The following is a 115,343-nucleotide window of genomic DNA, read 5'->3' as shown; positions in this document are numbered from 1 at the left end:
GCATTGGAGTTCAAAGCTTTAATGATGATCTTCTTCAACGTATAGGAAGAGTTCATCGAAAGGATGATGTATTTCGAACCATTCAGCTAGCAGAGCAAGTAGGGTTTGAGAATTTAAGCATAGATCTTATGTACGGATTACCTGGACAAACTGTTGAGGATTTTCAGGAATCATTAAAAACAGCTTTCACACTCAACGTTAAACACTTTTCCGCTTATTCATTAATTGTTGAGCCTAAAACAGTGTTTTATAATTTGATGCAAAAGGGAAGATTATCACTTCCACCACAAGAACTTGAAGCACAAATGTATGAACTCACAATGGAACTAATGGATAAACAAGGGTATAAACAATATGAAATAAGTAATTATGCCATTCCGGGTTTTGAAAGCAAGCATAATCTTACTTATTGGAATAATGATTATTATTTTGGTTTTGGTGCTGGGGCACACGGATATGTAAATGGGGTAAGAACTTCAAATATTGGCCCTATAAAAAAATATATAACAAATATTCAACAATCTGGAGATGCTTTCAATAGTAAAATATCGGTAAGTAAAAAAGAACAAATGGAAGAAGAAATGTTCCTTGGTCTTAGGAAAATAGCCGGTGTTAGTAAAGAAGCATTCTATCACAAATTCCAAGTCAAAATGATAGATGTTTTTCAAAAGGAAATAGTGAAACTCGTTAATCTTGGATTGATCGTAAATGAAGCAGAAGTGATAAAACTGACACATAAAGGGAAGCTTCTAGGTAATGAAGTATTCCAGGAGTTTATAGATATTGATTAATGGATAGAGTTAACATAGTCGAGTTTATTTAGCTCTAAATAATATGTAGGAACAATTAGAGGCTGACTCAAAAAGTGTTTAATGACATCTTATTGGAGGCAGTCTCTTATTCCATATATGGAAGTAAAACTTTACAATTGACATTTTATTTCGGTTTTGATAACTTTTTATATATATTTAGCACTCAAGATCTTAGAGTGCTAACAGAGGTGATGATAGTTGCTTACAGATCGCCAATTGTTGATTCTACAAGTAATTATTGATGATTTTATTCATTCAGCCCAACCTGTAGGCTCGAGAACGTTAGCAAAAAAAGAAAAAATTAACTTTAGTTCTGCTACAATTAGGAATGATATGGCGGATTTAGAGGATCTAGGTTTTATCGAGAAAACTCATAGTTCTTCGGGACGTGTACCTTCTGAAAAAGGCTATCGTTATTATGTAGATCATATGTTATCGCCACAACGGTTAACGAAATCTGAAGTTAGCCAAATAAAATCAATTTATGCCGAAAGGATTTTTGAATTAGAAAAAGTTGTTCAAAAATCTGCGCAAATCTTGTCGGACTTAACAAATTATACGTCAATCGTGCTTGGTCCAAAAGTAAATGAAAATCGCTTGAAGAAAATTCAAATTGTACCTATTAACCATGAAACAGCAGTTGCTATTATTGTAACGAATACTGGGCATGTTGAAAATCGGACAATAACTTTTCCAGGAGCGCTGGATCCAAGTGACATTGAAAAAATGGTGAATATATTAAATGATAGGTTGGCTGGTGTGCCGTTAATTGAACTCCATGATAAAATTTACAAAGAAGTAGTAACCGTATTAAAGGATCACATCCAAAATTATGAGACACTAGTTAAAATCATGGCTGGTACATTAACACTCAATACGAGTGAAAAAATATATTTTGGCGGCAAAACAAATATGCTAAGTCAACCGGAGTTTACAGATATTGACAGAATTCGATCGCTGCTTAAGATGATTGAGCAAGAAAAAGAATTGTATAGTTTATTGCAAACCAATCATGCAGGTATCACAATTAAGATTGGGAAAGAAAATGATAATATTGCAATGGAAAATTGCAGTTTGATTACAGCTACCTATTCATTAGGTAGTAAACAGTTAGGAACAATTGCTGTATTAGGCCCTACACGAATGGAGTATTCACGTGTTATTAGTTTATTATCACGTATGACACATGATTTATCCAGAACGCTTACTGATTTGTATCATGGATCTTAAGCTTGGTTATATTGTATAAGGGTGGAATGGAAACATACATTCCATCCGATTCTTATGTTCGAATGAAAAATGATGCCATTTTTTTGATGAAAGGATTCCTTTAAGGAGGTGAAAAGTGTGTCAAATGATAAAAACGTTGCAGAACAAGAAGAAACAGTAATTGAACAGCAAAATGAAAATTCTGAAGCTGCTGAGGTTGTCGATGCTGAAGAGGTAATCATTGAAGAGGCACCTCAAGTTGATAATGAGGCTGAGCAGAAAATTGCTGAACTACAAGCCAAACTTGATGAAACTGAAAACAAAATGCTTCGTGCTCAAGCTGACTTCGATAACTTTAGAAGACGTAGCCGCTTAGATCAAGAGGCTGCACAAAAATATCGTGCGCAAAGCTTAGTATCTGAAATTATACCTGCTCTTGATAACTTTGAAAGAGCATTACAAATAGAAGCAGATAACGATCAAACAAAATCGTTGCTGCAAGGTATGAACATGGTTTATAACCAGCTCGTTCAAGCACTGCAAAATGAAGGTGTAGAAGCGATTAATTCTGTTGGAGAACAGTTTGATCCTCATTTACATCAAGCAGTCATGCAAGTAGAGGATGAAAATTTCGAATCTAATACAGTAGTTGAGGAGCTTCAAAAGGGTTATAAACTAAAGGATCGAGTAATTCGACCTGCAATGGTAAAGGTAAACCAATAAAATCTATACTTACATATTAGGAGGTTCTATATAATGAGTAAAATTATCGGTATCGACTTAGGTACAACAAACTCATGTGTCGCAGTTTTAGAAGGCGGAGAACCAAAAGTGATCCCAAATCCAGAAGGAAATCGTACAACACCTTCTGTTATTGCTTTCAAAAATGGTGAGCGTCAAGTTGGTGAGGTTGCAAAACGTCAAGCTATCACTAACCCGAATACAATTATTTCAATCAAACGTCATATGGGTACTGACTATAAAGTAGACGTTGAAGGTAAAAACTATACTCCTCAAGAGCTTTCAGCAATTATCCTTCAGCACTTAAAATCTTATGCAGAAGAATATTTAGGTGAGCCTGTAACGAAAGCAGTCATCACAGTTCCAGCTTATTTCAACGATGCAGAGCGTCAAGCAACTAAAGATGCTGGGAAAATTGCCGGATTAGAAGTTGAGCGTATCATCAATGAACCAACAGCTGCAGCACTAGCATATGGATTAGATAAAACAGATGAAGATCAAACAATCCTTGTTTATGACTTAGGTGGCGGAACATTTGACGTATCTGTTCTTGAACTTGGAGATGGCGTGTTTGAAGTACGTTCTACAGCAGGTGACAATCGCTTAGGTGGAGATGACTTTGACCAAGTAATCATTGATTATTTAGTTGCAGAATTCAAAAAAGAGAACGGTATTGATCTTGCAAAAGATAAAATGGCGTTACAACGTTTGAAGGATGCTGCTGAAAAAGCGAAAAAAGACCTTTCTGGTGTGACTTCAACGCAAATTTCTTTACCATTTATCACTGCTGGAGAAGCTGGTCCTCTTCACTTAGAGATAAACTTAACACGTGCAAAATTTGATGAATTATCTTCAGATTTAGTTGAAAGAACGATGGGACCTGTTCGTCAATCATTAAGTGATGCAGGTCTAACAGCTAGCGAAATCGATAAAGTTATCCTTGTTGGCGGATCAACTCGTATTCCTGCTGTTCAAGAAGCAATCAAAAAAGCATTAGGAAAAGAGCCGCATAAAGGTGTAAATCCAGATGAAGTAGTTGCACTTGGTGCATCCATTCAAGGTGGAGTAATCACTGGTGATGTAAAAGACGTTGTATTACTTGATGTTACACCTCTTTCATTAGGTATCGAAACAATGGGTGGAGTATTTACTAAGCTAATCGATCGTAATACAACGATCCCAACTAGTAAATCACAAGTATTTTCAACTGCAGCTGACAGCCAAACAGCAGTAGATATTCACGTTCTTCAAGGTGAACGTCCAATGGCTGGTGACAACAAAACCTTAGGTCGCTTCCAATTAACTGATATTCCACCAGCACCACGCGGAGTGCCACAAATTGAAGTATCATTTGATATTGATAAAAATGGTATTGTGAATGTTCGTGCTAAAGACTTAGGCACAAACAAAGAACAAACAATTACAATTAAATCTTCAACTGGTTTATCAGACGATGAGATCGAACGCATGGTAAAAGAAGCAGAAGAGAATGCAGATGCTGATAAACAACGTAAAGAAGAAGTTGAGCTTCGCAATGAAGCAGATCAATTAGTGTTTACAACTGAAAAAACATTAAAAGATCTTGAAGGTAAAGTTGATGAAGCTGAAGTAACAAAAGCGAACGAAGCAAAAGACGCTTTAAAAGCTGCGATTGAGAAAAATGACTTAACAGAAATCAAAGCGAAAAAAGATGAGCTTCAAAACATCGTTCAAGAGCTTTCTGTAAAACTTTATGAAGAAGCTGCTAAACAAGCTCAAGCACAGCAAGGTGGAGATACTGCAGGCGGCAAAGCTGACGACGTAGTTGACGCAGAATTTGAAGAAGTAAATGAAGACGATAAAAAATAATCATTAATGAAAAAGGTCAAAGTCAGGCTTGTCTTGACTTTGACTTTTTTTAAGGTATAGGTTTATTTTGTAGGACGATATTTTATTTGAGACGAAAAACGAAAATAACAAGTAGTTGCTTTTCATCTATTTTGAGTGATACAATTTACCTTATGTGAGAAAATCGGGAGTGAGAAATTATGAGCAAGCGTGATTACTATGAAGTTCTCGGGTTAGGTAAGAACGCGAGTAAAGATGAGATAAAAAAAGCTTATCGTAAGCTTTCAAAGCAATACCATCCTGATATTAATAAAGAAGCTGATGCAGCCGATAAATTCAAGGAAATTAAAGAGGCCTATGAAACATTAAGTGATGATCAAAAGAAAGCACACTATGATCAATTTGGTCATACTGATCCTAATCAAGGTTTTGGCGGCGGTGCAGGTTTCGGCGGAGATGGATTTGGCTTTGAGGACATTTTTAGCTCGATCTTTGGCGGTGGTACTAGAAGACGAGATCCTAATGCGCCAAGACAAGGTGCTGATTTACAATATACAATGACACTGAATTTTGAAGAAGCTGTTTTTGGGAAAGATACAACAATCGAAATTCCTAAAGAAGAAACTTGTGAAACATGTAATGGTTCCGGTGCGCAAAAAGGAACGAATCCTGAAACATGTACACATTGTGGTGGTAGCGGCCAATTAAATGTAGAACAAAATACTCCTTTTGGACGCATCGTTAATCGTCGTGTTTGTAATCACTGTGAAGGTACCGGTAAGATGATTAAGCACAAATGTGGAACATGTCGTGGAACCGGAAAAGTAAAAAAACGCAAAAAAATTCAAGTTAAAATTCCTGCCGGTGTTGATGATGGCCAGCAATTACGTGTTGCAGGTCAAGGTGAACCAGGAGTTAATGGCGGACCAGCCGGAGATTTATACGTTGTCTTCCACGTTCGAGAACATGAATTTTTTGAAAGAGATGGCGACGATGTTTATTGTGAAATGCCATTAACATTCGCACAAGCAGCATTAGGTGACGAAATTGAGGTTCCTACTTTACATGGTAAAGTAAAACTAAAGGTGCCGTCTGGAACACAGACAGGTAAGAAATTCCGCTTAACAGGTAAAGGTATTCCAAATGTTAGAGGGTATGGACAAGGTGATCAATATGTCATTTTACGTGTATTAACTCCAACAAATTTATCTGAAAAACAAAAAGAATTACTGCGTGAATTTGCTGAGATTAGCGGAACAAAACTTGATGAACATGAAGAAAGCTTTTTTGATAAAGTGAAAAGAGCTTTTAAAGGTGATTAATACAAATTAATAATAAATGATTGTCTTAAAGGATTGGAGTTGGTAGATATGAAGTGGTCTGAATTAAGTATACACACAACACAAGAAGCTGTTGAACCCATTTCAAATATTTTACACGAAGCAGGAGCGAGCGGTGTAGTTATTGAAGATATTGCTGATTTAATAAAGGAACGAAGTACAGCATTAGGTGAGATCTACCAACTAAATCCATCCGACTATCCTGAAGAGGGTGTAGTCGTAAAGGCTTATTTACCCGTCAACAGTTTCCTTGGTGAAACTGTTGACGCCATTAAATCAGCAATAAATAATCTTTTGACATATGATATTGATTTAGGTAAAAATCATATTACAATCAGTGAGGTTAATGAAGAAGAATGGGCCACAGCTTGGAAAAAATATTATCATCCTGTGAAAATATCAGAAAAATTCACCATCGTTCCAACATGGGAAATTTATGAGCCCGTACATTCTGATGAATTAATTATCGAGCTTGATCCTGGCATGGCATTTGGAACTGGTACACATCCGACTACTGTATTATGTATTCAGGCTTTAGAACGTACTGTTCAAAAAGGCGACACGGTTATAGATGTTGGAACAGGATCAGGGGTTTTAAGTATAGCAGCAGGTTTACTCGGTGCAAATCAGATTCAGGCACTTGATTTGGATCAGGTAGCTGTTGATAGTGCCAGATTAAACTGTAAGTTAAATAAAGTACACCACGTTGTCACGGTTAAGCAAAATAACTTACTTGATGGTATAGAAGGACCAGTAGATGTAATTGTTTCAAACATATTAGCTGAAATCATCGTTCGTTTTATAGATAAGGCTTATGAAGTCTTAAAGGAGAATGGTACATTTATTACTTCTGGTATTATTCAAAATAAAAAGCAAGAAGTAAAGGATGCACTGCTTGATGCTGGATTTGTAATCGAAGAAACGATGGTTATGGAAGATTGGGTTGCATTTATCGCTAGGAAGAAATAGTTGAGGGTCAGACTCAAACGATAACCTAGTTGTATCCTTCAGGTAATTGTCTATACACTAGTGAAATTGATATTTAGAAGTAAAAGGGGACAGGCCCTGGATGAGGTGGCTGCTTTGCAACGGTATTTTATTGATGAAGAAAAGGCAAATATTAAATCGAATATCAAGATAACAGGTGAGGATGTACACCATATTTCCCGAGTGCTTCGTATGCAGCCTGGCAGCAAGGTTGTATGTTGTACGAAGGATGGCTTTGAAGCACTTTGTGAAATTGCTGAAATTACCAATGACCTAGTGGATTGTTTTATATTAGAATGGATGACGGTAAACCATGAACTTCCTGTAAATATATCGATCGCGAGCGGGTTGCCTAAAGGGGATAAGCTTGAATGGATCATTCAAAAAGGCACCGAATTAGGTGCTTCTTCATTTATCCCTTTTAATGCTGCCCGTTCAATTGTAAAATTGGAACAAAAAAAGGTTGGAAAAAAGCTCGAACGTTGGCAAAAGATTGCAAAGGAAGCATCTGAACAATCGTATCGAAATAAAATTCCAACTGTACTAGAACCATGCCAGTTTGAAGAATTGCTCAAACAAGCTAAAGACTACGATGTGAAAATTGTTGCATATGAAGAATCAGCAAAACAAGGTGAAAAAAGTAACCTTGCAATAGCACTTAACACTCTAAAAGAAGGTCAGTCTTTACTTGCGATTTTTGGTCCAGAAGGCGGATTAACTGAAGGCGAAGTGTCAAAGCTTGAAGAACAAGGATTTTTAATATGCAGCTTTGGTCCAAGAATATTAAGAACAGAAACAGCTCCTTTATATTTATTATCAGCTGTTTCCTATTATTTCGAATTATCGAGGTGATGATAAATGCCTACAGTTGCATTTCATACATTAGGATGTAAAGTAAATCATTATGAAACAGAAGCCATTTGGCAGCTTTTTAAAGATGCTGGCTATGACCGTACAGAATACGAGCAAATGGCAGATGTTTATGTTATTAATACATGTACAGTAACAAATACTGGAGATAAAAAAAGCCGTCAAGTGATTCGTCGTGCAATCAGGAAAAATCCTGATGGTGTCATTTGTGTAACAGGGTGTTATGCACAAACTTCTCCAGCAGAAATTATGGCTATACCTGGAGTAGACATTGTAGTAGGTACCCAGGATCGTACAAAAATGCTCGAATATATTGAGCAATATAAAAACGAAAGACAACCGATTAATGGTGTAAGAAATATTATGAAAACACGAGTATATGAAGAACTAGATGTTCCTTCATTTACAGACCGTACTAGAGCTTCCTTGAAAATACAAGAAGGTTGTAATAACTTTTGCACCTTTTGTATTATTCCTTGGGCACGCGGGTTAATGCGTTCTCGTGATCCAAAAGAAGTTGTTGCACAAGCGCAACAGCTTGTTAATGCAGGTTACAAAGAGATTGTCTTAACAGGTATTCATACAGGCGGATATGGTGAAGATTTAAAAGATTATAATTTAGCGATGCTTTTACGTGATCTAGAAGAGCAAGTAGTTGGGTTAAAGCGCATCCGAATATCTTCTATTGAAGCAAGTCAAATATCTGATGAAGTAATTGACGTGCTTAAAAACTCTACAAAAGTTGTTCGTCACTTACACATTCCGATTCAGTCAGGTTCAGATACTGTCTTAAAACGTATGCGCAGAAAATATACAATGGCATATTTTGCGGAACGTTTAGTACGCTTGAAAGAAGCTTTACCTGGCTTAGCAATCACTTCTGACGTCATCGTTGGATTCCCTGGTGAAACAGAAGAAGAATTTATGGAAACATATAATTTTATTAAAGAACATCAATTCTCTGAGCTTCATGTTTTTCCATATTCAAAACGAACCGGTACACCTGCTGCGAGAATGGATGACCAAGTTGATGAAGAAATTAAAAATAACCGAGTTCACCGTCTCATTGAGTTGTCAGATCAGTTGGCAAAAGAATATGCATCTAAATTCGAAAATGATGTTCTTGAAGTAATACCTGAAGAGCCATTTAAGGATGAATCAAATTCAGATTTATATGTCGGATATACAGACAATTATTTAAAGGTAGTTTTTCCAGCGAATGAAGAAATGGTTGGTAAACTTGTAAAAGTTAAAATCACGAAGGCAGGATATCCATATAATGAAGGGCAATTTGTAAAAGTTATGGATGAGAATGTACTAGTTGAGGAAAATATCCGTTTATCTTCTTAAGCTAAGGCTCTTTTTTAAGAGATTGTTGCTTTTAAAACCAAAACTTTTTAAAGTTGATTGGAGCAGATTGCGAGACTCCTGCGGGAGCATCTTCTCGCTGCAATCAACCACACCGCATTATTTGTTAAATAGCAACAAAGTTTGCAAAAACAGTCTAAGAACAAAATAAAGGGATCGGCATATAAATTTGCCGATCCCTTTATTTTGTTTAAAAATGTATTAGGTTAAAAAACGATTAAACGGTGCAAATTAATTTTGTACTCGTTTTTTATTATTAAAAATGATAAGATGTAAGATGTCGGACGACTATACGGAAGGAGTTTTTACATAATGACTAATATAGCAGAAATGATTGATCATACAGCACTAAAAGCTGATACAACAAAGGATACAATTGTAACGCTTTGTAAAGAAGCGAGTGAATATAAGTTTGCATCTGTATGTGTTAATCCAACATGGGTTGAAACTGCAGCGAAGCTATTAAAAGGAACAGATGTAAAGGTTTGTACAGTTATTGGATTCCCTTTAGGCGCTAATACACCAGAAACCAAAGCATTCGAAACAAAAGATGCAATTGAAAAGGGTGCTACTGAGGTAGATATGGTAATAAACATTGGTGCACTTAAAGATAAAAACGATGAGCTTGTAGAAAGAGATATTAAAGCTGTTTGTGATGCAGCAAAAGGAAAAGCATTATCAAAAGTGATCATTGAAACTAGTCTTTTAACAGAAGAAGAAAAAGTGAGAGCATGTGAGCTTGCAGTAAAAGCTGGTGCTGATTTCGTTAAAACGTCTACAGGATTTTCAACTGGTGGAGCAACTGTAGAAGATATTGCACTTATGAGAAAAACAGTAGGACCGGAAATTGGTGTTAAAGCATCTGGAGGCGTTCGTGACACAGAAGGTGCCCAAGCGATGATTAATGCTGGTGCGACTAGAATTGGTGCAAGTTCAGGGGTTTCAATTGTTAAGGGTGAGAAAGCAAATTCAGACTATTGATATAGTCAAAAAAACATTTTTAAAATTTTGTAGCAAATGAATAAACATCTTTAAGTTCCTAACATAATATAAACGAATAATTCGGATAACTTAATAAACATCGAACTTTTTACTATATGAGTTGACCTAAATAAAACGTTATATTATAATTGCAAAGTACATGTTTAGTTTTTATACATGTTTTATTTAAAGATGTCGATTGGTTGTATTCGGAGGGAGGGAAAGAGAATGTCAAAAACGGTCGTTCGTAAAAACGAGTCGCTTGAAGATGCTCTTCGTCGTTTCAAACGTACTGTATCTAAAAGTGGTACAATACAAGAAGCTAGAAAGCGCGAATTCTATGAAAAGCCTAGCGTAAAGCGTAAGAAAAAGTCTGAAGCAGCTAGAAAGCGTAAATTCTAAAAGAGGGTGTACGTATGAGTCTTCTTGATCAATTGAATCAAGATATGAAACAAGCGATGAAAAACAAAGAAAAAGACAAGTTAGTTGTCATTCGAATGGTCAAGGCTGCTTTGCAAAACGAAGCAATTAAACTTGGCAAAAATGAGTTAACTGAAGAAGAAGACTTGACAGTTCTTTCTCGCGAATTAAAACAACGTAAAGACTCCCTCCAGGAATTTCATAAAGCTGATCGTTTGGACTTAGTAGAAAAAACACAAGCGGAAATCGATGTATTAATCGATTATATGCCTAAACAGCTTTCCGAAGAAGAAGTTTCTGAAATCGTTAAACAAACCATTTCAGAAGTGAATGCTACTTCAAAAGCGGATATGGGGAAAGTAATGGGAGCACTCATGCCCAAAGTAAAAGGAAAAGCAGACGGAAGTCTTGTAAATAAGCTTGTGCTAAAACTGCTATCATAAATAATAAGACACCTTGATCATTCAAGGTGTCTTTTATTTTGGCTCTTTTCTAAGAGATTGCGGCTTTTAAAACGAAAAGTAATGAAGGTTGATTGGAGCAGATTGCGAGACTCCTGCTTAGAGCAGCGGGACAGGTGGACTCATGCAGGCGTTTACGCCGAGGAGGCTCACCGCTCGCACCGCTAAACAGCGAGCATCTCTCGCTGCAATCAACTACAACGCATTACTTTGTAAAGAGCAATAAAGTTTGCGAAAACAGCCTTTATTTTATATTTAAGTTTTTATTTCCATAGAAAATTAGATGAAACCAAATGAAGGTCTGTAACGTATTAGTAATAGAACGATACAGAAAGGAGGTTCAAACTAATGAAAAAGCTTTTTCAGTTTATGATAGCCGCAGCCTTTATTTTGGCCATTTTTAATGGGTTTAGTCTCGAATTAAAAGCAGATTCAGATGAAAAAGTATACATAATACCTCTCGAAGAAACAGTTGAGAAAGGCTTGTCCCAATATATTAAGCGAACTATTTCAGATGCCAATTCACAACAGGTCGACCATATCATTCTCGAAATTGATACTTTAGGCGGTGCTGTAGATGGTGCGATGGAAATAGCTGATACACTCAGATCAAGTGATGTCCCTATTACTGCATTTATAAATCGAAGAGCTATTTCAGCGGGAGCATATATTGCACTAAATGCTGATCAAATTTATATGGTACCAGGAAGTCAAATGGGATCTGCAGCGATCATAACTGGAGAAGGAAATGCTGCAGATGATAAATCCCAATCGTTATGGTTATCTGAAATGAAAGAATCAGCTGAACGGAATGGCCGTGATCCAAAATATGCATTAGCTATGGCTGATAAGAATGTAGATATACCAGAATATGGTGCAGGTAAGGGTAAGCTATTAACTCTTGAATCAAAACAAGCATTAGAAGTTGGCTACTCTGAAGGCATTGTCGAGAATCGAACTGATTTATTAAGGAAATTAAATTTAACAGGTGCATCAATTATAGAAGCTGAGGAAAGTTTTGCAGAGAAAATAGCTAGATTTATTACACATCCAGTTGTAGTTCCAATTCTTCTTTCAATAGGAAGTATTGGTTTGGTTGTGGAACTATATTCACCTGGTTTCGGTGTAGCAGGTTTTATGGGGTTAACTTCCCTTTTCTTATTTTTCTACGGTCATCTCGTAGCCGGATTAGCAGGGATGGAATCAATTATATTATTCGTTTTAGGAATCATCTTAATTATAGCGGAGTTATTTGTACCAGGAGGCATAATAGGAATATTGGGTCTAGCCAGTATAATAACTAGTCTATATATTGCTTCTGGGGATTTTGTGCATATGTCGATTTCATTAATCATTGCATTTATTGGTGCTATGGTAGCATCTATCCTATTAGTAAAGGTGTTTGGAAAACGTATGAATCTATTTAAAAAACTAATATTGCGTGACTCAACAAATACCGAAAGTGGTTATGTTTCTAATAAATCAAGAACTGAATTATTAGGACTTGAAGGGACTGCTTTGACGACATTAAGACCTTCTGGAACAGCAGTGATTGCAGAAGAACGCATAGATGTTGTGACTGAAGGCGGATTTATTAATAAAGGACAAAAGGTAAAGGTTGTTAAAGTAGAAGGAGCAAGAATAGTTGTTAGAGAATTAAAATCACATGATTAGAAAGAATGTTTGCTTTGTAATCATGTATTGTTGAACATAAAAGAAATCATTTTATTCAGGGAGGAAAACAATGGAAGTATCTGTCATATTATTAATCGGGCTTGTTATCCTAGGGTTTATCGTTTTAGGTGTCTTTTTCACTTTTGTTCCTATTGCATTGTGGATATCTGCTCTAGCGGCTGGGGTCAAGATTAGTATTTTTACACTAATTGGAATGAGATTACGTCGCGTTATTCCGAACAGGGTCGTTAATCCATTAATCAAAGCGCATAAAGCAGGACTTGGAATTACAACAAATCAATTAGAAAGTCATTATTTAGCTGGCGGTAATGTTGACCGTGTAGTAAATGCATTAATTGCAGCAGAGCGAGCAAATATTGAGTTAACTTTTGAGCGTGCAGCAGCGATTGATCTAGCTGGACGTGACGTTCTAGAAGCTGTACAAATGAGTGTTAATCCTAAGGTAATTGAAACACCGTTTATTTCTGGTGTAGCGATGGATGGTATTGAGGTAAAAGCAAAAGCAAGAATTACAGTTCGGGCGAACATAGATCGATTAGTTGGTGGTGCAGGAGAAGATACGATTATTGCCCGTGTTGGTGAAGGTATTGTAAGTACGATTGGTTCACAAAAGGATCATAAAAAAGTATTAGAAAATCCTGATATGATTTCCCAGACTGTATTAGGTAAAGGATTAGATTCAGGAACTGCTTTTGAAATTCTTTCGATAGATATTGCGGACGTTGATATCGGTAAAAACATCGGTGCAGAACTTCAAACAGAACAAGCGGAAGCAGATAAGAAAATCGCACAGGCGAAAGCTGAGGAACGAAGAGCAATGGCTGTCGCACAAGAACAAGAAATGCTTGCTCGCGTTCAAGAGATGAAAGCTAAGGTAGTAGAAGCTGAAGCGGAGGTGCCTCAAGCTATGGCTGAAGCATTGCGATCTGGAAACATTGGTGTAATGGACTATATGAATATTCAAAACATAGGTGCAGATACTGATATGAGAGATTCAATAGGTAAGACGAATAAAGATCAAAATGATCCTGATAAAATTTAAATGATCGACAAGTCTTTTCTTAAGGCTTCGGGTTGAGGCTAAGCAACTTTTATAACACTTGCTAAAGCTTCAAGCCATTTCCTTCATTTTAAAGGAGGGAGCGACTATGGATATTACAGAAATACTAACAAATCCTCTTGTATGGGGAGTTCTAGCTTGGCTCTTTTCAAGGCTGTTTACATCTAAAAATAAGGAAGAAACGCCTAATAATCAGCCTAATCACAAAGAAAGCCGTTCTCGGCCAGTTCCTACCCCGCGCGTCAACCCTAAACATGCAAAAAACAGAGTAGACGACAAAACTCGAAAAGAAGTTGAATCTACTATTCATACTGTTCAGCATGCATATGAAAATATAAAAGCTAGGGCAGAGGAGCAAATTGATGACGTTACAGTTGTTAAAATGCAACCGAAAAAGAATCAAATTGATGATTTTCCTAAGGTAAACCGTAATGCTAATCAAAATCATTTACTCATAGATCGACAAAAAGCAGTCCAAGGTGTTGTTTGGAGTGAGATCTTAGGTGCTCCACGATCAAAGAACCCCCATTATACTAGAAAAAGAAGACATTCATAACTTCTCGAATAATCGTGTTATAAGACTCCATTTTCTCTCATACATATGAGATGAAAGGGGGTCTTTTTTTATGGCAAAAAAATGGCGTCAGAATCTAACCAGATGGATCACAAATACAATTGAACTACCGCCCGATGTCATGATGGATCTTCCTAGGATAACAATGGTTGGTCAGCTTCATATTTACATAGAAAATCATCGAGGACTTCTTACATTTACTGATACTGAGCTACGGCTTCTTTTGAAGCAAGGTCAGCTTTTAGTTAAAGGTGAAGCCTTTGTCATTAAGACGATTTTACCGGAAGAAATCCTCCTAGAAGGGAAAATAAATCAAGTTCTCTATCTAGATGCAACATAAATGTTCTAAGGATGAGTCTGCTGTGTACTTATAATATAAAAAATATCACAGCAGGCACGCTTCTAAAAACAAAAAAGAAAGCATGAATTCACATTGTTACTACTAAAAAATGCAGTACTTATATTTAGGGGGATCGTTATGAAAAATCAATGGACGAGTTGGTTATTTGGTGTAGTTAATGTAAGGATTGAAGGAAGAGGGACTGAACGATTTTTAAATGATTGTATACGGGAAGAAATAGCTATTTGGAATGTGCGAAGAAGTCAAAAAGATGGATTAAGTTTTTTTATTCGCCTGCAAGATGTACATGCCTTACGAAAAGTCGTTCGAAAAAATGAATGTAAATGTAGCTTTGAAAGAAGAGTTGGTTTTCCTTTCCTTGCAAAAAGATCATGGCGAAACAGTGGGTTTGTTTTGGGAATAATAGCTTTTTTAGCAGTCATCTTTGTTTTATCAAATATGATATGGGGAATAAAGATTGACGGTGCTTCACCAGAAACAGAACATTTAATTAAGAAAGAGCTTTCTCGAATTGGTGTGAAAACAGGACAACTTCAATTTTTTGTTGAAAATCCTGATGACATTCAACAGTCTTTAACAGATAATATTCAACAGATTACATGGGTTGGTGTAGAATTAACAGGAACAACGTATCATTTAAAAGTAGTCGAGAAAAATCAACCTGAGGAAGAAAAATTAGTTAGTCCACAACATATCGTTGCAGAGAAAGAGGCAGTTATTGCAAAAATGTTTGTTGAACAAGGGCAGCCGTTAACAACTCTTCATCAACATGTTAATAAAGGTCAAATATTAGTTTCAGGGTTGATAGGGAAGGAAGATAAGCAGAAAAAGGTAGCTGCCAAAGCTGAAATCTTTGGAGAAACATGGTACAAATCTACGATATCAATTCCAATAAAGACGACTTTTCATGTTTTAACTGGGGAAGATAAGGAAAAGCATTATTTACAATTAGGCAGTTTTAAACTTCCGATTTGGGGTTTTAAAAATCCAGAATTTACATCCTTTGAAGTAGAAGATGATGTTCGAACCCTTCATTTTTTAAATTTCACCTTGCCGATTGCGTATGTGAAAGAAACATATCGAGAGAAAGAAGAAGTACATCGAGAGTATTCAGTTAAACAGGCTAAAGAGGCAGCTTTGGATAGAGGTCGCAAAGATATTGAGGATCAATTAGATGAGGAAGAAAAAGTAATTGGAGAAAAAGTTTTGCACGAGACGAATGAGAATGGTAAAGTTAGATTAACCGTTCTTTACCAAGTGTTAGAAAATATCGTAAAAACCACACCAATTGTTCAGGGAGATTAAAGGATGCCAGAAGAATTAGTGACAATGAATCAGCAATTAGAAAATCCAAACGAAGCGATTGCTCTATTTGGAAACCATGATTTGCATTTAAAAAGAATTGAAGAAGAGTTAAATGTTTCCATAATAACTAGAGGTGAAGCTGTTTTTGTATCAGGTCATTCTGATCATGTCCATCTTGTTGATGAATTGTTAAAATCCTTGCTACTGATTATTCGCAAGGGGATTAACATAAGTGAACGAGATGTTCTTTATGCCATAAGTATGGCAAAGGAACAGAGACTAGATCAATTTGAACAACTTTATGTACAAGAAATAGCTAAAACAGCTAAGGGGAAATCAATTCGAGTTAAAACCCTAGGTCAGCGTCATTACATCGCAGCAATTCAAAATAAAGATTTAGTTTTTGGAATTGGACCAGCTGGTACCGGAAAAACATATTTAGCTGTTGTTATGGCTGTAAATGCATTAAAAAGCGGCAGTATTAAAAGAATTATTTTAACACGTCCTGCAGTTGAGGCAGGTGAAAGCCTTGGTTTCTTGCCTGGTGATCTAAAGGAGAAGGTAGATCCATACCTGAGACCTCTATATGATGCTCTTCATGATGTATTAGGAATGGAGCATACATTAAGACTTATTGAGCGGGGAACAATTGAAATTGCCCCATTAGCTTATATGAGAGGTAGAACATTAGACGATGCCTTTGTGATTTTGGATGAAGCACAAAATACAACACCAGCTCAAATGAAGATGTTTCTTACAAGGTTGGGATTCGGGTCGAAAATGGTTATCACTGGTGATATTACACAGGTTGATTTACCAAAAGGAGTACAATCAGGATTAGCGGTTGCAAGAGATATACTTGCTAATGTCAAAGACATCTCTTTTGTCATATTAGAGCAATCAGACGTAGTTAGACATCCGCTTGTAGCAAAAATTATCGCGGCATATGAAAATTTAAATGAAAGATAAGTGACCCGAGCACCCGAATTCGGGTCACTTTTTTCACTTTTTCTTGAATCGTTTGTGCCGACAATAATAATACATATTAATTGAATTGTTTGTACTTAAATTTGTTTTGTATCTAGCTCAAGGGATGATTCAAAGTGGTTGCGCTTTTATGATTTTTTTGTCCTATTTTGTATTAATAGTTGAACATTTTTCGATAAAAAGAAATAATGGTAGTTAGGAAGAAAATGTTGAGTATGTAAATACCTTGAGTTGTTGCATAAGGGTGGTGCCGCATGTGAAGAAAAAGCAAAAGAAAGATAAACCAAAATCAAATCCATTAATAGAAAAGCTAAACAATTATAAGTTTTTGCATGTTATTCTTTATTTGATCTTATCAGTAATTTTGTTTATAGCATTATATAGTAATGTAAAACCTGAAACATTAGATATCGAGCTATTTACTGTTTCTGACCAAACAATATATGCCCCAGCAACGGTTGAAGACAAAGTTGATACGGAAAGAAAACAGCAAGAAGCATATGACTCTGTAGAAGATCAATATGTATTAAAAAAAGAAATAACTCAAAAACAAGTTGATCTCGTTTCATCCATTTTTGATACGATTATTGAAGTTAGGGTAGAAGAGAAAAGTGAGAAAAAAGGTGATGAGGCTGATTCCAAATCTCCGTTAACACCAGAAGAGAAGGTTACCCTTGTACAAGAAAAGCTAACTCCATCTATCAATGAAAAAATTTCAAAAGAGACTTTTCTGCCGCTCGTTAATGCAACTGATGATGAATTAGAATTGGCAAAAGATGCAGTCGTTACCGTTGTTAACAATATCATGAGCAAGGAAATACCGATTGTACAATTGACTGAAGCAAAGAAACAAGTTGTAGAAGAATTACAGTTTACTTCACTTCATTCAGATCTTCTAAAATCAGCTACTGAATTAGCAAAATATTCGATTACACCTAACTATGTATTTGATTTGCAAGCAACAGAGGAAAAACGGCAGCAAGCAGTTGATAATGTAAAAGAATCACAAATAAAACAAGGACAAATACTTGTTGAAGAAGGCGAATTAATAAATCGTGAAATTTATCGTAAACTTGGTCTTGTTGGATTACTTGATGATCAACAGTCCTTTAAGCCGTATTTAGGATTAGGTTTATTTATTTTACTCGTCATTGCAGGGATTGTTTATTATTTTGAAAAGAAAGATAGTCCCATTTCAAAGAAAAATAATTCCTTGCTTTTATACTGTTTAATATTTGCGATAACCGTTCTATTGATGAAGATTGTTAGTCTATTTCAAAAAATTGATTATTCACATATAGGCTATATCGTTCCGGTTGCCTTTGGTGCTATTCTTGTTAAATTGTTACTTAATGAACGATTAGCGATTTTAACCTGTATGATTTTTGCTATTTGTGGCAGTATTATCTTTAATGAAGGTGTTACAGGAAGTTTTAACTTTGCAGTAGGGATCTACTTCTTATTTGGGAGTCTAGCAGGGGTATTATTTTTAGGAGAGCATAATCTGCGTTCAAAAATACTTCAAGCAGGCTTGTTCATTGCAGGGATAAATATTATTTCCTTAACAGCGATTATGCTAATTAGAAACGGTGGATATTCAAATGTTGAAATTGGCTCCTACTTCATTATGGCATGTGTATCAGGACTTGTCTCATCTGTATTAACAATTGGCTTTATGCCATTTTTTGAAACAGGATTTGGAATTTTGTCAACGATGAGATTAATTGAGCTATCAAATCCTAATCATCCAATGCTAAGAAAAATTTTAACTGAAACACCTGGAACGTATCATCATAGTGTTATGGTTGCGAACTTATCTGAATCAGCATGTGAAGCGATAGGTGCTGATGGATTGTTAGCAAGAGTTGGTTCTTATTATCATGATATCGGGAAAACGAAACGTCCTCAGTATTTCATTGAAAATCAAATGAATATTGAAAATCCACATAATAAGCTATCAGCACAATTAAGTAAAAATGTCATCATTTCTCATGTAACAGATGGTGTTGAGATTCTCAAAAAAAATAAAATGCCAAAAGAATTTATTGATATTGCAGAACAGCATCATGGAACAACATTACTTAAATATTTTTATCATCAAGCAAAAGAATCAAATGAGAATATCTATGAAGAGGAATTCCGTTATCCAGGTCCAAAACCACAAACAAAGGAAATTGCCATCATTTCAATTGCTGATAGTGTAGAAGCGGCTGTACGATCAATGTCAAATCCAACTCCTGATAAAATCGAGAAGCTGGTACGTTCGATCATCTCAGACCGATTACAAGATCATCAATTAGATGAGTGTGATATTACGCTTAGAGAGCTAGATATTATCGCAAAATCATTATGTGAATCATTAAATGGAATTTTTCATTCAAGAATAGAATATCCAGAATTAACGAAAAAACAGAAGGTGAAATAAGATGAAATTAATCATCGATTATATAGATGAAACAAATGAATTAACGACTGAAGAGATTAAGACTGTTGAAGAATTATTACAATTTGCAGCAAGGGTAGAAGAAGTAGCACAGGATGCTGAGCTATCAGTAACATTCGTAACAAATGAGCGTATACAAGAAGTAAACCGTGATTATCGGGATAAGGACCAACCTACAGATGTGATATCTTTTGCTCTTGAAGAAATTGGAGAAGGAGAAATTGCAATTGTTGGTTTAGAACAACCGCCAGTTTTGGGGGATATTATCATTTCTATTCCACGCGCGAGGGAACAGGCGATAGAGTATGGTCATTCATTTATTAGAGAACTAGGATTTTTAGCCGTTCATGGCTTTTTACACTTACTAGGGTATGATCATATGAATGAAGAAGATGAAAAAAAGATGTTTACAAAACAAAAGGATATTTTAGACCGGTATGGACTTAAAAGACCCGAAAGTCTCTGAGTGGAAGCGTTTTTATAAAAGTTTTACTTATGCGTGGAGCGGGATTATTCGAACATGTCAAACTGAACGGAATTTTCAAATTCATGTTAGTATTTCTATTGTGATGATCATAGTAGGTTTTCTACTCCCATTTACAGTATTTGAATGGATCGTTGTGTTGTTTTTAATTGGTGGAATGCTAGCATTAGAATTGATGAATACAGCATTAGAGCATGTTGTAGATCTAGTAACTGATGATGTAATGCCGCTCGCTAAGGCAGCTAAAGATGCAGCAGCTGGTGCTGTTTTTGTATATGCGATATTATCAGTTATAATAGGATTAATCATTTTGTTTCAACATTTCCCGCTTTAATTAAATCTAACAATTAACAGTCAGGAAGATTGGAAAAAAATGAAACTCCCACTTTATTTTATTAATTGTTAATTCTAAAAATTCTTACAATTAAATTACAAATGCTTAGAATGCGTGAAATTTAAGGAATAATTAGGTAAAATAAAGAAGAGCAATGGCGCAATGTCATTTAGAAAGGAAGAAATTTAGTGAACATCGAACTACTCATCAAAGAAGCAGAAGCAGCACGTGAAAAAGCCTATACACCTTACTCTAAATTCAAAGTAGGTGCCGCTTTATTAACAAATGATGGTAAAATATATAGAGGATGCAATATAGAAAATGCAGCATATAGTATGACAAACTGTGCGGAACGAACAGCCATTTTTAAAGCTATTTCTGAAGGCGATAAAGAGTTTGCTGCTATAGCAGTAGTAGCTGATACAAAAAGACCTGTTCCGCCATGTGGAGCATGTCGTCAAGTATTACTTGAGCTTTGCCCAAAAGACATGAAAGTAATCTTAACGAACTTAAATGGCGATATCGAACAACTAACAGTACATGAATTACTGCCAGGTGGTTTTTCAGCGGAGGACTTGCATGAATAATCAAGCATTTAAATCTGGCTTTGTATCTATTATCGGTAGACCAAATGTTGGAAAATCAACGTTCATTAATAAAGTTATCGGGCAAAAAATTGCAATAATGAGTGATAAACCGCAAACAACTCGTAACAAAATCCAAGGGGTTTATACTACAAACCACTCGCAAACAGTATTTATTGATACTCCAGGGATTCATAAGCCTAAGCATAAGCTGGGCGACTTCATGATGAAGGTTGCCCAAAACACATTAAAAGAAGTAGATCTGATTCTTTTTATGATCAATGCTGAAGAAGGATATGGCCGTGGTGATGAATTTATTATTGAGAGATTAAAACAAACGAAAACACCAGTTTTCCTGATTATTAATAAAATTGATCAAATACATCCCGATCAGCTTTTACCTTTAATAGAACAATATAAAAAATTATATCCTTTTCAAGAAATTGTTCCAATTTCTGCATTGCAAGGAAACAATATTGAAACATTGTTAAGGCAAATTGAAGAGGTATTACCTGAAGGACCACAGTATTATCCTGAGGATCAAGTAACAGATCATCCAGAGCGTTTTATTATCACAGAATTAATTCGTGAGAAAGTACTTCATTTAACAAGAGAAGAAATTCCTCATTCGATAGCAGTCGTAATGGATACGCTTGAAAGACGGGAAAATAATCAAGCGATATATGTCGGAGCAACAATCATTGTTGAACGCGATTCACAAAAGGGAATTGTTATTGGTAAAAAAGGCAGCATGTTAAAAGAAGTAGGAAAACGAGCAAGAGTTGATATTGAGGCATTACTTGGTTCTAAAGTTTATTTAGAACTATGGGTAAAGGTTCAAAAAGATTGGCGAAATAAAGCATCACAACTACGTGATTATGGATTTAGAGAAGATGAATACTAAGTATCTAATGTTGCGTTATTAGGATGACAAAGAATTTTGTTAGTAACTAAATTATCAATAAAAAAATTAACAAATATTGTTTGACATGAATTGGAGAAGAGAAGGTCAAGATAACTATAAAGAAATTGGATAGATGTTTGCTAGTCTTAACTACTGAAAGGTGGGGTTTATATGTTGGATTTTACCTGGAAAGTGTTTTCGCAAACAGGTAGTATTGATACGTATCTTCTTTTTAAAGAATTAGAAAAGGAGAATGATGACGGACCCGATTCTCAAGATGATGAACTAGCTGAAATGGATTTTCCAATTTTTTGATCTTGCCTGAACCTTGGAAGGTGAGGGAGATTTTGCTTCAAAAATGTGAAGGCATTGTAATACGTTCAACGGATTACGGTGAAACAAACAAAATTATCACTATATATACTCGAGAACTCGGAAAAGTTGGGGTTATGGCAAGAGGCGCTAAAAAACCAAATAGTCGCCTTACGTCCATTACCCAACTTTTTACGTATGGAATATTTTTATTTCAGAAATCAACTGGATTAGGCAGTCTTCAGCAAGGTGAAACAATCTATTCATTAAGAAGTATTCGTGAGGATATCTTTCTAACTGCATACGCATCATACATAGTGGAATTACTAGATAAAAGCACAGAAAACTTTGAGAAAAATCCATTTTTATTTGAATTACTTAAGCAGACACTTCACTATTTAGACGAAGATGTTGATCCAGATATCTTACTTAATATTTTTGAAATGAAAATGCTAAGTGTTCTAGGGCTTCATCCACAACTTGATGGTTGTGTAGTATGTGGACATAAAGATGGGACATTTCACTTTTCAATTCGAGAAGGTGGATTTTTGTGTCATAGATGTTTTGAACAAGATCCTTACAGATTGCCTATTTCACAGATGACAGTTAAATTATTACGTTTATTTTATTATTTTGATTTAAAACGTTTAGGTAACATTTCAGTTAAGCCTGAAACGAAAAAGGAGCTTAAAACTGTCATCGAAGCTTATTATCAGGAGTATTCAGGACTTACGATAAAATCGAAACGATTTTTAGATCAATTGGATAATTTAAAAGGAAAGCTATAATAATTCTATACAGAAAAGAAAGTTGAATTAAGAGTAGTTCTGATTACTAATCCTATATGGATTCAGGATTAATATGTATTTGTCCTAGGATTATTAATTAACATATGTTATCAAAAGTTGACATCTGTCTATTTTTCGCTTAATATGCAAATATAATATAACATTTATGCGTTGAAGGAAAAGAGTACTTACGATAGCCAAGTGTAAGCGACCTTAGGATGGTGTGAGCTAAGGGTTGGTTCGTAACGAAAGGCATTCTGGAGCAATTATTTAAAGTGGCTTTTCATTTTTGTGATAAGCAATTAGGGTGGAACCGCGGGTATGCTCTCGTCCCTATGTCAATTATTTTGGCATAGGGACGAGAGCTTTTTGTATTTAACCCTTGCAATGACATGCAGTAAATCCCTTTGACATTATAGGAGACTAGTAGGAAATACCTGTAAAGATCCAAGGACAGTACGTCCAAGTCAAGCAAAGTCACAGCAGGGCTTTCTTAGCGTAAGTCTTGCTTTACAAAATATATAAGGAGGAATGTGTTTATGAACATTCAAGAAATGATTTTAACGCTGCAAAAACATTGGTCAGACCAAGGCTGTATATTAATGCAAGCGTATGATACAGAAAAAGGTGCGGGTACGATGAGTCCGTATACATTTTTAAGAAGTATTGGACCTGAGCCTTGGAATGTAGCATATGTTGAACCTTCAAGAAGACCTGCAGATGGACGTTATGGAGAAAATCCAAACAGACTCTATCAGCATCACCAATTCCAAGTAATAATGAAGCCTTCTCCAGATAATATTCAAGAACTATATTTAGATTCTTTACGTGCCTTAGGTATTAATCCATTAGAGCATGATATTCGTTTTGTTGAAGATAACTGGGAAAATCCTTCACTTGGTTGTGCTGGTTTAGGTTGGGAAGTATGGCTTGATGGAATGGAAATTACACAATTCACCTATTTTCAACAAGTTGGCGGATTAGAATGTAAACCTGTCTCAGCTGAAATTACATATGGGATTGAGAGGCTAGCTTCATATATTCAAGATAAAGAAAATGTGTTTGATTTAGAATGGACAGATGGTTTTACTGTTCGTGATATTTTCTTAATGCCTGAATACGAGCATTCAAAATATACCTTTGAAACATCTGATACTGATATGCTGTTTCATCTATTTTCAACGTATGAAAAAGAAGCGAATCGTCAAATGGATGAAGGTCTTGTCCATCCAGCATATGACTATGTCTTAAAATGCTCTCATACGTTTAATTTACTTGATGCGAAAGGTGCTATTTCTGTTACAGAGCGAACAGGATATATTGGACGTGTTCGTAATTTAGCCAGAAAAGTAGCTAAAACATTTTATGATGAAAGAGAAAAACTTGGTTTTCCAATGTTAATTAAGGAAGGAGAGGCGCAAGATGAGTAATCAGGATTTATTGATTGAAATAGGATTAGAAGAAATTCCTGCACAGTATGTAACAGATGCAATGAATCAGTTTGCTGAGAAGCTTTCAAACTGGTTAGAAGATAAACAACTTGCTTTCGGAGCAGTTAAAACTTTTTCAACACCACGAAGACTTGCTGTTTTAATAAAAGATGTAGCCGAAAAACAACCTGATATCGAAGAAGAGGCAAAAGGCCCCGCTAAAAAAATTGCATTAGACCAAGAAGGAAATTGGTCAAAAGCAGCGATAGGTTTTACAAAAGGTCAAGGAGCAACAGTTGACGATATTTACTTTAAAGAAATAAATGGTGTTGAATATGCACATGTGCAAAAATTCATTAAAGGCCAGGAATCTAAAACACTTTTAACAGATATACGCGGATTGATAACTGGCTTAAGCTTTCCTAAAAACATGCGTTGGGGCAGTCAGGAAATGCGTTATATTCGACCGATTAAATGGATTGTTGCCTTATTCGGTAATGATGTTATACCGTTTGAAATCGCAGGAGTGACAACAAACTCACATAGCTATGGCCATCGCTTTTTAGGTAAGAAAGTTGAAATTTCTGCACCGGCATTATATGAAGCCGTACTATTAGAACAATTCGTTTTAGCTGATCCTGTAAAACGTAAAGAAGCGATTACTACTCAGTTGAATGATTTTGAAAATGAACAAAATTGGGTTATTCCTGTTGACGAGGAGCTGCTCGAAGAAGTAAATAATCTTGTCGAGTATCCAATGGCACTTTTCGGAAAATTTGAAGAAGATTATTTATCTTTACCAGATGAAGTATTAGTTACAACAATGAAAGAACACCAACGCTACTTCCCGGTTCGAAATCAAAAGGGAGAGCTACAGCCATTTTTTGTTACAGTACGTAATGGTGACCATAATCATCTTGAAAATGTTGCAAAAGGGAATGAAAAAGTGTTACGTGCTAGATTATCTGATGCAAATTTCTTCTATAAAGAAGATCAAAAGTTGAAGATTGAAAATGCTGTATTAAAATTAGATAAAATTGTATTCCATGAAGAATTAGGTACTCTTGGAGAGAAAGTTAAACGTATTGTAAAGCTATCCCGTTTATTAGCGGATAAAATTCATGCAAGTAACGATGAAAAGAATAGTATAGAACGTGCAGCAACTATTTGTAAATTCGATTTAGTAACAAATATGGTATATGAATTTCCTGAACTCCAAGGGAAAATTGGAGAAAAATATGCACGAATTAGTGGTGAAGAAGAAGCGGTTTCTGTTGCAATTAATGAACATTATATGCCTCGTCACGCTGATGATGCAGCACCAGCATCAACGGTTGGAGCTGTAGTAGCACTCGCCGATAAGCTCGACACGATTGTTGGATTCTTTGCAATCGGTAAAATCCCAACAGGATCACAAGATCCTTATGCACTAAGGAGACAAGCGAGCGGTATTGTTCAGATCCTACTATCAAAGAAATGGGAGCTAGAATTACCTGAGTTGTTTAAAATAGCACTTGATTTATATATCGATAAAGAGGCAGCTGAAACAAAGCAAGAATTGCTTACTTTCTTTAAACAACGCTTAAAATACTTATTAGCAGAAAATAATATTCGCTATGATTTAATTGATGCAGTCCTGGAATCATCTGTAATAGAAGCTACGTCATTAGTTGAGCGTGCAAAAGTACTTGAGTCTGCATCTGAACAGGCAGAATTTAAAGAAACGATTGAAGCTTTAGCCCGTGTCATGAATATAGCTAAAAAAGGAAATGATCAAGAGATAAATGAACAGTTATTTGAAACTGAGCTTGAAAAATCTCTTTATGATGCTTATGTTCAAGCAACAGATAACATCAATTCAGCAGACAGTGAAGCTAAAGTATATTCTGTATTAGCAGGGTTAAAGGATGTTATTAACAATTACTTTGATCAAACAATGGTTATGTGTGAAGATGAGAAGTTGAGAGCAAATCGATTAGCACAAATGGTCAAGCTTTCCTCGCTAATTGAATCATTCGCCAAAATGAACATTATCTTAGTAAAATAACCTGTTTATATACTTGATAAACAATGTTAAAGGGTCTGACCATTTATAGTCAGCCCTTTTCTTATAATGAGATTTGAAATAATTTGCTTTTCAAATTGATATTAAAGTATATAATAATTTTATATAGTATAACCTATTTTGTTATATGTGTAAGAATTATCTATTACATACTACCCGAAATGTATGTATCATTATCAGAGCATCGTGTGTAAAACAATTATGAATAAATAGGAACATGTGTCCAAGTATTTTTTAAAAGTGTAATGTAGAAAGAGCAAGGTGGTGAGTAAAATCGAGCTCAATAAACGGCAAGAACAAATTGTAGAAATTGTAAAAGAAAATGGTCCAATTACAGGGGAACAAATTGCTGATCATCTTCATTTAACAAGAGCAACGCTTCGGCCTGATTTAGCTATTTTAACAATGGCTGGCTTTTTAGAAGCTAGACCACGTGTTGGTTATTACTATACCGGCAAACAAGATACGCAGCTTTTAGCAGAAGAGCTAAAAAAACTACAAGTTAAGGATCATCAATCCATTCCAATTGTAGTAAGTGTAAATGTTTCTGTGTATGATGCAATTTGTACCATGTTTTTAGAAGATGTAGGGACATTGTTTGTAGTTGATGATCAAACTTACTTAGTCGGTGTACTCTCACGAAAAGATTTATTACGAGCTAGTTTAGGTAAGCAAGATCTTACTTCGATTCCTGTAAATATTATTATGACGAGAATGCCTAACATTACTACTTGTCGACAAGATGATCTCATTGTTGATGTTGCAAATGCTCTCATTGATAAGCAAATTGATGCATTACCAGTTGTTAAAGACACAGGTAATGGATTTGAAGTAATAGGGAGAATAACAAAGACAAACATGACAAAAATCTTAGTAAGTTTTGCTAATGATGTATGAGCTAAGTAAATAGAAATGGGGATAGAAATATGAGTTACCGATTGATGTATGTTGTTTCAGATTCTGTGGGCGAAACTGCTGAGCTAGTTGTCAAAGCAGCTGCTAGTCAATTTAATGGAGCTTCAGCAAATACAAAAATTAAACGAATTCCATATGTAGAAGATAAGGGTACCATTATAGAAGTAATATCATTAGCAAAAAAGGAACAAGCAATTATTTGCTTTACACTTGTCGTGCCGGAGCTAAGAGACTTCTTAATTGAAGAAGCGACTAAACAAGGGGTCGTATATTACGATATCATCGGACCGTTAATTGATAAAATGGAAACATCCTATGGAATTACGGCTAAATATGAACCTGGCAGAGTTCGCAAACTTGATGATGATTACTTCAAAAAGGTTGAAGCAATTGAGTTTGCCGTTAAATATGATGATGGACGCGATCCACGGGGAATATTAAAAGCTGATATTGTATTAATTGGTGTGTCAAGAACATCAAAAACACCTTTGTCTCAATATCTGGCACATAAACGCTTTAAAGTCGCTAATGTACCAATTGTTCCAGAGGTTGAGCCACCTGAGGAATTATATAAGGTTTCTGCACAAAAGTGTATTGGATTAAGGATTAGCCCAGATAAACTCAATCATATTCGCAGAGAAAGATTAAAATCATTGGGTCTAAATGATGAAGCGTTTTATGCAAATATTGATCGAATAAAAGAAGAGCTGGATTATTTTGATAAGATTGTTGAAAAAATCGGCTGCCATGTTGTTGATGTTTCCAATAAAGCTGTAGAGGAAACAGCTAATATTATTGCAAATTTCATGAATAAACAAAATTAATATCATATAAATAATATGAGGATGCTCATTGAGACATCCTCTTTTATTAATGTTTTTATCTGGAATGAAATGTTATTTTCTTATGTATAAAAATAATAGATATTTACTTAACTTTGTATTATAATAAAAAATTGTGATAAAAAATAAATTTTTTAGGTTTAGATCTTGACATGTAGGAATAAACTATTTATTGGAAACTGTCAAGATATTTAACAAAAAAAAAATCGACAAAAGGATTTCATGATGTTTCTCTCGAATATTTAGTATCTAACAAGTTTTTAGAAGGATTCTGTCGGAGTGATGTAGAATAGAAAAATATGAAGCAAAAACAATGAAAATATATGTCGATGCGGATGCTTGTCCTGTTAAACAAGAAATAATGGATATAGCTAGCAACCACAACATTGATGTTATCTTTGTTGCCTCTTATAACCATACATCCACTAATACATATGGAGGTAAATGGATCTTTGTTGATACTGGAAAGGAAGAGGCTGATTTATACATAGTCAACCATGTTCAAAAAAATGATCTAGTTATTTCGCAGGATATAGGATTAGCTGGTCTGTTGTTAAAAAAAGGGGTTATTGTCATCACTCCTAGGGGAAAACAATATACAGAAGCTAATATTGATACAGCACTTCAATTCAGATATTTATCAGCAATGGAAAGGCGAAGTGGCAAGTATACAAAAGGTCCTAAAAAATTCACGGAAGAGGATACTATAAATTTTATCACATCATTGAAAAAAAATTTGTCGAATGATGCAGGAGATTCTAATTAAATCTCGAATATCTTTAACACGGAGTTGTTAGCATGGGAAATCGAATTCCCGAGGAATTAATCGAAAAAATTCAAAGAACTTCTGACATTGTTGACGTTATAAGTGAATATGTTCAATTGAAGAAACAAGGTCGTAACTATTTTGGCTTATGTCCATTCCATGGTGAAAAATCACCTTCGTTCTCGGTTTCGGCTGATAAACAAATTTTTCACTGTTTCGGATGTGGTGCAGGTGGAAACGTATTTTCATTTCTCATGCAGCATGAAGGTTTTTCATTTATTGAAGCTGCTCAATTTTTAGCAGATAAAGCAAGTATTGATTTGCCGGCAATGAGCCCAACTACTTCAGTAAACACTGTTTCTAAAGATGCTGAGAAAATGATAGAAGCTCATGAGCTATTAAAGAAATTTTACCATCATTTGCTAGTGAATACAAAAGAGGGTCAAAAAGCTTTAGACTATTTATTAAACCGAGGTTTCACTAAGGAAATAATCGATCAATTTGAAATAGGTTATGCTTTAGATTCATGGGACTTCATAACAAAGTTTTTAATAAAAAGAGGATTTGACCCGCATATGATGGAGGAAGCTGGTCTGTTGGTCAAAAAGAGCAATTCCGATGAATATTTTGATCGATTTCGTAATCGGATCATGTTTCCGATCAATGATCATAACGGATTGCCTATTGCATTTTCAGGCAGAGTGCTAGGAGATGAAAAACCAAAGTATTTAAACAGCCCAGAGACAAAAATCTTTAATAAAAGCAAATTGCTTTATAATTTTCATCGGGCAAGAGTACATATACGAAAGAATCAACAAGTTATTCTTTTTGAAGGCTTTGCAGATGTTATTTCTTCAGTTAAATCTGGAGTTGAACAGTCCATTGCATCTATGGGTACTTCTTTAACCGAAGATCAAGCGAAAATTATCCGTAGAAATGCTTCAGAAGTAGTTATTTGCTATGACTCGGACTCAGCTGGTATTGAGGCAACAATTAGAGCTTCAAAAACATTGCTAGATGCAGGATGCAAAATTAATGTGGCAATGATTCCAGATGGATTAGACCCTGATGACTACATCAAAAAATTTGGTTCAGAGAAATTTAGAAATGATGTAATAGGGGCAAGCGTATCTTTAATGACATTTAAGATGAACTACTTTCGCCGAGGAAAGAATCTCCAAAACGAAGGAGAAAGGCTTCAGTATATCGAAAATGTTATTACTGAGCTTAGCAAATTAACAAATGCTATTGAAAAAGAAATTTATTTAAAACAACTTTCAAAAGAATTCGAGCTTTCCCTAGATGTCCTGAATGAACAGCTTCACCAAAAAGAAAAACAATCACATAACAAAAAGGCTCCACAACAACAAAAGGCAACCAACGAACAACACAGGAAAAGAGTACCTATTCAATCGAATAGATTATTACCGGCATTTCATACCGCTGAACGAATGTTGATCGCTCATATGCTAAGAAGTAAAGATTTTGCAGAAAAAGTGCTTGAAAGACTTGGACTTCAATTCAATATTGAGGAACATAAAGCAATCGTAACTTATTTATATGGTTTTTATGAAGAAGGAAATGAAGAGAGTGTAAGTTCTTTTCTTTCAAGGCTGCCAAATCCAGAGCTACAACATATTGTATCCAACATTGCGATGATCCAGATAAACCCTGAAGTTAGTGAACAAGAACTAGCAGATTACATAAAACAGGTGTTGAATCATCAAAAAATGTTAATGATAAAAGATAAAGAAGCTGAAAAAATAGAAGCTGAAAGAAAAAAGCAATATAAAGAAGCAGCTCAAATTGCAATGGAAATAATGCGCTTAAAACAATCAATGAAAGAACTAAGCTGAAGATGAAATACAAGTGTGTTTTAAGATGTGTACTGCGTGTAAATAAAAAGCAGCAAACACATTTTCCTATAAATTAGGAATATAACCGCTAAACAGTAATCCGATGGCTTATCTTAACATGTGATAAGTTTGGAAGGAGGGGATCCTATGGCTGATAAACAAACCCATGAATCTGAAGTAACCTTTGAACAGGTGAAAGATCAGTTAACTGAAATTGGGAAAAAACGAGGAGTTTTGACATATGAAGAAATAGCAGAACGTATGGCTAACTTTGAGATTGAATCAGACCAAATGGATGAGTATTATGAATTTTTAGGTGAACAAGGGATTGAATTGATTGGTGAAGCTGGTGAAACAGAAGATCCAAACGTTAAAGAACTTGCCAAGGAAGAAGAGTTCGATTTGAACGATCTTAGCGTTCCTCCTGGTGTAAAAATAAATGATCCTGTTCGTATGTACTTAAAGGAAATAGGGCGTGTTGACCTTTTATCAGCAGATGAAGAGATTCAACTTGCAAATCGTATTGAAGATGGTGATGAAGAAGCAAAACGCAGACTAGCTGAAGCAAATCTTCGCCTCGTCGTTAGTATTGCTAAACGCTATGTAGGAAGAGGCATGTTATTCCTTGATTTAATTCAAGAAGGTAATATGGGTTTAATGAAGGCCGTAGAAAAATTTGATTACCGAAAAGGTTTCAAATTTAGTACGTATGCTACTTGGTGGATCCGACAAGCGATCACACGTGCAATTGCAGACCAAGCACGTACAATTCGTATCCCTGTTCATATGGTTGAAACAATTAACAAATTAATTAGAGTACAACGTCAATTACTACAAGACTTAGGTCGCGAACCAACGCCAGAGGAAATTGGTGAAGATATGGAATTAACGCCTGATAAGGTAAGAGAAATCTTAAAGATTGCTCAAGAGCCAGTATCTTTAGAAACACCAATTGGTGAAGAAGATGATTCTCATTTAGGTGATTTTATCGAAGACCAAGATGCAACTTCTCCTTCAGAACATGCTGCATATGAATTATTAAAAGAACAGCTTGAAGATGTTTTGGATACACTAACAGATCGTGAAGAAAATGTATTACGTCTTCGCTTCGGATTAGATGACGGCAGAACAAGAACTCTTGAAGAGGTTGGAAAAGTCTTCGGTGTTACACGTGAACGTATTCGTCAAATTGAAGCAAAAGCACTACGTAAGTTACGTCATCCAAGTCGTAGTAAACGTCTTAAGGATTTTCTAGAATAGTATGAGGCGGACAACTTTGTCCGTCTTTTTATTAGAAAAAAGGATGACGTTAAGATGAACAATGAGAAAAAAAACATTATCATAAAAGAACTTTATTATTGGAAAGATAATAAACTTCTTCCAGAAACCTATTGTGATTTTTTGTTAGCACTTTATACTGAAGGTCATCAGGAAGATGAAGTATTAACTACTCAGAAAAACCAAGCTAGGAAAAGGATAACTAACGGCCAATTCCTCTTATATAGCATGTTACTTGTTTTTCTGCTAGCGATGCTTCTTGTCATATATTTTACTGAATTGTCTTTCCTTTTGCAAATAGCCCTAATAAGTTTTTGTCTCATATCTTCAATTGTTGTCACCGCTTACTTTATAAGAAAAAAAGCACTTTTTCAAGTGCCTTTAAGTGTAACTTTAATAGAATTGTTAATTTCTTCATTAATCATAGTTGAGAATGTTACAATTGGAGATCGCTTATGGATTGGGTTAATAATAATTTTGAATTGTTTATTGTGGATCATTTTAGGTAGAGTTTATCACGTATTATATTTGTTAATTAGTGGAATAGTAGGATTGGTTATCCTTATATTGACGATTATCACTTGAAATCAATATTATAATGAAATGTCAATAGGTTAAAATGGTAATTTCATACTCTTTGCTTATTTTTTGTCTAAAGTGTGAAAAACATGGAGATCTTTTAAGATAACTCTTTTACTTATTGTAAAATTACAGTAAAATAGAGATTGTTTACAAATAAAACGTACTTATTTGTGTTTATCCCGCAGTAACGAGCAGTTAAACCTAAAAAAAGTAAGCGCTACTAATTACATATAATAGTAATAGCTGCTTGTTTTAATTATTCATTAGTAGGATATAAAACCTGACTAATGAAGATTTACTTATTTACATAAGGGAGGTTACATGATGAATCGCAATCCACTTATACCATTTTTATTAATCGCTGTTCTAGGAATCGGCCTTATGTTCCTTTTATCCTTTAAAGGTCTTGGCGATCATGAAAAGTTAGCTAAAGGTGATGAAGAACCAAAAGCAGGTGATGTTGCAAATGCTAAACCTGAAGATATCTATAACCAAAGCTGTGTTTCATGCCATGGCCAAAACTATGAAGGTGGAGCAGGTCCTTCACTTGTAGGTGTTGGAGACAAAATCGGCAAGGATGGAATCAAAGAAACCATTAAATCTGGTAAAGGTATCATGCCACCTGGTTTAGTTCCAGACGAGAAACTTGATGAAATGGCTGAATGGGTATCACAAATTAAATAATTTAAAGCAATAGCACCTATTTAGTTTTTGTATTCATGGGACAAACTATGAATAGAAAGTGTTTTTAGATTTACATTCTAATTGTTTGGCTAAACACTAAAAATAGTAAGAATTGATACGTCAATCATAATTCCTACATTTATAGTGCTTCTGAGTGATAGACAGCTTGGTTGCTGGAGCTAGTCACAAAAATTAACTTCAAAAAGTTAGAGCGATATATCTATCCAATAAAAAAGTCCTTTGCATCTGTAAAGGACTTTTTTTATACTAAAGTAGGATTATAAATGATCTTTAATAAAGGCTCTTTTCTAAAAGATTGTTGTTTTATAAATAGTTTTTGTGTAAATACATTGATAAGTTGATTGGAACGGATATGCGAGACTCCTGCGGGAGCAGCGTGACAGGTGAGACCCCTCAGGCGCAAGGCGCTAAAAAAGTCTCACCGCACGCCACGCGGAAAGCGAGCAGCCTGGAGCAGAAATCAACTACTCTGGTTCTTTGTAAAAAGCAACAAAGTGTTTACGAAAAAAGCCTTAATAAATAAAGAAATTGTGGTGACAACATGAATGAAATGAACTTATCGAAAAGACTGGAGACAGTTGCAAGTTACATACCTAAAGATGCGATATTAGCTGATATTGGATCTGACCATGCCTATCTGCCTTGCTATTCGATCTTACAAGGTGTAGCGAAGAGTGCAATTGCCGGGGAAATTACAGAAGGACCTTTTCTATCAGCTAAAAGCCAAGTAATGAAATGTGAACTATCAGATGTCATATCTGTTCGTCAAGGTGACGGACTATCTGTTATAGAAGATAGTGAAGTAATTGACTGTATAACAATTGCTGGAATGGGTGGAGGACTCATAAAAAAAATATTGGATGAAGGCAAGGGGAAGTTAACTCATGTCAAGCGTCTAATATTACAACCGAATATACATGCTATCTATATCAGACAATGGTTACTTGAAAATGGCTGGGAATTAATTGATGAAGAAATTATCGAAGAGGATCATAAAATTTATGAAATTCTTGTTGCTGAAAAAGGGGAACCTATGCAGCCTTATCAAACCGTTTCTTTACAAACAGGGTTATTGTTAGGACCACATTTAATAAAGAAAAAATCTGATATTTTCAGCGGGAAATGGACACAGGAATGTAGACATTGGAAAACCATTCTCGAACAGCTTGAGGCAGCTGGTCATACGTATGAAAACAATGAAAAATTCAGGGAATTAGAAAATCAAATAAAGCTAGTTGAGGAGGTTTTGTAGTATGAAAAAAATCCCTAACGGCTTTCAAGTTATTCAATTATTTGAACAGTTTTCGCCCAAAGCATATGCTGTAGAAGGAGACAAGATTGGACTTCAAATCGGCAGTTTAAACAAGGAAATACATAACGTAATGATTACATTAGATGTAACTGAATTGGTTATTGACGAAGCAATCGAAATGGATGTGGATTTGATAATTGCCCATCATCCACCAATTTTTCGACCAATAAAAAAACTCTCTACGGATTCTACCTATGGAAGAATGTTAGAAAAATGTATAAAGCATGATATTGCTGTTTATGCAGCACACACAAATTTAGATGTTGCAAATGGCGGCGTAAATGACTTGCTTGCAGAAGCATTAGAACTTACGAACCTTGAAGTCCTTATACCAACATATGAGGAAAGGCTAAAAAAATTAGTTGTATTCGTACCTATAAATCATGAAAAAGAAGTGAGAGAAGCTCTTGGGAATGCTGGTGCTGGGCATATTGGAAATTATAGTCATTGTACCTATTCTGCAAAAGGAGAAGGCAGTTTTTTACCTTTAGATGGTTCAGCTCCATATATCGGACAAAAGGGGCGGCTTGAATTTGTTGAAGAAGCAAGAATTGAGACCATTTTTGCGGAGTCAATTCAAAAAAAGATTGTACAAGCAATGATTAAGGCACACCCTTATGAAGAAGTTGCCTATGATATTTATTCTCTTGATCAATCAGGTACATCATTAGGATTAGGGAGAATTGGAAAACTTAAGAAAGAAATCACTCTTCAGGCATTTGCCGAGCAAACAAAACAAGCTTTAAACGTTGAGCGTGTAAGAATGGTGGGAGATCCAACTTCTCTTGTCAAGAAGGTTGCTGTTTTAGGCGGAGATGGGAATAAATATATCCATCAGGCGAAATTAAAGGGTGCAGATGTTTATGTAACTGGAGACTTATATTTTCACGTTGCACATGATGCATTAATGGTTGGTTTAAATGTCATTGATCCAGGTCATCATGTTGAGAAGGTAATGATAGCAGGTGTATCTTCAAAATTAGGTGCAATGTGTGAAGAGAAAAACTTTAATGTCCATGTATTCGGCTCAACTGTCGATACAAATCCGTTTAAGTTTGTATAAAACAAAAAGCCCATCTCAGCATAGCTGAAAATGGGCTTTTCGCTTAGTTTTTTATCTTAATCTTAGGAAGAATTTTAGATAAAGGGATATAGGAATTTTTTTCCCAAGTTGACTCGTCATCTGGGTTGTATTGCTCCAGAAACTGAATCACTTTTTTAGTAATTGGTGTTGGTGTTGAAGCACCAGCTGTTACTGCTACTGTTTTTACACCTTTTAGCCATTCAAGATTAAGCTCGCTTAAGTCAGAAATACGATAAGCTGTTGTTCCTGCAATTTCCTCTGATACTTGTGCGAGTCGATTAGAGTTATTGCTTTTTGGGTCCCCGACAACGATCGTTAAATCTGCTTCCTTTGCTTGCTCAGCAACTGCTTCTTGGCGAACTTGGGTTGCTAAGCAAATTTCGCGATGCACTTCAACATGTGGATATTTTTCTTGCACTATTTTCATGATATCGGCAACATCCCATTGACTCATCGTTGTTTGGTTTGTAACAATAATTTTTTCATTCTCAATATTTAATTGACGGACATCTTCAACAGATTCAACAAGGTGAACGATATCAGGCGCTACTCCTACAGCACCTTCTGGCTCGGGATGTCCTTTTTTACCTATATAGATAATATGATAACCCTGCGCATTTTTTTCGCGTATAAGGTCGTGTGTTTTTGTAACATCTGGGCAAGTAGCATCAATTGTTACAAGTCCTTTTTCCTTCGCAATTCTTCTAACCTCTGGTGAAACTCCATGAGCAGTAAATACAATCGTTCCTGTATCGACCTTGTCAAGGATATCTAAACGATTTTTACCATCAAGTGTAATGATGCCGTCTTCTTCAAATGCATCTGTCACATGTTTATTATGAACAATCATACCTAGAATGTAGATTGGCCTTGGTAATGATTTATCTAATGCAGCGTTTTTGGCAATAACCATTGCGTCAACCACGCCATAGCAATATCCGCGTGGAGCGATTTTAATAACATCCATTGCTTTGCCTCCTTAAGAGTTCGAATAGAAAATGAGAAGAAGTTCAATGGTTAAAGACTATGATACTTCGTCCCATTTCACAATGAAAAAAGCCGCAAAACGGCTCTTTACTCTCAGAATCTCTTAATATTATAACGAAGTTTAGGGGAGAATACAAAGGAGAAAATTAGATATACAACTTCGGTACTGATCTTTTACGTGTTGTTGTATGTTTCTTACCTACATGTGTTGATTTCAATTCTGCTTGCGAAGAACTTTGTTCATGATCAAGCGAGGATTCTTGTTCTTTGTGTTGTTGTTTTTTTTGTGTAATGTTCTGATCTGTGGTGCTATTAGTATTTACTTCGGCTGATTCGGCAGTATCCTCAACAGCAGTTTCACCATCACTACTATCGCTATTTTTTAATTCGCGATAGATCTTTAACATTGCGGGCAAATTTTTCACTAATGGGCCATATTGTTGAACCATCGGGGTTACTTGCTGTGCCATTCCCAGTACCTTTTGAACATTACCAAGCATACCTGAAATATTTGCGGGATTTGCTAAACCTTGTAGTGCACCAGTGGCTCTTGAAGCACCTGTTGCTCCTTGTATAATTCCTTGCGAATTTATTGCGCCTCCTGCACCTTGACCGCCAGGAATAATGCGAGAAAGTAAACCTTTTATTCCTCCGCTGCCTCTTACAGGCATCTGTGAACCAAATTGTCCACGACCCATATTCGGTCCACGAAACGCACCTTGAAATGGTTGTCGTCTCATTGGGATTTGACCTTGCTGAGGAAAGAAACCTCTAGAATTTATAGGAGGCATCGGTCTTTGTTGAAACATAAAAATTCCTCCTTTCAAAATAAGATACCCTAGTTATAAACTATGCAGGAGAATCAATATTGGTTTCCAAATATTTGTCTTACTTAAACGTGCAGTATTTTCTAAACATAAATTCTACACTGCAGGAATTTCCCGTAAAGTCAGATGAAGAGCGTGGCGTACGATAGACAAAAACGATAAAATCAGCAATCCCAGTGCGTATAAATCAAGCTTTATTTGAATTATTTCTTGATTCGGTTATAATGTAATGATGGATTGATAAAGTAAACTAATTATGTACATTGTCAATGCTTTATCTAAAAGGAGATGATACGGATGGAACAAACAAAATTTGAGCGTTTTTCATTAAAACCATTTATTATAGAAGCAATATCAAAGGAATTACGTTTTTTTGAGCCTACTGAAATACAAGAAAGATTAATACCGTCTATTTTAAGAGGCGAGAGTGCAATTGGGCAATCGCAAACAGGTACAGGAAAAACGCATGCTTATTTACTTCCTTTATTAGACAAGATTGAACCAGAACGTAAAGAAGTACAAGTTGTTATTACAGCACCTACAAGGGAATTAGCGACACAAATTTACAACGAAGTAGTTAAGGTTATCGCATTTTCAAAAGAAGAAATAACTGCTAAATGCTTTATTGGCGGGACGGATAAACAACGTGCCATTGAAAAGCTAAAGACCCAACCACAAATTGTTGTCGGGACACCAGGAAGAATAAACGATTTAGTAAAGGTACAAGCATTAATTGTTAATAAAGTTCGTGCTTTTGTAGTGGATGAAGCAGATTTAATGCTTGATATGGGTTTCATTAAAGAAGTGGACATGATCGCAAGTCAAATGCCGGATAATTTACAAATCCTCGTATTTTCTGCGACCATTCCTGAAAAATTAAAACCGTTTTTAAAGAAATATTTAGAAAATCCAAAGTTTACACATGTAGCGCCTAAACAAGCAACTGCAGCAAAGATTGAACATGTGCTTGTTCCTAGTAGACATCGTGACAAGACAAACCTAGTTTATGAAATGCTACTATCATTCAATCCTTACTTAGCAATCGTATTTACAAATACAAAAAAGAAAGCTGATGAAGTAGCTGATGCACTTCTTGAAAAAGGATTAAAGGTTGGTAGAATACACGGTGATTTAACTCCTCGTGATCGAAAAAAAATGATGAAGCAAATCAATGACTTAGAATTTCAATATGTTGTAGCAACAGACCTTGCTGCACGAGGTATCGATATAAAAGGTGTAAGTCATGTTATTAACTTTGAAATTCCTACAACAGAATTAGATTTTTATATACATCGCGTAGGAAGAACAGCACGTGCTGGCAGTTCAGGAATTGCAATAACCTTATTTGAACCTTCTGATGAAGATGCATTAAATAAATTAGAAGCTCTTGGGATTGAATTTATTAATCGAGATTTTGTTGGGGGAGAATGGAAGGATATTGAAGACCGCAAGCGTAGACAAAAAAGAAAAAGAGTTGCGGATGAAGTAGATGCTATTGCAAAAAGCATTGTACAAAAACCTAAAAAAGTTAAACCTGGATATAAAAAGAAAATGAATAGGGAAATAGAACAATTTAAAAAGAGAAAGAGAAGAATTGAAAAGAAAAGTAAGTAGGGGGAAGATGGATGCTTAAAATTGGATCACATGTATCGATGAGCGGTAAAAAAATGCTTTTAGCAGCGAGTGAAGAAGCTGTATCATATGGTGCGAATACGTTTATGATTTATACCGGTGCTCCGCAAAATACGAGACGGAAAAACATTGAAGAATTGAATATTGAAGCTGGACATGCACATATGAAGGAAAATGGCATCGATGAAATCGTCGTTCATGCACCATACATTATCAATATCGGTAATTCCATTAACCCAGCTACATTTGAACTAGGAGTTAACTTTTTGCGTTCAGAAATTGATCGGACGAAAAGCTTAGGTGCAAAACAAATCGTTCTACATCCAGGGGCACATGTTGGAGCAGGTGCAGAAGTTGGAATTAGTAAAATTATCGAAGGCTTAAATGAAGTACTTGAACGAGATCAAGATGTTCAAATTGCATTAGAGACGATGGCAGGAAAAGGTTCTGAATGTGGCCGTTCTTTTGACGAATTAGCAAAAATAATTGATGGAGTTACTCATAATCAACATTTATCGATTTGTTTTGATACATGTCATACCCATGACGCGGGTTATGATATTGTCAATAATTTTGATGGAGTATTAGAAGAGTTTGATTCAATTATTGGAATAGAACGATTAAAGGTTCTACACATCAATGATAGTAAAAATCCTATTGGTGCCAGTAAAGACCGCCATGAAAATATTGGATTTGGTCATATTGGGTTTGAAGCATTAAATAAGATCATTCACCATCCGACGTTAGCTCAAATACCAAAAATACTTGAAACTCCATTTGTAGGAGAGGATAAAAAATATAAAAAACCTCCATACAAATTTGAAATTAATATGTTTAAAGAAAAGACATTTGATGAAGGACTTTTAGAGAAGATTCTTAATCAATAGTTAGCAATAAGAACAAAGACAGCCTCATGAATGATTATGAGCTGTCTTTTTAATTATACTTTTTAAGTATTATTAGTTAGTGAATTTCTGGAAAATTTGATTTACTTGTTGAGCTGTTTGCGGAGAGGTAATGTTAGCAATTTTTGTTAGCAATTGTTTTCGTTCATTCATGTTAAAAATATTAATATTTTGACCATGCATGGCTTTTACAACTTCTGCGGCCTGAGCTCGACCAATTGTAACATTAAATTGTTTAGCATATTGCAGCAGTTCCTCAACCGAAATATTGTTAAGCTTCTGGTTAATGATTTTTTGAAATAAGATCATCTTCAAACCTCCTCTAAAACAATGTATGGAGGTTTAAATAAAATGTGCTATTCTTTAAATTAAAATAATTCCTTTACATATAACCTATTATTCTGTATAATTTTAATGTTGTAGATAACGTGGTTATCTGCTAGATGTAAATCGGAACCATTCTTAATTTTGTAAAGGGGACTCTCAATGAAGCATCCTATTATTGAAATGAAAAATGTAAACTTCACATATGAACGTCAAAGAGTTTTAGAGGACATTAATATAACGATTGAACAAGGTAGTTTTTTAGGGCTCGTTGGTCCAAATGGATCAGGGAAGACAACTTTATTAAAATGCTTGTTAGGTTTATTGAAACCTCAACAAGGTGAAATTAAGCTATTTGGACAGCCAATACAGAAATTCAAGAATTGGCATGAAATTGGTTTTGTTTCTCAAAAGGCCAATAGTTTTAACACTGGGTTTCCTGCATCTGTTTATGAAGTTGTTTCTAGCGGTTTGACATCTAAGATTGGCCTTTTTAAATTTATGAGCCAGCAAGACCGTCAAAATGTGATTCAAGCGATTGATGCAGTTGGATTAAGCAAGTTTTCCAAGCGGAATATTGGTGAGTTATCAGGAGGGCAGCAACAACGAGCATTTATAGCACGTGCGATTGTAAGCAATCCAAAGCTCTTAATTTTAGATGAGCCAACAGTTGGTGTTGACTCACAAACAGTACAAAACTTTTATGAAATGCTTGTACATTTGAATCGGGATTTAGGGATAACGTTAATCCTTGTTACCCATGATGTAGGGACAATTACCGATAAGGTATCACATGTAGCATGTATTAATAAACACTTACATTTTCATGGGCACGCGAAAGAATTTAATATATTAAAGGAAGAGGAGATGTCTGATTTTTATGGACATTCATTACATGTGTTAACACATGATCACTCCCATTAATGGAGGAAATAAATAATGTTAAGCAGTATTTTTGAATATGAGTTTTTACAAAATGCATTTTTATCAGGTATGTTAATTGGTGTAATTGCACCACTTTTAGGTGTTTTCATCGTAGTAAGAAGGATGTCTCTAATTGCAGATGCACTAAGCCATGTTACATTAGCAGGAATAGCCGCAAGTTTATTACTTGAAAAAAAAGTTTCAGCTTTTGTAGGGTTGAATCCTATTTATTTAGGCATGGCGTTTTCTGTAACGGGGTCTCTTTTTATAGAAAAGCTTCGAACAGTTTATAAGCATTATCAAGAATTAGCTATTCCAATTATATTATCTAGTGGTGTCGGAATAAGTGTCATTTTTATTTCGTTAGCTGACGGTTTTAATACCGACTTGTTTAGCTATTTATTTGGCAGTGTTAGTGCGGTAAGCCGTACAGATTTATATGTAATTTTTGGAATTGCGGTTATTGTCATTGGAATTATCTTTTTACTTTATAAAGAGCTGTTTTTGTTATCATTTGATGAAGAGCATGCAATTGCATCAGGTATTTATGCAAAATGGATTCATTTTATTTTCATCTTTATCGTAGCGCTAGTCATTGCTGGATCAATGAGAATTGTTGGGATCTTGCTCGTTTCGTCGTTAATGACCTTACCGGTTGCTGCTAGTATTCGTATTGCTAAAGGATTTAAACAAACCATTTTCTTTTCTGTGCTATTTGGTGAAATTTCTGTTATTATTGGATTATTCCTTGCTTATTATTTAGATTTAGCACCCGGTGGAACAATCGTCATTTTATCAGTGCTTATCCTTATATTAGCAATATTATGGACAAAAATAACAAAGGGGAAAGTTTCATGAACGTTCAAGAAGCTCTCGACTTATTAAAAGAAAAAGGTTATAAATATACAAATAAAAGAGAAGAAATGCTACAGCTTTTTGCTGATTATGACAAGTATTTAACAGCAAAAGATGTATTGGAGTCATTAAAGGATGATTATCCTGGTTTAAGCTTTGATACCATTTACAGAAATTTATCCTTATTTGCAGAATTAGGTATCTTTGAAATGACTGAGCTTTCTGGTGAAAAACATTTTAGATTTACTTGTGATACAACACATCATCATCATCATTTTATTTGTTTAAAGTGTGGAAAAACGAAAGAAATACCTGGTTGTCCAATGGGGAAATTAGAAGAAAACCTAACCGGATATGATATAAGCGGGCATAAATTCGAAGTATATGGGACTTGTCCGCAATGTCACTAAAAGGATCATTCTCAGTTCTCATGTTTTGATATGTGGTGCAATAGTGGTATTTACATTTTACATTATAATTAAGGCGCGAATTCAAAAATGAATTCACGCCTTTTTTTGAAATCAATTTATTCACTTTGTGATGCACCTTTTGATGAAAAACATCAGAAGAAAAGTTCTTTTCTAAATGGAGAAACCTCATTCAGATTAAGACAGGAAAATCCTTCATATTGCCACAAATTCTTATAAAAGATTTATTCCATCATTCCGCTTGTCTTACCTATAAAACTTTCGCTTCATACCATTGATTTACCCAATCTTTTGCTTCCAACCAATGATTAACGCGTATGACACCTTTTGGTATTGGGTCTTGATTATAAGGGGTATTAAATAAAATGACCGGAATTTGATGTTCTTCACAAATCATACAGGCATTATCATGCTTATCTTCAAAAAAGATTGAAATATTATTCTTTTTTACTGCTTCAAGTTTATTATGACTGCCAATCAGTTCAATATGATGATAAAAAAGTTCATTTTCTTTAAACCAATTATATGTAATATCTAGTAAGTGCTCTCTCCTAGCACTAATAAACAATAGTTGATGTTGATCTTTCCATTCATCTAAAACAGTTTTTGCATGCAAGGCTAGTGGGGAATCTTTATAAATAATTGGTTCATTTTCATCCATCCAAGTTATAAAGTCTGCTTCACTAATTTGTAAAACCTTTGTTAAATCATACTGCTTTAAATCCTCATATGTAAGAGTTTTATTAAATGATTTATTTAAATAAGGTACAAATGTTTTTGGATCAGTTATAGTACCATCGATATCAATTCCTAATCGCAACATGTATAATCTCTCCTTTGCTGAACTACTTTAAGTGTAACATATGTGCGTAATTTTTGGCATTTTCATGATGACAGAAAAGATTTACAGTTATAGTTTGTTATCGTTTGCTCATAATATTAATGCTCCTTTATATAAGAAAGGAAGGGATCTTAATGGCAGACGAAAATAGGTTCAATCAACAAGAACGAGCTCGTTTAGACAACCCTGACTACAAGGGATTTACGCCACTAGATCGAGAAATAGAAAATGACTATCAGACCGAATCTGCAGCAGAAATTGCAGCGCCTGTAACCATGGGGAGAGATTATGCAGGAGTTAATCGAGATGCTGATCGTGATAATACCGCAGGCGAAGGTAGAGGGATGGGTTATTTAGCACTAGCCCTATCCATTATTTCATTGTTTATATTACCTGTTATTTTAGGAGCAGCAGGTGTGATTGTAGGTTTCATTGCACGTAGAAGAGGTGCAAATGCCTTAGGAGCTTGGGCGATTGGTATAGGTATCGTTTCAATCGTATTAGGAATCTTTATTACACCATTTTTCTAGGTGGAAAAAGATGAATAAAGGGGATTGACCATGATGGTCAATCCCTCCTTCTATTATAGAAAGGAGGGATTAGAGGAATGAATCGATATGATGCAAATGAGAAAATTCAAGAATCTTTTAGCAAGGGACAAAATCCAACTAAACAAGATAATGGTACTTATTCGGCGAATATGGCGATCCAAAATGACTTTTATGATGAGAATGAAGTAGAGGATGACATTGATACTTTACTTTCTATGAACGGCAATATTGGAGCTGTCTTATTACCTGAGGATAAAGTGGAAAAGAAATAATAACTAAAAAAGGAACCGGTCTAGTCCGATTCCTTTTTAGTTAGATATTAAGTTTTTCTGCTTCTTGTTTTGCAAAGTATTCTTCAGCGATTTTATCGATTTCTTTTTTCAGTTCCTCTACCATTGTCTCTTCAGGTACCTTTCGAACAATCTCTCCTTTACGGAAAAGAAGTCCTTCACCACGGGCACCTGCAATACCAATATCGGCTTCACGTGCTTCACCAGGCCCGTTAACTGCACAGCCTAGTACAGAGACTTTGATTGGTGCTTTAATATTTGAAATATATTCCTCTACTTCATTTGCAATACTAATTAAGTCGATTTCAATACGGCCGCATGTCGGACAAGAAATTAATGTCGCAGCATTTGCAGCCAATCCAAATGATTTTAATAGCTCACGTGCTACTTTTACTTCTTCAACAGGATCAGCACTTAATGAAATACGTAATGTGTTACCAATTCCTTTGCTTAAAATAGCTCCTAAACCTGCTGCGCTTTTTACTGTACCAGCAAATAGGGTTCCAGATTCTGTGATTCCTAAATGTAATGGATAATCAAACGCTTTTGCAGCCTTTTCATATGCTTCAATGGCTAAATTTACATCAGAAGCTTTCATGGAAACAATAATATCATGGAAATCTAAATCTTCAAGAATTTTTATGTGATGTAATGCACTTTCAACCATCCCATCAGCAGTAGGATAACCATATTTTTCAAGAATTCTTTTTTCTAGTGAACCAGCATTAACGCCTATACGGATAGGGATTCCTCGTTCTTTTGCGGCCTTTACAACAGCCTCTACTTTTTCTTTTCTCCCTATGTTACCAGGGTTAATTCTTATTTTATCTGCTCCACCTTCTATAGCTTTAAGAGCAAGTTTATAATCAAAGTGGATATCTACGACAAGAGGAATATTAATTCTTTTCTTAATATCTGCAATAGCATCTGCAGCACGTTCATCTGGGCATGCAACACGCACGATTTGACATCCTGCTTCCTCTAAACGATTGATCTCAGCAACTGTTGCTTCAACGTCATGTGTTTTCGTCGTTGTCATGCTTTGAATAATAACTTCATTATTTCCACCAATCGTTAAATTTCCGACTTTAACAGGACGAGTTTTTGTACGATGTATGATTTCACTCACGTGTAAATCGCTCCTTAATAATAAGTTAAAATCTAGTTTTATTAGGCATCAAATTAATGATACTTTACTTTGTTCATTTTATCTAGTAAATGTATTCCACACTTCATTGTACAAGGATTATGGAAAATTGACAAGGATCGACTATTCCTTATAAATTGGAAATCGATATGTCTCCCCTAGTAAAATTGCCTCTGCCTTCACTTTAGAATTCAATGATTCAAAATCTTTTACAATCGTTTCTATAGAAGCAGGTAGACTACCGTGATAACGTTCTGTAATTGATAAAACTGTATCCCCTTGTTTGATTTTTACTTCATAAAATTGTATCGAAGGCTGTTCGTTTTTCTCCTCACTTTGTGTGTTTACAGCAGTTGTTTTAATAGCTTTAGTCATACTAAAAGCAGGTAATGTGCCGATTTGAAGGTCATAATAAATGATATAACAAAGGAAAAGTCCAATCATAAAAAGAGAAAGTCGTTTCATCATCCTGCCTCCAATAGTTAACATTTATATATGTCATTCTTTCCTTATCACATTCGTATGCTTGTCCATGTTACTTATGACTAAAAAACAAAAAAATAATGAGTAATAGTAAAAAGGGTTTAGTTGATATTCTGTTTTTCCCTCAAAAAATATGACTTTTCGACTAATATCAGCAATTATTTACAAATAGTTTACACTTCCTTAACATTCACCTGTCATAATTTTAATGGAATTAGAGATAGGGGTGTCATAATGATAAAAAAAATAAAAGCCTTCATTAAGAGAAATGTTCTGAAACGAATTAATCCTAAACTAAAGTTGAATAAGCTGAAAAATTTGAAACAAATGAAACAACAAAAAAAGCAAAAAATGGAGTATACACAAACTATTTTTTCTAAAATCACACTTCAGTCAAGATTAATCATTTTAGTATTAGTCCTTTTAATTTCCTCCATTAGTATTGTTGGATTTACTTCATATAACAAATCTAAAGAATCTACGATGGAAATAATCGAAGAGCGACTTTATAGAGAAGTAAATACAACATCAGATATTGTTGCAAATCTAGCTTTTGCTTATATCAATGATCAAGAAGAATTTCACAAAAGAGTGGAAAAGGTGGTTGTTCCTAGTCAATCATCGGCGTTGATTCAGGATGGATTACCTGCAAAATTTTTCATCGTCACTGATGAAGGTGCAAGACCTTTGGACATTAATAAAGAGGGTGGCATGGAAATAACGAAGGAATTAGTCGATGAAATTATCGAAAAGGATCATGGTGTGATCCACAATAAAATAGATGGAATTGATTACACATTATCTTTTAAAGAAATTCAAGAATTAAAAGGATATTATTTGATTGTTGTTCCTACTGAGAACTATATGAAACCAGTAAATGAACTAGCAAATTTTACAGGAATCATCGTATTAATAAGTGTCGTTATTACAACAGCTGTTATCTTTCTCCTTGTAAGAAGTTTAACTAAACCATTGTCTACATTACAAAATGCTATGAGAGAAGTAAGAAATGGTAATTTGTCAAACAATATTAATTTATCAACGAACATTCCAGAAATTGTATCCTTGAATAAAAGCTTTAATCAAATGATTAAACAAATGCGTACGATGATTTCAAATTTAAATGGAACAACCTCGGAACTGTTTAAAACTGGAAATCAACTTAAAGAAGCCTCAGGTAATGTACTATCTCAAAACAATCAATTAGTTGAAGCAATCAAAGTAGTGAAATCAGGGGCAGAACAAACAGCTACTAGCTCTGATGAAAATGTAGAAACTTTCCAGAAAATGAAAAGTGACATTACTTTAATCCTTCAAAATATGGAATACGTCTTTAACAGTGCATCTGACATGAATTCTTCTGCCAAAAAAGGGGAAAATAGCATTTCTCATATGATTCGTTCAATGAATGATTTTGATCTGGAATTTGCGAAAATGACATCAACAATTAGAGGCGTAAAAGACAATTCAATTGTTATTACAAAAGTAGTGGGTATCATTCAATCGATTGCAGAACAGACAAAACTACTTGCTTTAAACGCTACTATAGAAGCAGCTCGGGCAGGCGAAGCAGGAAAGGGGTTTGCAGTGGTTGCAACTGAAGTCCGTAAATTAGCGGATCAATCCTCACAAGCAACACAGGAAATAACCGAATCGATAAAAATGATGGAAAAAATTTCAGACCAAGCTGCTAATGAGTTTAATGCAATGTTAAGTAATATTCAATCACATTTAGGTGTTGCTCAAGACTCGAAAGAAGCATTTGATTTATTGATGGATGAAATATCGAATGTGAATAGTAAGTTATCTGGGATGAAAGATTATCTGCAGGAACTAAATCTATCACTTCCTAAAATGGAACAATCCTCTGAAAATTTTGTTTCAATATCACAGGAAACATTAGCAAGTGCTGAACAAATGCTTGCTTCGTCAGAAGAGCAAATTAATCAAATTAATCAAACACATGAAATGGGACTTATTCTCACTGATTTATCTAAAAAATTATCAGAAAGCACAAAACAATTTAAGGTGTAATCATAAAAACGCGGAAGTCATTTTCCGCGTTTTCAAATTGGCTCTTTTCTAAGAGATTGTTGCTTTTAAAACGGAAACTATTTAAAGTTGATTGGAGCAGATTGCGAGACTCCTGAGGGAGCAGCGGGACAGGTGAGACTCATGCAGGCGTTTACGCCGAGGAGGCTCTCACCGCCCGCCCCGCTAAAAAGCGAGTATCTCTCGCTGCAATCAACCACTCCGCACTACTTGGTAAATAGCAACAAAGTTTGCTAAAACAGCCTTCAAATTTCAAAAACAAACTAATAAATTAACACTTGCAAAGGTATTAAGAAACTTTTAGTGGATTCTTCGTTTGTGGTATTTCCTTTAAAGTTAAATATAAAACGAAAATATGTACAAACCAATTCAACAAAAATCCGCCCGGAACAATTACTTGTAATAAATCCATGATAAAGAAGAAGAAAGTTGCTAGTGTTGAGGCATATGCAGAGATAATCCATATTTTACTAAAGTTTAAATTTCGCTGCAGACTATTATTAATAGCTTTACCAAACAATGCTAATATGGTCACCTCAATAAATTTAACGAAGGCACTAAATAAAAACATTAGAATAATTAATACAGTCATAATAATTGGCAGAAGCTGATTAAATTGTTTTGAAAGATCAACTAAGTCTTCTTTTGTAAGCGAAATATTTAAAAGACTATATTCATAAGCTTGAGCTTGCCCATTTGTCACAAAAACAAATTGATCTTCTAAGATGCCTATTGCATTATTTTTTTCTTCTATTTCTTCAACCCCATATGTACCTGTTCCATCTAATATAAAGGTAAATTCGTTTCTATTTATCTCTACAGGATGATTTGTATCAGTAATCAATTTACCATCTTCAATAGAAAAGGATGGAAAATCTTCAGTTAGAGTTTGATTTACCCCTTTACTAGCCTCTTTTAGTTCATTTGTTAAATGAAACCAAGATGGGATCGTACTCAATAATGATAAAATAAAAACAAATAATATCGATTTCCCAATTCCTTGAAAACGAAATGTGGAAATCGCCTTTGGTGAATAAATGCTAATAAAAAGCTGCTTGAATACATTCATGTCTAAACGACACACCCTTCATGTTAATACGAGTTAATTTTATCTCTCGTTCAATGATATTACAAGAAAGTACAATAAAATATGCATATTTAAATAAGGAATGACAAATGTCATCGTTTTCATTAAGTTTTCGTTATTATTTTGTAAATAATTACACTGAATATCTTTACAAAAAAATAATAAATCGTTAATAATTGAATAGGTGTAGTTTATTGTCGAATCGACGCGGCATATAATGAGGGGTTGAACAGTATGGAATTGGATATCCAAAAGATGATATTTGATTTTATTGGCGGTCTAGCAATATTTTTATTTGGTATTAAATATATGAGTAATGGCCTGCAAAAATTTGCTGGCTATAAATTAAAGGAGATTATTGATAGGTATATCACTAATCCATTAATTGGAGTGCTCGTTGGTATTATTGTGACAATACTTATTGATTCTAGTAGCGGAACGACCGTTATAGTTGTTGGGTTAGTAAGTGCAGGATACATGTCACTTAGACAGTCAATTGGTATCATTATGGGTGCAAATATTGGTACATCCGTAAATGCATTTGTCATTAATATAAATATTTTAGAATACTCTTCTCCCGTCATTTTTATTGGTGTCATTTTACTTTTTATTTATAAAAATAAGCGAATTTTTACAATTGGCAAAATCATTTTTGGCTTAGGTGCACTGTTTTTAGGCTTACAGTTAATGGCTAATAGCCTCAATCCTTTAAGTACCTTAGAAGGATTTTACGAACTAACAGTAAGAATGAGTGATAATGCATTTACAGGTGTTATATTCGGAACAATCTTTACAATCATGGTACAAAGTTCTAGTGTAACTATTGGGGTCCTGCAAGAATTAGTTGGAAAAGGGTTTCTTGACATTCGGGAGGCACTTCCTGTGCTTTTTGGAAACAATATAGGTACAACAATTACAGCTTTATTAGCATCTATTGGAACTTCCATATCAGCAAGACGGGCAGCTTTAACACATGTTCTATTTAATATTATTGGAACGGTTATTTTTATCATATTTACTCCATTATTCTCAAGCTTCATTCTATATCTTCAACAAATGATGTTATTAAAATCTGAAATAACAATTGCTTTGGCCGATGGATTGTTTAATATTACAAATACATTCATTCAACTGCCTCTTATTGGGGTACTTGTATTAATAGTTACTAAGATTATTCCAGGTAAAGATACAAGAATGCTTTATAAAGTGAAAGATCTAGATCCCATTTTTATTGAGCAATCAACTTCAATAGCTATAAGTCAAACAAAAGAAGCATTGGTCCTGATGGGGAAATATGCAGCATTAGGAATAGAAGAATCTAAATTATATCAATTAACCTATTCACAAAAAAACACAGAAACTGCAATAATACTTGAAGATGTTATCAATAATTTTGATCGCATAATTACAGAGTATTTAATACTTATTTCGAAAAGTGACATGTCTAAAACCGAATGTGACGAGCATAATATGCTTTTGGATTCTGTTAGAGATGTTGAACGTGTTGGTGACCACTTTGTAAATATTATTGAATTAGTTAGTAATCAGGTAGGAAATAAAATACAATTATCAGATTCCGCTAAAAAAGACTTAGTAGAAATGTTTGAGCAAACTCTACATTTATTTAAGGATGCCATGACAGCACTAGATGATTCGAATACAACTTTAGCATTAAAAGTTTTAAAAACAAAAGAAAAAATACATCATCTCGAGTGCCGACTACGTGATAAACATCTAAAACGAATGAATGAAGGTACATGTTCAATTTCAGCAGGACTCAATTTTGTAGATATTATTAGTAATCTGAAAAGTGTTGGAGATCATAGTGGTAAAATTGCTGAAGCAGTTTTACGTACCGGAGCTATTATTAATGAAAATAAACTTAATAAGATATAATGTAAGCAAGGGGTGATCCCTTGCTTTTTATGTTTACTAAAGTAGGGGGGAAAGAACTTTTAAGGAGGAAGATTTGGACTTTCTATATTGGTCACTTATCGTTTTGATGTTCATTATTGCATTTGTTGGACTGATTTATCCAATTATTCCGAGTGTCATTTATATTGTGGCAGGTTTTGTGTTATTTGGTTTTTTGTTTGAGTTTTCTGAACTTTCAACTGTTTTTTGGATTATTGAAGGTATTTTTGTTACTGTTTTATTTGGCGCAGATTATATGACTAATTTAAACGGAGTAAGCAGAATTAATTGTTCATAAGAAAAACCTTCCATCAGCTGTAAAGAGCGGACTCGGTTCACTAGTTGGTTTTATTTCTGGGGTGATCGCAAAAAGTATAATCCAGTTAATTATGATCGGTTATTTTTTTGTGACAATTTTATAATTAAAAGTACATAATTATTAAACGAAAAGTAAAAAATGTATGTTGGCTATATATGCTTTTTATTTGAAAGAATCCGACAATTTTGGTAACCTATTGTTGGAAAGCTATTCCATAGCTTTGACACGTACATATTAAAGGAGGCAATAAAAATGGCTTATGAATTACCGCAATTACCATATGCATATGATGCACTAGAACCAAATATTGACAAGGAAACGATGAATATTCATCACACAAAACATCATAACACGTATATTACAAATGTTAATGCTGCATTAGAAGGACATTCTGATCTTGCAAACAAAAGTGTTGAAGAATTAGTATCTAATTTAGATGCAGTTCCTGAAGCTATTCGTACAGCAGTTCGCAATAACGGCGGCGGACATGCAAACCATAGCTTATTCTGGACAATTCTTTCTCCAAATGGTGGCGGAGAACCAACTGGCGAGCTTGCTGATGCAATCAATGCTAAATTCGGCAGCTACGAGAACTTTAAAGAGGAGTTTGCAAAAGCTGCAACTACTCGTTTCGGTTCAGGCTGGGCTTGGTTAGTAGTAAACAATGGAGAATTAGAAGTAACAAGTACTCCTAATCAAGACTCTCCATTAATGGAAGGTAAAACTCCTATCCTTGGCTTAGACGTATGGGAGCATGCATATTACTTAAATTACCAAAACCGCCGCCCAGAATACATTTCTTCTTTCTGGAATGTTGTGAATTGGGAAGCAGTTTCAAATCGATTTAACTCTGCAAAATAACAAATATGTAAAAGCTGAGAGCTAACTTTGGTTAGCTCTTTTTTTGTTGTATGAAGATTTAATCAATGTACTAATTGTATGAAATGAAATATAAAATACATAACTCCTTTTTGATAAGACAGACTAAGAAATAGAAGTTGAAGGGGAGTTATTTTTATGTCAAAAATGCAAAAGATTATTGGGAATGTAGAGGTAAGCAAAGATTTAGTTTTACTGTTGGTAATCGGCGGTCTGTATTCATTGAGTATTGCGCTGTCCAATACATTTGTGAATGTATATTTATGGAAGCAATCGGGAGAATTTATTGATTTAGGTATTTACAATTTATCGATTGTCATCATGCAGCCACTAACATTTATATTTGCGGGAAGATTAGCTAAAAAAGTAGATCGAATAGTCGTATTAAGACTAGGAGTTATTTTTTTGGCTATCTTTTTTCTAACTGTATTAGTAATTGGCAGTTCAGCTGGTGAATTCCTTGTGCTATTAGGAGGAATTTTAGGAGTTGGCTATGGGTTTTATTGGTTAGCTTTTAATGTTCTTACGTTTGAAATAACTGAACCTGAAACTAGAGATTTTTTCAATGGTTTTTTAGGGATCATGACCTCCATTGCAGGCATGATTGGACCAATCATAGCAGGGTATGTCATTTCAAGGTTAAAAAATTTCACAGGATATACAACAATTTTTTCAATCTCACTCTTCATGTTTGCCGGTGCTGTCGTATTGAGCTTTTTTTTTAAAAGAAGGCCTGCGGTTGGTGATTATTTATTAAAACGTATTATAAATGAAAGAAAAAGGAATAAAAATTGGAAATTAATCACCAGTGCCCATTTTTTCCAAGGGGTTCGTGAAGGCACCTTTGCTTTCGTAATAGGTGTATTTGTGTTTATAACAACGGGAAGTGAATTAGCATTAGGTAAGTTTGGATTAGTAAACTCAAGTATAGCGTTTTTAACCTATTATTTTGCATCTAGGATAATAAAAAAATCGAAAAGAAATATATTTATTCTAATGGGAGGCATTTTTTTATATTTGTCCATTTTTGTTATTCTTTTTGATTTAACGTACACTAAACTATTGATTTATGCAGTATTAATTGCAATCGGTTATCCTATGCTATTAGTTCCATTTACATCATTATCTTATGATGTAATGGGGAAATGCTGGAATGTTGGAAATGCAAGAATTGAATATATCGTTGTAAAAGAAATATTTCTAAATTCCGGTCGAATTATTTCCATCTTGAGTTTTATTGCTGCAGTAGCTTTGTTTGATGAAAAACAAAGCATTCCAATTTTATTATCCATTGTAGGGATTGGGCATTTGATCATTTATTTCTTTGTTAGAAATATACAGTTGGATGAAAATAAAAGTAGTGAACCGATAGAAATATCTGATCCTAAATCATTGACTACGTCGAATCTAACTGAAGGAGAAAGCAATGGATGAAAATTCTTATTCCAAGTATTAGTTTTCAAGGAATAAAAAGAACGGCTTATTAAAACAATAAATTAAGCTGAATGAAAGGAGCATTTTTTTACCCAAATCACAACAAAATATGACAAACTCCATCATGAATTTACAAAACCTTTACATTCAGTTAAAACAGAATTAACACTCTAGCGTTATTCTAATACACGTAGGACAAAACAACCATAATTTCTAGGGGGAATTAAAGAATGAAAAGCTTCAAATTTTTAGCAATGTCTATTATGCTTTCTTCATTAGTTGCTTTCGCAGCTGCATGTGGTAACGGAGAAGAAGAGCCAGCTGAAACTGGTACAGAAACTACTGAAAATGCAGAAACAACTGAAGGTGAAGAAGCTGCTGAATTAGAAGGAGAAGTAGGAATCGATGGTTCATCTACTGTATTCCCAATCGCAGAAGCTGTATCTGAAGAATTCTCAGCAGAACATGCATCAGTACAAGCTCCAGTAGGTTCATCTGGAACTGGTGGTGGATTTGAGAAGTTCACTGTTGGTGAAACTGATATTTCTCAAGCATCTCGTCCAATTAAAGATGAAGAAAAAGCTGCTGCTGAAGAAAATGGAATTGAGTATACTGAATTTCAAGTAGCATTTGATGGTTTATCTGTTGTAGTTAACAAAGAAAATGATTTTATTGATAAATTAACTGTTGAAGACTTAAAGAAACTTTGGGTTGAAGACGGAAAAGCTAAAAAATGGTCTGATATCAATCCAGACTGGCCTGCAGAAGAAGTTAAATTCTATTCACCTGGTACTGACTCAGGTACTTATGATTATTTTGATGAAGTAATTTTAGATGGAGAACAAATTGTTAAAGCAGCTACACTTTCAGAAGATGACAACGTACTTGTTCAAGGTGTAACTGGCGATAAAAATGCTATCGGTTATTTTGGTTATGCATACTACCTAGAAAATAAAGATAACTTAAAAGTTATTCCGATCGTAAACGAAGCTGGGGAAGCTGTTGAACCAACAAACGAAACTGTTAAATCAGGTGATTACAACCCACTTTCACGTCCGTTATTCATCTATGTAAACAATGCTTCAATCAAAGATAAAGCACAAGTGTATGAATATGTTAAATATTACCTTGAAAATGCTGCTACTTTTGCAGAAGAAGTTGGTTATGTAGCACTTCCTGAGGAAGAATATACAAAACAACTTGAAACTCTTGAAGGTTTAAAATAATACATTAATGTTAATGGGTGAGATGCGTAGTATCATGCTTCTCATCCTTCTTCCTATGTTTTGGAAAGGGGATTTTCAAAATGGCTCTATCAAATAGTCAAAGTGTGCGGGACATAATAAAAGAGAAAAAGTCAAAAAACAGCACAAATCAAATTATAGAAAAATTAATTCCAGGAATATTATTTATATTAGCCTTAATATCGATTTTAACAACGGTTGGTATTGTATTAACATTAATATTTGAAACAATCACTTTCTTCAACCGTGTTTCAATTGTAGAATTTTTCACATCGAAAGAATGGTATCCCTTCTTTGAGAACAATGCTTCATACGGAATTATTGCATTAGTTTCAGGAACATTATTAATCACAGTAATAGCTATTATTGTTGCCGTTCCAATTGGTTTAGCAGCAGCTATTTTCTTGAGTGAATATGCATCAGATCGAACTAGAAGAATCGTCAAACCGATATTAGAGGTATTAGCTGGAATTCCTACAATTGTTTATGGATTCTTTGCCTTAACATTTGTTACACCACTATTGCAAACATTAATTCCTGATTTACCTTTGTTTAATGCGCTTAGTCCTGGAATAGTCGTAGGGATTATGATCATCCCAATGATTGCATCTCTTTCTGAAGACGCGATGAGCTCTGTTCCAAACTCAATGAGAGAGGGAGCTTTAGCATTAGGAGCTACAAAGTTTGAAGTTACAATGAAGGTTATTCTTCCTGCTGCAATGTCAGGAATCGTAGCATCATTCGTATTAGGTATTTCTCGTGCTATTGGTGAAACAATGATTGTATCACTAGCTGGTGGAGCAACTCCTAAGTTGACATTTGATCCAACGGAATCAATCCAGACAATGACAGCATATATTGTACAGGTTAGTTCTGGTGATGCTGGTTATGGTACAACTATCTATTACAGTATATATGCTGTTGGGATAACATTGTTCTTGTTTACGTTAATTCTAAATTTAATAGCACAATATATTTCTCGTCGCTTTAGGGAGGAATACTAATATGAAGATGATCGATCGACAACTTGTAACTAAAAAAATGAGTGGGCGATTAGCATTAAATCAGACATTTAAAGGAATTTTTATTGCAGCTACGGTGTTAACACTTATTATCCTTGCTATTCTCTTATATCGGATATTCACTCAAGGATCTAGTCACTTTTCACTTGAGTTTTTCCAAAACTATGCATCTAGAAGACCAGAACAGTCTGGTATAAAAGCTGCAGTTGTTGGTTCACTTTGGGTTATGGCTGTAACTATACCTATAGCATTAATTTTATCTGTAGGTACTGCAATCTATTTAGAAGAATATGCAAAGAAAAGTAAACTAACGAGCTTTATTCAAACCAATATTTCAAACCTTGCAGGTGTACCTTCAATCGTTTTTGGTTTATTAGGTTTAACTGTTTTTGTACGTTTCTTTGATTTAGGACGAAGTATTTTAGCTGGTGGATTAACAATGGCATTACTTGTTTTACCTGTAATAGTTGTTGCTTCACAAGAAGCAATCCGCGCTGTTCCGAAACAACTTCGTGAAGCTTCTTATGGTATGGGGGCAACGAAATGGCAAACAATTCTGCGTGTTGTATTACCAGCGGCCATCCCTGGGATTGTCACAGGTAGTATATTGGCCTTTTCACGTGCGATAGGTGAAACAGCACCTTTACTTGTTGTTGGAGCGTTTGCTTTCGTTAATTACTTACCACAAAGCGTGATGGACTCATTTACAGTTATGCCAATTCAAATTTACAACTGGGCTGGAAGACCGCAGGTAGAATTCCAAGCTGTTGCAGCAGCGGGAATCATCGTGTTATTTATTTTCTTGATCGTTATGAACTCAGTTGCTGTGTTTATTCGTAATAAGTTCCAAAAACGTTATTAAATAGCTTTAATGGAGGGGTTTTCTTATGGAAAGTGTAAAGATTAATAGAGAAACTACACAAAAAAAAGAAGTAAAAGTAAATAAAAGTGTTGTTTATAAAACAGATAATTTGAACCTTTGGTATGGTAAAGATCAAGCGTTAAAAAATATTGATCTTGATATATATGAAAATGATGTAACAGCAATTATTGGACCATCAGGGTGCGGTAAATCGACATATATCAAAACACTTAATCGCATGGTTGAACTTATTCCAATCGTTCGAACCTCTGGTCAGATACTTTATCGTGATAAAAATATTTTTGATAAATCATATGGTGTTGAAGAACTTAGAACTCAAGTAGGTATGGTGTTTCAAAAACCAAATCCATTTCCTAAATCAATCTATGAGAACATTGCATATGGACCTAAGATTCATGGTATTAGAGATAAAAAATTGATTGATGAAATTGTAGAAAAAAGTCTTCGAGGAGCTGCTATTTGGGACGAAGTAAAAGACCGATTAAAGGAAAATGCATATGGTCTTTCTGGTGGTCAGCAACAACGTCTATGTATTGCACGTTGTTTGGCAATTGAGCCGGATGTCATCCTAATGGATGAGCCAACATCTGCTCTTGATCCAATCTCAACTCTTAAGGTTGAAGAATTAATTCAAGAGTTAAAAGAAAACTATAGTATCATTATTGTTACTCATAACATGCAACAAGCAGCCCGTATTTCTGACCGTACAGCATTCTTCCTAAACGGAGAAGTTGTAGAGTATACTGATACTGATCGTCTATTTTCAAACCCTTCTGATAAGCGTACTGAAGATTACATTACTGGTCGTTTCGGTTAAATTGAAAAAAAAGTCGTGCATATTCATTAGTAAGCACGACTTTTTTATTAATATTTATTATTAATCCATTAGTATTAGGCTATGTATCGCCATGCTTTTGTCAAAGGGGGATCCTAATAGATTCATTAACAGCCTTTTAGGCTGTTAATCTCATGCTTATTTAAAGGTATGTTGCTTTATTTTTTTATGAATTTAGGTTATGTATAGTATTTATAAGGGGATATTAAGGGATAGGGAGGTAGTTATGAATGAGTGTAAGAGAAAAATTTGATTTCGATTTAAAAAATTTACAAGATAAATTAATTGAAATAGGAAGCCTCACAGAAATTGCGTTAACGAAAGCAATAAATGCATTAGAAAACCAAAATATTGAGGAAGCACTAGAAATTATTGAGGATGACTATAGAGTTGATGAACTTGATGAAGAAATTAATGATTTAGCTATTTTATTGATTGCAAAGCAACAACCAGTTGCTGTTGATCTACGTAAAATCATTGTTGCGATCAAAATTGCAAGTGATATCGAAAGAATGGCTGACTTTGCTGTAAATATAGCCAAATCAACGATTAGAATTGGTGACGAGCCACTCGTTAAGCCTATCCACCATATTAAAAAAATGCATAAAATTGCTTTGGATATGCTCTCTTTGTCAATAAAGGCATATAACGAAGAAGATATCGTATTGGCTAAACAAGTGGCAGATATGGATGATCAAGTAGATGAATTATACGGTGAAACAATTAGTGATATACTGACTTTGTTGGAAACTCAAAAAGAATTTTCTCATCAACTTACACAACTATTGTTTATTTGCCGATACATCGAAAGAACTGCAGACCATTGTACAAACATTTCTGAGAATACGATGTACTTAGTAAAAGGACAACGTTATGATTTAAACAGTTAGTTCTACCTTTCTACTGAAGGTATTCAGGATATGTATACTTTCTAGAAATTTCATAAAAAACAGCCAAAAGATATTTCTTTTGGCTGTTTTTTTATGCTTATTTTGTTAAGACTTCTGCAAGCTGTTGAAAGCTCATACCTTTTTTTACATCGAATGTTCCAAGTTGGACCTTCTGATGATATCCGTTTTTAATTAAAAATTGATCAAATTCAAAGGAATCGCTAATGATACCATTTTGTTCGAGCATATTAGATATTTCGTTCGTGGTCATACCAGCAGAAACATTAAGTTTATACGTAATTGCTTGTTCTTCTTTTTCTTTTGCAGGTTCTTCTGTCTTTGGCTTTTCTTCCTTCACTGCTGTTTCTTGATTTTGTTCAGTTTGAGCAGATTGTTGTACTGCGGCATCTTTAGAAGCTAATAGCTCTTCATATTCTTCTGTTGATATTGAGATTTTTCCGTTATCTGTAAGATATGACTCAACTTCACTTGCAGTTGTCACCGTTTTTTTTGCATCAGCGGCAGCTGATTGATTTTCAGAGAAAAAATATGTTATCCCAAGTACAGATGTAGCAACAATCATACCTGCAGCAAATGCTTGAAATCCTGTTTTACTCATGTTAAAACCCTCTCATTCTTTTCAACAATTGAACGAACCTCTTCAACTGTCATACCTTCAGATAATGCGAGTGCTTCAAGGGACATTCCTTGGCGATATTTAGCTAAAATTCGAGTAGTATTAACTTGGCTGTCTTCTGTCGAGTTAGTTGTTTGCTCCGTAAATGGAGTATCGTTTTGCAAAAGCTCTTCTTCAACTACTCTCATTTTCTTTTTAAGTTTATAAATTTCTTGCATCGCCGATAATTGTAAATGATCTAGTTCTTGTTCTAGCTCTTTTACTTGATCACGTTGTAGATAAGATATTCCGATAAGCGCAATGCTTACAATAAACAAAATAATAATTACTATCGTCATTTTTTCACCTTCTATTGATTATTTCCCTTTTCATTTATATCATAAATTACGGTTCTAAAGAAGTCATTTTTATGAAAATTGTAGATTCTTGACGTTTTTTCTCTGTGGTGTTTCTAAGCAACATGATAAGATAAACATAAGTGTGAAAAGTGAAGAAAGAGGCCAACTATGAAACGAATTGACAACAGAAAAACAGATACTAATATTATTCGTGTTGAATCGACAACTTATGGGGATAGTATTGATACCATTCAATTAATTTCTTACCCGAATTTTTTACTAATCTCGTGGAGTATTGCCTCATCCACTCGAAACTTTTTAGAACAAATCTTGAAAGAGGATTTTGAAGATTTACATATGAGAATTATCTTATATAAGACTAATAATCAACAACAAATGACTGATTTTCATATCCGTGATATATCTGGTATTTTACGATTAGAACTTCTTCCTACGGGAACATACTATTGCGAGATCGTTACATCTAATTCACAGAATGAAACTATCACGATTAAACGATCATCGTCTTTATATTTTCTCCAAGAAAAATCTGATCAAAGTAAAAAATATGAGTGGAAGCAGCCTGCTTTGGATCAGCAATCGTGGCTGCGAGCTTACTCGAGCTATACTATTTATGATTGAGGAAAGGTGCTTCCTTTGAAAAGTGATTTAGTTGCAACTGTATTACTTCTTACAACAGAATATGGTGAGCATATTATTGGGGGACTAGGAAGACATGTTACTGATTTAACAATAGAAGGGTCTAAGTGTGGAATAACTTATATTGTTATTACTGTTTCACAAGATAATTATGAATCCTATACAATTGAAAATGGTATACATGTTTATCGCTTGTTACCTTGGCAAAAAACATCAAAGGATTTTCTAGAGTACATTCGAAATATTAATTTTCGATTTACACAGTTTGTTTTGCAAGAATTGGATTATACTTTTGATCTTATTCATGCACATGATTGGTTAATGGGGATTGCAGCTAATCACATAAAAAAAACGTTAAATTTGCCATTACTCTCAACGATCCATGCAACTGAGACTGGGAGAAAGCTGGGAATGATTGATACGATTTCAAAGACGATTATAGAATATGAGTCAAATTTAATTCGAAATTCTAATCATATCATTGTATGCAGTTTATATATGAAAAACGTGTTAAAAAATGAGTTAAGCTGTCAGACTAATAAAATAGAAGTTATTCCCAATGGGATTATTCCTAGCAATTATCAATCGGTTTTAGAGAGGGAAGAAGCATTCAAATCTTTTTCATTTATCAACTCACCTTTTATACTAGCAATGGGAAGACTTGTTAAAGAAAAGGGTTTTCATCTATTGATCCAAGCTTTTTCTGAAATAGTCGATGATTATCCTGATTTATATCTAGTTATTGCTGGTGTCGGGCCTTATCAAAATGAGCTTATACAATTAGCTATGGATTTACATATAGAGAATAAGATTAAATTTCCAGGTTTTGTGAATGAACAGGAACGAAATACATTACTTTCAAGGTGTGAAATAGTTGTCGTTCCAAGTTTATATGAACCATTTGGAATTATTTCACTTGAGGGGATGATAGCCGCTAAGCCGGTTGTTTCCTTTAATATAGGTGGGCTAGCTGAAATTCTTGCTCATAACCGTGGACTAATTGTAAATGAATTAAGTAGTAAGTGCTTAGGTGAAATCCTTCAATCCTATCTATTACAACCACTGAAGTATAATAATATGGTGATGTCTGGGTTCGAAGCTGCGAGCTCGCAATATAATCTGTCAAATCTTATCTATCATACTGTAGAATTATATCGAAAAATAACAAATAAAAGGTAAAGAACAATCTTTATATAAAATATCATGAAATACATGTGGAATTTGTTAAATAAAAATGATATTATATTATAGTCTGATTTATTTTATAGTTTTTTTAAGTTTGGAGGGAAAGAAACATGCGTGTGAATATTACATTAGCTTGCACAGATTGCGGCGATCGCAACTATATTTCTAAAAAGAACAAACGTAATAACCCAGATCGTCTTGAGCTTAAAAAATATTGCTCAAGAGAGAAAAAAATGACTCTACACCGTGAAACAAAGTAAGCAGTAGGAATTTTATTCCTACTGTTTTTTTTTATAAAAATTTTTAATGAATGATTTAGAAATAACGTTTTAATGAAAGGCTTTTTTCTAAGAGATTGTTGCTTATAAACAAAAATTATTTTGGTTGATTGGAGCGGAAGTGCTTGTAGCGGGACAGGTGAGACTCATGCAGGCGTTTACGCCGAGGAGGCTCACCGCAGGCCCCGCGGAAAGCGAGCATCCCTCGCTGCAATCAACCAAACCGTATTACTTGGTAAATAGCAACAAAGTTTGCGAAAACAGCCTAATGAAAAGCTATATTCTAAAGTGTTTACTACTCTTCTTAAAAACAGTGATCTTCATCTGCATTTCCAGCTATAATGTTAATGAGGAGGATGAATGCAATTGGACAAAAACAATTTTAGAACTCTAATAAAGAAAAAGTTAGCTGAAATGGACGAAGCAACATACTTTAAGTATTCAGCAGCTATTCATAAACAATTATTTACTTTGAAAATTTGGGAAGAAGCAAATACGATTGCGGTGACAATTTCAAATGAACGGGAGGTTAATACTACTGCCATTATTGAAAAAGCTTGGAAAGCGAAGAAACGAATTGTTGTGCCTAAATGTGATCCTTCAACAAAAACAATGGAGTTTAGAGAGATCACATCATTTGATCAGCTTGAGCGTGTGTTTTTTGGCTTATTAGAGCCGAAGGTACAAGAAACAGAAAAAGTATCTCCTAATGAAATTGATCTTATGATTGTTCCTGGTATTTGTTATGACCGCCGAGGCTTTCGTATCGGGTATGGTGGAGGATATTTTGATCGTTATTTAACACAATATCACAACCATACGTTGTCGATAGCCTTTTCTTGTCAAATCGTTGAGAGTGTCCCTTCTGAGCGACATGACATACCTGTTACAACGATTATAACTGAACATGGGGCCGTTAACTAAGATGCGGGATGTCGAATTAATGATAGCCATTTTCTTTATACTAGTGATTTCTATCACTGGATGGAAGCTTAAATCGTTAACACTGGGCGGGGCAATGGGAGCTATTGTAGTAGGTTTGTCCATTTATGTTGGATATTCCTTTCAAGGTCTTTTATTGTTGGGGGGGTTTTTTGGTAGTTCTAGTTTATTAAGTAAGGTACAAAGTGCTAAGAAATCTAACCTTTTGGACTTGCTTGAAAAAGGTGATCGTAGAGACATGATTCAAGTCATGGCAAATGGAGGAGTCCCTGCAATTCTTAGTATTTTCGCCGCAATAAATGGAATTTCCGATCAGGCTTTGTTAGTAGTTTTTTGTATTTCTATTGCTGCAGCAAATGCGGATACATGGGCATCTGAAATCGGAACTTTAAGTAAACAAAAGCCAAGGCTGCTTTTAACATTAAAGAAGGTAGAGAGAGGTACGTCTGGTGCTGTATCCTCACTTGGTACTTGTGCAGCTATAGCAGGAGCTGCTTTTATTAGTTTGGCAGCATCTTTTTTGTTTTCACTTTCACTGACAGAACTACTATATATTTTAGCTTTTGGTTTTATTGGGAATTTGATTGATACTCTATTGGGTCAAACAATCCAAAATAAATATAAATGTAGCAATTGTGGAAAGGTTACAGAAAAACAAGTTCATTGCAGTAAAAGGAGTAAAAAGCACGCAAAGTACAGTTTTCTAAATAATGATGCAGTAAACTTCTTTTCGATTGCAATTTCAACGATTTTAGGATGGATAATCCTTTCCTAACTACATAATTTATATGATTATTCTATATTTTAAGGATAAAACCAGTCTTTTCTACTAAAAATACCTGTAGGAGGGATGTGTATGAGAAGATTAATTATGCTAGCTGCAGGTATATTCGCGATCTATCAATATCGATATCGAATTGTAAATTTCGTTCTGGGTCAACCTGCAATAAGAAGATATTTTATTCAATTATCAATGAGAGTTCCATTCTTAAGAGAGCGTTTTATTAATCGCGCCTTTCATTCATGATCAGATCATCTGAAAGGTGAAAGAGGTTGAATACTTCAAGATAAATATGAAGTGGAATAAAGTTTAAAGAATGACAACAACATGATCTCATTATATAAAAAGCTGTTCATAACTTATGACAGCTTTTTCATTGTCTTCATGATGACCAAGCAGTATTCTTCCTTTTGACTTTAACAACTTGTTATAATAAAGAAAAATGAATGTCGGAGCGGATAAAATGGTGATTGATCAGGATTATTTTTATTGGTCATTAATTGAGGAGCTAGTATTGAAACAAAAATATACGATTTTAGCGATATCTCAAGATAGTCATGAGGTATTATTAGAGCCGTTTCGTAATAAACAATTTTCGATCGTAAGATTAAGGCGAATGGACGTCGATTGGGGAAATTCACTTGCTTTGGATATACAACATGCTGGTCAAAAGTTCGAACAACTTTTAAGAAGCGGTGTAAGAGGACCAATTCATGTTATGAATATATATGTTTCAAGTTTACCTCCTGTGGATGATTATCCTGAAGAATTTGAAAAAGGATACAGTAGATTAAAAGGTAAAATTGACATTACTTCTACCTTATTAGTAAAGAATGAGTTGGAAGAAGGGCTGCAAAAACTTGAAGAGGCATTAAACGTTCCGTTAATACATAAAATCGAGAATCAACCGGCACAGAACATTGAGATAGAAGATATTCAACAGGTAAGGAATCGTGTAATCAATCATCATAATCAATTGAGAGATGAAGAAAGGGAAATCTTCCAAAATGGAAAACCTTTTTTTACATATATTTTTCTAGCAATCCAAATTATTATGTTTTTATTTTTAGAATTATTTGGGGGCAGTACTAACACTGAGACATTAATTCGTTTTGGTGCAAAATATAATCCGCTTATTTTTGAAGGAGAATGGTGGAGATTTTTTACACCAGTTGTATTACATATTGGATTTTTACATTTACTAATGAATAGTGTTTCCCTTTATTACATTGGACCTGCAGTTGAACGAGCGTATGGTTCATTTAAATTTTTGTTCATTTATTTCGTTTCAGGGATCGCTGGTACAATTGTTAGCTTCGCATTTAGCCCATCTTTATCTGCTGGAGCCTCCGGTGCCATATTTGGCTGTTTTGGTGCATTGCTATATATAGGGGTTCATAATCGAGAAGTTTTTTTTCGGACAATGGGTTCAAATCTTTTAGTTATTGTGGGAATCAACTTAGCGCTCGGATTTGTTATACCTTCTGTTGATAACGCAGGCCATATTGGCGGGTTAGTAGGCGGTTTTTTAGCTGCTCTAATTGTCCAGTTACCTAAAAAGAAACTAATTCTTTACAGACTGATAGGTTTGATTGCTACAGTGATTTTATTAGTAGGATTTTATCGTTACGGTATGAACCAAGCCGAAATCCAATATACAACGATTCGAGGTCAGGAATTAATAAAGGAAGAGAAATTTCAAGAAGCATATTCTTTATTAAGCAACGCAATTGTGAATGAAAACAGCGCAAATAATGATTTATTGTTATTGCTATCTGTAACTGAAATTGAATTAAGGAAATTTGATCAAGCGGAACAACATTTACAACAAATTATTTCTAATGATGATTCCATTCACCAAGCACACTATTTTCTTGCAGTTTTATATATAAATATAGGTGAAATTTCCTTAGCGGAGGAAGCGATCGCCAACGCGCTTAAATATGAACCAACAAATGAGGGGTACAAATCATTTAAGAATTCTATTCATAACTAGGCTTTTATTGTCGATAAAGCTCTGTTTCTAAAAATCATCTTAGGCATAGTGACACCTGAAAAGGTTAATCACTATGCCTTTAATTTTATAATATTTTCTTAAGTAAAGTCAGAATTGGTTAAAGAAAAGGGACAACTCTTCTCAAACAATTACGTGTAATCATGAATTGCCAAAAGGACGTGAAAAACAGATTAAGGTTTAACCACATAAACTTTTGATAACAAAATATTAAACATATTCTAGGTATGTATTTCCATCTTTTCGTCTAAGATGATTAACAAATTGTGTTACGGAATGGAGAAATCTTATGACGTATGAAGTGGAAAAGAAAATTGTCTCAAAGGATTTCCAAGAAAATATTTCATATTTATCGGAACGACTCGGTGTTAATAAAAGCTTTGATGTAATCCAGCTTGATCTTGAATATGCAGGTAGGAACATGGCATTGTTTATGATTGATGGTTTTGTAAAGGATGACATCCTGCATTATTTAATGAGATATTTATCAGAATTATCTCCAGAACAGCTTAAAGAAGACACACTTGGAAGGTTATTAAAGACTTATATTCCTTATGTGGAAATAGATAAGTCAAATGATTTAAATAAAGTTGTACATACAGTATTGGCAGGTCCGACGGCACTAGTTGTTGATGGTATTGACGAGGTTATCTTTATTGATGCACGTACGTATCCTGTTAGGGGACCAGAGGAACCCGATATGGAGCGAGTTGTACGTGGATCGAGAGACGGGTATGTAGAAACAATTGTTTTTAATACGGCATTAACAAGAAGGCGGATTAGAGATCGGTCACTTCGTATGGAATATTTACAAGTTGGAAGACGATCAAAAACAGATGTGGTTGTTTGTTATTTAGAAGAAATAGCAGATCTTGATCATGTAAAGGAATTAAAAAAGTCATTAGAAGCAATTGATACAGATGGATTGCCAATGGGAGAAAAAACAATTGAAGAATTTATTTCAGGTGGGCATTTTAATCCATATCCTAAAGTCCGATATACTGAGCGTCCAGATACTGCTGCATCGCATTTGTATGAGGGGCATGTCATTGTATTCGTCGATGGGTCGCCAAGTGCACTTATAACACCGACTACTTTTTGGCACCATCTTCAACATGCTGAGGAATATCGAAATAAACCTATAGTGGGAGCTTATTTACGTCTAGTTCGTTTTTTAGGTGTTTGGGCATCACTCTTTCTTTTACCATTATGGTACTTATTCGCGCAAAACACAGATTTATTACCAACCGGATTTGAATTTATTGGTATTAATGAAAAAGGTGCAATTCCTTTAATCATACAGTTTTTACTTATTGAGGTAGGTCTTGATATGTTAAGGATGGCAGCTATCCATACTCCTTCCTCATTAGCGACAGCACTTGGGTTAGTGGCCGCACTTATGATTGGTTCAGTAGCTGTAGAGGTTGGATTGTTGACAAATGAAGTTATTCTTTATTTTGCAATCGTTGCAATCGGATCATTTGCTACACCGAGCTATGAACTAGGGCTTGCAAATCGGCTCGTCCGTATCATGTTGTTACTCTTAACAGCCTGGTTAGGTGTTATTGGATTTGTTGGTGGGACAACACTATGGATTATTTTATTAGCTCGTATGAAATCATTTGATGTTCCATATCTTTATCCACTCATTCCATTTAATTACAGAGCTATGCGAGATGTCTTATTTAGATCTCCAATGCCATTAAAAAACAGACGACCAACATTTTTGCATCCACATGACCCAGACCGATAATCACATATTAGCAGACTAGTTCAAATGAGAATTAGTCTGCTTTTTTGTTTAGAACTTTTTAAAAAGTTAAACGTTTTCTTGACGCTTTACACTTTTCATTTATACTTTAAAGTAGACCTTATCTTAAGCTAGATTCTTCATTATATAAAAGGGTGATTAAGTGAAAACAATTTATGATATTCAACAGCTATTAAAAAACTTTGGAACATTTATTTACGTTGGGGATCGAATAGCTGATTTAGAATTAATGGAAGAAGAAGTGAGGCAATTGTTTCAATCAAATTTAATGGAAGCAAAAGATTACCAAGTGGCCATTCTTTTGTTAAGACAGGAAATACAAAAACTAAGAAGTTAATACTAAAAGGCTAATAATAAAATAATCAATAACTTTGTTTCAATCAAGCAATAAGTAAGAGGTAATATTGAAATTCCAGGATATACCTACATATATAATAGTAGAAAAAGGTGAAAAATGATGAATGAAAAATGGTTAGTTGGAATTGATTTAGGTGGTACGACAATAAAAATGGCTTTTGTAAATCAGTATGGTGAAATTGTTGAAAAATGGGAAATACCAACAGACAAATCCGGGAAAGAAATAACAACCGATATTGCAAAAGCAATCGATGCTAAACTTGCTGAATTAGGTTATCCAAAAACTAAGCTTGCAGGGATTGGTATGGGTGCTCCTGGTCCAGTAAATTTGTTAACGGGTCTCGTATATAAAACGACTAACTTAGGATGGGAAAATTTCCCTCTAAAAGATCATCTTGAGGTGGAAACAGGCTTACCAGCTGTTATTGATAATGATGCAAATATTGCTGCAATTGGTGAGATGTGGAAAGGTGCTGGAGATGGTGCGAAGGACTTAATTTGTGTCACACTTGGTACAGGTGTTGGTGGAGGCTTAATCGCAAATGGAGAAATTATTCATGGTGCAAATGGTGCAGGCGGGGAAATTGGCCATATAACTGTTGTACCAAATGGTGGTGCACCATGTAATTGTGGAAAAACAGGCTGTATTGAAACGATCGCATCTGCAACAGGAATTGTTCGGGTAGCAAAGGAAAAACTTGCGACAACTGATAAAAAGAGTGTTCTTCACGAAATAGTAGAAAAAAATGCTGAATTATCATCAAAAGACGTATTTGATGCTTTTAATCAAGGTGACGTTATCGCTGAAGAAATTATTGATTATGTTACTTTCCAATTAGGTTTAGCTCTTGCCAATATCTCTAATGGATTAAATCCTGAAAAAATTGTTATTGGTGGAGGAGTTTCAAAAGCAGGGGACAGCTTAATTACTAAGGTGGAGCACTATTTTAAACGCTTTGCATTTCCAAGAGTAGCCGAAGCGGCGGAAATTAAAATTGCCACACTTGGGAATGATGCAGGAGTAATTGGTGGAGCATGGCTTGCAAAAACGAAACTATCTAATAAATAAACAATGATGAATACGGATATAGTATAAAGGAGCCTCATAAGAGTGCTCCTTTTAATTTCGCGTATATTTTGAAAAATTTTTATTTTAAACGAAACTTTTTAATGAATCAAACGTCTAATAAGAGGGTTAATTGAATAAGCTAAACATTATAATTCTATCATGCTATTGTTATGACAATATTAAAAATGATTGATTTTTTGTAAAAGAAGTATTAAGATATGATTTAGTTATTTCATTATAAACCTAATATTGGAAATCATAAGAGATATAAACGAGCAATTTTCCCATGGGGATGAGGAGGTAGATTCATGGGTAAGAAGTCCTTTTCAAAAATTTCATTTTTACTTATCGCAACACTCTTTATGTGGATCAAAACCTATATTGTCTATAAAACTAGTTTTGATATCAAAATTGAAAACTTTACACAAGAAATAATCTTATTTATTAATCCAATAAGCTTCCTACTCTTTATTTTTGGAATCGGCTTATTCATGAAGGAAAAGAATAGAAACCGCTACATACTTGGAGCTAGTATTTTTATCACCATTATTTTATTAGCTAATATGGTTTTTTACCGTTTCTATAACGACTTCCTAACAATTCCAGTTTTATTTCAGACAAGCAACATGGGAGACTTAGGCAGTAGTATTACAGGCTTATTCTTACCAACAGATATTTTAATGCTTGTTGATCTTGCTGTATTATTCTGGCTATTAAAAAAGCCGGCATTCAAACCTGTATCACAATTAACGAGAAAAGAACGTTCTGCTTATTTTTTGTTAGTTGCAGCTGTATTTTTCTTCAATTTAGGCTTAGCGGAAACAGAACGTCCGCAATTATTAACACGTACTTTTGATCGTGAAATGCTTGTAAAGAATATTAGCGTGTTCAATTTTCATATTTATGATGCATTTTTACAATCAAAAACATCTGCTCAACGTGCATTAGCAGACAGCAATAGCCTAGTTGAGATTGAGAACTATGTAAATGCGAATCGTAAGGAACCTTCAAAAGATCTGCATGGTATTGCTGAAGGACGTAATGTCATTTTAATATCAATGGAATCTTTACAAAACTTTGTCATAAATGAAAAATTAAATGGCCAAGAAATCACGCCATTTCTAAACAGTTTAATCAAGCAAAGTTATTATTTCGAAAATTTTTATCATCAAACAGGTCAGGGGAAAACATCTGACTCAGAATTTATCGTTGATAATTCTTTATATCCACTAGGGCGCGGAGCTGTTTACTTTACAAATAGTAATAACGAGTACACAGCAACACCAGAAATCTTAAAAGAAAATGGATACTATTCATCCATCTTTCATGCTAATAACAAAAGTTTCTGGAACCGTGATATTATGTATAAAACTTTAGGTTATGATCGTTTCTTTGATGTGAATGATTATGAAGTAACAGCAGAAAATTCAATTGGCTGGGGATTAAAGGATATGGACTTTATGGATCAGACTGTACAGCATATTAACACCCTGCCACAACCGTTCTATACAAGACTTATTACGTTAACAAACCATTTCCCATTTGATTTAGGGGAAGAAGATAAGATGATTGATGAATTTGATTCAAACAGTAAAACATTGAATCAATATATACCAACAGTTCGTTATATGGATGAATCCATCAAACATTTCTTTGAAAAATTAAAAGAAACAGATGTTTATGAAAACTCCATTATCATTTTATATGGAGATCATTATGGGATTTCAGAAAACCATAATGTCGCTATGGAAAAATTCATAGGTAAAGAGATAACGCCTTTTGAATCAATTCAATTGCAACGTGTTCCTTTTATCGTCCATATTCCAGGTGTCACGGATAAAAATCCACAAGTATTCTCTAAGGTTGCAGGTCAAATTGATATAAAACCAACAATAATGAGCTTACTTGGCATAGATACAAGTGATCATATACAATTCGGTACAGATGTTCTTTCTGATGATAAACTGCCTTTCACTGTGTTAAGAGATGGTAGCTTTATTACTGATAAAAACGTTTATACACGTGGCTTCTGTTATGATAAAGCTACTGGTGAGGAAACAGATCAAAATGTTTGCGAACCTTATTTAGAGAAGTCGAAGCAAGAGCTTAATTATTCGGATAAAATTATTTACGGCGATTTACTCCGGTTTTATGGAAATGAAGCAGAGGCTGTAAGTGGTGAAAAAATCAATTCAACGACTGAAACGAATTAGTAAAAGAACTGACTCGAAAAAGTGCATTTCCTCATCTAAAGGAAAAGACTTTAAGAGTCAGTTTTTTTTATATATAAAGAGGGTGTTTTCGCAAACTTTGTTACTATTTACCAAGTCTTCCGGTGTGCCTCCTCGGCTTAAACACCTGCATGAGTCTCATCTGTCCCGCTGCACCTGCTGGAGTCTCGCAATCCGCTCCAATCAACCTTAAATAGTCTTTTTCTTTTTAAAAGCAACAATTTCTTAGAAAAGAGCCCATATAAAAGATAAAATCATCGGTACCTAACAACAAAACATGGCTTACTACATAAGCTAAAAAGAAATGGGCACTGAGGAGGTTACATGGCAATGTTGATTCGCTTAAAGAAAGGCATAGCATGGAATGAACTTTCAAAATATCTTAATTTACAGCCACAATTATTGATTGATTGTAATAGAACTAAGAATGTACTTGTTACTGATATGATTGATGCTAATACTCAAATACACATACCGGCTTATACATTTGCTGATCTTGGAAATAATGAATGGATCGAAATTCTTACATCAGAGAATCATGTTCATCGAGATGATAAGCTTTTAAATACAAGGAAGCCATATAATTCCGAATGTTTATATGCTGATATTGACTTACTGCTTGAAAAGTTTCCGTTTGTGAAAAAAGAAATCATTGGGTATAGTGTTCTTGGGAACCCCATTATTGAACTAACGATTGGTCATGGTATAAAAAGGGTCCACATGAATGGTTCTTTTCATGCGAATGAATGGATCACTACAAGTATTATGATGCATTGGCTCCATGACTATTTAAACTCCTTAGTAAAAAAAGAATACTTTGAGGGCATAGATTGTTATCCACTCTATCTTAATACGTCAATATCCTTTGTACCAATGGTTAATCCCGATGGTGTTGATCTTGTACGGAATGGTTTACCAGAAAACACATCATTACATGATGCGCTTCTAGCAATGAATGATCAAAGTCTTGATTTTTCGCAATGGAAAGCAAATATACGTGGGATTGATCTTAATAATCAATATCCCGCAAATTGGGAAATAGAAAAAGAGCGTAAAATCCCAAAATCCCCTGCTCCACGTGATTATCCAGGAGATACACCATTGTCAGAACCAGAATCAATTGCCCTTGCAGAGCTTCTAAGGAAACGGCAATTTAATCGTATCTTAGCCTTTCATACGCAAGGAGAAGAAATCTATTGGGGCTACCTAAGAAAGGAACCTGATGAGGCTGAACGAATTGTAAACGAATTTGAAAAGTTAAGCGGCTATAAGGCTGTTAGAGATATTGACAGTCATGCAGGCTTTCGTGATTGGTTTGTTAACGAGTGGCGAAGACCTGGCTTTACCATCGAATTAGGTATTGGTGTTAATCCTTTACCATTTTCACAATTTGAAGAAATATATCAAAAAAGCAAGGGGATTTTTTTAGCAGCATTATATATGTAGGAAAAATATATACAAGAAAGGTATTGGATGATGCCAATACCTTTAAAAATGAAAAAATACAAAAAGATGAAACGTAATCAGGTTAAAAAACGTATGATTATTAAGATGAATTTTTGCGAAAGATACGAATAAGTTTTAATAAAGGACAAATGAAAAGTAACGAGAGCCGGGGTGAAGAGAGAGTTGGTGAGATTTCTAAACTGTTTTTTATTTATGGTAATTGTACTGCTTGCCACAGGCTGTAATCCAACTCATCAACCAGAGCAAAATAAAGAGCTTTCTACAAATAGGGATCTTCATAAAAATGAACCAAAATCTGCGAGTCAGCTTATTGAAGAAGAAGAAATAATCTCTCTTGAACTAAATGAAGGCTTATTTCATTCTGTTGCAGATTGGAAAGATAAAGAAACCATCTTTTATATAATGAATAATAAAGATGGATCAACAGTATATACATATAACATATTTAATGGGGAGTCATCCATTTTTTACGAATCAGAGGTACCGATTGTTCGATTTGAAGCAAATAAATCACATAGTTTATTCCTTATTCATACGAGTCCCTCTAGTTATGAAGCAGAATTAATCGTTTTAGATAAAAATGCAAATCTCAAATTTACTACAAAGATAGAATCATACGAATTGCAAACGATGTGGAATCAGATAGATAATAATCAGCTTTTTGTTTCTAGCTTTAATGAAGATTGGACCTTTCAAACATATCTTATAAATGTTGCAGAGAATTCCATTAATGAAAATCCGGTTGATTTTCCATTTATTCAATGGCTTAATGGAAATGAAGTATCTTATTTGAAGTGGGATCAAAATGCACCATCCCTATCAGCACCACTTTATATATATGATATTAAAAAACAGGAAGAGACACTTCTTTCAAAGAATGTAGTTGCAAATACCAATTATGATAAGGTCCTATCCACCTTTGAACTTTTAGATGAAAACGGTGCAGCTGTTATAAAATTTTATGACATGAACTCAAGGAAACTTATTGCAGATATGCCGACAAATTTGGTTCCATTATATTCGGACTGGGCCATACCTTTTCATGATATGGCGAGTAAAGGAAATCATTTTTATACCTTTGAAATAAATGATAAAAAAACAGCTTTTTCACTTATATCATATGAAATTGAAACAGAAGAAAAGAAAACACTTATTGAAAACATTGAAAATCTTCCTTTTTTGCTATCTCCGACCGGGGAATATGCATTATATGGTGCACGTTATGAAAAAATCATTCGTCTTGCTGACAAAACCATAAAAGATCTAGTAAAATTAATAGCAAACTGAAAGGATGATTCACATTGGCAATAGTAGACGTAACAGTTATTCCGCTAGGTACAAAAACTCCAAGTGTAAGTGAATATGTAGCAGACATACAACAAATTTTGAAAAATTATGAAATTCAAGGGAAAATTAATTATCAATTAACGCCAATGAATACAATTATTGAAGGTGATCTCGAAACATTATTTGAAGTAATTAAAGAGATTCATGAATCGCCTTTTAATAAAGGAATTCAAAGAGTTGCAACAAACATTCGTATCGACGATCGCAGGGATAAGAAAACGACCATGCAGGGCAAACTAGAAAGTGTTCAAAGGCATAGCAGGTCGTAATTAAAAACCCCTTAGCACCTTTTGCTAAGGGGTTTTCATAATGATTTAGTGTCCAGTTGGAAAACCATGATGTAATACTGTCATAACAGTAAACCAACCAAATACGGCTAATGTACCAAATGCAAAGAAAGCTCCAAAAAAATTCTTATCTTTCAGTGAACGTAATAATCCAAAAATTGCAAGAATGGTAACAAGACCGAAAATAACAACTGTTCCCATTAAAAGCCCCCCTTACTGTATGTAGATCATTTTCATCGATTGATTAAATTGTACATATAATAACAAGTCCTTCTAATATTTTAAACGGTTTCATAGGGTTTGTCGAGATTATTTTCCAATTTGATCCTCGCTGACGATTAGTCCCTTAGGAGCTTGTGAAGAACTTTATTACTATCATGACCAATTTATGTAAGGACCAATCAAAAATTTCAAGATATCGTTAAACAAGACATTCGTGTAAAATAAAAGATATTGAAAAAAGATGGAGGGATAGAAGATGAAATGGAGGCAGTTACCCTTAGGACCTCTTCAAACAAATTGCTATATTTTTTCGAATAATGAGAAAGAGTGTCTTGTAATCGATCCAGGCGGAGATGCAAAGAAGTTAACGAACATCTTACAACAACAACATTTAAAGCCAATTGCGATATTGCTTACGCACGCACACTTTGATCACATTGGTGCAGTTGATGATATACGTACAGAATGGAACATTCCTGTATATGTACATAAAAATGAGAAGGACTGGCTTCCTAATCCATCATTAAATGGTTCACAATTTTTTATGGCTGGTGCAGTAAAGGTGTCTGAAGCTGATGAATTGATTAAAAGTGAAGGGATACTAACAATTGGTAACTTTTCACTGATGGTATATGAAACACCTGGTCATTCACCTGGAAGTGTATCTTTTTACTCTGAAGAAGCCGGACTCGTCTTTTCAGGTGATGCCCTATTTGCAGGAAGTATTGGTAGAACGGATTTACCCGGTGGAAATCATGAACTTTTAATTAAGAGTATCCATGAGAAGCTTTTGGTACTTCCTGAAGATACACTTGTCTTATCAGGTCATGGTCCAGAAACAAGCATTGAAGCAGAAATGGAGAGAAATCCATTTTTAAATGGATTTTAAGAAAAAAACAGGCATTCCAAAAAGGAATTGCCTGTTTTTTCTTTAAGTAGAGATTTTCATACTTAGCTTTGATGTCTAGCTCCAGCGTCAAGTTACCCGTGGACATAAAGCACTCATGAATAGGTTAAGACGAATACCTTCTAGGTAGAAGTGTCTTATGCTTGTGAGGGCTGACTTAGTGTCCAGTAGCCTGACCAGGTATCATCATAAATGTTGTCCAATACGTAAATCCGACAAAGAAAATGGTTAAGTAAGCACCGAAAATATAGATGTACATGCGTTCGGATAATTTTAAGTAAGATAAAAAGACGAAAAATACTGTTTGCCCGAAAAATAGTAAGGAAGTTGTCTTCATGTCACCTAAATAGAACATGACAGCGAAGATTCCTGTCCAAAAACCTAGTACTCGGAACATACGATCCATATGTATCCCCTCCTTTGTTGGCTTTGCCTAAGCTAATGTCCTAAAAACACAGGTTAGATGTGAGTGGATGTGATTTTTATATTCAAAACCATCTCTCCATACTAATAGCTTTTGACAAATCATACTCTGACATACAAGTCTATCACTTTAATTATTATAATGTACCACTGACTTAATTGTAAATAGCGTTTACAATTAAGCGGTTACAAATAAAAGGGAAAAATTCGGAAATCTGCACGATTTTTCTTTGGAAAAATGACAAATTATGTTGGAATGTAATTTTTAATATGAAAATACACACTAGACCAGTTATTTTTCCATCTTTTCCCTGATGATATTAAAGCTTTCAGCACGTAAAACCATTTTTTCAGGATATGCCTTTTATTTTAACATTTTGTATACTAGCACTATATTAAGAAGAGAAAGGAGATTCCAAACATGCATACCATTGAACAGCTAAGTGAGAGGCTCATTGAAGAAGCCTGTGCGATACGCGCATCTGATATTCACATTGTGCCAAAAGAACATGATACACTTATACAATTTCGTGTAGACGATGATTTAATTGAAAAACGATCAATGAAAAAGGAAACCTGTGAACGAATTATTTCCCACTTGAAATTTCTTGCTTCAATGGATATTGGGGAAAGGAGACGGCCGCAAAATGGTGCCTTATCAATATCAACCTCAAACATACATGTCCATTTAAGATTATCAACATTACCAACAATTCATGAAGAAAGCCTCGTCATAAGAATTCTGCCTCAAGAGAAAATCCCGCCGATCACACAGCTATCCCTTTTCCCAGCAACAACAAATAAATTGCTTTCTATCTTAAATCATTCACACGGTCTTATGATATTTACAGGTCCAACTGGACTGGTACGTAGGGACAATGTTATTATATCCTTATAAAAAAGCTTTTTAGGGTATGGTGATAACATGATTTACAACAATGAAAACATTAAACATGTATGTGTTTATTTACGACTTTCAAGGGATGAAGAAGGTAAAGGAATAGATGAAGTATTAAAAAACCATAGGGAAACACTAATTGATTTAGTAAAGAAAAATAAATGGTCATATGAAGTATTTGAAGAAGTTGCTTCATCCAGCACAATAGAAAAACGTGAAGAAATGGTGAAGCTAATAAAACGTATTGAACAATATCACTTTGATGCAGTTGTTGTTATGGACATAGACAGATTAAGTCGTAATGAATTTGACCAAAGTGACATTAAACGATTGTTATTTAATACTGGAACTTTTATTGTAACACCATATAGACTGTATGATTTAAGAAGTGATGATGATAGTTTATTACTAGGTATAACTGGTTTAATTGCTTCACAAGAATATAAAATGATTTTGAAACGTATGCAACGGGGGAAAATGTTTGCACAAAAACAAGGACACTGGACAAACGGAAAACCACCACTTGCATATGATAAGGATGTTAAAACTAAAAAACTTGTACCAAATAAACATGCCGAAGATGTAAGATTTATCTTTAATGAAGTCGTTGGTGGAACTACTATTCCAGCAATAGTTGAACAACTGAAAACAATGGGGGTTAAAACAAAGGAAGGAAAACCATTTCATTATAATGCGATTGTTAGATTAATTAATAATGAATGTTATAAAGGTACATTAATCAGTAATAGAGGTATTGGAAAGAATGAAGGAATTAAACCAAAAGAAGAATGGATTGTAATTAATAATTGTCATGAAGCAATAGTTGATGAAAATGTATGGGAAAAAGCTAATAAAATTGTTAATGAATACAGTTTTAAAGCACCACGTAGTAAGAACAGAATTTACCCAACAAGTAATCTTATCTATTGTGGTCAATGTGGTAAACTTCAAGGATGTAATAATCATAAACGACTTGGAAAGATATATATAAAGGTGTGTAAATGTGGGAATAGAACGTTTTATTATAATCCTATTCTGAAATTAATCAAAGAAAAAGTACAAACACACAAGGAAACGATTTTAGAAGCTATTCAGGGAATAGAAGAAGGTTCTGAAGAAGATAACACTGAATATAAAATTAAACACCTTACAAAACAAATAGAGAAGGTACAGAAAGCACTAGAAAATATTAATATTCTATTTGAAGAAGGTGAAATTGATTTACTTACGTATAAAGAACGTAAAGCTAAACGACAAACAGAATTAAAAGAAATAGAAAAGGAAATACAAGAAGTGCATCAAAATGATGTAAGTGTCAAAAAAGTTGGTCTACAAGAACAATTAAAGATAATAGAACGACTTTATGATAAGTGGGAAATATTAGAAGGTGACGGCTTAACTGATGAAGAAATAAATAGAATGTTACATCTGTTAATTGAAAAAATATACTGGACATATGAAAAAGGAAGCACTGAACCAACAATAAAAATAACTTATAAATAATAAGCATCAAAACCTTCTGTATTCGTTGCAGTGGGTTTTTTTGTTTAATTTGTTTTCTAATTATGTATAATTTAATTGATGGAAAAATTTATAAAAGTGGGGAATTATTGTGAGTGATAAAAGATATTATTCTGAAAGGCACAATTTAAGACAACGTGATAAGTACAATGAAAGCGAATTAAGTGAACTGTTTGTACAAACTTATTATGAATTAAGTGAGAAAAAACTATTTGAAGAACTTATTGGATACCATGATAAATGGGGAAATTGGCAAAGGGGTTTAATTGCAAATAGCTTTGATACTTTTGTGTTTAAGAGAATAGGTAAAAGAGATTTAGTTCCCATTGATGCTGATTTGTTCTATCGTGAAGAAGATGTTTTTGATTTAATTGAACTTTTCTATGATTTTGTTTCGGAACCAATTTCAAATAGTAACCAATATGATAAAGAAGCTGGAAGGAATGAATTTAGAGAAGAATTCAATAGGATTTTGAATAACTATCAAAACGGATATGAACTTACAGAAGAAGGTTATATCAGGGAATTAGTTGATAATGGTTTAGAAGAATTACTTGATTCAAAACAAGAATTTATTAATGATGATGTGTCAGAAGATACAGTACAAGTTGCAAAAAAAAAGTTTTTCCACCACAAAGCTGATGAAACAGATAAAAGAAGTGCAATATTAGAAATTGGTGGGGTACTTGAAAAACTACAAAAAACAAAGAAGCTTAGTTTAAATAATAAAGATGAGAATGATTTATTTAATGTTCTGAATGGATTTAATTTAAGACATAACAGACCAGACCAAAAACCGAATTATGATAAAGATATATTTTATCCGTGGATTTTTTATAACCTATTATCAGGACTGGATGCCAGTTTAAAATTACAAAAGAAAAGCCTAGAAGAATTGGATTTTTAGTATAAACGTAAAAAAGAACCCCATGCAATCATTCCAGTAAAGGAACAGTAGCAAGGGGTTTTGTTTTTGGTATAGAAGATGAATACACTTATTCATTAATGTTATTAATATTATTTATTTCTGAAGAATAAACAGTATTACCGTTCTTATTACTCACTACGTTCGTAATTTGCTTCACTATGTTCAGCAAATCCCTATTTCAGAATCAATATTTTTATTTATATGTTCTGAACGAAGTGAAGAACTAAGCCGTTAGGCTTATTATTAACGGTTATTTATCAGAAGTTAAAACCGAAAACTTAATAAGTTTACCGTAATACCGTTATCTCGTTTTCTCTACTAATAGGTACGGTAAAAATACCCCAAGTAAGACAAGATTTTTCATTTGTAACAAAACTGTAACATTTACACGTTCACAACTGTCACAATTAACGGTAGGAACTGCATGAAATGAACCGGATGCACGTAAAAGAAAATCATTGAGAATATTTTTCAATTATATTATTGAATATTATTGTTCAAACAAAAAAGAAACCAGTTTTTTCAAACTAGCTTCTTCTTTGCACGTATTAAAGTTGATTTACTGATTCCAGTTATTTCTTCCACTTGTTTATATGAATGTGTTTCTAACAACTGTAAAGCGTGTTCTATTTGCTTCTTACTAAATTTATTCGGTCTACCTTCTTTAAAGTCTGCTTTCTGCTTTGCTATTGCTTTACCTTCTTGTGTACGTTCAATAATCATATCCCTTTCAAATTCCGCAAACCCACTTAATATGGTGAATATAAGCTTTCCAGTAGGTGTATTTTCAACGATACCCATATTCAGTATGTGGACCTTTACATCTTTATTAAACAGTTCCCTAACCGTTTCTATTGCATCTGAAGCTGATCTTGCAAATCTATCAAGTTTAGTAACTGTTAAAGTATCACCAGCTTTTAACACTGAAAGAAGTTCTTGAAATTGTGGTCTATCCTTTTTAGTTCCAGTAAACTTTTCTGAATAGATCACTTCACAACCTTCAGCTTTAAGTGCTTGTAATTGTGATTCTAAATCTTGTGATACGGTACTTACACGTGCATATCCGTATTTCATATGTATTCCCCATTTCAGAAGTTCATTTATGACACTAAGTTATGACACCGTTTGATATACTGATATTACTATGCAATTGAAACGGTGTCAAATCTTTTTAAGTTACGACACTTTAAATTAAGGTGTTGTCACTTGTTTAATATTCTTTAATGGTATCTGTTAAAGATTCTTTATTCTGTTCTGTATAAAAACTTTTAACTTAACAATAACCAAGTAAACAATAACCAATATAACTATAATTGTTCTGAACATAACAAAGTAATTGATTGATCTTGTTTCAGTAATGAAGTTAAAAGATTAATTGATTATGTTTCAGCATCTTCAGTTGTTATTACTTTTGAAAATTAATATTCAACATTGCAAGTCGTGATATTAGACACCCACCCAACGGGTGACGTACCCTAGTTCAGTTTGGAAGTTACCGTTTCATACAAATAAACACAATTTTTTGAAGCTGGTCCTTTCCTGATACCTTCAGCATACATACAGAACTTGAAATGGTATATCAGAATTAACAGAAGATGAAACTGCAAAATCCACTGAAATAAATACAGAAAAAATTTTATACTACGTTGATTTTCCTTTAGTTGTCTTACTTTAGCGGTTATTCGAGAACCCTATATATGTAGGAAAGTTTAATAGTATCTTGAAATGATAAACAGATTGAAAACTTTCATAAAATGGATGTTTCATATTAATTGTGTAATTCATTCGTTTAAAACTTATTTTTCCTTTCATGTGTGGGTGCTGATTAATTTTGGCATCTTTTTCTTTTGTCTATTAATTCATATTTTAATAACTAACTAATAAGGGGTGTATAACCATGAACACAGAATTAATTCGCCATTTAAGAAGTATTACAAACCTTTCACAAGCTGATCTTGCAAAACGTGTTGGAGTTCATCAAACGTTAATATCAAAAATTGAAGCTGGTGTAATTGAATTACAACCACATACAGAACAAAAAATTCTTTCTGTTTTTGGTACTGAAGGTATTAGTGGTCAAGATATTGCATTGCTTCATTCAGTTTTTGAAAGTCGCAAAATGAAAACTGTAAAGAAAGATTGGTCGGTGGTTCGATAATGGAAGCAATAAACACAAAAAATAGAACAATGAACAGTATTAAACAAAACCTTCAATATATCGAAAAATCCATAATAAGTGGGACACTGAATGAACAGAAAGTAATTATTGCAGTTATCCTTTCTGAAGTAATAGAAGCAGTTAAAGAATTTACATTTACTTATCAAGTACCAGTATCAATTTATAAAGGACATCTTGAAACCTTTATTTGTTTGGCAGAAAAAGAAAAAAGTAGATTACTAGCTGATCTTCAGGAACTACATTATGAACTGGAAAGAAAAAAGACAAATGAAAAACGTGCTTTACAGTTAGTTGAAAAGATGTTAGTAACCGATCTTTACAAAGATGAAGTACAAAGGTCAATAAATAAATGGGTGAACGTTTCACCAGCAAAATATGGAATAACAACTGCAATAGTTTACACAAGAAAAAAGGGGTGTGAAAAGTAATGGGTGAACAGTTCAAACAAAAACAAATACCAGTTCCTTCAGGTTTATCTGAAGAACAAGTAAACCTTGCAAAAGCTTTTGTAAAAGAACGACACGAAACAGGAATTAGTGTTCAAGAATTTTGCAGTAAGTACGGTAAAAGTACCAAAACCTTTTACGAGTGGAAAAATGATGAAAAGTTTGAAAGCTATTTAACTGCACTTGGTGGAACTATTGTTTCAGATGATGAAAGGGAAGCATACCAAATTGTAAAAAAGAAAATTATGCAAATGGCAACTAAACAAAACGCTTCAGTGAAGGAAATAGAACTGTATCTGAACACATTTTCTTATGTTGTTGAAGCTGAAAAACAAGAAAGAATGAAAGAACTTGGTATTCAACCAGCACATGAAAAAGCTGGTGAAAATAAAACCGTTGAAGAACGTAAAAATGCTTTAATTGGTAGATTAACTGCAACAAATTAAACAAACAAAGGGGATGTTGAACAATGATTAATAATGAACCTATTAAATATAATTTCCAAAAATTGTATGAAGAAAGACAACAACCAATGAAAGACTTACAAGCTGGTTTTGAAGAAATACGTAAAGCTGAAGAAGAAGCAAAACGTCAAAAAGAGATGGAAGAAGCGGCGAAATTACCACCTGAACCACTAACAACTGATGAACAATTACAACTTCTTTCTAAGGCAGTGGCGGATTTAGCTGTAAAATTGAACGGAAAAGGTGAAAAGCATGAGTAAATTATTAAACAAGTTAAACGGACTATTTACAAAGGTTGATGAAACTGAAGCTTCTTACATGAAAGCACTAGAACAAAAGGAAGCTGAACTTCTTGAAATAAACCTTGAACTTCAAGATAAACAGAAGATGCTTACAGACTTACACAAGATGAAGCTTTTAAATCAGGTTTCAGAGGAAGCTTTTAATGCTGAAAAGGTAAAAGTAGATGCTTTAAAATCAAAGGTTGTTGCATTGCAAGAAGAAATTTCTTTAATAGACCGCTATAAAACAGAAGATATTCATTCAGTTCTTGGAGAATTGGAAGCTGAAAAAGGAAAATATTCAAAGGAACAACAAGCTGAAATAAGAAGGATTCAAATGGAATTACTGAATGCAAAGAATGCATACCTTAACAAAATGGTTGAAGCTAGGGAACGCTATAAAAAGATTGCAGAACCAGCTTTTAAACTAGAACAACTTAAAATTAAGCTTGGCTTACAAGTAAGAAGTTATACTTCAGGTTCACATGATACACTATCAATGGTTTCTGTTGGTGAAGGTCATGAAAACCTTCTTGTTGAACATCAAACTGTATATGATGCTTTATCTTACGGAAGGACACCTGAACGACTTCAGCGTGTTGTTTCGGATGCACGTGAAAAAGGAATCATCTAATTGAATATTAATTTGCAAAACAAAAAGCACTTACTTGTTCATTCATCCCGAACCTGTAGGTGCTTCTTTTTTTTGTCTGTAAAACGATCTGTATTGAAATGAGTTGATGCAGTACCCACGAATGAAAAGTTAATTCGCTTGTACGCTTCAACGTGTTTAAAAAATTTATGTCTGAAGTTCCAGCAATTGTTGTTTCAGGTGTGAAAGCACATCTAATCAATTGGGGGAACTGAAATAATGGATAATACAACAATAAAGAAGGATATAAAAATAACAGTAATTTCTACAAATAAACCTTCAAAAGAAGCAATACTTAATACTGCAACTTATCTTAAATCCTTAGGTAAATAACCTTTGGATTTTTTATTTAAAATAAAGTTGTCCCCAATTACATTTCTAACCGGATCGGGGAAAACGACAACACTATATTCACTCATTCATTATGCAAAACGCCACTTTAATCGAAATATTATTACACTTGAAGACCCAGTTGAAACAAAGAGTGAGGAGGTCATGCAAGTACAGGTTAATGAAAAAGCAGGTATTACATATGCTGCAGGACTAAAGGCGATTTTAAGACACGACCCGGACATCATTATGGTTGGTGAAATTCGTGATCGCGAAACAGCACAAATCGCAATTCGTGCAAGTTTAACAGGCCACTTGGTACTCTCCACAATGCATACTCGTGACGCAAAGGGAGCCATTTATCGATTACTTGAATTCGATGTGAGTATATCTGAAATCGAACAAACCTTAATTGCTGTATCAGCTCAGCGCCTAGTTCAGCTGAAATGTCCGTTTTGTGATGGAGTTTGTTCTCCTTATTGTAAAAAACTAAGGAAAAAAAGACGTTTGAGTATTTATGAATTACTATTTGGGAAGAATCTCAATGCTGTCGTAAAGGAAGCGAAGGGTGAAGTGTCTGACTATTACTATCCAACTTTAAAGGATGTCATAAAAAAAGGGATTGCCCTTGGCTACCTATATCCCGATGCATATAACAGATGGGTGTACAGTTATGAAGACTAGAAAAAAATGGAGTTTAAAGGATCAAGCTTCCATTTTAAAACGTTTAAGCAGCTTACTCGAAAAGGGTTACACGTTAAATGAGGCGTTAAACTTTCTTCGTGTAAATGAAAGTGGCACCAAAAAAGAAGATTTGATGCAATGTATGGGCATGCTTTCTGCTGGGCATTCATTTCGTCATGCACTTTCAAACCTTCATTTTCATCATGATGTATTGAGTTATCTTTACTTTGCTGAGCAGCATGGTGATATGGAATTTGCGTTAAGAGAAAGCAGTGAAATACTAAATAAAAAAATGACCCATTTAGAAAAGTTAACAAAAATTCTTCGCTATCCAATCTTTCTTATCATAACGGTGATGATCATCTTATCCGTCGTGCAATCAGTAATTACTCCACAATTTCAACAGCTTTACAATTCAATGAATATTGAAGCATCCTTCTTTTCTCTTTTTTTATTGTTTGCATTTGCCGCTTTAAAATGGCTTGGAATTGGATGTATTGGAATAGGGGCGGTCATGATTTTCTACTATATTAGTGTGTTTAAGCATAAACCCATTGAAAAGCAAATGGCCCTTTTAGTAAAAATCCCGATTATAAGCAAAATTTTCATCATGTTTCACAGTTATTTTTTTGCTCTGCAGCTTAGCAATCTTTTAAGAGGCGGACTGTCCACGTTTGAAAGCTTAAAAGTTTTCGAATCACAAAATATTATCCCATTTTATCAAATCGAGGCCATACACCTAATAGAAAAGTTGAAAACAGGATTACACCTGCATCAAATCATAGATGATCGAGGGTTTTACGAAACTGAACTTTCGCTAGTTATTTTGCACGGACAAGCAAATGGACAGTTAGCTAGAGAGCTTTATATGTACAGTCAGCTGGTTATTGAAAAACTTGAATCGAAAATCATAAAAGCAATGACAATCATTCAGCCAACTATTTATGTATGTGTAGGGATAATCGTATTATTTGTTTATTTATCAATGCTGATGCCAATGTACAAAATGATGGAAAATATATAGGAGGTCATTATGAAAAATGAAAAAGGATTTACACTGATTGAAATGCTAATCGTATTGTTGGTCATCTCTATTTTACTGCTCATTACCATTCCTAACGTAACAAAACATCATGCAAGCATTCAAGAGAAGGGCTGTGAAGGATTAATAAATATGGTGCAAGCTCAAACAACTGCTTATGAGATTGATAACGATGAAGTACCTACAATAGAAGAATTGAAGACTGCTAAATATTTACGTGATACTCCCGTATGCCCAAATGGAAATAGCATAGCCATCTCTGCAAATGGTGAGGTTACTGAAGTTGTTACAGAAACGGGTTCTTAATCAAAAGGGGTTTACCCTTTTAGAATCACTTCTAGTCTTGTTCATTGTAAGTACGATGAGTCTTATCCTTATTACTAATATAGCGCCAATCTATCATAAAAAAGTGATTGAAACATTTTTGAATCAATTTGAGAAGGATATGTTATATGCGCAACAATATGCATTAGTTAACGAGGAGCTTGTATTTGTTCTTTTTAAAAGTGAACAAAATCTTTATAAAATTGAATCAAACGAACAAGAGGTAGATTTATTAACGAGAAATTATCATCCTAAAATCAAAATAGAGGGTGCCACTCTCACGAATAAAATTACTTATATTAGCAATGGTTCGATTCAAAAAAGTGGTACCATGTTCATTTCATATAAAGATAGCACGTATAAAGTTATTTTTTATCTGGGGAAAGGGAGGTTTAACATTGAGAAATTGTAAAGGATTTTCGTTTGCTGAAACGATTGCTGCATTTAGTATGTGGAGCATCATTGCCACCATGCTCATTCCCCAAGTAGTCCTTTTAACTCAAGAAAAAATAAATACCCAACAATCAATAAAAGCATACAAAATTCTTTATGAAAAAACACAACAAGTTGTCTATAACGAGATGCCAATGGCAGATGAAGAGTTTGTAGTAGATAATGAACACTATTCCTTAACATGGGAGGAGGATAATGAGTATTCGAAAGCTTGCTTGCATTGGACGAATGAATTCCAAAAATCAAAATCAGTTTGCTTTCTTTTACCATAACGAAGGCGGATTTACTTTCTTAAATATGCTTCTTACCTTTTTTATTTATTCAATCATCATTTCTACCTTTGCAATCATTCTTCATATTTTACTTTCTCATTCGCAGCATGAAAAAGATCTAAAGCCATTTGAATGGGAGCTTTTTGTCATCCAATTACATAGTGAGTTGAAGGAAGCGAGGGATATTGCTGTAAATAAGACAGAAGTAACCTTCATTAATAAACAAGGGCAATTCGTCAGTATAAATCACTATCAGAACGTCATACGCAGACAAGTAATTGGCAAAGGACATGAAATTTATTTATTTAAAGTGAAAAATGTTGATTTTAGTCATGCTCCTAAAGGTGTTCACATATCTGTTATAAGTACCGCGGGAAAAGTCTATCACTATACATTCAGATCATTTAAGGACTTAATAAAATCATGAACGATGAAAAAGGATTTATCTTCCCAACAACAATGGTTATGATTCTCTTTTGTTTGTTGATCATTACACATATTTCAATGACTCTTATAAGTGAAAAGAAATTCTATTCAGAAACTGAGCAGCATTATGTACTCGAGAATTTAATGCAGGTAGCTGTAGAACAATCATTAGCGCAAATCAAAGACGGCACTGCGATACTGAATGAAACGACAACATTCAACACGACCAATGGTACATTTATCTATAGTGTGATAAAAACTTCACCAAACATTTATGAAGTCGAAATTACATGTATATCAAATAAAAACAAAGAATATACAGCTAAATATCAGTATGATTACGCAATAAATGAAATGATTTTATGGTCTGAATATTAGCAATTATGTTATTGTAAAAAGAAAAGCGTGGAGGAACTTGAACTTGAAAGCTATCTATTTAACCGGTTTTATGGGAGCGGGAAAAACGACTATAGGAGAAAAGCTAGCAGAAAAGCTTAATCTGCCAGTACTTGATACAGACCAGGAAATCATAAAAAAACGAAACATGAGCATTAAGGAAATCTTTGAAAAATATGGTGAAACCTTTTTTCGTCAATCTGAAACAGAGATTCTCAAAGAACTCCCAACTAAAGACGTGATTATAACAACAGGTGGGGGTATCGTAATAACAGCTGAAAATCGTAATTGGATGAAAACTCAAGGTACTGTTGTTTTGTTACATGCAGACTTAAACATTATTTATGAACGGGTTCATTACGATTCTAATCGGCCACTTGCTAGTAAAAAAACGAAAGAAGAGTTAATCGATCTATATCAATCACGTGTTACCTTTTATAAAGATTGTTCATTAGAAGTAGATACGTCAAATAAAAAGATTGATGAAATTGTGGACGAAATCATCTCACGATTAAAAGAATGATCATTTGGCTATAAATAGAGGTAAGAACAATTTTATCGCAGATTAAGAGACAGACTGTCGTTAACCATTAGCTGGGAAAGGGAAAACGCCCACTGATGGAAATCTCGCTTTATAGAGGAGTTTTTACCTTGTCGACAAATGATTATGTTAAATATGTAACACAACAAATTGTAAAGTATATGGACACTCCAAAAGAAACCCGAAAGCAGCAACGGGAAGAAAGGAAGCAGATCGAAACATCCTCAACAGTAGTCAGTAATAGATGGCTTGGGATCTTGCCGTTCGCGATTAAGCTAATTATGAATAAGAAAAAAAAGTAAGCACAATTTCAATATTGAAATTGTGCTTACTTTTTAGTATCCTATTATATTTCTTCCATCATTTGCATATGAATTTGAGAAGAGACAACTGTTCGTAAGAGCTATGCTTCAGGAATAACTTGTACCTTTTTAATTTTACCTGTAGATGAATCAAAAGTAATCGTTGTGTAAACAGCAAAATCCTGCATACCTTCTCGCAAGGTAAAGCGATATTGTTTTACAGTAATATCCTTCTTTGCTTTGTCCCAAATTTTTTGAGAAAATAGGATTTGAGACAACGGATATCGTTTTTTCGTTTCTTTTACTGCCACATCCTCCCACGTTTTTTGGGAAACAGCATGGACCTCAGGAGAAAAAGATACCTGAATAGTTGATATTCCGTATAGCAGCGCAAGAAAAAATACCCATTTTTTCACTTTTAAACACCATCCTTATTATGCATGTTTTACCAAAATCGAGGAATCTATACATATATTTAAGGATGTAAAAGAGGTTCAATCAAATAGAGTAGTTGAGGGAAGGGGGGACAGAATTGGCTACGAACATTTTCACATTTTTAATTATTTTCCTTGTTTTTATTATCATTGCACTTTTAATTAGTTCGAAAGCAAAGAAAAATAAGAAAACGAGAAAGGATGATGCCATCTTTATTCCACCAACAAAGATAGGTGATTCGGATCCAAGGCATAGACAAGATGATCATGATGCAAAGGATTCGTTTGATGGGTTTGGAGGGGACTCCGGCGGTGATGGTGGCGGCGGAGATTAAATTCAATTATTTTATAAGGCGAACAAAGGGCTGTCCACTGACGCCCTTTTGCTATTTCGCTGCTTCACAAAATTGAAGGAACTGTTGAATTTCGTCAGAGGATAATCCAATTTGTTTTGCTTCTTTTATTAGCTCGAGCCATTCTAGATCTAGTGAGTCTGTTTGAACATGCTCCTTCACATTAATCATTTTGCTTGTCCTCCAGGATAGGATTTGTTTTTTGATTTTTTGCATCCTTCCATTTTCTAAACTTCAAATAATCTCGAAATTCGATAAAATCTTTTTTACTCATACCTTCTAGGATTGCTTTATTCAACAATTTGTTCCATTCATCATCAACAATTAACTTTTTTGCCTGCATCTCAGAAGGTGTACCAAGCAAATCTTCAACTTCTGTTTCAAGAGTCGTTGCAATCTTTCTTAAAAATTGAAGCGAAGGATTTTTTTGAACATCTCGCTCAATATAACTTAAGTAAGATTTCGATACTCCAGCTAACTCAGCTAATTCGCTAATTGAATATCCCTTCTTCATTCTCAACTCCCTTAAACGTTCTCCAACCATATAATGGGTCTCCTTATCCTCAGGTACCAAAATGTAATCTCTCGATATTCATTATATGAAACATTTTGTTCTTAATAAAATATCAAAAACATGTGAAAAAGAGAGATAGAGTAAGAAAATTGAGGATTGTCGTTCGTTTTAACGGTAATATAGCAAAATTTAGAAGTTTTTTAAAATAGGAAAAATAGCATATATTGATAGATGGAAATACAATCGATCAATCCTTTTTAAAGAACAATAATTAACACTTATGTAATATAATTTGAAAAAGTATAATGAATCATTTTATGAAATTATCTATATAATTAGACCTATTATATTATCATTTATAAAAATTAAAAATATTAAATAAAAGCATTGACTCGTTCTTTATAATGAACTATCCTAAATTATAGAACGAGAGAAATTTTACCAGTCATGATGAGATAGTAGCCGTTCTTTATTAAGAAAAATAATGAGTAGGTGAGGGATTTAATGTCCAGCTTTCATGAGCTAGAAGATAAATATTTAAATGATTACAAGCAATCAAAAGAAATTAATCTAAAAGAAGTCTTTCAGATTCTAAAACGGTATGTGTGGATCATACTTATCATTACAATCATGTCAACAATTGCAGGACTGTTTTATACAAAAGCTACATACACACCTATGTATCAATCAACGTCGAGAATTATTATTGGTGCAGATAATACGTTAATTACAACCCTAAAGGTCATCATTCAAGATTCAACCGTATTAGAAAAAGTAGTAAAAAAATTAGATCTTCCATATTCCCCTGAAACACTTAGCGGGAAGATTCTTGTTGGTAGTATAGATAATTCACAGGTTGTCACAATAACGGTCACTGATTCAAACCCAGAACAAGCAGCAATTATTGCAAATACGATTGCTGAAACATATAAAGAAGAAATTCCAGCAATTATGAATTTTAAAGATATAACGCTTTTATCTGAAGCAAAGGTATATCCAATACCTATTAATGAAGATCAAAATAAAACTGTCATTATAGCTTTAATCGGCGGAATAGTCATTGGAATTGGTCTAGCATTCTTGTTGGATTCGTTAAATGATAGTGTCAGAAAAGAAGATGAAGTTGAAGAACTGCTGGGAATTCCAGTATTAGGATCTGTATCAAAGATGAAAAAGAGAAATATGCAAAAAGAGAAAAAAAAACAAACGAAGTACGAATCAAGGAGTGAGACGCTTGGTACTTAATATTAATAAAAAAAACGCTTTAAGGGATATGACGAAGCGGAATCTCGTCTCCTATACAAATCCAGGTTCACAAATAGCAGAACAATTTAGGACAATAAGAACAAACATTCAATTTTTATCAATTGATCAAAAACATAAAACGATAATTATGACATCACCATCTGTAGGAGAAGGAAAAACAACCTCAGCCATTAACCTAGCTATTTCAATTTCGCAACAAGGTGAGAGAGTTTTGTTAGTTGATGCAAATTTACGGAGTCCGTCATTACATACATCATTCAATTTAAAAGATTCATATGGTTTAACAGATGTGTTAATGGGGAGAACTTCCTTAGAAGAAGCTGTATTCCAAACTCAAATTGGTAGACTAGAGGTTCTTACTAGTGGTTTAATTCCGCCAAATCCAACAGAGTTAATTGGATCGAGGGCAATGAATTATTTTATTAATGATGTAAAAGAAGAATATGACACGATTATCTTTGATAGCCCGCCTGTTCTCGATACGACAGACACGAAGCTATTAGCAGGACAGTGTGATGGAGTTGTAATGGTACTGAATAGCGGTAAAACAGATAGAGAAAAAGCTGCTGAGGCAAATCGACTGTTAAACCTAGTTAGAGCAAAGGTATTAGGAGTTATTTTAAATCAAAAGGAATAATTTCGCACCTATATGTTCTTTATAAAGAATTAAATGTGCTTGATAAATGAATTTTTAGGCGATGTCTCCTAGCCTTTATCAATGGAGGCACTCGACCATGCTGTGGGTTGAAAAATACCTTAGACGCAAGTCGTCAAGAGCATGGTGTGAGGGCGGGTTAAATGCCCACATTAATAAAATAATTACTTATATGTCTTGGTTGGCGAGAAATATAGGTAATTATTTTATTAAAAGGAGCCTGAAATTATGAAGGAATTTGATCAATTTCCAAAGGTTATGAAAAAACTCGTTCGCTACATAAAACAAGATGCATCCATTGATCAACTTGAGCAATTTAAAAGGGTGTTAGATTACACAATTGAAAAACGAATGATGATGCTAAAGAAAATATCACAAGACTCATAAAGAAGGGAGTGAGCTTCCATTGTCCTATCAAAGTAGAATCTGGTTCTTAATCATTTTAGATTCATTTATTGTATTATCAACGATTTTCTTTAGTCAAAAGTTAATCAATCCAAACCTACAAACATTAACAATTCCTATTTTCATCAGTTCGATCTCTTTGCTACTTGGACATCATCTTTTTTCTTTCATCTATAAGCTTTATAAAAAAGCCTGGGAATATGCGAGCATTGGTGAATTGATCAGCATCTTTAAGGTTATAACCTACACAATCATTGTGACTGGTTTTGTTCAATTACTTGTTCAAAAGCAAGTTGATTACCGTATCTTAACGATTACATGGATGATTCATCTACTATTAATCGGTGGATCCCGTTTCTTTTGGAGAATTTACCGTGATACGTACTTAAAACATCCTATGAATAAAAAGCGTACGCTTATTGTTGGAGCCGGTTCAGCAGGTACGATGGTAGCAAGGCAGCTCTTACATAATCATGATACTGAACTTCTACCTGTTGCATTTATTGATGATAATTTAAACAAACAAAAATTAGATATATTAGGGGTACCAGTTATAGGTGGAGTTAAACAAATAGAGCAGTTAACAAAAGAGTACAACATTGACAATATTGTTATTGCAATACCGTCTTTAAACAAAAAACAGCTCAATCAAATCTTTAATGAATGTGCAAAAACATCAGCGAAAACTCAAATGATTCCTATGCTTGAGGATTTAATGACTGGTAAAGTGTCCGTTAATCAATTTAGAGATGTCCAAGTAGAAGATCTGCTTGGTCGTGAAACAGTAGAACTGGATATGACAAGCATAAATGATTATGTAACAAATAAGGTTGTTCTAGTTACTGGTGCAGGCGGCTCAATTGGTTCGGAAATTTGTCGGCAGATCTCAAAATTTAAACCTAAGACAATGGTTTTGTTAGGACATGGAGAAAACAGTATTTATTCCATCGAAATGGAACTAAAAGAAGCGTTCAAAGATACTGAAATCGATATCATCACTGAAATTGCAGACCTCCAAGATTATGAAAAGCTAATGAACGTCATGACCATCTATCAACCGAATGTTGTCTATCATGCTGCAGCACATAAACATGTACCACTTATGGAGCGAAGCCCAGAGGAAGCGGTAAAAAACAATATTATTGGAACAAAAAATATTGCAGAGGCCGCAAGTATTCACGGTGTTGAAACATTTGTCATGATCTCAACAGATAAAGCTGTAAACCCAACTAGTGTCATGGGCTCAACGAAGAGATTAGCAGAAATGCTCATTCAACACTTTGATCAAATCAGCTCAACAAAATTTGTCGCGGTACGATTTGGAAATGTATTAGGTAGTAGAGGAAGTGTCATTCCACTCTTTAAAAAGCAAATCCAAAAAGGCGGGCCGGTTACCGTAACACATCCAGATATGGTCAGATACTTTATGACGATTCCAGAGGCTTCCCGATTAGTTATACAGGCAGGAGCCCTTGCTAAGGGTGGTGAAATCTTTGTCCTTGATATGGGTGAACCAGTCAAAATTGTCAACTTAGCAAAAAATCTGATCAAACTTTCGGGTAACAATATAGATGATATTGGCATTGAATTCACAGGAATGAGACCGGGTGAAAAGCTTTTTGAAGAGCTTCTAAAGAAAGAAGAGGTCAATGAAGACCAAATTTATCCGAAAATCTACATTGGTAAAACATCTGCTTTATATATAGAAGAAATTGAATACATTATCAACAACTTTAGGTCATTAGAACGAGATCATTTAAGAAAGATATTAGTAGACCTCGCGAATGAACGAGTTCCATTTCAAGAAAAGTTAGTTTCAGTTTAATAGAGGAGAGTGTCACAGTGAAAGTAAGAAAAGCAATTATCCCAGCAGCAGGATTAGGGACAAGATTTTTACCAGCAACTAAAGCGATGCCAAAAGAAATGCTCCCAATTGTCGATAAACCAACTATTCAATATATTATCGAAGAAGCAGTGGAATCAGGAATTGAAGACATCATCATAGTCACAGGAAAGGGCAAGCGAGCCATTGAAGATCATTTTGATCACTCATTCGAACTAGAGCAAAACTTATTAGAAAAAGGAAAACTTGATCTATTAAATGAAGTCCAAAAATCTTCAAAACTTGTTGATATTCACTATATTCGCCAAAAAGAACCACGCGGCTTAGGACATGCAATTTGGTGCGCACGAAAATTTATCGGAAACGAACCATTCGCTGTCTTACTAGGTGATGATATTGTCCAAGCAGAAAAGCCTTGCTTAAAGCAAATGATTGAACAATACGAGCGATACAATGCGTCAATCATTGGTGTACAACACGTAATAGACGAAGAGGTCTCACGCTACGGAATTGTAGATGCCGTAGCAATTGGCGAACGTTTTTATAATGTTAGCAATCTAGTTGAAAAACCAAAGCAAGAGGAAGCGCCATCAAATCTAGCGATCATGGGCAGATACATTTTAAGTCCAAAAATCTTTGATATGCTTGCAGAACAAAAGCCAGGTGCTGGCGGAGAAATTCAATTAACAGATGCTATTGCAACATTAAACAACATCGAAGCGATTTATGCCTATAACTTTGAAGGCAAGCGCTATGACGTTGGAGAAAAAATGGGTTTCATTCAAACAACAATTGAGCTCGCATTACAGCGTGAGGACCTTAAGTACGAACTGCTAGACTTTTTAAATAAGGTAATAGAAAAAGAAGTAGCTGAAATTTAACATCCTTTCTATAGGGTGTTTTTTCATGCTTCAAAAAGGGTGAAAATACATGCCAAATAAAGTGTTATTCTGTGCAACAGTCGATTATCATTTCAAAGCCTTCCACCTTCCAATTTTGAAATGGTTCAAAGAAAAAGGCTGGGAGGTTCACGTTGCAGCAAGTGGTGAAATCGAGCTTCCGTATGTTGATCAGAAATTTAATATACCCATTCAACGCTCGCCATTTCAAGTAAAGAACGTTGAGGCCTATCAAGAGCTAAAGGCAATCATCAATAAAAATGATTATAAAATCATCCATTGTCATACACCAATGGGAAGTGTACTAACACGTCTTGCAGCTAAGCAAGCAAGAAAACATGGAACAAAGGTGTTTTACACAGCACATGGCTTTCATTTCTGTAAGGGCGCACCAATCATGAACTGGATGCTTTATTATCCGATTGAGAAGGTACTTGCTAGGTACACGGATTGCTTGATTACGATCAATGATGAAGATTACAATCTAGCAATCTCACATCGGTTTAAAGCGGGAGAGATTGAGCATGTTCATGGTATTGGGGTGGATACGGAGCAGTTTAAGCCTGTTAGTGAAGAACTTAAACGTATACGAAGAGAAAATCTTGGTTATCAAGCTGATGATTTCATACTATTTTACGCAGCCGAGTTTAATAAAAATAAGAATCAGCAATTTCTTATTAAAGTAATGGCTAAAATCAAGGACTCAATACCAAATGCAAGGTTACTGTTAACAGGGGAAGGTGTACTTCAAACCTCTTGTAGTAAATTAGCAACTGAACTTGGTGTTGATCACATGGTAGAATTTTTAGGTTATCGTAAGGACATAGTAAACCTTCTTCCAATGTGTGATATTGCCGTAGCCTCAAGTTTGCGTGAAGGATTGCCTGTTAATATTATGGAGGCGATGGCATGTGGTCTTCCTGTTGTTGCAACAAAGAATCGAGGACACATCCAGTTAGTAAAAAACAATGAAAATGGTTTTATCGTAAATCCGGAAGAAGTCGAATTGTTTTCAAAAAGATTGAAGGAATTAGGAACAGATAAAGTATTATGTAAAACGCTTGGGAAAAATAGTTTAAGGATGGTTAAACAGTTTTCCTTATTAACTGTCAGTATGGAATTACACAGCATTTATTCTCGATATATGTTGAGGGATATTGATGAAACCAAAGATCAGTATAATCGTGCCTATATATAATGTTGAAAATTATTTAAGTAGATGTTTAGATAGTTTACTATCACAGGATTTCAAGAATTTTGAAATTATTGCAATTAATGATGGTTCTACAGATAATAGCTTGAATATCCTTCAAGAGTATGCGGAAAGTGATAATCGAATCTTTATTATTGATATAGAAAATAATGGCGTTTCGGCAGCTAGAAATGATGGGCTTTCTCACGCAAAAGGGGAGTATATAGGATTTGTTGACCCAGATGATTGGATCGAACCACAGATGTATAAGGATATGTTAAAGATTGCAGAAGACGATTTTATTGATATTGTTATGTGTAGCTATATTCGTGAATTTGGAACTCATTCAAAAGAAAAAACATTTGCATTACCTGAACGAAGTACTTACTACAATGATGATGTTCACAAAAATATTATGAGGCGTCTAGTCGGACCAATAAATGAGGAAGTTGCGAATCCGGAACTCCTTGATGCGTGGGGAACTGTATGGTCAAAACTGTATCGAGCTGAGTTCATAAAAAACAATAACCTACAATTTGTTGACTTGAGAGAAATAGGTAGCAATGAAGATACGCTTTTTAACATTCATGCTTGCTACTATGCAAAAAGCTTTGTTTTACTTAACAAACCTTATTATCATTACTGGCGTGCAAATAACACATCAATCACATCTAAACACAACCCTAAGTTAGTTAGCCAATTTGGAAAGCTTTATACTAGGATGGAGAACTTTCTTAATGAAAAAAAATTGGGAGAAGAATATAAGATAGCTTTGAGCAATCGAATTAGTCTAAATACTTTAGGCTTGGGTTTAAATACGATAAGTAGAGGTAATAACCATTCCGTTATAAAACAAGTAAAAGACATAAAAGTACTTTTAAATAATAACCGTATTAAACGTTCCCTAGAACAATTTGATTTAAAGCATTGTTCAATGATATGGAAAACGTTTTTTTTCTTTGCAAAAAAACGATTGGCTTTCGGACTATATATGATGCTAATGTCAATTGAAGTGCTAAGAAAGACAGTAAGATAGGAGGAATTTCCTTGCAACCTATAAGAGTTTTACAGGTAGTAACGATTATGAATCGTGGCGGTCTTGAAACGATGCTAATGAATTACTACCGACAAATTGATCGAACAAAGATACAATTTGATTTTATGGTGCATCGCGATGAAAGAGGTCATTATGACGACGAAATTGAAAGTCTAGGTGGTAAAATTTATCGAATGCCTCCAATTCGTCCAGGGAATTATCATAAATATTTCAATCTATTAAATGAATTTTTTTCAGAACATAAAATGTTTAAAGTTGTACACGGACATAATAACGAAAATAGTTGTTTCGTCTTAAGAGCAGCAAAGCGATTCGGAGTTCCATGCAGAATAGCACACAGCCATTTAAGTGATTTAGGGATTGATATAAAATTGCCTTTTCGATTGTATGCGAGACATGTTATGAAAGATAATCCTACTCAATACTTTGCTTGTTCGAAGAATGCAGGAAAATGGCTATTTGGGGAACAGCAAGAGGTAACAGTACTTAGCAATGCTGTCAACGTTAATGATTTTAAGTTCAGTGAGCAGATAAGAAGTAAAATTCGAAAAGAACTAAATATTGATAATAAATTAGTTATAGGACATATTGGAAGATTTAACAAGCAGAAAAATCATGAATTACTTATTGATATTTTCAAGGCTGTACATGAAAAAAAATCTGATGCAATACTTCTATTAATAGGTGACGGTCACTTACGATCAGAAATTGAAAAAAAAGTAGAAAAATTAGGTTTAAGTTCAAATGTAAAGTTTTTGGGAGTAAGAGAAGATATAGCACAATTAATGCAGGCTATGGACCTTTTTCTATTTCCATCTCTGTTTGAAGGATTGCCAGTTGTTTTAGTTGAAGCCCAAGCTGCAGGATTAAATTGCATTGTTTCTGACTCAATAACGAGTGAAACAGACATTACTGGAAGAATTCAATATATTAATCTCAAAGATTCGATAGATCTGTGGGTTGATAGAGTTATTACTACGACAACAGAACATGCTGATACATCTCAGATGTTGAGATCTAACGGATTTGATACAACAACAATGGCGAACTGGTTAACTGACTTTTACCTTGAAAATTCTTTAGAAAAGGTGGGAGTTTAAAGAATGGCTACAACATTAACAGTGTTTACCCCCACATACAATCGTGCTTACACTCTACACCTTTGTTATGAGAGTTTGAAAAGACAAAGGAGTAAAGATTTTGTCTGGCTAATCATTGATGACGGTTCAACTGATAATACAAAAGAGCTTATAAATATTTGGCTAGCAGAAAATATTGTACCTATCCGTTATCATTATCAGGAAAATCAAGGAATGCACGGAGCACACAATGCTGCTTATGAATTAATTGATACTGAACTAAATGTCTGTATTGATTCCGACGACTATATGGCTGATGACGCTGTTGAAAAGATTGTTGGATTTTGGAAAAAACATGGTAGTGACAAATATGCTGGTCTAGTGGGCCTCGATGCAACACCAGGTGGAACAGTCATTGGAACAAAGATGCCAGATCATTTAAAAGAATCTACACTTTCACATCTTTACGGAAAATATAAAGTGAAAGGTGATAAAAAGTTAGTTTACAGAACAGAATTAACGAAAAAAACTCCACCTTATCCTGTCTTTCAAGGAGAGAAGTATTGTCCATTAAGTTATAAATATATTCTCATTGACCAACAATGCCCGTTACTAGTAATGAATGAGATTCTTTGTTATGTAGAGTATTTACCAGATGGTTCTAGTATGAATATTATTAATCAATATAAGAAAAATCCTAAGGGGTTTGCTTTTTTTAGGAAAGTTGCAATTCAATATGCACCAACGTTTAAAGATAGGCTTAGGGAGTCTATGCATTATGTTTCTAGTAGCTTGATGATTGGTAATAAGAAATTTTTATTGGAATCACCTAATTTTTTTACTACGTTATTAGCGACACCATTTGGGATTTTACTTTATTTTTATATAACTAGAACAAATAAAGCTACTGTTTTAAAAAGTGGTTAGATTCATAAATTGAAAGGATAAAATAATGACAGTACTATGGGCTATGCTCTTAACCGTGTTTATATTAGCTTTTTTATCAAGGTATATACCAGTACAAAGTGCTACACTTCATTATACATATATTAAACCTAATAAATTCATGATTATTTTAGCACTCACATGCATAGTACTCGTATCTGGTTTAAGAAACAATATTGGTGATACTTACTTTTACATGCAATCATACGAGATTCAAGATTTTACGTGGGATCACATATTAGAAAATAAAGACCCAGGGTTTGGTGTCTTACAAATGTTATTAAAAAACATTTCGAATGACCCACAGCTTCTTATATTTATCACTGCTTTAGTAACAAATATATTAATCGTTGTTACGTTATATAAATATACGAAAATGATCGAATTAAGTATCTATGTCTTTATTACATCTGGAATGTTTACTGTTTCAATGAATGGGATTCGTCAATTTTTTGCTGCTTCAATAATATTTTGGGCAACAAAATATTTACTTGATGGAAATTTTAAGCGATATTTTTTTATTATACTTTTTGCATCCACCTTTCATGAAAGTGCTTTAATTTTAATTCCAATATATTTTATTGTTAGAAGGAAAGCATGGACAAAGGTAACCTTCTCTCTATTGGGACTCGCGATTCTACTTGTAATGGGATTCAATGAATTTTCTCAATTTTTATTTGCTGCAATCGAAGATACACAATATGGTCATTATAGTAATTTCGTAGCGGGTGGAGCAAACATAATTAGGGTTTTTGTTGACTCTGTTCCAATTATAATAGCTTATCTAGGAAGAGATAAGCTAAGAAAGCTATGGCCAAAAAGTGATATTATCGTGAACATGTCTTTAATCAGCTTAGTATTTATGTTTATAGCAACACAAAACTGGATTTTTGCTAGGTTTAATATTTATTTTAGTTTATACAACTTAATTTTAATTTCATGGATTATCTTATTATTTAAAAAAAATAACCAAAAATTTGTTTATTATAGTTTATTAATTTTTTATTTGATGTATTTTTATTACGAACAAGTAATTTCATTAAGTTTGCAATATAGAAGCGACTATATAAATTTTTAAGAGGGACTAATATGAGTTATTTAGAAAAATTAACCGAACAAAATTTACAGGAAATCCTTGAGAATGTTTATAAAAAAGGTGAAGAAGTAGAATGCGTTAGTGTAATGGAATTAATAGAAGAAATTCAAAGACAATTTCAAGGATACATTACAAAGTGAAAGAAGGGGAAAAATGAAACGATTGTTTGATTTGATAATCTCAGTTATATTATTTATTTTGCTTTCCCCAATCATAATCTTCATTGCAATACTTGTAAAATTAAAATTAGGCTCTCCAATCTTTTTTAAACAACAACGACCAGGCTTACACAGTAAGCCTTTTTATTTTTATAAATTTCGAACAATGACTGATGAAAAAGATGACAAGGGAATTTTATTACCTGATCATTTAAGATTAACTCCTTTTGGAAAGTTCTTAAGGAAATCTAGTTTAGATGAGTTTCCGCAATTAATCAATGTGATAAAAGGTGATATCAGTTTAGTCGGTCCAAGACCGTTATTAATGGAATATTTACCTCTTTATACGAATGAACAAGCTAAGAGACATCTAGTAAAACCAGGTATTACAGGTTGGGCACAAATAAATGGTCGGAATAGTATATCTTGGGAAGAAAAGTTTGAGCTAGATGTTTGGTATGTGGAAAATCGTACATTTATACTCGATATAATAATTTTATTTTTAACTATAAATAAAGTAATAAAATCACAAGGGATTAATCAACCTGGTAACGCTACTGTTGAAAAATTTAAAGGCTCTATTGTGAAAGAGGGAAATGGATGAATATTGTTATAATCGGCCAAGGTGGTCATAGTAAAGTTATTAAAGATTTGATTCGTAATTACGAGAGCTATAAAATAATTGCGTTGTTAGATGACAAATTTGAAGATTTTGTAAGTGAAGATGAAGTTTTTTATGGGCCAATCGCATCTTATCAGTTTCTTATCAATCAATATAAAGATATTAAATTTATAGTAGCAATTGGAAATAATAAAACAAGAAAAAAAATTGTCGAGACTCTTAACCTTGAAGTTTATAATTATACGACGATTATTCATCCCTCGGCAATTGTAAGTCCTAGTGTAAAAATCGGAAAAGGGACTGTAATAATGTCAAATACTGTAATTAATGCTGATGTGGAGATTGGAAATCACGTTATCATTAATACGGGTTCAATAATAGAACATGATAATAAAGTAAGTGATTTTGTACATGTGTCACCAAATGCAACCTTAACAGGAAATGTACATGTAGGTGAAGGCGTACATATAGGCGCAGGTGCAACAATTATTCCTAATGTTTTTGTAGGGGACTGGTCTGTCATTGGGGCTGGAGCAACAGTTATAGATTCAATTCCTGAAAATATAACGGCTATGGGTGTACCAGCAAGAATAAAAAAACTTGTAGGAGGTGCTTAATTTTGCCACAAAAAATACAACAAAAAAGAATATTTCTTTCGTCCCCACATATGAGTGGAAATGAATTAATATATATAAATGATGCATTTGAATCGAACTGGATTGCACCTTTAGGGCCAAATGTTGATGCGTTTGAAAGAGAAATAGCAAATTATGTAGGAGTCAGTGAAGCTGTTGCCGTAAGTTCAGGTACTGCAGCAATTCATCTGGCTCTTTCTTTATTAGAAGTGAAAAAGGGAGATAAGGTCTTCTGTTCAACATTGACTTTTGTTGCAAGTGCTAATCCGATCCTTTATCAAGGAGCAGAACCTGTTTTTATTGATTCTGAACCTGACACATGGAATATGTCACCGCAAGCTCTTAAAAGGGCTTTGCAAGAATCATTTAATGAGGGAATTATTCCTAAAGCAGTGATCGTCGTTAATCTTTACGGTCAAAGTGCAAAAATGGATGAAATCGTCTCTATATGTAACCAATATGATGTACCTATTATTGAAGATGCAGCAGAATCTCTTGGTTCTACTTATAAAGATAAAGCGAGTGGGACTTTTGGAAAGTTTGGAGTATTTTCATTTAATGGAAATAAGATTATTACTACGTCAAGCGGTGGAATGCTAGTTTCGGATGAGAAAGAACTATTAAATAAAGCAAGATTTTTAGCAACACAAGCTAAAGATCCCGCTCCTCATTATCAACATAGTACAGTTGGCTTTAATTATCGAATGAGTAATATACTTGCTGGAATTGGTAGAGCACAATTAGAAGTACTAGAAGAGAGAGTATTAGCAAGAAGGTTAATTTTTGAGCGTTACAAACATGAATTAGGATCAATTCCTGGAATAAAATTCATGCCAGAACTAAGTAATACGAATTCTAATCGCTGGCTCACAGCTTTAACCATTGATGAAAAAATAGCTGGTATTTCGAAAGATTATGTATTAAATAGCTTGGCTGATGAAAATATAGAAGCACGTCCAGTATGGAAACCACTTCATATGCAACCTCTATTTGAAGGAGCTAGATTCTATCTTCATAGTGAAAATATAAATATTTCGGAGCATTTGTTTACTACAGGTATGTGTCTTCCTTCAGGATCGAATATAACAGATGGTGATCAAATGAGAATTATAAATTGTATAAAAGATTGTTTAAAAATTAGTGTTTAGTATTGAAAAATTCAATGTTTTTGAAAGGAGGTTGTAAAAATGAGTTCTAGTACAATTCCTAAAACCATTCATTATTGCTGGTTCGGTGGAAAAGAAAAACCAGAAATTGTACAAAAATGTATGAAAAGCTGGAAACAGAACCTTCTTGAATATGAAATTATCGAGTGGAATGAGGAAAACTTTGATATTAACTGTAATGTATATGTACGTGAGGCTTATCATTCAGGAAAATTTGCCTTTGTAAGTGATTATGTAAGAGTATATGCTTTATATAATTTTGGAGGAATTTACTTAGACACCGATGTTGAAGTGTTTAAGTCATTTGATGAATTTTTGCATCATGAATCTTTTTGGGGATTTGAACAAGAAAATTATATTGCTACTAGTACGATTGGAGCTGTAAAAGGAAATAGCTTAATAAAGTTATTCCTAGATTCATATAAAGAAAAAGCTTTTATTAAAGAAGACGGTAGTTATGATGATTTAACGAACGTTGCTATTGTTACTAATATCTTTAAAAATTATGGGGTGGAGATGAATGGCGAATACAAAGAAATAAGTGGGATAGGAGCAGTTTATCCTCAAACATATTTTTCACCTTTTGATTACATAAACTGTAGGAAGTTTATAACTGAAAATACATATGCTATGCATCATTTTTATAAAAGTTGGCTACCGCTACATGTAAAAGTTAAAACAAACACGAAAGTAATCCTATCAAAGATAATCGGCGGACGAAATATAGAGAAATTCAGAAAATTATTAACGAAATCAAAATAAATATTTGATGAGTATGCCATTTCATGTCAGGAGAAGGAAATGAATAATCGTATTGAACAATTAGATTCAATCCGGGGTTTAGCAGCACTTTGTGTTTTTATTTCTCATATTATACTTGTTAAAACAGAAATTTTTACTGAAGCAATGAGATCTCCACTTAGACTTTTTACAAATGGGCATGCTGCAGTAATGCTTTTCTTTGTTTTAAGTGGGTTTGTCCTATCTTTAGCATTTTTGAATAAAAACAATGTATTATATATCTCTTATTTTATTAAACGTGTTTTTAGGATCTATATCCCTTATTTGGTGGCAATCGCAACTGCAATGATATCATCTATCTTCTTTTTTCGAGGCACGATTGATGGGCTTAGCGATTGGTTTAATTCATCCTGGACAGAACTACCCAATCTATATTCTATTATTGAACACATATTTATTTTAAGGAATATACATACAGATACATTTAATAATGTAATCTGGTCTTTAGTTCACGAATTAAGGATTTCGATAATTTTCCCCTTTGTTGTTTTATTTATAAAGAATATAAAGGCTAAGTATAGTTTATTATTATGTTTTGCACTATCATTTTTATCAGGATTAAATAATATTTTTCAATTCCAAATCTCTATGGGGCTTCTTACGAATTATTTTACTACAATTCATTATCTTTCTATTTTTATACTCGGTGTTTTAGTAGCTAAATATAGATTTACAATAATCCATTTTTATAGACAACTAACTATCCCTAATAAGTGGATATTTTTAATCATGTCAGTCATCATATATAACTTTGCTGATACAATCATTCCTGAAATACTAATCTCACCTATATTTGGTCCATATCTTTTAATAATAGAAGAATATTTTCAAGCACTAGGAGCAATTGGTTTTATCACTGCTGCGTTAGGTTCAGATAAAGTAGCATGGTTTTTAATGAGAAAACCATTAATATTCTTAGGAAAAATATCATATAGTTTGTATTTATATCACCTTATTGTTCTATTAAGTTGTGTACATATTCTTTATGGGTTAATACCAATATGGCAAATTCTAATAGGATCAATGGTATTAAGTATAGGAGTATCTGCTCTATTTTATTATTTAATCGAAAACCCGTGTATAAAATTTGGTAGAGTTCTAGCTGAAAAAACTATGGATAAAGAAATAGATAAATTTATACACAAAAGTAAAGAGAATTACAAAAACGTTTAAAATAAAAAATTTTAAGAGGTGGTTATGAATGAATCTAAATGTTGTGTACTCTAGTGATAATAACTATGCTCAGCATGTAGGAGTTTCTATGACATCATTATTTGAAAATAATGATGACTTTAATAATATCGATGTATATCTTATTGAAAATAATATTTCCTTAGAAAATAAAAATAACTTGAAATTAATTTGTAAGAATTACAAAAGGACAATTAAATTTATTAATTTTAAAGAATTCTCAAATAAACCTAAGTTAAATATTGGAAATTCAATCTCGATTAGTTCTTACGCAAGATTATTTCTATCAAGTATGCTTGATGATGACATTAATAAAGTAATTTATTTAGATTGTGATTCAATCATTAATAGTAGTTTAAAGGATTTATGGGATTTAGACTTAAGTAAATATTTTGTAGCTGGTGTATGCGATACAGTAAGTGATGAAACGAAATTAAAAATTAATATGGAATTATATAGTCCATATTTAAATGCTGGCATGCTTTTAATTAATCTTCAAAAGTGGCGAGAAGAGCGGGTTGAAGAAAAGTTTATAAAGTTTATAGATTCGTATAAAGGGCAAGTATTCCATCATGATCAAGGGACAATAAATGGTGTATTAAATAATAAGTTCTTAATCCTACATCCGAAATACAATAGTATGTCAACATACTTTTCAATGAGCAGAAAAGAAATTATGCAGTATTATGGTTTAAAAGATTACTATAGCGAGGAAGAATTGAAGGAAGCGATTAATTATCCAGTATTTATTCACTATACACCAGCATTTGTAAATAGACCTTGGATAAAGGGATGTAAGCATCCATTAGCATCACTTTATAAAAAGTACCTTGGTTTGACTCCATGGGAAGAAACAGAGTTAATACAGGACAAAAGGAGTATAGGAGAAAAAACTGTAGCTTTTCTATATAACCATTTGCCTTTTAAAATGGCTAATGGTATTTGTAATCTAATCTTTAAGTAATTTAGGCTAGATAGGGGAAGGTTTATGAAAAAGAAAATCTTAATAAGCATGTACTCCTTACACATTGGTGGGGCTGAGAGAAGTTTAATTGGTTTATTAGAGAGTTTTGATTATAAGAAATTTGATGTAGATTTATTTTTGTATAGACAGGAAGGAGAGTTTTTACGTTTTATTCCTAAGGAAGTAAACTTACTGCCAACAATTAAACAATATACGACTTTTGAAAGACCAGTAAAAGATATTATTAAAGAAGGTCATTTTTTTTTAGGAAGTGCAAGAATTGCTGCTAAATTTAAAAGCAAGATGAAAAATAGGGGTCAAAAGAAAGATCAAGGAACTTATAAGCAAATGCAATATACGTGGTTTTATTCGATGCCTGGACTACCAAGGTTAAATCATGAATATGATTTGGCGATAAGTTTTTTAGGACCCCATAACTTTATCCTAGATAAGGTAAAAGCAAAGAAAAAGATTGGTTGGAATCACACCGATTATTTTACAATTGTTAATCCAGATAAAAAGTTAGATGAAAAAATGTGGAGTAAATTAGATTATATTGTAAATGTATCAAAGGCGTGCGAAGATTCATTTTTAAAGGTATTTCCTAATCTTAAACATAAAACTATAGTATTAGAAAATATCATATCACCAACATTCGTAAGAGAACAGGCAAAAGAGGAAATTACAGAAATAATTCATGATAAATCTACAAAAATTTGCTCAGTGGGAAGACTAAGTCATGCAAAAGGATTTGACATGGCTATTTTAGCATGTAAAAAACTAGTAGAATCGGGCTATAAAGTAAAATGGTATGTTGTTGGTTATGGTGGGGAAGAAGTTTATTTAAAACAATTAATAAAAGATAACAACTTGACAGATCAGTTTATATTATTAGGAAAAAAAGTAAACCCATATCCATTCATAAAGAATTGTGAAATTTATTGTCAACCTTCGAGGTATGAAGGTAAAGCTGTTACGGTGAGAGAAGCGCAAATACTTGAGAAACCAGTTATAATTACAAATTATCCTACAGCAAATAGTCAATTAGAAGATAGAATAGATGGTTTAATTTGTGATTTATCAGTCGAAGGTATAGTAAATGCGATAAAAAGATTATATATGGATTTAAAATTAAGAAATAAGTTATCAAATAACTGTATTAAAAAAGATTATGGTAATATCTCTGAAATTAATAAATTGTATAATTTATTAAATCAATTAGAGAATAAGGAAGAAAATAAGAAGGTGATATTATGAAAATTTGTACTATAACATGCCATGATGTTTACAATCATGGAGCTTCGCTACAGGCCTACGGATTAATGACCTATTTACTGAAAATGGGGCATGATGTAGAAATTATTGATTATAAACCAGATTATTTAAGCAATCATTATAATATATTTTCCATTAGTAACCCTAAATGGAATAGAAATTTCTTCACAAAATTCATTTATTTGACAATTAAAATTCCAAGTAGAATTCCTGGTTTAAAAAGAAAAAAAGTATTTGATCAATTCACCTCTAATTATTTAAGAGTAACAAAATCACGATTTACATCAAATGAAGAGTTAAAGAGAAATATACCGAATGCAGATGTATTTATTTGTGGTAGTGATCAAATTTGGAATTGCTTACATAAGAATGGTAAAGATCCAGCATTTTATTTAGATTTCGTACCTAATGAAAAAATTAAGGTATCGTATGCAGCAAGTTTTGCAACTGATGAAATACCTGATGAATATAAAAATATAGTCAAATCAAGAATTGAGAAATTAGATGGTGTAAGCTTAAGGGAAAAGAGTGGTGTTGAAATTGTAAAAAAATTAGGTGTAAATAAAGCCGTAAATGTTATTGATCCAGTATTTTTATTAGAAAAAGAAGATTGGAATAAAATTGGAACTAAAGAAATTAAGGAAAAATATATACTAATTTATGATTTTGATAATAGTGACTTAATTAAGAAAATAGCAAAACAAATTAGTAATGAAACAGTTTGTAAAATTTATACAATAAATCAAAATAAGCTAAAATATGCAGATAAATACTATATTTTTGAGGGACCGGAAACTTTTGTATCTCTAATAAGAAATGCGGAATTTGTTATTTCAAATTCATTTCATGCTGCAGTATTTTCGATAATTTACGAAAAAGATTTTATTATTGTTAATCGAACTGAAAATATAAATACTAGGATGAGAGATTTATTAGATGATTTAAAATTAAATGAAAGATTAGTTAGTGAAAATTATAATTTAGATCAATTATTAAAAAAAATAGACTACAAGGAGACAAAAAAAATATTAGACTCAAAAATAAGATTTTCTCAGAAATTTCTAGAGGATGTCTTGTCTGAACCTAAGAAGGTGAGAAATATTTTATGAGAAAGATATTATTTGTAATAGATTCATTAAATAGTGGAGGGGCTGAAAAAAGTCTTATTTCACTTCTTTCTATGCTTGATTTTAAGAAATATGAAGTCGATTTATTGATGTTTTCTCAGGAAGGACTTTATTTACCTTTATTACCAAAGAAAGTAAATGTATTAGATGTTCCAAATTTTATAAAAAAACAAAGCTTAGGATTAAGAAGTATGTTCAAAAATGGTAATTTGAAAGGAATATATTATAGAATTAAAAGATCAATATATCTTAGAAATCCTTATTACAAGCGAAAATTTCACACCTCTCAAATTAATTGGAAATCAATTTCTAACGGTATAGATGAATTAGAAAGTATATATGATGTTGCAATAGCTTATAGTCAAGGATCACCAACTTACTTTGTTGGAGAAAAAGTAAAAGCAGATAAAAAATTATGCTGGATAAATACAGACTATAAAATTGCTTGTTATAATAAACAATTTGATGAAAATTATTATGAACAATTTGATAATATCATAACTGTTTCTGATTATAATAATAAGGTTTTTATAGAAGAAATGCCTATAGCGGAAGAAAAAACTTGTGTGGTTTATGATATTTTGTCTCCAAACTTAATAAAGCGCATGGCAACAGAGGGGAATGGTTTTCATGACAATTTTAATGGCCTTAAAATTTTAACAATTGGGAGATTAGTTGAAGCAAAGGGCTATGATATGGCAATAGAAGCATGCTACATGTTAAAAAAACATGGGTATAAATTTAAATGGTATGTAATTGGAGAAGGAAACATTGAAAATAAGTTGAAAAAGATGGTTAGGGAGTTTGAACTAGAAGATACATTTATCTTTTTAGGTACATTTCATAATCCATATACTTTATTAAATCAGTGTGATATATATGTTCAACCATCTAGGTTTGAGGGATTTGGTTTAGCAATAGCCGAGGCTAGGATATTACAAAAGCCTATAGTTGCTACTAACTTTCCTATTGTTCACAATCAGCTTATTAATGGGCAAAATGGAATAATTGTTAATATGAATTCAGAAGGTGTATATAAAGGTATTAAACAATTAATTGAGAATAAAAATTTAAGAGATAATATTTGCCTAAGATTAAGAAATGAGAAGGTTGGAACAGAGGAAGAAATCTATAAAGTGAACTTGTTGTTAGAATCTAGTTAAAAAAGAAGGTGAATTAATGAGGGTAAGAAAGGCGAGTTTAAATGTACTTGTTAATTTTCTGACTATCATATTAGGATTTTTACCTTCTTTTATAGTTAGAAAAGCCTTTTTAGTTTCGTTAGGTAATGAGTTTTTAGGTTTAAGCTCATTATTTACTAATATTATTGGTTTATTATCAATTGTAGAATTAGGTATTGGAAGTGCTATAATTTATTCTTTATATAAACCTTTTGCTGAAGACAATAAAGAAAAAGTAAAAGGTTATTTAAACTATTATTCTAAATTCTATAGAATAGTTGGTCTATTTATTTTTATTTTAGGTTTATTATTAATTCCTTTTTTGGATCTATTTATAAAAAATGAATTCAGTATTTTGGACGCAAGGCTGTATTTTATATTGTTTTTAATAGATACAGTTATAGGTTACTTTTTTTCTTATAAATTATCCATAATTAATGTTGCACAAGAGGGTTACAAAATATCTATAGCAACAACTCTTTCAAAGCTAATAATATCAATATTACAGTATACAATGCTTATGATTTTCCCGAGTTTTTATTTATATATACTAATTCAAATTAGTATTAATTTTTTATATTACTTAATAATGAATTATTATATAAATAATAAATATAACTGGATTAAAAAAACAAAGGGATTTATAAGTAAAGAAGAAAAAGAATCTTTGATTAAAAATATAAAAGCATTATTTTTACATAAAATTGGTGGAGTGTTAGTTCTCGGTACAGATAATTTGATAATATCGTATTATATAAATTTAACTGTTGTAGGTATTTATAATAGTTACTATTTAGTTATTGGTGCTTTTCAAACAATAATTACTTCCGCGCTTACTGGGGTAACCGCAAGTGTCGGAAATCTATTAACGGAAGAAAAGACAGAAAATAGTTATAGTGTGCATAAAAGGTTATTTTTTTTAAGTTTTTGGATTGTATCTTTTATAACTATTTCTTTATCAAACACAATTAAACAATTTGTACAATTATGGCTAGGTGAAGATCAAATATTAGATATGCTAACTATTAGTGTAGTTTTAGTGAATTTTTACTTTATATTAATGCGAGGATCTGTAGAAAGGTTTAAAGAAGGAGGAGGTATTTATCATCAAGATAGATATGCTCCTCTTTTTGAATTGGTAATAAACTTAGTTGCATCTGTAATCCTAGTTAATGTAATTGGTTTACCAGGTGTTTTTTTAGGAACTTTACTCAGTAATATATTGGTAATATTTTGGGTTAAACCTAAGATGGTTTATAAATATATATTTAATAAGAAGTTAAGTGAATATTTTAAAATGTATTTTAAGTATCTATTCATTGGCTTAATTCCTTTAGTAATTACTCACGTAGTAACATTTCCTTTAAAAGAAACTATTAATATATATGCTTTTGCAACCAACTGTATTATTAATATAATTATAATAAACTTTATTTATTTATTGTTTTTTAGAAATAATGATGAATTTTTATATTTTAAAAGGTTAGCTTTAAATGTTGTTATTAGTAAGTCGTTAAGAAAAAAACTAAAATCAATAGTCTAGAAATCTTTGATTTTAGTTTTTCTTTTAATCTCTTTTTAATAGAAAATTTTAACAATATATACCTTATTGTTATCTCAAAGGCAATTGAAGTTGAGGAATGATTAATATTTAAGTTAACTGGTTAGTAAAAGATCAATTATTCTTATTAAAGTAAAGAAAAGTTTGGGGATACGAGGGCCAGAATTCAAATCTATCTAAATTAGGTAGAAATTCAGTTGGGATATATGTAATCCATTTATTTTTTATTAATTTAGTTACAAATCTTTTTACTCTTTTTAATTTTGAGTATATCTCAAAAACTTTAATTTGGAATATTCTTTATACACCGTTAATAATTTTCGTTTCGTGTTTGTCTTATTGTTTAATTCAATTAATTAAAAGTAAAGCTTTTCTAAAAAGAAGTCAAATGATTTACTTCATTTTGAGAAACACACAATTTAATAAAAAGAGAAAGGAGAAAATCTTTTTTTTGAGTTAAATAAAAACTCTCTTGAGCTGTCATGCCAAAACCAAATTCACTCAAACATTTTTTTGTACAGGGTAGAACCACAAAAAAAGACCGCACATTACATTCTGTTTGTGTCACTACTATTTGATCAGGGAGATTTTATTTTTTTACATGGACTAATAGTTAACTATATTCAATAAAGCAATTACCTCTCTGATCCTTTTAGAAAAGAAAAAGGATGAGTGATTATTTCTCATCCTGATTGGAACCTGAAAAACTAAATGATTTAGTTACAATTTTTTAATTGTAACTAATAAAGTGGTGTTTTTTGAATGTTTAATGTTGATTGAATTATTATTTATTATAGAAATATTAGGTTGTATAATCTGGAATGTATCAGATATACATAATACATAAGGTTCCAGTGTGTTTAAGTTATGATCAACTGTAGTTGTGTATATATCTCCCTCTAATTCTAAAGTCACGTTAGCTTTGAAGGTGTTATCAGTATCATAGCCAACATAGATTGCTGGATCTTCGTTCGGTAAAATAATGTTATTAAACATATTATCTGTTGATATAAACTTAATCATAGGAATTGCATTATCATAATAAGTTAGATTTAATGGAGTACCGCCAGAGTATTTAAACTTACATTCTTTTAAAAATAAAGTAAAGGTATCTGTTACTGATTTGTCATGGTCAATTAGATAAGAGAAATTAGGGTTTGTAATTTCAATATTGCAACGGATCAATTTAATGAGACCATTAGGTTGGTTAAAGTCTGTTGAAAATAGATTTTTCGATGTATTCGCTATTAACTTACAATCTTCTATTATTGTTATTGCAGAAAAACCTGCTGTATTAATATTCCCAACCTTAATTACTGAGTCTTTAAATTCAGATTTAGTCACCCTAACTTCACGGTCTTTTGTACCAGAAATATGATTGTTAAGAATGCTGTTAGTATATTCACAATTATCAATTATAACACTTTCACTCATAGTTACTTGATTCTTTGTTTGAATATTTATCTTTATATTGTTAAAGACGCATCCATTTTGTTTATATACCCGAAAAATAACATCTATTAATGTTCTTGATTCAAAATAACAATTTTCTATATTATTGACAATAATAATTGGAGACCCTAAAACGTTAATAAATTTGATATGATTATTCTTAAATAAATTGTCTAAATTGTTACTTCCCATATTAATATACATAACATCAACAAAGATATTGTTAGAAATGTTTAATGTATATAAATCGTTAGTATTAATATTCATTCTACCACCATAAATACTATTCTCACAAAAATTAACATATGCATTTTCGAAGTTAGAATTCATTAATCCAAAAGGATTTGTACAGTTATATATTACATTTCCTCTAATATTTGCATACATTAAGCTATACAAATTAATTCCTATAGAATCTATATTATATATATGGTTATTCTCGATTTGTATTGAATAACATCCAGCTAATATTCCATGATTACTGCCATAAATTACATTATTTCTAATTACACAGTTATCACCATAAGAATCTTCTTGATTAACAGCGTATCTTGTAGAAGAATTAAAAACTGGTTTGCTATCTAAAAAACTATTCGTTCCTTTACCATTATCTCTTATTACATTATGTTGAATAATATTATAACTTCCCCCAAGAGTAATACCTCCTCGATGACCATTAAAGACTTCGTTATATTCAACTATATTATGGTGAGGAATTAATCCGAAATGTAATGTGATATTAGGGTTTTTAGACGGGTTTGTCTCATTTGCAAAGAGCATTCTTATTTTTGATGCAGCTTTAGGAATGGAAATTGAAGTATAAATTTTTCTTTTTTTGAGAACGCCTATAAAAGTATTATCTTCCTTGTAAAAAAACACATCAACTTCTTTATTATTTAAGGCCGTAAGCCTTGTATATCCAGCTCCTGCTATTAGAAAGGAAGAAAATACTGAATCAGTAGGAATATTAATATAATTTGTAGTCAATGTATTAGATGAAGGTATACTTTGACCTGTTGTATAATCTATAGCATTTAATGTAAGACCCGTATTAAATACTGCTACTGGCCTTACTGACGAGCTAGAAAAAGTGATATTATCGCCCATATAATCTCTAACAACACAATTTTTAATAGAAGAATAACTCGTACTTTTTTGAAAAATAACACCATAGGAGTTTTCTACTTTACTTTCTTCTACAGTATTTGAAAAATTGCGGTCATCTCTACATCCTATGATTGTACCTCCAATCAGGTGTGCATTAGTGACATTTTCAAAGGATATACTATTTCCAACAAACTTGTAGTAATCAGTAGTTATTCGAGTATCAAACGGAGATTTCCGATTGGAATCATAAATGACTTTTAAAGTTGAACCATTTAAATCAAAGGTGATATTGCTAACTATTTTAATTTCTCTTGGATAGCATAGTGCATACTGACCTCTTGGTAAAATCACATGTTTAAAGCCATTTGCACTCGCGTATTGTATTGCATTATTGATTCCTTGAATATTCGCATCTGCTCTTATATAATCGGTATCTGTATAAGGTTTACTAGGTAAACCTTGCTTAATATTCCACCTATCCAGTTCAATAATATACAACTTTTATCACATCCTTTATTTGATGTCTTAAAATGTCCTTCGAGTGTATTTTAGTTAGGAGAAAAAACAATGTATTTGAATCTATAGATTTGTGATTTTTTGTAGAACATTTCTATATCATATGTATTAATATTTTTCTTTGATTGGACAACAAATAGGTCAAACATTGTAATAGTTTCTAAAAATAATTGTTTCTATTTTTATTTCAGAGACGAATATCAAGTTGATCTGAAATCTGAAAAAGAATTCTATACTTGAGAATTCAATTTCTGGTTGCTGAAAGTTTTAATGAGGTGTAAAATGAAAGTGCGTTCTTTATTGTGAACGAAAAGATAATTTAATCGTAGTAAATTTGAAATTTTAATTTATTTAAAACAAACATCTAATATGTAAAAGGATTAATTGTGCAAGTTTGTTCTATATTAGGAACGTTGTGTATGGAAATTAACTATTGTTTTATCAAATAAACAAACCATATTAGTAAAAAATCTAACTATAGGAGGTTTTAATTGATGCAAATATTGATTACTGGTGGAGCAGGCTATATCGGCTCCCATACATGTGTTGAATTACTAAATGCTGGATATGAAATTGTAGTTCTTGATAACTTATTGAATAGCAAACATGAAGCATTAGAAAGAATCAAAGAAATTACAGGTAAGGATTTTAAATTTCATCAAGCAGATTTATTAGATAAACAAGAGTTAATTAAAATTTTTACAGAAAACAATATTGATGCTGTTATCCATTTCGCCGGATTAAAAGCAGTTGGAGAATCAGTTACCATTCCGCTCCTCTATTATCACAACAACATCACAGGAACACTAAACTTATGCGAAGTAATGGAGCAATTCGGTGTACATAACATGGTCTTTAGTTCATCAGCAACCGTCTATGGTTTGCAAGAACGGGTCCCACTTTCTGAAGAATTACCACTTCAAGCAACTAATCCATATGGAAGAACAAAACTGATGATTGAGGAAATATTAAGAGATGTATATGTTGCTAATAACAAATGGAGCATAGCATTGTTACGTTACTTTAATCCAGTGGGAGCTCATCCAAGTGGACGAATTGGAGAAGACCCTAACGGTATTCCAAATAATCTTATCCCATATATAACTCAAGTAGCTGTAGGGAAATTACCTGAGCTTAAGGTTTTTGGGAATGATTATGCTACACATGATGGAACAGGGGTTAGAGATTATATCCATGTCGCTGATCTTGCAGCTGGCCATTTAAAAGCACTTGAAAAGGTTATGTCATCTTCAGGTGTGAGTGCCTATAATCTTGGAACAGGTTCAGGGTATAGTGTCATGGAAATGATTCATGCTTTTGAAAAGGTGACAGGTAGATCAATCCCTTATCGAATCATTAACCGAAGACCAGGTGATATTGGAGTTAGCTATTCAGATCCTTTAAAAGCTCAAAATGAATTAAATTGGATTGCTCAAAAATCTCTTGAAGAAATGTGCTTGGATTCATGGCGATGGCAATCGAATAATCCAAATGGATACGATGAAGCAAAGAAAGAACTAAAACAACTGAATGTCACATTATAATTAGAAATTAGCATCGTTATTATGATTTTTCACGATTCTCATCTTTCAACATGATTTATCCTTTATCCAAAAATTCAAGACAAAAGTTCTAGTACAATATATACAAAAAAACTTTATTGTTCGTTAAAAAGATGATATGATGTTCTTAATAAAGAAATTAAATTAAGAAACAATATTTTATAAAAAAATTTGCATATTGTGGATCGTAGATAAATATTATTATCAACGGAGAAATCAAAATATGTTGTCCATAAGTTCATTATTAAGAACGAAAATGAAAGTTATTAGTTCTTGGAAAAATATTTTTAAGATTTCGTATGTATGTTTTTATCTGGCTCTCTTAAATATTATTGATGGGATTTTAACTTACATAGGGCTAAATCTACATTTGATTGATGAGGCAAACATGATAATGAAATGGTTATATGATCATAACCCAATTTATTTCTTAATCATTAAAATTATACTCTCTCTTCTATTATATACACTTGTGATTTTGAATAAATTTCCAGATGGTAATTGGTTCTATATGTTGACTCTTTGTGGAGCAATTGCTTATTCAATTATTCTTTTCTTTCATGGGTTATGGCTTTATGTTGCATTTGTTTAGTCAACAGGGGAGGTAGTATTTATTGTATACAAAACAATGCTCTCGATGTATGAGCCAGTCCTACAGTAGTTCTTTTATAGGGCAGTGGCAATGTCCACACTGTGCAAATGAATTAAAAGAAGTTAAAGCAAAAGTAGTTAATCATTCAGTAAATTTATCGTCGATAGATAAGAGGATAACTCAGCAAAGAGGATTGAAGACATAT

121 protein-coding genes, 3 pseudogenes and 1 other annotated feature (1 of these 125 cut by a window edge) are annotated in these 115,343 nt (G+C 33.4%); of the genes and pseudogenes, 108 read left to right on the top strand and 16 right to left on the bottom strand.

What is annotated here, in order from left to right; all coding sequences use genetic code 11:
- The 35 genes from hemW to GMB29_RS19790 all read left to right on the top strand — a co-directional run.
- On the top strand, positions 1-791 hold the 3' portion of the coding sequence (hemW, locus tag GMB29_RS19960; protein ID WP_136353389.1) for a radical SAM family heme chaperone HemW. Its footprint begins 352 nt before the window's first position; only the last 791 of its 1,143 coding nucleotides appear in the window; the start codon falls outside the window, past its left edge; it ends in the stop codon at positions 789-791.
- Between the two features lie 219 nt (positions 792-1,010).
- The gene (gene hrcA, locus GMB29_RS19955) at positions 1,011-2,042 is read left to right on the top strand and encodes a heat-inducible transcriptional repressor HrcA (protein ID WP_136353313.1); all 1,032 of its coding nucleotides are present in this window, start codon (positions 1,011-1,013) and stop codon (positions 2,040-2,042) included.
- 117 nt (positions 2,043-2,159) lie between these two features.
- Complete coding sequence (gene grpE, locus GMB29_RS19950; RefSeq protein WP_136353312.1) at positions 2,160-2,744, top strand: nucleotide exchange factor GrpE; 585 nt, start codon at positions 2,160-2,162, stop codon at positions 2,742-2,744.
- A gap of 33 nt (positions 2,745-2,777) precedes the next feature.
- Complete coding sequence (gene dnaK / locus GMB29_RS19945; protein ID WP_136353311.1) at positions 2,778-4,610, top strand: molecular chaperone DnaK; 1,833 nt, start codon at positions 2,778-2,780, stop codon at positions 4,608-4,610.
- A gap of 179 nt (positions 4,611-4,789) precedes the next feature.
- Positions 4,790-5,911, top strand: coding sequence for a molecular chaperone DnaJ (gene dnaJ / locus GMB29_RS19940; protein ID WP_136353310.1), 1,122 nt, complete (start codon positions 4,790-4,792; stop codon positions 5,909-5,911).
- A 48-nt stretch (positions 5,912-5,959) separates the two neighbouring features.
- Entirely contained in the window at positions 5,960-6,898 is a 939-nt protein-coding gene (gene prmA / locus GMB29_RS19935) for a 50S ribosomal protein L11 methyltransferase (protein WP_136353308.1), read from the top strand.
- A 114-nt stretch (positions 6,899-7,012) separates the two neighbouring features.
- A complete protein-coding gene (locus tag GMB29_RS19930) occupies positions 7,013-7,768 on the top strand; it encodes a 16S rRNA (uracil(1498)-N(3))-methyltransferase (protein WP_136353306.1) in 756 nt (251 codons plus the stop codon).
- Between the two features lie 6 nt (positions 7,769-7,774).
- A complete protein-coding gene (mtaB, locus tag GMB29_RS19925; protein ID WP_136353304.1) occupies positions 7,775-9,136 on the top strand; it encodes a tRNA (N(6)-L-threonylcarbamoyladenosine(37)-C(2))-methylthiotransferase MtaB in 1,362 nt (453 codons plus the stop codon).
- A 330-nt stretch (positions 9,137-9,466) separates the two neighbouring features.
- The gene (gene deoC / locus GMB29_RS19920) at positions 9,467-10,135 is read left to right on the top strand and encodes a deoxyribose-phosphate aldolase (protein ID WP_168733829.1); all 669 of its coding nucleotides are present in this window, start codon (positions 9,467-9,469) and stop codon (positions 10,133-10,135) included.
- Between the two features lie 228 nt (positions 10,136-10,363).
- Complete coding sequence (gene rpsU, locus GMB29_RS19915; protein WP_015595024.1) at positions 10,364-10,537, top strand: 30S ribosomal protein S21; 174 nt, start codon at positions 10,364-10,366, stop codon at positions 10,535-10,537.
- Positions 10,538-10,551: 14 nt separating this feature from the next.
- Positions 10,552-10,998, top strand: a complete 447-nt coding sequence (locus tag GMB29_RS19910; RefSeq protein ID WP_136353300.1) for a GatB/YqeY domain-containing protein — start codon at positions 10,552-10,554, stop codon at positions 10,996-10,998.
- A gap of 366 nt (positions 10,999-11,364) precedes the next feature.
- Entirely contained in the window at positions 11,365-12,690 is a 1,326-nt protein-coding gene (locus GMB29_RS19905; RefSeq protein ID WP_136353298.1) for an NfeD family protein, read from the top strand.
- 70 nt (positions 12,691-12,760) lie between these two features.
- Entirely contained in the window at positions 12,761-13,753 is a 993-nt protein-coding gene (floA, locus tag GMB29_RS19900) for a flotillin-like protein FloA (RefSeq protein ID WP_136353296.1), read from the top strand.
- A 106-nt stretch (positions 13,754-13,859) separates the two neighbouring features.
- Positions 13,860-14,327, top strand: a complete 468-nt coding sequence (locus GMB29_RS19895; RefSeq protein WP_136353294.1) for a YqfB family membrane protein — start codon at positions 13,860-13,862, stop codon at positions 14,325-14,327.
- 70 nt (positions 14,328-14,397) lie between these two features.
- Positions 14,398-14,685: a sporulation protein YqfC gene (gene yqfC / locus GMB29_RS19890; RefSeq protein WP_136353292.1), complete on the top strand. Its 288-nt coding sequence runs from the start codon at positions 14,398-14,400 to the stop codon at positions 14,683-14,685.
- Between the two features lie 138 nt (positions 14,686-14,823).
- On the top strand, positions 14,824-16,011 hold the full coding sequence (yqfD, locus tag GMB29_RS19885; RefSeq protein ID WP_136353290.1) for a sporulation protein YqfD: 1,188 nt from the start codon (positions 14,824-14,826) through the stop codon (positions 16,009-16,011).
- 3 nt (positions 16,012-16,014) lie between these two features.
- Positions 16,015-16,980 (top strand): PhoH family protein, encoded by a 966-nt coding sequence (locus GMB29_RS19880; protein WP_136353288.1) that lies wholly within the window; start codon positions 16,015-16,017, stop codon positions 16,978-16,980.
- 274 nt (positions 16,981-17,254) lie between these two features.
- Positions 17,255-19,423 carry an HD family phosphohydrolase gene (locus GMB29_RS19875; RefSeq protein ID WP_406600282.1) on the top strand — a complete coding sequence of 723 codons (2,169 nt, stop codon included), beginning with the start codon at positions 17,255-17,257 and terminating at the stop codon, positions 19,421-19,423.
- Position 19,424: 1 nt separating this feature from the next.
- Complete coding sequence (ybeY, locus tag GMB29_RS19870; RefSeq protein ID WP_136353286.1) at positions 19,425-19,907, top strand: rRNA maturation RNase YbeY; 483 nt, start codon at positions 19,425-19,427, stop codon at positions 19,905-19,907.
- Positions 19,879-20,259, top strand: a complete 381-nt coding sequence (locus GMB29_RS19865; RefSeq protein WP_136353284.1) for a diacylglycerol kinase family protein — start codon at positions 19,879-19,881, stop codon at positions 20,257-20,259. Before ybeY ends, GMB29_RS19865 begins: the two co-directional genes overlap by 29 nt.
- Before the next feature lie 188 nt (positions 20,260-20,447).
- On the top strand, positions 20,448-20,846 hold the full coding sequence (locus GMB29_RS19860) for a cytidine deaminase (RefSeq protein ID WP_136353281.1): 399 nt from the start codon (positions 20,448-20,450) through the stop codon (positions 20,844-20,846).
- A complete protein-coding gene (gene era / locus GMB29_RS19855; RefSeq protein ID WP_136353279.1) occupies positions 20,839-21,747 on the top strand; it encodes a GTPase Era in 909 nt (302 codons plus the stop codon). The genes GMB29_RS19860 and era overlap by 8 nt, the downstream gene beginning before the upstream one ends.
- A 171-nt stretch (positions 21,748-21,918) precedes the next feature.
- Complete coding sequence (locus GMB29_RS19850; RefSeq protein WP_136353277.1) at positions 21,919-22,062, top strand: YqzL family protein; 144 nt, start codon at positions 21,919-21,921, stop codon at positions 22,060-22,062.
- 32 nt (positions 22,063-22,094) lie between these two features.
- Complete coding sequence (recO, locus tag GMB29_RS19845) at positions 22,095-22,847, top strand: DNA repair protein RecO (RefSeq protein ID WP_136353275.1); 753 nt, start codon at positions 22,095-22,097, stop codon at positions 22,845-22,847.
- A gap of 162 nt (positions 22,848-23,009) precedes the next feature.
- Positions 23,010-23,185 (top strand) — a binding site (T-box leader).
- A gap of 201 nt (positions 23,186-23,386) precedes the next feature.
- A complete protein-coding gene (gene glyQ, locus GMB29_RS19840) occupies positions 23,387-24,277 on the top strand; it encodes a glycine--tRNA ligase subunit alpha (protein ID WP_136353273.1) in 891 nt (296 codons plus the stop codon).
- Complete coding sequence (glyS, locus tag GMB29_RS19835) at positions 24,270-26,324, top strand: glycine--tRNA ligase subunit beta (RefSeq protein ID WP_136353270.1); 2,055 nt, start codon at positions 24,270-24,272, stop codon at positions 26,322-26,324. Before glyQ ends, glyS begins: the two co-directional genes overlap by 8 nt.
- Before the next feature lie 282 nt (positions 26,325-26,606).
- Entirely contained in the window at positions 26,607-27,239 is a 633-nt protein-coding gene (locus GMB29_RS19830) for a transcriptional regulator CcpN (RefSeq protein ID WP_136353268.1), read from the top strand.
- A 29-nt stretch (positions 27,240-27,268) separates the two neighbouring features.
- Positions 27,269-28,081, top strand: a complete 813-nt coding sequence (locus GMB29_RS19825) for a pyruvate, water dikinase regulatory protein (RefSeq protein WP_136353266.1) — start codon at positions 27,269-27,271, stop codon at positions 28,079-28,081.
- A gap of 331 nt (positions 28,082-28,412) precedes the next feature.
- On the top strand, positions 28,413-28,865 hold the full coding sequence (locus GMB29_RS19820) for a YaiI/YqxD family protein (protein ID WP_136353264.1): 453 nt from the start codon (positions 28,413-28,415) through the stop codon (positions 28,863-28,865).
- Between the two features lie 32 nt (positions 28,866-28,897).
- Positions 28,898-30,721 carry a DNA primase gene (gene dnaG, locus GMB29_RS19815; RefSeq protein ID WP_136353262.1) on the top strand — a complete coding sequence of 608 codons (1,824 nt, stop codon included), beginning with the start codon at positions 28,898-28,900 and terminating at the stop codon, positions 30,719-30,721.
- 147 nt (positions 30,722-30,868) lie between these two features.
- Positions 30,869-31,981: an RNA polymerase sigma factor RpoD gene (gene rpoD, locus GMB29_RS19810; RefSeq protein ID WP_136353260.1), complete on the top strand. Its 1,113-nt coding sequence runs from the start codon at positions 30,869-30,871 to the stop codon at positions 31,979-31,981.
- A gap of 54 nt (positions 31,982-32,035) precedes the next feature.
- Positions 32,036-32,584 (top strand): hypothetical protein, encoded by a 549-nt coding sequence (locus GMB29_RS19805; protein ID WP_136353258.1) that lies wholly within the window; start codon positions 32,036-32,038, stop codon positions 32,582-32,584.
- Positions 32,585-32,905: 321 nt separating this feature from the next.
- Positions 32,906-33,265 (top strand): cytochrome c550, encoded by a 360-nt coding sequence (gene cccA / locus GMB29_RS19800; protein WP_136353256.1) that lies wholly within the window; start codon positions 32,906-32,908, stop codon positions 33,263-33,265.
- Positions 33,266-33,827: 562 nt separating this feature from the next.
- Positions 33,828-34,538 (top strand): tRNA (adenine(22)-N(1))-methyltransferase, encoded by a 711-nt coding sequence (locus GMB29_RS19795; protein ID WP_136353253.1) that lies wholly within the window; start codon positions 33,828-33,830, stop codon positions 34,536-34,538.
- Between the two features lies 1 nt (position 34,539).
- Complete coding sequence (locus GMB29_RS19790; RefSeq protein ID WP_136353251.1) at positions 34,540-35,661, top strand: Nif3-like dinuclear metal center hexameric protein; 1,122 nt, start codon at positions 34,540-34,542, stop codon at positions 35,659-35,661.
- A 43-nt stretch (positions 35,662-35,704) separates the two neighbouring features.
- Here the strand turns inward: GMB29_RS19790 and GMB29_RS19785 are convergent, their stop codons facing one another.
- Both GMB29_RS19785 and GMB29_RS19780 read right to left on the bottom strand, forming a co-directional pair.
- Positions 35,705-36,649, bottom strand: a complete 945-nt coding sequence (locus GMB29_RS19785) for a 4-hydroxy-3-methylbut-2-enyl diphosphate reductase (protein WP_136353249.1) — start codon at positions 36,647-36,649, stop codon at positions 35,705-35,707.
- Between the two features lie 166 nt (positions 36,650-36,815).
- Positions 36,816-37,478, bottom strand: a complete 663-nt coding sequence (locus GMB29_RS19780) for a YqfQ family protein (RefSeq protein ID WP_136353247.1) — start codon at positions 37,476-37,478, stop codon at positions 36,816-36,818.
- 315 nt (positions 37,479-37,793) lie between these two features.
- On the opposite strand from GMB29_RS19780, the gene GMB29_RS19775 reads away from it, so the two are divergent.
- The gene (locus GMB29_RS19775; protein WP_136353245.1) at positions 37,794-39,110 is read left to right on the top strand and encodes a DEAD/DEAH box helicase; all 1,317 of its coding nucleotides are present in this window, start codon (positions 37,794-37,796) and stop codon (positions 39,108-39,110) included.
- Positions 39,111-39,121: 11 nt separating this feature from the next.
- Positions 39,122-40,015, top strand: coding sequence for a deoxyribonuclease IV (locus GMB29_RS19770; protein WP_136353243.1), 894 nt, complete (start codon positions 39,122-39,124; stop codon positions 40,013-40,015).
- A gap of 72 nt (positions 40,016-40,087) precedes the next feature.
- On the opposite strand, the gene GMB29_RS19765 is transcribed toward GMB29_RS19770, so the two are convergent.
- Positions 40,088-40,342, bottom strand: coding sequence for a DUF2624 domain-containing protein (locus GMB29_RS19765; protein ID WP_136353241.1), 255 nt, complete (start codon positions 40,340-40,342; stop codon positions 40,088-40,090).
- A 177-nt stretch (positions 40,343-40,519) separates the two neighbouring features.
- On the opposite strand from GMB29_RS19765, the gene GMB29_RS19760 reads away from it, so the two are divergent.
- From GMB29_RS19760 to GMB29_RS19750, 3 genes are read left to right on the top strand one after another with little or no spacing between them, the layout of a single operon-like run.
- Positions 40,520-41,281, top strand: a complete 762-nt coding sequence (locus tag GMB29_RS19760; RefSeq protein WP_136353239.1) for a metal ABC transporter ATP-binding protein — start codon at positions 40,520-40,522, stop codon at positions 41,279-41,281.
- Between the two features lie 15 nt (positions 41,282-41,296).
- Complete coding sequence (locus tag GMB29_RS19755; protein WP_136353237.1) at positions 41,297-42,139, top strand: metal ABC transporter permease; 843 nt, start codon at positions 41,297-41,299, stop codon at positions 42,137-42,139.
- Positions 42,136-42,546, top strand: a complete 411-nt coding sequence (locus tag GMB29_RS19750; RefSeq protein WP_136353234.1) for a zinc uptake transcriptional repressor Zur — start codon at positions 42,136-42,138, stop codon at positions 42,544-42,546. The genes GMB29_RS19755 and GMB29_RS19750 overlap by 4 nt, the downstream gene beginning before the upstream one ends.
- 268 nt (positions 42,547-42,814) lie before the next feature.
- Here the strand turns inward: GMB29_RS19750 and GMB29_RS19745 are convergent, their stop codons facing one another.
- Positions 42,815-43,387 (bottom strand): hypothetical protein, encoded by a 573-nt coding sequence (locus GMB29_RS19745; protein WP_136353232.1) that lies wholly within the window; start codon positions 43,385-43,387, stop codon positions 42,815-42,817.
- Between the two features lie 152 nt (positions 43,388-43,539).
- Between GMB29_RS19745 and GMB29_RS19740 the strand changes: the two genes are divergently transcribed.
- Entirely contained in the window at positions 43,540-43,935 is a 396-nt protein-coding gene (locus GMB29_RS19740; protein ID WP_227551396.1) for a DUF308 domain-containing protein, read from the top strand.
- 77 nt (positions 43,936-44,012) lie between these two features.
- On the top strand, positions 44,013-44,228 hold the full coding sequence (locus GMB29_RS19735) for a hypothetical protein (protein WP_136353228.1): 216 nt from the start codon (positions 44,013-44,015) through the stop codon (positions 44,226-44,228).
- Between the two features lie 40 nt (positions 44,229-44,268).
- Here GMB29_RS19735 and ispG read toward each other — a convergent pair whose 3' ends face one another.
- Together ispG and GMB29_RS19725 are read right to left on the bottom strand one after the other, a co-directional pair.
- Entirely contained in the window at positions 44,269-45,366 is a 1,098-nt protein-coding gene (ispG, locus tag GMB29_RS19730) for a flavodoxin-dependent (E)-4-hydroxy-3-methylbut-2-enyl-diphosphate synthase (protein WP_196305279.1), read from the bottom strand.
- 150 nt (positions 45,367-45,516) lie between these two features.
- Positions 45,517-45,858 (bottom strand): LysM peptidoglycan-binding domain-containing protein, encoded by a 342-nt coding sequence (locus GMB29_RS19725; protein WP_136353225.1) that lies wholly within the window; start codon positions 45,856-45,858, stop codon positions 45,517-45,519.
- Between the two features lie 252 nt (positions 45,859-46,110).
- Here GMB29_RS19725 and GMB29_RS19720 point away from each other — a divergent pair, with 252 nt between their 5' ends.
- Positions 46,111-47,910, top strand: coding sequence for a methyl-accepting chemotaxis protein (locus tag GMB29_RS19720; RefSeq protein WP_136353223.1), 1,800 nt, complete (start codon positions 46,111-46,113; stop codon positions 47,908-47,910).
- A gap of 307 nt (positions 47,911-48,217) precedes the next feature.
- Here GMB29_RS19720 and GMB29_RS19715 read toward each other — a convergent pair whose 3' ends face one another.
- The gene (locus GMB29_RS19715; protein ID WP_136353221.1) at positions 48,218-48,997 is read right to left on the bottom strand and encodes a DUF1189 domain-containing protein; all 780 of its coding nucleotides are present in this window, start codon (positions 48,995-48,997) and stop codon (positions 48,218-48,220) included.
- 252 nt (positions 48,998-49,249) lie between these two features.
- Here GMB29_RS19715 and GMB29_RS19710 point away from each other — a divergent pair, with 252 nt between their 5' ends.
- The 9 genes and pseudogenes from GMB29_RS19710 (at position 49,250) to phoU (ending at position 58,435) form a co-directional block, all read left to right on the top strand.
- Entirely contained in the window at positions 49,250-50,911 is a 1,662-nt protein-coding gene (locus GMB29_RS19710; protein WP_136353219.1) for a Na/Pi cotransporter family protein, read from the top strand.
- Between the two features lie 73 nt (positions 50,912-50,984).
- A pseudogene (locus GMB29_RS19705) lies at positions 50,985-51,351 on the top strand (DUF456 family protein).
- Positions 51,352-51,500: 149 nt separating this feature from the next.
- A complete protein-coding gene (locus tag GMB29_RS19700) occupies positions 51,501-52,109 on the top strand; it encodes a superoxide dismutase (RefSeq protein ID WP_136353217.1) in 609 nt (202 codons plus the stop codon).
- Positions 52,110-52,265: 156 nt separating this feature from the next.
- Entirely contained in the window at positions 52,266-53,561 is a 1,296-nt protein-coding gene (locus GMB29_RS19695; protein ID WP_136353215.1) for an MFS transporter, read from the top strand.
- Positions 53,562-53,791: 230 nt separating this feature from the next.
- Positions 53,792-54,787: a PstS family phosphate ABC transporter substrate-binding protein gene (locus GMB29_RS19690; RefSeq protein WP_136353214.1), complete on the top strand. Its 996-nt coding sequence runs from the start codon at positions 53,792-53,794 to the stop codon at positions 54,785-54,787.
- A gap of 80 nt (positions 54,788-54,867) precedes the next feature.
- Complete coding sequence (gene pstC / locus GMB29_RS19685) at positions 54,868-55,809, top strand: phosphate ABC transporter permease subunit PstC (protein ID WP_136353212.1); 942 nt, start codon at positions 54,868-54,870, stop codon at positions 55,807-55,809.
- 1 nt (position 55,810) lies between these two features.
- Entirely contained in the window at positions 55,811-56,689 is an 879-nt protein-coding gene (pstA, locus tag GMB29_RS19680) for a phosphate ABC transporter permease PstA (RefSeq protein ID WP_136353210.1), read from the top strand.
- Between the two features lie 25 nt (positions 56,690-56,714).
- The gene (gene pstB, locus GMB29_RS19675) at positions 56,715-57,527 is read left to right on the top strand and encodes a phosphate ABC transporter ATP-binding protein PstB (RefSeq protein WP_136353208.1); all 813 of its coding nucleotides are present in this window, start codon (positions 56,715-56,717) and stop codon (positions 57,525-57,527) included.
- Between the two features lie 248 nt (positions 57,528-57,775).
- The gene (gene phoU / locus GMB29_RS19670; protein ID WP_136353206.1) at positions 57,776-58,435 is read left to right on the top strand and encodes a phosphate signaling complex protein PhoU; all 660 of its coding nucleotides are present in this window, start codon (positions 57,776-57,778) and stop codon (positions 58,433-58,435) included.
- A gap of 97 nt (positions 58,436-58,532) precedes the next feature.
- Here phoU and GMB29_RS19665 read toward each other — a convergent pair whose 3' ends face one another.
- Positions 58,533-59,054, bottom strand: coding sequence for an endolytic transglycosylase MltG (locus GMB29_RS19665; protein WP_136353204.1), 522 nt, complete (start codon positions 59,052-59,054; stop codon positions 58,533-58,535).
- Complete coding sequence (locus GMB29_RS19660) at positions 59,051-59,410, bottom strand: hypothetical protein (protein WP_136353202.1); 360 nt, start codon at positions 59,408-59,410, stop codon at positions 59,051-59,053. Before GMB29_RS19660 ends, GMB29_RS19665 begins: the two co-directional genes overlap by 4 nt.
- A gap of 168 nt (positions 59,411-59,578) precedes the next feature.
- Between GMB29_RS19660 and GMB29_RS19655 the strand changes: the two genes are divergently transcribed.
- The 14 genes from GMB29_RS19655 (at position 59,579) to GMB29_RS19595 (ending at position 73,781) form a co-directional block, all read left to right on the top strand.
- Positions 59,579-60,052, top strand: coding sequence for a hypothetical protein (locus GMB29_RS19655; protein WP_136353200.1), 474 nt, complete (start codon positions 59,579-59,581; stop codon positions 60,050-60,052).
- A 15-nt stretch (positions 60,053-60,067) separates the two neighbouring features.
- Positions 60,068-61,249 carry a glycosyltransferase family 4 protein gene (locus GMB29_RS19650; RefSeq protein WP_168733827.1) on the top strand — a complete coding sequence of 394 codons (1,182 nt, stop codon included), beginning with the start codon at positions 60,068-60,070 and terminating at the stop codon, positions 61,247-61,249.
- Between the two features lie 116 nt (positions 61,250-61,365).
- A complete protein-coding gene (rpmG, locus tag GMB29_RS19645; protein WP_136353196.1) occupies positions 61,366-61,515 on the top strand; it encodes a 50S ribosomal protein L33 in 150 nt (49 codons plus the stop codon).
- Positions 61,516-61,899: 384 nt separating this feature from the next.
- Positions 61,900-62,457 (top strand): 5-formyltetrahydrofolate cyclo-ligase, encoded by a 558-nt coding sequence (locus GMB29_RS19640; RefSeq protein ID WP_406600281.1) that lies wholly within the window; start codon positions 61,900-61,902, stop codon positions 62,455-62,457.
- Between the two features lie 19 nt (positions 62,458-62,476).
- Positions 62,477-63,250: a DUF92 domain-containing protein gene (locus tag GMB29_RS19635; protein ID WP_136353192.1), complete on the top strand. Its 774-nt coding sequence runs from the start codon at positions 62,477-62,479 to the stop codon at positions 63,248-63,250.
- 81 nt (positions 63,251-63,331) lie between these two features.
- Complete coding sequence (locus GMB29_RS27105) at positions 63,332-63,502, top strand: hypothetical protein (RefSeq protein ID WP_168733826.1); 171 nt, start codon at positions 63,332-63,334, stop codon at positions 63,500-63,502.
- Positions 63,503-63,719: 217 nt separating this feature from the next.
- Positions 63,720-65,252, top strand: coding sequence for a rhomboid family intramembrane serine protease (locus tag GMB29_RS19630; protein ID WP_196305198.1), 1,533 nt, complete (start codon positions 63,720-63,722; stop codon positions 65,250-65,252).
- A gap of 307 nt (positions 65,253-65,559) precedes the next feature.
- Positions 65,560-67,023 (top strand): spore germination protein, encoded by a 1,464-nt coding sequence (locus GMB29_RS19625; protein ID WP_136353188.1) that lies wholly within the window; start codon positions 65,560-65,562, stop codon positions 67,021-67,023.
- A 160-nt stretch (positions 67,024-67,183) separates the two neighbouring features.
- A complete protein-coding gene (locus GMB29_RS19620) occupies positions 67,184-67,378 on the top strand; it encodes a YqgQ family protein (protein ID WP_136353186.1) in 195 nt (64 codons plus the stop codon).
- A 120-nt stretch (positions 67,379-67,498) separates the two neighbouring features.
- The gene (locus GMB29_RS19615) at positions 67,499-68,467 is read left to right on the top strand and encodes an ROK family glucokinase (protein ID WP_136353184.1); all 969 of its coding nucleotides are present in this window, start codon (positions 67,499-67,501) and stop codon (positions 68,465-68,467) included.
- A gap of 308 nt (positions 68,468-68,775) precedes the next feature.
- The gene (locus tag GMB29_RS19610) at positions 68,776-70,680 is read left to right on the top strand and encodes an LTA synthase family protein (RefSeq protein ID WP_136353182.1); all 1,905 of its coding nucleotides are present in this window, start codon (positions 68,776-68,778) and stop codon (positions 70,678-70,680) included.
- Positions 70,681-71,022: 342 nt separating this feature from the next.
- A complete protein-coding gene (locus GMB29_RS19605; RefSeq protein ID WP_136353180.1) occupies positions 71,023-72,144 on the top strand; it encodes a M14 family metallopeptidase in 1,122 nt (373 codons plus the stop codon).
- 186 nt (positions 72,145-72,330) lie between these two features.
- Positions 72,331-73,452 (top strand): YqgU-like beta propeller domain-containing protein, encoded by a 1,122-nt coding sequence (locus tag GMB29_RS19600; RefSeq protein ID WP_406600354.1) that lies wholly within the window; start codon positions 72,331-72,333, stop codon positions 73,450-73,452.
- A gap of 14 nt (positions 73,453-73,466) precedes the next feature.
- Positions 73,467-73,781, top strand: coding sequence for an MTH1187 family thiamine-binding protein (locus GMB29_RS19595; protein WP_136353176.1), 315 nt, complete (start codon positions 73,467-73,469; stop codon positions 73,779-73,781).
- A gap of 45 nt (positions 73,782-73,826) precedes the next feature.
- Here the strand turns inward: GMB29_RS19595 and GMB29_RS19590 are convergent, their stop codons facing one another.
- A complete protein-coding gene (locus tag GMB29_RS19590) occupies positions 73,827-74,000 on the bottom strand; it encodes a DUF2759 domain-containing protein (RefSeq protein WP_136353174.1) in 174 nt (57 codons plus the stop codon).
- 277 nt (positions 74,001-74,277) lie between these two features.
- Here GMB29_RS19590 and GMB29_RS19585 point away from each other — a divergent pair, with 277 nt between their 5' ends.
- Positions 74,278-74,910, top strand: a complete 633-nt coding sequence (locus tag GMB29_RS19585) for an MBL fold metallo-hydrolase (protein ID WP_136353172.1) — start codon at positions 74,278-74,280, stop codon at positions 74,908-74,910.
- A gap of 175 nt (positions 74,911-75,085) precedes the next feature.
- On the opposite strand, the gene GMB29_RS19580 is transcribed toward GMB29_RS19585, so the two are convergent.
- Complete coding sequence (locus GMB29_RS19580) at positions 75,086-75,334, bottom strand: DUF2626 domain-containing protein (RefSeq protein ID WP_136353170.1); 249 nt, start codon at positions 75,332-75,334, stop codon at positions 75,086-75,088.
- A 438-nt stretch (positions 75,335-75,772) separates the two neighbouring features.
- Here GMB29_RS19580 and GMB29_RS19575 point away from each other — a divergent pair.
- The 3 genes and pseudogenes from GMB29_RS19575 to GMB29_RS19565 form a co-directional block, all read left to right on the top strand.
- Positions 75,773-76,213, top strand: a pseudogene (locus GMB29_RS19575) (ATPase, T2SS/T4P/T4SS family); the annotation flags it as partial.
- Between the two features lie 63 nt (positions 76,214-76,276).
- A complete protein-coding gene (locus tag GMB29_RS19570; protein ID WP_136353166.1) occupies positions 76,277-77,752 on the top strand; it encodes a recombinase family protein in 1,476 nt (491 codons plus the stop codon).
- Positions 77,753-77,861: 109 nt separating this feature from the next.
- Complete coding sequence (locus GMB29_RS19565) at positions 77,862-78,677, top strand: hypothetical protein (protein WP_136353164.1); 816 nt, start codon at positions 77,862-77,864, stop codon at positions 78,675-78,677.
- Between the two features lie 543 nt (positions 78,678-79,220).
- Here GMB29_RS19565 and GMB29_RS19560 read toward each other — a convergent pair.
- On the bottom strand, positions 79,221-79,772 hold the full coding sequence (locus tag GMB29_RS19560; protein WP_136353162.1) for a recombinase family protein: 552 nt from the start codon (positions 79,770-79,772) through the stop codon (positions 79,221-79,223).
- 823 nt (positions 79,773-80,595) lie between these two features.
- On the opposite strand from GMB29_RS19560, the gene GMB29_RS19555 reads away from it, so the two are divergent.
- The 14 genes and pseudogenes from GMB29_RS19555 (at position 80,596) to GMB29_RS19490 (ending at position 87,490) form a co-directional block, all read left to right on the top strand.
- Positions 80,596-80,856, top strand: coding sequence for a helix-turn-helix domain-containing protein (locus GMB29_RS19555; RefSeq protein ID WP_136353160.1), 261 nt, complete (start codon positions 80,596-80,598; stop codon positions 80,854-80,856).
- Entirely contained in the window at positions 80,856-81,305 is a 450-nt protein-coding gene (locus GMB29_RS19550) for a hypothetical protein (RefSeq protein WP_136353158.1), read from the top strand. The genes GMB29_RS19555 and GMB29_RS19550 overlap by 1 nt, the downstream gene beginning before the upstream one ends.
- Positions 81,305-81,769 (top strand): phBC6A51 family helix-turn-helix protein, encoded by a 465-nt coding sequence (locus GMB29_RS19545; protein WP_136353156.1) that lies wholly within the window; start codon positions 81,305-81,307, stop codon positions 81,767-81,769. The genes GMB29_RS19550 and GMB29_RS19545 overlap by 1 nt, the downstream gene beginning before the upstream one ends.
- Before the next feature lie 23 nt (positions 81,770-81,792).
- Positions 81,793-82,047, top strand: coding sequence for a hypothetical protein (locus tag GMB29_RS19540; protein ID WP_136353154.1), 255 nt, complete (start codon positions 81,793-81,795; stop codon positions 82,045-82,047).
- Positions 82,040-82,702, top strand: coding sequence for a hypothetical protein (locus GMB29_RS19535; RefSeq protein ID WP_136353152.1), 663 nt, complete (start codon positions 82,040-82,042; stop codon positions 82,700-82,702). The genes GMB29_RS19540 and GMB29_RS19535 overlap by 8 nt, the downstream gene beginning before the upstream one ends.
- Before the next feature lie 399 nt (positions 82,703-83,101).
- Positions 83,102-83,734: pseudogene (locus GMB29_RS19530) on the top strand (ATPase, T2SS/T4P/T4SS family); the annotation flags it as partial.
- The gene (comGB, locus tag GMB29_RS19525) at positions 83,724-84,758 is read left to right on the top strand and encodes a competence type IV pilus assembly protein ComGB (protein WP_168733825.1); all 1,035 of its coding nucleotides are present in this window, start codon (positions 83,724-83,726) and stop codon (positions 84,756-84,758) included. The pseudogene GMB29_RS19530 and the gene comGB, both read left to right, overlap by 11 nt.
- A 9-nt stretch (positions 84,759-84,767) precedes the next feature.
- On the top strand, positions 84,768-85,082 hold the full coding sequence (comGC, locus tag GMB29_RS19520) for a competence type IV pilus major pilin ComGC (protein ID WP_136353146.1): 315 nt from the start codon (positions 84,768-84,770) through the stop codon (positions 85,080-85,082).
- Positions 85,060-85,512 carry a competence type IV pilus minor pilin ComGD gene (comGD, locus tag GMB29_RS19515; protein ID WP_168733824.1) on the top strand — a complete coding sequence of 151 codons (453 nt, stop codon included), beginning with the start codon at positions 85,060-85,062 and terminating at the stop codon, positions 85,510-85,512. The genes comGC and comGD overlap by 23 nt, the downstream gene beginning before the upstream one ends.
- The gene (gene comGE / locus GMB29_RS19510; protein WP_136353142.1) at positions 85,499-85,825 is read left to right on the top strand and encodes a competence type IV pilus minor pilin ComGE; all 327 of its coding nucleotides are present in this window, start codon (positions 85,499-85,501) and stop codon (positions 85,823-85,825) included. Before comGD ends, comGE begins: the two co-directional genes overlap by 14 nt.
- Positions 85,749-86,252, top strand: a complete 504-nt coding sequence (gene comGF / locus GMB29_RS19505; RefSeq protein WP_136353140.1) for a competence type IV pilus minor pilin ComGF — start codon at positions 85,749-85,751, stop codon at positions 86,250-86,252. Before comGE ends, comGF begins: the two co-directional genes overlap by 77 nt.
- Complete coding sequence (gene comGG / locus GMB29_RS19500; RefSeq protein WP_136353138.1) at positions 86,249-86,629, top strand: competence type IV pilus minor pilin ComGG; 381 nt, start codon at positions 86,249-86,251, stop codon at positions 86,627-86,629. The genes comGF and comGG overlap by 4 nt, the downstream gene beginning before the upstream one ends.
- Positions 86,630-86,672: 43 nt before the next feature.
- Positions 86,673-87,170, top strand: coding sequence for a shikimate kinase (locus GMB29_RS19495; RefSeq protein WP_136353136.1), 498 nt, complete (start codon positions 86,673-86,675; stop codon positions 87,168-87,170).
- A 128-nt stretch (positions 87,171-87,298) separates the two neighbouring features.
- Positions 87,299-87,490, top strand: coding sequence for a YqzE family protein (locus GMB29_RS19490; protein ID WP_136353134.1), 192 nt, complete (start codon positions 87,299-87,301; stop codon positions 87,488-87,490).
- 101 nt (positions 87,491-87,591) lie between these two features.
- Here GMB29_RS19490 and GMB29_RS19485 read toward each other — a convergent pair whose 3' ends face one another.
- On the bottom strand, positions 87,592-87,906 hold the full coding sequence (locus GMB29_RS19485) for a DUF3889 domain-containing protein (protein ID WP_136353132.1): 315 nt from the start codon (positions 87,904-87,906) through the stop codon (positions 87,592-87,594).
- Between the two features lie 116 nt (positions 87,907-88,022).
- Here GMB29_RS19485 and GMB29_RS19480 point away from each other — a divergent pair, with 116 nt between their 5' ends.
- Positions 88,023-88,259 carry a hypothetical protein gene (locus GMB29_RS19480; protein ID WP_136353130.1) on the top strand — a complete coding sequence of 79 codons (237 nt, stop codon included), beginning with the start codon at positions 88,023-88,025 and terminating at the stop codon, positions 88,257-88,259.
- Positions 88,260-88,310: 51 nt separating this feature from the next.
- Here GMB29_RS19480 and GMB29_RS19475 read toward each other — a convergent pair whose 3' ends face one another.
- The gene (locus tag GMB29_RS19475; RefSeq protein WP_136353128.1) at positions 88,311-88,448 is read right to left on the bottom strand and encodes an anti-repressor SinI family protein; all 138 of its coding nucleotides are present in this window, start codon (positions 88,446-88,448) and stop codon (positions 88,311-88,313) included.
- Positions 88,441-88,821, bottom strand: a complete 381-nt coding sequence (locus tag GMB29_RS19470; RefSeq protein WP_136353125.1) for a helix-turn-helix domain-containing protein — start codon at positions 88,819-88,821, stop codon at positions 88,441-88,443. The genes GMB29_RS19475 and GMB29_RS19470 overlap by 8 nt, the downstream gene beginning before the upstream one ends.
- A 474-nt stretch (positions 88,822-89,295) precedes the next feature.
- Between GMB29_RS19470 and GMB29_RS19465 the strand changes: the two genes are divergently transcribed.
- The 21 genes from GMB29_RS19465 (at position 89,296) to GMB29_RS19365 (ending at position 109,891) form a co-directional block, all read left to right on the top strand.
- Positions 89,296-90,036: a YveK family protein gene (locus tag GMB29_RS19465; RefSeq protein WP_136353123.1), complete on the top strand. Its 741-nt coding sequence runs from the start codon at positions 89,296-89,298 to the stop codon at positions 90,034-90,036.
- Positions 90,017-90,694, top strand: coding sequence for a CpsD/CapB family tyrosine-protein kinase (locus GMB29_RS19460; protein WP_319941397.1), 678 nt, complete (start codon positions 90,017-90,019; stop codon positions 90,692-90,694). Before GMB29_RS19465 ends, GMB29_RS19460 begins: the two co-directional genes overlap by 20 nt.
- 246 nt (positions 90,695-90,940) lie before the next feature.
- Positions 90,941-91,099, top strand: coding sequence for a hypothetical protein (locus GMB29_RS19455; RefSeq protein ID WP_155443924.1), 159 nt, complete (start codon positions 90,941-90,943; stop codon positions 91,097-91,099).
- A 19-nt stretch (positions 91,100-91,118) separates the two neighbouring features.
- The gene (locus GMB29_RS19450; protein ID WP_136353122.1) at positions 91,119-92,942 is read left to right on the top strand and encodes a polysaccharide biosynthesis protein; all 1,824 of its coding nucleotides are present in this window, start codon (positions 91,119-91,121) and stop codon (positions 92,940-92,942) included.
- A gap of 17 nt (positions 92,943-92,959) precedes the next feature.
- Positions 92,960-93,841, top strand: coding sequence for a UTP--glucose-1-phosphate uridylyltransferase GalU (galU, locus tag GMB29_RS19445; RefSeq protein ID WP_136353120.1), 882 nt, complete (start codon positions 92,960-92,962; stop codon positions 93,839-93,841).
- Positions 93,842-93,890: 49 nt separating this feature from the next.
- Positions 93,891-95,057 carry a glycosyltransferase family 4 protein gene (locus tag GMB29_RS19440; RefSeq protein ID WP_136353118.1) on the top strand — a complete coding sequence of 389 codons (1,167 nt, stop codon included), beginning with the start codon at positions 93,891-93,893 and terminating at the stop codon, positions 95,055-95,057.
- The gene (locus GMB29_RS19435) at positions 95,020-96,087 is read left to right on the top strand and encodes a glycosyltransferase (RefSeq protein WP_136353116.1); all 1,068 of its coding nucleotides are present in this window, start codon (positions 95,020-95,022) and stop codon (positions 96,085-96,087) included. Before GMB29_RS19440 ends, GMB29_RS19435 begins: the two co-directional genes overlap by 38 nt.
- A gap of 11 nt (positions 96,088-96,098) precedes the next feature.
- The gene (locus GMB29_RS19430; RefSeq protein ID WP_136353114.1) at positions 96,099-97,208 is read left to right on the top strand and encodes a glycosyltransferase family 1 protein; all 1,110 of its coding nucleotides are present in this window, start codon (positions 96,099-96,101) and stop codon (positions 97,206-97,208) included.
- Between the two features lie 3 nt (positions 97,209-97,211).
- Entirely contained in the window at positions 97,212-98,114 is a 903-nt protein-coding gene (locus GMB29_RS19425; RefSeq protein WP_136353112.1) for a glycosyltransferase family A protein, read from the top strand.
- A gap of 25 nt (positions 98,115-98,139) precedes the next feature.
- Positions 98,140-99,210, top strand: coding sequence for an EpsG family protein (locus GMB29_RS19420; protein ID WP_136353110.1), 1,071 nt, complete (start codon positions 98,140-98,142; stop codon positions 99,208-99,210).
- 11 nt (positions 99,211-99,221) lie between these two features.
- A complete protein-coding gene (locus tag GMB29_RS19415) occupies positions 99,222-99,368 on the top strand; it encodes a YwzD family small protein (RefSeq protein WP_155443923.1) in 147 nt (48 codons plus the stop codon).
- Positions 99,369-99,381: 13 nt separating this feature from the next.
- A complete protein-coding gene (locus tag GMB29_RS19410) occupies positions 99,382-99,990 on the top strand; it encodes a sugar transferase (RefSeq protein ID WP_136353108.1) in 609 nt (202 codons plus the stop codon).
- Positions 99,987-100,625 (top strand): acetyltransferase, encoded by a 639-nt coding sequence (locus GMB29_RS19405; protein WP_136353106.1) that lies wholly within the window; start codon positions 99,987-99,989, stop codon positions 100,623-100,625. Before GMB29_RS19410 ends, GMB29_RS19405 begins: the two co-directional genes overlap by 4 nt.
- A gap of 50 nt (positions 100,626-100,675) precedes the next feature.
- Entirely contained in the window at positions 100,676-101,791 is a 1,116-nt protein-coding gene (locus GMB29_RS19400) for an aminotransferase class I/II-fold pyridoxal phosphate-dependent enzyme (protein WP_136353383.1), read from the top strand.
- A gap of 39 nt (positions 101,792-101,830) precedes the next feature.
- Positions 101,831-102,571, top strand: coding sequence for a glycosyltransferase family 32 protein (locus GMB29_RS19395; protein ID WP_136353104.1), 741 nt, complete (start codon positions 101,831-101,833; stop codon positions 102,569-102,571).
- Between the two features lie 39 nt (positions 102,572-102,610).
- Positions 102,611-103,783: an acyltransferase family protein gene (locus GMB29_RS19390; protein ID WP_136353102.1), complete on the top strand. Its 1,173-nt coding sequence runs from the start codon at positions 102,611-102,613 to the stop codon at positions 103,781-103,783.
- Between the two features lie 28 nt (positions 103,784-103,811).
- Positions 103,812-104,765, top strand: a complete 954-nt coding sequence (locus GMB29_RS19385; RefSeq protein WP_136353100.1) for a glycosyltransferase family 8 protein — start codon at positions 103,812-103,814, stop codon at positions 104,763-104,765.
- Positions 104,766-104,789: 24 nt separating this feature from the next.
- Positions 104,790-106,022, top strand: coding sequence for a glycosyltransferase (locus GMB29_RS19380; protein ID WP_136353098.1), 1,233 nt, complete (start codon positions 104,790-104,792; stop codon positions 106,020-106,022).
- Positions 106,019-107,149, top strand: coding sequence for a polysaccharide pyruvyl transferase family protein (locus tag GMB29_RS19375; protein WP_136353096.1), 1,131 nt, complete (start codon positions 106,019-106,021; stop codon positions 107,147-107,149). Before GMB29_RS19380 ends, GMB29_RS19375 begins: the two co-directional genes overlap by 4 nt.
- The gene (locus GMB29_RS19370; protein WP_136353094.1) at positions 107,146-108,330 is read left to right on the top strand and encodes a glycosyltransferase; all 1,185 of its coding nucleotides are present in this window, start codon (positions 107,146-107,148) and stop codon (positions 108,328-108,330) included. The genes GMB29_RS19375 and GMB29_RS19370 overlap by 4 nt, the downstream gene beginning before the upstream one ends.
- 16 nt (positions 108,331-108,346) lie before the next feature.
- The gene (locus GMB29_RS19365) at positions 108,347-109,891 is read left to right on the top strand and encodes a lipopolysaccharide biosynthesis protein (protein ID WP_136353092.1); all 1,545 of its coding nucleotides are present in this window, start codon (positions 108,347-108,349) and stop codon (positions 109,889-109,891) included.
- A gap of 738 nt (positions 109,892-110,629) precedes the next feature.
- Here GMB29_RS19365 and GMB29_RS19360 read toward each other — a convergent pair.
- Positions 110,630-112,966 (bottom strand): right-handed parallel beta-helix repeat-containing protein, encoded by a 2,337-nt coding sequence (locus GMB29_RS19360; RefSeq protein WP_227551394.1) that lies wholly within the window; start codon positions 112,964-112,966, stop codon positions 110,630-110,632.
- 512 nt (positions 112,967-113,478) lie between these two features.
- On the opposite strand from GMB29_RS19360, the gene galE reads away from it, so the two are divergent.
- Positions 113,479-114,528, top strand: coding sequence for a UDP-glucose 4-epimerase GalE (gene galE / locus GMB29_RS19355; protein WP_136353090.1), 1,050 nt, complete (start codon positions 113,479-113,481; stop codon positions 114,526-114,528).
- 241 nt (positions 114,529-114,769) lie between these two features.
- Positions 114,770-115,138, top strand: a complete 369-nt coding sequence (locus tag GMB29_RS27495; RefSeq protein ID WP_319941393.1) for a DUF5658 family protein — start codon at positions 114,770-114,772, stop codon at positions 115,136-115,138.
- Positions 115,139-115,343: the final 205 nt, after the last annotated feature.

It is taken from the genome of Metabacillus sediminilitoris (assembly GCF_009720625.1).
Lineage (GTDB): Bacteria > Bacillota > Bacilli > Bacillales > Bacillaceae > Metabacillus > Metabacillus sediminilitoris.
This window is presented reverse-complemented; position numbering and strand designations above follow the sequence as displayed.

Excerpts from the sequence above, each read along its gene's own strand:
- mtaB (WP_136353304.1), top strand. The coding sequence starts at position 7,775 with ATGCCTACAGTTGCATTTCATACATTAGGATGTAAAGTAAATCATTAT.
- GMB29_RS19745 (WP_136353232.1), bottom strand. The coding sequence starts at position 43,387 with ATGTTGCGATTAGGAATTGATATCGATGGTACTATAACTGATCCAAAA.
- GMB29_RS19740 (WP_227551396.1), top strand. The coding sequence starts at position 43,540 with ATGGCAGACGAAAATAGGTTCAATCAACAAGAACGAGCTCGTTTAGAC.
- phoU (WP_136353206.1), top strand. The coding sequence starts at position 57,776 with ATGAGTGTAAGAGAAAAATTTGATTTCGATTTAAAAAATTTACAAGAT.
- GMB29_RS19710 (WP_136353219.1), top strand. The coding sequence starts at position 49,250 with ATGGAATTGGATATCCAAAAGATGATATTTGATTTTATTGGCGGTCTA.
- comGF (WP_136353140.1), top strand. The coding sequence starts at position 85,749 with ATGAGTATTCGAAAGCTTGCTTGCATTGGACGAATGAATTCCAAAAAT.
- dnaG (WP_136353262.1), top strand. The coding sequence starts at position 28,898 with ATGGGAAATCGAATTCCCGAGGAATTAATCGAAAAAATTCAAAGAACT.
- GMB29_RS19420 (WP_136353110.1), top strand. The coding sequence starts at position 98,140 with ATGACAGTACTATGGGCTATGCTCTTAACCGTGTTTATATTAGCTTTT.
- GMB29_RS19735 (WP_136353228.1), top strand. The coding sequence starts at position 44,013 with ATGAATCGATATGATGCAAATGAGAAAATTCAAGAATCTTTTAGCAAG.
- GMB29_RS19475 (WP_136353128.1), bottom strand. The coding sequence starts at position 88,448 with ATGATTAATGTGAAGGAGCATGTTCAAACAGACTCACTAGATCTAGAA.
- GMB29_RS19660 (WP_136353202.1), bottom strand. The coding sequence starts at position 59,410 with ATGACGATAGTAATTATTATTTTGTTTATTGTAAGCATTGCGCTTATC.
- galE (WP_136353090.1), top strand. The coding sequence starts at position 113,479 with ATGCAAATATTGATTACTGGTGGAGCAGGCTATATCGGCTCCCATACA.
- comGC (WP_136353146.1), top strand. The coding sequence starts at position 84,768 with ATGAAAAATGAAAAAGGATTTACACTGATTGAAATGCTAATCGTATTG.
- GMB29_RS19865 (WP_136353284.1), top strand. The coding sequence starts at position 19,879 with ATGGACTTAAAAGACCCGAAAGTCTCTGAGTGGAAGCGTTTTTATAAA.
- GMB29_RS19715 (WP_136353221.1), bottom strand. The coding sequence starts at position 48,997 with ATGAATGTATTCAAGCAGCTTTTTATTAGCATTTATTCACCAAAGGCG.
- pstC (WP_136353212.1), top strand. The coding sequence starts at position 54,868 with ATGGCTCTATCAAATAGTCAAAGTGTGCGGGACATAATAAAAGAGAAA.
- GMB29_RS19775 (WP_136353245.1), top strand. The coding sequence starts at position 37,794 with ATGGAACAAACAAAATTTGAGCGTTTTTCATTAAAACCATTTATTATA.
- GMB29_RS19820 (WP_136353264.1), top strand. The coding sequence starts at position 28,413 with ATGAAAATATATGTCGATGCGGATGCTTGTCCTGTTAAACAAGAAATA.
- GMB29_RS19585 (WP_136353172.1), top strand. The coding sequence starts at position 74,278 with ATGAAATGGAGGCAGTTACCCTTAGGACCTCTTCAAACAAATTGCTAT.
- GMB29_RS19625 (WP_136353188.1), top strand. The coding sequence starts at position 65,560 with ATGACGTATGAAGTGGAAAAGAAAATTGTCTCAAAGGATTTCCAAGAA.
- GMB29_RS19695 (WP_136353215.1), top strand. The coding sequence starts at position 52,266 with ATGTCAAAAATGCAAAAGATTATTGGGAATGTAGAGGTAAGCAAAGAT.
- GMB29_RS19560 (WP_136353162.1), bottom strand. The coding sequence starts at position 79,772 with ATGAAATACGGATATGCACGTGTAAGTACCGTATCACAAGATTTAGAA.
- floA (WP_136353296.1), top strand. The coding sequence starts at position 12,761 with ATGGAAGTATCTGTCATATTATTAATCGGGCTTGTTATCCTAGGGTTT.
- GMB29_RS19635 (WP_136353192.1), top strand. The coding sequence starts at position 62,477 with ATGATAGCCATTTTCTTTATACTAGTGATTTCTATCACTGGATGGAAG.
- GMB29_RS19580 (WP_136353170.1), bottom strand. The coding sequence starts at position 75,334 with ATGGATCGTATGTTCCGAGTACTAGGTTTTTGGACAGGAATCTTCGCT.
- GMB29_RS19785 (WP_136353249.1), bottom strand. The coding sequence starts at position 36,649 with ATGGATGTTATTAAAATCGCTCCACGCGGATATTGCTATGGCGTGGTT.
- GMB29_RS19370 (WP_136353094.1), top strand. The coding sequence starts at position 107,146 with ATGAGAAAGATATTATTTGTAATAGATTCATTAAATAGTGGAGGGGCT.
- deoC (WP_168733829.1), top strand. The coding sequence starts at position 9,467 with ATGACTAATATAGCAGAAATGATTGATCATACAGCACTAAAAGCTGAT.
- GMB29_RS19895 (WP_136353294.1), top strand. The coding sequence starts at position 13,860 with ATGGATATTACAGAAATACTAACAAATCCTCTTGTATGGGGAGTTCTA.
- GMB29_RS19780 (WP_136353247.1), bottom strand. The coding sequence starts at position 37,478 with ATGTTTCAACAAAGACCGATGCCTCCTATAAATTCTAGAGGTTTCTTT.
- GMB29_RS19385 (WP_136353100.1), top strand. The coding sequence starts at position 103,812 with ATGAATCTAAATGTTGTGTACTCTAGTGATAATAACTATGCTCAGCAT.
- GMB29_RS19910 (WP_136353300.1), top strand. The coding sequence starts at position 10,552 with ATGAGTCTTCTTGATCAATTGAATCAAGATATGAAACAAGCGATGAAA.
- GMB29_RS19415 (WP_155443923.1), top strand. The coding sequence starts at position 99,222 with ATGAGTTATTTAGAAAAATTAACCGAACAAAATTTACAGGAAATCCTT.
- GMB29_RS19755 (WP_136353237.1), top strand. The coding sequence starts at position 41,297 with ATGTTAAGCAGTATTTTTGAATATGAGTTTTTACAAAATGCATTTTTA.
- rpsU (WP_015595024.1), top strand. The coding sequence starts at position 10,364 with ATGTCAAAAACGGTCGTTCGTAAAAACGAGTCGCTTGAAGATGCTCTT.
- GMB29_RS19550 (WP_136353158.1), top strand. The coding sequence starts at position 80,856 with ATGGAAGCAATAAACACAAAAAATAGAACAATGAACAGTATTAAACAA.
- GMB29_RS19760 (WP_136353239.1), top strand. The coding sequence starts at position 40,520 with ATGAAGCATCCTATTATTGAAATGAAAAATGTAAACTTCACATATGAA.
- glyS (WP_136353270.1), top strand. The coding sequence starts at position 24,270 with ATGAGTAATCAGGATTTATTGATTGAAATAGGATTAGAAGAAATTCCT.
- GMB29_RS19880 (WP_136353288.1), top strand. The coding sequence starts at position 16,015 with ATGCCAGAAGAATTAGTGACAATGAATCAGCAATTAGAAAATCCAAAC.
- GMB29_RS19790 (WP_136353251.1), top strand. The coding sequence starts at position 34,540 with ATGAAAAAAATCCCTAACGGCTTTCAAGTTATTCAATTATTTGAACAG.
- dnaJ (WP_136353310.1), top strand. The coding sequence starts at position 4,790 with ATGAGCAAGCGTGATTACTATGAAGTTCTCGGGTTAGGTAAGAACGCG.
- GMB29_RS19435 (WP_136353116.1), top strand. The coding sequence starts at position 95,020 with ATGAAACCAAAGATCAGTATAATCGTGCCTATATATAATGTTGAAAAT.
- GMB29_RS19630 (WP_196305198.1), top strand. The coding sequence starts at position 63,720 with ATGGTGATTGATCAGGATTATTTTTATTGGTCATTAATTGAGGAGCTA.
- rpmG (WP_136353196.1), top strand. The coding sequence starts at position 61,366 with ATGCGTGTGAATATTACATTAGCTTGCACAGATTGCGGCGATCGCAAC.
- GMB29_RS19610 (WP_136353182.1), top strand. The coding sequence starts at position 68,776 with ATGGGTAAGAAGTCCTTTTCAAAAATTTCATTTTTACTTATCGCAACA.
- GMB29_RS19850 (WP_136353277.1), top strand. The coding sequence starts at position 21,919 with ATGTTGGATTTTACCTGGAAAGTGTTTTCGCAAACAGGTAGTATTGAT.
- glyQ (WP_136353273.1), top strand. The coding sequence starts at position 23,387 with ATGAACATTCAAGAAATGATTTTAACGCTGCAAAAACATTGGTCAGAC.
- GMB29_RS19400 (WP_136353383.1), top strand. The coding sequence starts at position 100,676 with ATGAGTGGAAATGAATTAATATATATAAATGATGCATTTGAATCGAAC.
- comGG (WP_136353138.1), top strand. The coding sequence starts at position 86,249 with ATGAACGATGAAAAAGGATTTATCTTCCCAACAACAATGGTTATGATT.
- prmA (WP_136353308.1), top strand. The coding sequence starts at position 5,960 with ATGAAGTGGTCTGAATTAAGTATACACACAACACAAGAAGCTGTTGAA.
- GMB29_RS19375 (WP_136353096.1), top strand. The coding sequence starts at position 106,019 with ATGAAAATTTGTACTATAACATGCCATGATGTTTACAATCATGGAGCT.
- GMB29_RS19540 (WP_136353154.1), top strand. The coding sequence starts at position 81,793 with ATGATTAATAATGAACCTATTAAATATAATTTCCAAAAATTGTATGAA.
- GMB29_RS19805 (WP_136353258.1), top strand. The coding sequence starts at position 32,036 with ATGAACAATGAGAAAAAAAACATTATCATAAAAGAACTTTATTATTGG.
- GMB29_RS19795 (WP_136353253.1), top strand. The coding sequence starts at position 33,828 with ATGAATGAAATGAACTTATCGAAAAGACTGGAGACAGTTGCAAGTTAC.
- GMB29_RS19365 (WP_136353092.1), top strand. The coding sequence starts at position 108,347 with ATGAGGGTAAGAAAGGCGAGTTTAAATGTACTTGTTAATTTTCTGACT.
- GMB29_RS27105 (WP_168733826.1), top strand. The coding sequence starts at position 63,332 with ATGAGAAGATTAATTATGCTAGCTGCAGGTATATTCGCGATCTATCAA.
- rpoD (WP_136353260.1), top strand. The coding sequence starts at position 30,869 with ATGGCTGATAAACAAACCCATGAATCTGAAGTAACCTTTGAACAGGTG.
- GMB29_RS19405 (WP_136353106.1), top strand. The coding sequence starts at position 99,987 with ATGAATATTGTTATAATCGGCCAAGGTGGTCATAGTAAAGTTATTAAA.
- GMB29_RS19470 (WP_136353125.1), bottom strand. The coding sequence starts at position 88,821 with ATGGTTGGAGAACGTTTAAGGGAGTTGAGAATGAAGAAGGGATATTCA.
- GMB29_RS19555 (WP_136353160.1), top strand. The coding sequence starts at position 80,596 with ATGAACACAGAATTAATTCGCCATTTAAGAAGTATTACAAACCTTTCA.
- GMB29_RS19425 (WP_136353112.1), top strand. The coding sequence starts at position 97,212 with ATGGCTACAACATTAACAGTGTTTACCCCCACATACAATCGTGCTTAC.
- GMB29_RS19750 (WP_136353234.1), top strand. The coding sequence starts at position 42,136 with ATGAACGTTCAAGAAGCTCTCGACTTATTAAAAGAAAAAGGTTATAAA.
- GMB29_RS19380 (WP_136353098.1), top strand. The coding sequence starts at position 104,790 with ATGAAAAAGAAAATCTTAATAAGCATGTACTCCTTACACATTGGTGGG.
- GMB29_RS19410 (WP_136353108.1), top strand. The coding sequence starts at position 99,382 with ATGAAACGATTGTTTGATTTGATAATCTCAGTTATATTATTTATTTTG.
- comGB (WP_168733825.1), top strand. The coding sequence starts at position 83,724 with ATGAAGACTAGAAAAAAATGGAGTTTAAAGGATCAAGCTTCCATTTTA.
- GMB29_RS19765 (WP_136353241.1), bottom strand. The coding sequence starts at position 40,342 with ATGATCTTATTTCAAAAAATCATTAACCAGAAGCTTAACAATATTTCG.
- GMB29_RS19720 (WP_136353223.1), top strand. The coding sequence starts at position 46,111 with ATGATAAAAAAAATAAAAGCCTTCATTAAGAGAAATGTTCTGAAACGA.
- GMB29_RS19390 (WP_136353102.1), top strand. The coding sequence starts at position 102,611 with ATGAATAATCGTATTGAACAATTAGATTCAATCCGGGGTTTAGCAGCA.
- GMB29_RS19440 (WP_136353118.1), top strand. The coding sequence starts at position 93,891 with ATGCCAAATAAAGTGTTATTCTGTGCAACAGTCGATTATCATTTCAAA.
- GMB29_RS19535 (WP_136353152.1), top strand. The coding sequence starts at position 82,040 with ATGAGTAAATTATTAAACAAGTTAAACGGACTATTTACAAAGGTTGAT.
- pstB (WP_136353208.1), top strand. The coding sequence starts at position 56,715 with ATGGAAAGTGTAAAGATTAATAGAGAAACTACACAAAAAAAAGAAGTA.
- GMB29_RS19665 (WP_136353204.1), bottom strand. The coding sequence starts at position 59,054 with ATGAGTAAAACAGGATTTCAAGCATTTGCTGCAGGTATGATTGTTGCT.
- cccA (WP_136353256.1), top strand. The coding sequence starts at position 32,906 with ATGAATCGCAATCCACTTATACCATTTTTATTAATCGCTGTTCTAGGA.
- GMB29_RS19905 (WP_136353298.1), top strand. The coding sequence starts at position 11,365 with ATGAAAAAGCTTTTTCAGTTTATGATAGCCGCAGCCTTTATTTTGGCC.
- GMB29_RS19570 (WP_136353166.1), top strand. The coding sequence starts at position 76,277 with ATGATTTACAACAATGAAAACATTAAACATGTATGTGTTTATTTACGA.
- GMB29_RS19395 (WP_136353104.1), top strand. The coding sequence starts at position 101,831 with ATGAGTTCTAGTACAATTCCTAAAACCATTCATTATTGCTGGTTCGGT.
- GMB29_RS19590 (WP_136353174.1), bottom strand. The coding sequence starts at position 74,000 with ATGGGAACAGTTGTTATTTTCGGTCTTGTTACCATTCTTGCAATTTTT.
- GMB29_RS19605 (WP_136353180.1), top strand. The coding sequence starts at position 71,023 with ATGGCAATGTTGATTCGCTTAAAGAAAGGCATAGCATGGAATGAACTT.
- GMB29_RS19725 (WP_136353225.1), bottom strand. The coding sequence starts at position 45,858 with ATGAAACGACTTTCTCTTTTTATGATTGGACTTTTCCTTTGTTATATC.
- GMB29_RS19655 (WP_136353200.1), top strand. The coding sequence starts at position 59,579 with ATGAAACGAATTGACAACAGAAAAACAGATACTAATATTATTCGTGTT.
- GMB29_RS27495 (WP_319941393.1), top strand. The coding sequence starts at position 114,770 with ATGTTGTCCATAAGTTCATTATTAAGAACGAAAATGAAAGTTATTAGT.
- yqfC (WP_136353292.1), top strand. The coding sequence starts at position 14,398 with ATGGCAAAAAAATGGCGTCAGAATCTAACCAGATGGATCACAAATACA.
- ybeY (WP_136353286.1), top strand. The coding sequence starts at position 19,425 with ATGAAATTAATCATCGATTATATAGATGAAACAAATGAATTAACGACT.
- GMB29_RS19615 (WP_136353184.1), top strand. The coding sequence starts at position 67,499 with ATGAATGAAAAATGGTTAGTTGGAATTGATTTAGGTGGTACGACAATA.
- GMB29_RS19455 (WP_155443924.1), top strand. The coding sequence starts at position 90,941 with ATGAAGGAATTTGATCAATTTCCAAAGGTTATGAAAAAACTCGTTCGC.
- GMB29_RS19465 (WP_136353123.1), top strand. The coding sequence starts at position 89,296 with ATGTCCAGCTTTCATGAGCTAGAAGATAAATATTTAAATGATTACAAG.
- pstA (WP_136353210.1), top strand. The coding sequence starts at position 55,811 with ATGAAGATGATCGATCGACAACTTGTAACTAAAAAAATGAGTGGGCGA.
- GMB29_RS19770 (WP_136353243.1), top strand. The coding sequence starts at position 39,122 with ATGCTTAAAATTGGATCACATGTATCGATGAGCGGTAAAAAAATGCTT.
- yqfD (WP_136353290.1), top strand. The coding sequence starts at position 14,824 with ATGAAAAATCAATGGACGAGTTGGTTATTTGGTGTAGTTAATGTAAGG.
- GMB29_RS19700 (WP_136353217.1), top strand. The coding sequence starts at position 51,501 with ATGGCTTATGAATTACCGCAATTACCATATGCATATGATGCACTAGAA.
- GMB29_RS19825 (WP_136353266.1), top strand. The coding sequence starts at position 27,269 with ATGAGTTACCGATTGATGTATGTTGTTTCAGATTCTGTGGGCGAAACT.
- dnaK (WP_136353311.1), top strand. The coding sequence starts at position 2,778 with ATGAGTAAAATTATCGGTATCGACTTAGGTACAACAAACTCATGTGTC.
- era (WP_136353279.1), top strand. The coding sequence starts at position 20,839 with ATGAATAATCAAGCATTTAAATCTGGCTTTGTATCTATTATCGGTAGA.
- GMB29_RS19690 (WP_136353214.1), top strand. The coding sequence starts at position 53,792 with ATGAAAAGCTTCAAATTTTTAGCAATGTCTATTATGCTTTCTTCATTA.
- GMB29_RS19545 (WP_136353156.1), top strand. The coding sequence starts at position 81,305 with ATGGGTGAACAGTTCAAACAAAAACAAATACCAGTTCCTTCAGGTTTA.